The sequence below is a fragment of the Streptomyces sp. NPDC045431 genome, from assembly GCF_040646655.1.
GTDB lineage: Bacteria > Actinomycetota > Actinomycetes > Streptomycetales > Streptomycetaceae > Streptomyces.
In genome coordinates this window covers 169418-284760 of sequence record NZ_JBEZAQ010000002.1, presented here as the reverse complement: position 1 = coordinate 284760, position 115343 = coordinate 169418, and the positions used below count along the sequence as shown (strand labels likewise).

Genomic DNA, 115343 nt, shown 5'->3' with positions numbered 1-115343 from the left:
TCGCTCACGTCGGCGCCGACGGCCGCGACCTCCCCGACGAACTCGTGCCCCAGCACCAGAGGCGTGTTCACCGCCTGCCGCGCCCAGCCGTCCCAGGACCGGATGTGCAGGTCGGTACCGCAGATGCCGGTCCGCAGCACCCGGATCAGTACGTCGCCGGGCCCGGTCTCGGGCTCCGGCACGTCCATGAGCCAGAGGCCCGGCTCGGCCTTCTGCTTGACAAGTGCCTTCATCGGCGCAGCTCCCGGGTGGGGTACGGGTGGGGTACGGCTGGAGATCGTGAACGCGCACCAATCTGCCCACACCGGGCCCGCGCGTCCATCGAGCTTTTCTTAAGCGGGCCAACAGCAGAACTTCACGCGCCACGCCGCTACCGTCGCCGGATGACGACGCAGGTCTGGTACACGTCCTACGGATCCAACACGCACGTCGACCGGCTGGCCCACTACATCCTGGGCGGCGCCCCGCCGGAGGCGAACCGCCGCTACCCCGGTTGCCGCGACCGCCGCCTCCCGGCCGCCTCCGTGCCCGTGGAGCTGGCGGGCGCGCTCTACTTCGCCACCGAGTCGCCCGTGTGGACCGGCGGCCGGGCCTTCTACGACCCCGACGCAGAGGGCCGTGTCCTGGCCCGCGCGCACCTGGTGACGGCCCAGCAGTTCTCGGACATCGCCGCCCAGGAGATGTACCGCGAGCCGGGCCCGGACACCGACCTCGACCTGACCCGGGCGCTGCGCGACGGCCGGGCGGTCCTGGGCGACGGCCGCTACGAGACGCTGGTCTGCGCGGGGACGCTCGACGGCCACCCGCTCCTCACGTTCACGGCCCCGTGGCGCATGCGCGACGTCTCCTGGAACGCGCCCGCCGCCGACTACCTCCGCCACATCGCCGCCGGGCTCCTGGCGACGGGCGCCTGGGACGCGGACACCGTCACCGCCTACCTCGCCTCCTGCCCGGGCGTGGCGGGCCACTGGACGGAGCGGCGGATCGGGGAGCTGATCGCGGGCTGAACCGCTGCGACGCGCGGGGGGAGGCGCAGGGGAGACGCAGTCCGGCGATGAGTTGAGACGAGACGAATCGTCTTGCTATGGTGGAGGCATGGCACACTTCTTCTTCCTGTGAGTCCGGGCACGGCCGACGCCACCGTCGACGCCGTTTTCGCCGCCCGTAGACCCTTCGCACGCCCACAGGAAGACACCATGCGCGCACGCGCCCATACCGCCACGCCCGCACCCGCTGCCGTGGCACAGCTGTCCGTCAAGGACGTCACCAAGACCTACGGCACCCGGACCGTCCTCGACCAGGTCTCCTTCACCGTCCGCCCGGGCGAGAAGGCCGCCGTCATCGGTGAGAACGGCTCCGGGAAGTCCACCCTGCTGCGGCTGCTCGCCGCGGCCGAGGCGCCGGACGCCGGGGAGATCACCGTGAGCTTTCCCGGCGGCGTCGCCCACCTCGCCCAGACCATCGACCTCGACCCCGACCGCACCGTCCAGGACGTCGTCGACCTCGCCTTCGCCGACCTGCGCGACATGGAGCACCGGCTGCGTACGGCGGAGGAGCGCCTCGGTGAGGCCTCGGACGCCGAACTCGCCGCGTACGGCGAGCTGCTGACCGCGTACCAGGAACGCGGCGGCTACGAGGCGGACGCCCGCGTCGACGCCGCCCTGCACGGGCTCGGGCTCGCCGGGATCACCCGCGACCGCGTGCTCGGCTCGCTCTCCGGCGGCGAGCAGTCGCGCCTCGCGCTCGCCTGCGCCCTGGCCGCCGGGCCCGAGCTGCTGCTGCTCGACGAGCCGACGAACCACCTCGACGCGGCGGCCGTGCGCTGGCTCGAGGAACACCTGCGCGCCCACCGCGGCACCGTCGTCGCGGTCACCCACGACCGCGGCTTCCTGGACCGCGTCGCCACCACGATCCTCGAGGTGGACCGGGACGCGCGCACGGTGCGCCGGTACGGCGACGGCTGGGCCGGTCACCGCGCCGCGAAGGCCGCCGCCCGGCGCCGCGCGGCGCAGGAGTACGCGCAGTGGCTCGATGAGGTGGCCCGTACGGAGGAGCTGCTGGAGGCCGCCGGGAAGCGGCTCGCCACCACCGGCAAGGATCCGCGGCAGGGCTTCGGCAAACACCGCCGCTCGCACGAGGCGAAGCTCGGCGGGCAGGTGCGCGCGGTCCGGGAACACCTCGCCCACCTGCGCCGCAACCCCGTGCCGGCGCCACCCGAACCGCTGCGGTTCACCGCGGCCCTGGCCGTAACCGAGCCGACGGCCGACGGTCCGCTCGCCGAGCTCGACGGCGTCACCGTCGGCGAGCGGCTGCGCCTGGAGGACCGGCTGGCGATCGCCCCCGGTCAGCGGCTGCTGGTCACCGGCGAGAACGGCGCCGGCAAGACGACACTGCTGCGCGTCCTCGCGGGCGACCTGGAACCGGACGCGGGCGCGGTACGCCGCCCCGCGCGCATCGGATACCTGGCGCAGGAACTGCCCGCGCGCTCCACGCGGCTTCCGCTCCTCGCCGCCTTCGCGGCCGGACGGCCCGGCCTGCCGGAGGACTCCGCCGACCAACTCCTGGCACTGGGCCTGTTCCGCGAGGAGGACCTGCACGTGCCGGTGACGGCCCTCTCCGCGGGCCAGCAGCGGCGGCTCCAGATCGCGAGGCTGGTGACGCGGCCCGCGGACCTCCTCGTCCTCGACGAGCCGACCAACCACATCGCGCTCGACCTGATCGAGGACCTGGAGGCGGCGCTCGCCGCGTACCCGGGAGCGGTGGTCGCGGTCTCCCACGACCGCGCCTTCCGCGGGCGCTTCCCGGGGGAGCGGCTGGAACTGCACGGCGGCCGCCGCCGCTGACCAAACCCCCTCGCCGGGCCGGGGCCCGCATTACCTCCGCGGTAATCGACTCCCACCCGCCCCGCCACACGGGTCCGGACCTGCTCGTGGGACTTGTTGCCGGGCGGTCAAGGGCTGGCTGACCACGATGGCCGGGGGTGTCGGCGTCGATGACCACTTTGGTGATTGGTGGAGTAGCTATGCTTCTTCGATTGCTCTGCGACCTTGTGGTCGCGGGCGGGCAGGACCAGCAGCGCCTGATTCTCCAGCAGCAGGCTCCACGGGCAGCCCCGGCGGCGTACGTCGCCGCCCTCACGCCGAAACCGACGCATCAGGCTAGTGATCAGAGTCAGAGATTCGTCGGCAGTAGGCGGCGACTTTGTCGAGGATCTCGTCGGCGGTCTTCGTCCAGACGAACGGTCTGGGGTGTTCGTTCCAGTCGGCGAGCCAGGCTCGGATGTCGCGTTCGAGGGCCTGGACGGAGCGGTGGACGCCGCGCTTGAGCTTCTTCTGCGTGAGTTCGGCGAACCACCGCTCGACCAGATTCAGCAGGACGCACTGGTCGGCGTGAAGTGGAGGTGGAAGCGCGGGTGGACCAGCAGCCAGTTCTTGATGTCGGGCGTCTTGTGGGTCGCGTAGTTGTCCAGGATCAGATGAACCTGCAGGTCGGCCGGGACCTCCTTGTCGAGCTTGACCAGGAATTTCTTGAACTCGGCGGCTCGGTGGCGGCGGTGGAGGGAGCCGATGACCTTGCCGGTGGCGACCTCGAGGGCGGCGAAGAGGGTCGTAGTGCCGGCGCGGATGTAGTCGTGGCTTCGGCGTTCGGGGACACCGGGCATCATGGGCAGGACCGGCTGGGACCGGTCCAGGGCCTGGATCTGCGACTTCTCGTCCACGCAGACAACGAGCGCCTTCTCCGGCGGGTCGAGATAGAGGCCGACGACGTCGCGGACCTTGTCGATGAACAACGGGTCGGTGGACAGCTTGAACGTCTGGGCCCGGTGCGGTGCCAGGGCGAATGCCCGCCAGATCCGCGAGACCGTCGACTGCGACATCCCTGTCGCCGCGGCCATCGACCTGGTCGACCAGCGGGTGGCGTTCTTCGGAGTCTCCTCGAGCGTCTTGACGATGACCCGCTCGACATCGGCGTCGGTGATCTTCCGCGGAACACCGGGCCTCGGATCGTCGCACAGACCGTCCAGGCCGCGTTCGATGAAGCGGCGCCGCCAGGTGCGGACCGTGTCCGGAGTGATCCGCAACCGGCGGGACACCTCCATGATCGAGTGGCCCTCGGCGCACTCCAGCACGATCCGCGACCGCTGGGCCAGTGACTGGGCTGTCGTGCGGCGACGCAACCAGCCCTCCAGCACCGCCCGCTGGGTATCAGTGACCGACAACGGCGCCTTTCGGAGGTACGCGACTCTCACCGCCTCACTTACCTCCTGTCCTGGGTACGGGGGCTTGCACCCGAATGGCTCGATATCTCTGCGACGGCGGTGGAAGGTGTCAGAGTGCAGCTGACCGACTAGAACCCGGAGGGAAGATGGATGTCGACAGGATCCCGGCAGAGCAGATCGCGCGAGCCGCTGCTCAGGGCGTAGCAATTGCGCTATCAGCTCGAAATTTCTCTGGAGACCTGGAGGCCAGGGGGCCCATTGTCATGGGGAATTTCCCGGAGGAACTCTTCCAAGTGTCGCTGGAGAGAGATGCGTCAGGAGGCTTCGTCGTGAAGAGCATCCAGCCGTACAGGTCTTCCGGTAGTGCTTGATGCAGGACGAAGAAGCGCTACTCTGCCCGAGCTCACCTCCGCGTCTCGGAGAATCGGTTTTGATCGGCGTTGTCTCCGGAACTCCCGAAGAACCGCGAGTTATTCCGACCGAGCGTGCGATTCCGGTAACCCAGGATATTGTCGACTTGGCCCGACCGGTCTCACCGGGTGAGGTTTTTCGTTTTGCCAGTAGATGCCGAACGGCGGCCTGCATTCACTTCAAGAACGCCACCTGTCACATTGCGGCACGCAGCACTGTGCTGCTGGACGAGGTCACAGGAAAGCTCCCTTATTGCGCGATCCGGGCGCAGTGTCGCTGGTTTCACCAGGAGGGCTCCGACGTCTGCCGGCGCTGCCCGCAGATCGTGACGAAACAGTACGCTCCATCGCCTGAGGCGTTGAAGATCGTGGATGAAAGCGAGCCTCCGCAGTGAAATCCGGGTCGTTTATGACGCTTTTGCCGTCGCGTTTGGCGAGATACGTGAAAGGTTAGGTGGGCATCATGGGGGCGCGCGAAAAGGAAATTTGCGACCAGCCCAAGCAGGGCGACTCATGCGAAGGCGCCCCCGTGCTGCAGCGGGGAATGGTACCCATCGAGGCTTTTCGTAGCAAGGACTCCTCGTTGGAGGTGGCTGTTGCTGAACCTCTCGGCGGTGTGGCGGAACTCATCAGTGCTGTCCGTGAATATTGGTCTGTGCTCCGGGATCATGGCTTCGCCGACGCCAACCCGGTGAAAGTTCTTGTTGATGCCGGTGACCGCCAATCTGTTATTTGGGTATTCCGATGGAAGGAGTCGTCCAGTCGCATGCAAGCCGCAGCAACTGCAGAGTGTGTGCAGGCGTTGGCTCGTATTGAGTGTGCTGGGCGAGTCACCTCTCACCATCCGTTCGTGAATGAGGCCTACCAGGGCTTCGAGACCGGGCGTTTCCCTTCGCGTGGCGGTATCGAATTGCTGAGAGGTAAGTGCACCTGCACGGTGAAACTGGATGGCTTTGATACCGAGTTCGAACTTGAAGGGCAAAACGGTTTTGTGATCATGCATCGCGGGCCTCGGTATGTGCAGGAAGGTGTTCCGCTAATGCCGGTGATCATCTTGAGGCATGGCGCTGACACCCCGAACGCACTGAGGGATGCCCCTGGTCTGAGAGATGCGCCCGAAGAGGTTCGTACGACACCTTTCAGGGTGGAGCAGAACAGTGATCTGCCACAGTTCGGTATTATCCGCTCACTCCAGGAAGATAGCGATTTTCCGGCCGTAGCCATGTGGGTGGTGCACTGGCTTGTGCACACCCCGATCGGCACCCTTGTCACCGACCCGAAGCAGCCCTTGGTCTTTGGTCCGACGTTCGTGCAGCATTATCCGCCGGTCGGTACGGAATTCTTTTCCGCAGTTGGGCCTGTGCCGGTGTTCAAACAGGAAGACGGGCAGCGAATCGGCACATTGACTCCTGGGCAGCTCACCGCATTCGATATTGTCGTGACAATGGACGATGAAATCCCATCGATCCTTGACCGGCCTGCTCGCTACCATGTGGAGATGTTCAATCGGTACATCGACGATCCCGCCCTCGAGATTCCATTTGAGGGGCTGGTCAACGACTACCGAGTGCCTGATGACCCTGCTTTCGGGGCTGGTCCGAAACTCAAGCGCCGACGGCATTGAACGGCAGGCGCCAGTGCGGCCGCGGAGCTCGTATGCCACATCCTCGTCGGCCGGCACCATCCGTTCACGACGGCCCTATTCCGACACCCACTGGTTCATGAATTCCCGGAGAGCGACTGGTCGGACCTCGCAGCAGCGGCACCCCACAGCCCGCAGAAACACTCCTCTGCCACGGCGGCCTCGTCCCTTGCAATGACGTCCATAGACCTCGGCGCAGACCGTCACCGTGCCGGGTTCGCCGCCCTCCAGTGGTCCGCCCTGCGGGCTGTGGCGGGCCGCTAGAGCGACTGGAGGTACGCCACCGTCGCCGGGTCGGCCGGGAGGAACGTCTCGATGGCCAGCTCGGCGACCGTCACGTCCATCGGCGTGTTGAACGTCGATATCGACGACACGAAGGACAGCACGCGACCGTCGTGCTCGATCCGCATCGGCAGCGCGAAGTAGGGGTACGGAGTCGGGTCCTCGCGGTCCCCCGGGTCGCCGCCCGTCTCCGGCAGCGGGTACGCCGCGACCTCCTCGTACAGCAGCCGCAGCGGCTCGGAGCGGGCCAGCGCGATCTGGCGCTCCATCTGCGCCAGCAGGTGCCCGCGCCACTCCCGCAGGTTGCGGATCCTCGGTGCCAGGCCCTGCGGATGCAGGGTGATCCGCATGGCGTTCATCGGCGGTGCCAGCAGGTGCTCCGCAACCCCGTCCAGCAGCATGGCGATACCGCGGTTGGCGGCCACCACCGTGTACGAGCCGTCCACGACGACCGCCGGGTACGGGTCGTACCCGGCGAGCAGCCTCTTGATGCCCTCGCGCAGGGCGCCGAGGGACGGGTCGTCCAGCGGCGTCTCGGCGTACCGGGGGGCGTAACCGGCTGCCAGGAGCAGCGCGTTGCGCTCCCGGACCGGTACCTCCAGATGGTCGGCGAGGCGCAGGACCATCTCCTCGCTGGGCCGCGAGCGCCCCGTCTCGATGAACGAGATGTGACGGGCCGACGAGTCCGCGCGCAGCGCCAGCTCCAGCTGGCTCAACCGCCTCCGCTCACGCCAGCCCCGCAGCATCGGGCCTATTCCGGTACCGGTAGCCAGAGTTGTCATACCGCAGACGGTAACCCACGTGTTGACCACGGGCCGGTGGCATCGGAACGTATCGTCACGGGCACGTCGTCAGCGTCCGTACCGAAACGAAACGGAGGGCCGGCCATGCCCACTGAGCCGCTGTCACAGAAGGAGATCGAGGACCGGTTGCGCGAGCTTCCCGGCTGGTCGCAGGAGGGCGACCGGATCGCCCGCACCTACCGCCTCCCCACCCACTTCGCCGCCACCGCGATGGTCGTCCACGTGGCGCAGATCCAGGACGAGCTGGATCACCATTCCGACCTCACCCTCGGCTACAACACGGTCCACCTCACCATGAACACTCACTCGGCGGGCGGCGCCATCACCGAACGCGACTTCGAGCTGGCGTCGCGGGTCGAGGCCATCGCGCCCTCCCACGCCGCCAACTGAGCCGAGCGGCCACGAGCCGAGGGGTCACGAGCCGAGCGGCCACGAGCCGAGGGGTCACGAGCCGAGCGGCCACGAGCCGAGGGGTCACGAGCCGAGCGGTGGTGGTCCGAGCGGCGGCGGGCCGCGTTGCCGGAACGGCAACAAAGCTCGCCTCCGCGACACCTCCACCGCAGGCTGTGCCCATGAGCCCTCACCACCACGACACCGAGATCGACTGGAACGAGATGCTGCCGCTGCTGGAGCGCGGCGCCGAGCTCCAGACCCCGCTGTACCGGCAGGCCGCGGCCTGGCTCGGCGAGCTCGCCCCGGCCACCGGCGTACGCCGCGTCCTCGACGTCGGCAGTGGCCCCGGCGTGCTGTCGTGCCTGCTCGCCGAGGTGTTCCCGTACGCCGAGGTCGTCGCCGTCGACGCCACGCCCGAGCTGCTGGAGCGCGCCCGCGACCGGGCGGCGGGCCTCGGCCTGAACCGCGTCACCACGCTCCACGCGCAGCTCCCCGACGACATCGCCGCGCTCGGCCCGGCCGACCTCGTCTGGGCGGCCGGCTCCCTGCACCACCTGGGCGACCAGCGCGCCGCCGTCGCCGGGCTGGCGGCCCTGCTGCGCCCCGGCGGCCTCCTCGCGGTCGCCGAGGGCGGCCTCGCGGGCCGGCACCTGCCGCAGCACACGGGGATCGGGCGCCCGGGCCTGGAGGCCCGGATGGAGGCCGCGCACGCCGACTGGTTCGCCGAGATGCGGGCGGCGCTGCCCGGCGCCAAGGAGGAGCCCGACGACTGGCGGGCGCTGCTGGCCGGAGCGGGCCTGACGCCGAGCGGCACGCGCTCGTTCCTCCACGACGTACCAGCGCCCGTCCCCGACGCCGTACGCGAGTACGTCCTCGCCCACTTCACCCGGCACCGCCACACCCTCGGCGAACGGCTGGACGCCGAGGACCGCGCGGCCCTCGACCGTCTGCTGGACCCGGCGGAGCCGCAGGGCCTGCACCAGCGGCCGGACGTCTTCCTGCTCACCGCCCGCACGGTGCACACCGCACGCCGGGGCTGACCGTCCGCGGCACGGTCACGGCACGGGCGGCGTGTCCTGGTACGGACTGATCGGCTCCGATGTCCGCCGCACGCTCGTCGCGTCCAGCGCCACCGCTGCCGTGGCCGTCCCCAGCGTGCCGCCCGGATGCCAGGTCCCCGTCACCGTCACCCAGGTGTCGGCGGGCGGGGCCGGGACGCCGTGGATCCGGATGCGCAGGGACTGCGAGTCGGCCGCGCAGCAGCTGACGATGAGCCGGCTGAGGTACCACGAGCCGTCCTTGGCGCCGGGCACCGGGGTCACGAACCCCGTCATCATCACGGTGCGCCCGGCGAGGCTGCCCTCGCGGTCCTGCTGCACGCGCGCGATGAACCCGGACAGGGCGAGCGGCGCCGGGTCCGCGTCCGGCAGCGGGTTGAACTCCGATACGGGGGCGATCACGTTGCCGGTCTCGCGCGACGCGGTGTACGAGCCGAGGGCGGGCGGGGCGTACAGCAGCAGTGCCAGGACCGGCGGGAACAGCAGCCAGGCGACGCGCGGCCCGCCGCGGTGGTCGTGCCCATGACCGTGGTCGTCGTCGGGCTGGGCCGACCCCTCCGCCGGTTCCTCGTCCGTGCGCCGGGCCGCGAACGGCAGCCCGTCCCGTACGGCGCCGACCACGCCCAGGACCAGCAGCAGCACGCCGGAGGCGATCAGGTACGGCCGCAGGCCCTCCTTCACGTACCGCAGGTAGAGCTGGGTGAGCAGCGCGATGTGCAGCACGGCCGACCCGGCGAGGAGCAGCAGGGCCGCCTGGATGTGGCGTCTCACAGCAGCCACCACCCCGTCAGGCAGGCGCAGGCCACGGCCACCACGGCGGTCGCGGCCGAGAAGCGCACGGCGAAGCCACGGCCGAAGGTCCCGGCCTGGAGGGCGATGAGCTTCACGTCGACCATGGGGCCCACCACCATGAAGGTGAGCCGCGCGGTGGGGGAGAAGCCCGTGAGGGAGGCGGCGACGAAGGCGTCGGCCTCCGAGCAGACGGCCAGCACGATGGCGAGCGCCGCGAGGAACAGCACCGACAGCCACGGTGATCCGGCGAACAGCTCCAGCACGGAGCGCGGCACCAGGACGTTGAAGGTGGCCGCGGCCATCGCCCCGACCACCAGGAAACCCCCCGCGTGCAGGAAGTCGTGCTGGAAGCCGAGGCGGAACTCCTCCCAGCGGCTGTGCCCGGCCTGGTGCCCGGTGTGGCGCGCGGGCATCTTCAGCCACTCCGCCTTGCCCCACTTCAGCCACAGCCATCCCATGGCGGCCGCCGTCACCAGGGACGCGACCAGCCGGGCGGCGACCATCTGCGGCTGCCCGGGGAAGGCGACGGCGGTCGAGACCAGCACGATCGGGTTGACGGCGGGCGCGGACAGCAGGAACGCGAAGGCCGCGGCCGGGGTCACCCCGCGCCGGATCAGGCTCCCGGCGACCGGAACCGACGCGCACTCGCAGCCGGGCAGCACCACACCCGCCGCGCCCGCGACGGGCACCGCGAGCGCGGGGTTGCGCGGCAGGGCCCGGCTGAAGACCCGCGCGGGTACGAAGGCGTTGACGGCGCCCGAGATCACGGTGCCGAACAGCAGGAAGGGCAGCGCCTGCACGGTGAGCGCCACGCAGATGGTCTGCCACGCCAGGAACCCGGGGTGGGAGAGCAGGGGGAGGACGAGCACCGCGATCAGAAGCAGCGAAACGCCGCCCGCGACGAGGACGGACGGCGGTGTCGCGGACGGCGCGGCGCCACGGGCGCGGGCACGCGCGTCCTCACGCGCACGCTCGCGCGGCTGCCCGCGCTCGGGGACGGCTTCGGTCATGGGGCCCTACCTTAGCGAGGCAAGGCCAATGACAATCGTTTCATCTCACTGCTCCGGTGCGTGCGGGGCTACGCTGGAGAGGCATACCGGCCATCAACGAGGGGGTCGGTCCGATGTCAACAGGGACCCTCCTGGCGATCATCATTCCCATCGTGGTGGTGCTCGCCGTCGTTGCCGCAGCAGCCTTCGTCGTGTCCCGCCGCCGTCGCCTGCGTGAGCGTTTCGGTCCGGAGTACGAACGCACCGTGGAGGACAGCGGCAGCCGGCTCGCCGCCGAGCGGGAGCTGAGCGAGCGCGAGAAACGCCACGGCGAGCTGGACATCAGGCCGCTGACGGGCGACGCCCGGGAGCGCTATTCCCGGGACTGGCAGCGCGTGCAGAGCGAGTTCGTGGACCGTCCGGAGGACGCCGTGCAGGACGCGGACCTCCTGGTCGCGTCCCTGATGCGCGAGCGCGGCTACCCGACCGAGAACCTGAACCAACGGATCAGGGATCTCTCCGTCGAGCACGGCCGCACCATCGAGCACTACCGCGCCGCCCACGAAGTCGACCAGCTCAGCATGAAGCACCAGGCGACGACCGAGCAGCTGCGCGGAGCCATGGTGCACTACCGCGCGCTCTTCGACGAGTTGCTGTCCGACCACGGGCAGAGGTGAAGGGAGGAGAGATGCAACGCGAGGACCTACCGGAACCCACCGAGAGTGGTCTGTCCACCGAGGACCTGGCCCAGCCGCAGCCGCAGCCCCCGCAGGAGGAGACCGGGGTTCCCGCCTTCCCCGGCGAGAGCACCGCGCCGGAGCCGGCGCCGGCGGAGCAGACCGAAGGAGCCGCCGGCACGGCCGCCGCCTCGGCACACGCGGAGGCGGAGGAGGAAGACGCGCCGAGGCTGCTGGCCCCGGACGACGAGCAGAGCTTCCGCGAACGCTGGCAGGACGTCCAGACGCAGTTCGTCGACGACCCGCGCGAGGCCGTGCACAAGGCGGACGCGCTCGTCGCGGACGTCATGCAGCAGCTGGCCTCGACCTTCGCCGATCACAAGAAGGACCTGGAGGGTCAGTGGAACCGGGGCGAGGAGGTGGACACCGAGGAACTGCGCAAGGCGCTGCGCAAGTACCGGTCGTTCTTCAACCGCCTGCTCACCACCTGAGAAACGCGACCTGAGAAACGCGACCTGAGGAGCGCCTCGTGACGAGCGCCTCCTGAAGAGCGCGACGGCGGCGCGGCCGCACACGCGACCGCGCCGCCGTCGCCCCGAAGGGCAGGTTCAGCAGACGTCGTACGTCGCCGGGTCCGGGCCCAGTCGGCGCCCCTCGTCGAGGGCCGCGACGGCCGCCAGGTCGTCGGCGTCGAGCGCGAAGTCGAAGACGTCGATGTTCTCCCGGATCCGCGACGGCGTCACGGACTTGGGGATCACCACATTTCCGGCCTGGAGGTGCCAGCGCAGCACCACCTGCGCCGGGGTGCGGTCGTACTTGCGGGCGATCGCCACCAGCGCGGGGGAGTCCAGCAGACCCTTGCCCTGGCCCAGCGGCGACCACGCCTCGGTCGCGATGCCGTGCCGGGCGTGGAACGCGCGGCTCTCGGCCTGCTGCAGATGCGGGTGCAGCTCGATCTGGTTGACCGCCGGCACGATCGACGTCTCCCCGATCAGGCGCTCCAGGTGCTCCGGGAGGAAGTTGGAGACACCGATGGCCCGGGCGCGGCCGTCCGCGAGGATCTTCTCGAACGCCTTGTACGTCTCGACGTACACGTCCTTCGACGGCAGCGGCCAGTGGATCAGGTACAGGTCGACGTACTCCAGGCCCAGCCGGCCCAGCGAGGCGTCGAAGGCGCGCAGCGTGGCGTCGTACCCCTGCTCGCTGTTCCAGAGCTTCGTCGTGACGAAGAGCTCCTCGCGGGGGAGGTCCGAGGCGGCGATGGCCTGGCCGGTGCCCTTCTCGTTCTCGTAGATCGCGGCCGTGTCGATGGAGCGGTAACCGGCGTCGAGGGCCGTGCCCACCGCCTTCGCCGCCTCGTCGTCCGGGACCTGCCAGACGCCGAAGCCGAGCTGCGGCATGGCGACGCCGTTGTTGAGCGTGATGGAGGGGGCCTTGCTCACGAGTGGTCGTTCCTCACGTCGTGGTCTTTCTGCATACGTGGGGGTGCAACGATCACCCGCCCCGCACCTATTCCCCGCGCCGCCGCCTCCCCTCAGGGGTACAGGGCGTCGATCTCGCCCGCGTACGCCGTCTCGATCGCCCGGCGCTTCAGCTTCAGCGACGGCGTCAGCAGTCCGTGCTCCTCGGTGAACGGATGCGCCAGTATCCGGAACGTACGGATGGACTCGGCCTGCGACACCGTCGTGTTGGCGGCCACCACCGCCCGCCGGATCTCCGCCTCCAGCGACGGGTCCCGCACCAGTTCCGCCGGGGGCAGGGGCGGCCGGTTCTGCATGGCGAGCCAGTGCTCCACCGCCTCCCGGTCGAGGGTGACCAGCGCCGCGATGTAGGGGCGGTCGTTGCCGACCACGACGCACTGCGCGACCAGCGGATGGGCGCCCACCCGCTGCTCCAGGGCGGCCGGCGAGACGCTCTTGCCGCCGGAGGTCACCAGGATCTCCTTCTTCCGCCCGGTGATGGTCAGATAGCCGTCCTTGTCGAGCCGGCCGAGGTCGCCGGTGGCCAGCCAGCCGTCCTTCAGCACGGCGTCGGTGGCGTCGGGGTCGCCCAGGTACCCCGAGAAGACGTGCGGGCCGCGCAGCCAGATCTCGCCGTCGTCGGCGATGTGCACCGTCGTCCCGGGGACGGGCTGCCCGACGGTGCCGTACCGGGCGCGCTCGGGAGGGTTCGCGGTCGCCGCCGACGTGGTCTCGGTCAGCCCGTACCCCTCGTACACGGTCACGCCCGCGCCCTCGAAGAACAGGCCGAGGCGCCGGGACATGGCCGAGCCGCCCGACATCGCGTGCCGCACCCGGCCGCCGAGGGCGTCGCGGACCTTGCCGTACACGAGCTTCTCGAAGAATTGGTGCTGTACGCGCAGGGCCGCCGACGGACCGGGGCCCAGGCCGAAGGCCTTGTGCTCCAGCGCCTCGGCGTAGCGCACCGCCACCTCGACGGCCCTGTCGAACGGTGCCGCCTTCCCGGCCGCCTCGGCCGACCGGCGCGCCGCGTGGAACACCTTCTCGAAGACGTACGGCACGGCCAGGACGAACGTCGGGCGGAACGCCGCCAGGTCCGGCAGCAGCTCGCTCGCCGTCAGCACCGGCTGGTGGCCGAGCTTCACGCGTCTGCGGACCGCCGCCACCTCCACCATCCGCCCGAAGACGTGCGCCAGCGGCAGGAACAGCAGCGTCGACGCCTCGTCGCCCGGCCGGGAGCGGAACACCTTCTCCCACCGGTCGACCAGGGTGTCGGTCTCGAACATGAAGTTGGCGTGGGTGAGCACGCAGCCCTTGGGGCGGCCCGTCGTCCCGGAGGTGTAGATGACCGTCGCGATCGACTCGGGCGTCACCGCCCGCCGGTGGCGCTGCACCACCTCCTCGTCGATGCCGGCGCCCGCCGCCACCAGCTCGGCCACCGCGCCCGCGTCCAGCTGCCACAGCCGCTGCAGCCGCGGCAGCCGGTCGACCACCGAACCCACGGTCATGGCGTGGTCCTCGTGCTCGACCACGCACGCGGTCACCCCGGCGTCGTGCAGCATCCAGTGCACCTGCTCGGCGGAGGCGGTCGGATAGACCGGTACGGACTGGGCGCCGAGCGTCCACAGCGCGAAGTCGAAGAGCGTCCACTCGTAGCGCGTACGGGACATGATCGCGACCCGGTCGCCGAACCGTACGCCGTGCGCGATCAGGCCCTTGGCCAGCGCCAGCACCTCGTCGCGGAACTCCAGCGACGTGACGTCGCCCCACTGCCCGTCGGCGCCCTTGCGGCCGAGCGCGACGCGGTGCGGATCGTCCAGGGCGTGGTCGAACACGGCGTCGGCGAGCCCGCCGACCAGGGGAGCCGTCGCCATGGGGGGGACAGTGAACTCGCGCAATGGCTGCTCCTTGTGGCGCTCCGCACAGCGGAGGGTGACGGTACCCCACGGACCGGTGCGACGGGAGGGCTTCGGTGTACCGGAACCCCGGCATCGCTACAGGTCAGACGCGCCCTGGACCCGACCTGACTCCACAGTCAGGTGGCGGTGCGCGAATCTCCACGGAATCTGTACGAGCCGCTCACGCCGGGGCGCGTACGCCGGTGCCGAGTCCGGCCGTTCCCGCCGCGGCGGACTACGCCGCGCTCTGCCCGTGCAGCCGGTCCCCGCCCGCCAGGATCGCCGAGGCGAGGGCGTCCGCCGCCTCCTTGGCCGGGCCCCGCGGATGGCCGGTGAGCAGGACGAAGTCCACGTCGCCGAGGTCCGGCAACCCCGCCCGCGGCGGAATCGGGGCGAGGCCCGGGGGGATCAGGCCACGGGTGTGGGCCATCACGCCCAGGCCCGCGCGGGCCGCGGCGATCAGGCCGCTCAGGCTCGTACTCGTACAGACGACACGCCAGGGGCGGCCGTGCGCCTCCAGGGCCTCCAGGGCGCGGGCCCGAGTGATGCCCGGCGGCGGGAAGACGATCAGCGGAATCGGGCGCCCGGGGTCCAGCCGGTACCGGGGCGCGCCGATCCACGTCAGCGTGGAGTGCCAGACCAGCCGGCCGTGGGTGTCGCCGCCGCGCCGCTTGGCCAGGACCAGATCGAGGCGGCCCGCCGCCAGCTTCTCGTGCAGCGTGCCGGAGAGCCCGACCGTGAGCTCCAGGTCCACCTCGGGGTGGTCGTGGCGGAACGCCTCCAGAACCTCCGGCAGCCGCGTCAGTACGAAGTCCTCCGAGACCCCGAAGCGCAGGCGCCCGCGCAGCCGTGTGCCGGTGAAATACGCCGACGCCCGCTCGTGCGCCGCCAGGATCGTCCGGGCGAAGCCGAGCATGGCCTCGCCGTCCTCGGTGAGCTCCACGCTGTGCGTGTCCCGGGTGAAGAGCCGGCGCCCGGTCGCCTCCTCCAGGCGCCGCACATGCTGGCTGACCGTCGACTGGCGCAGGCCCAGCCGGCGGGCGGCCTGGGTGAAGCTGAGCGTCTGCGTGACGGCGAGGAAGGTACGCAGCTGGACCGGGTCGTACACGCGGCCAGCCTACCGCCGCTCATCGCGCATCGTGATGACAGTCAGCGTGGTGTGCGGGTTTCCCGATCGCCGCGGCCGGGGGGACGATGGCGGGGGCACGACCTGACCGGAGAGCACGGGAGTACATGAACGGGAAGTACACGGGCCGGAAGTACACGGGCCGGGAGCACGTGGGCCGCCGAGCCGTCGCCATCCTCGGACCGCTGATCGACCCCTACGTCCTGGCGCTGCTCGGCACCGTGGTCCTGGCGGTCCTGCTGCCCGCCTCGGGCGGTGCCGCCGACGTCGTCGGCGGGGCGTCGACCGGGGCGGTGGCCCTGCTGTTCTTCCTCTACGGGGCGCGGCTGTCGACCCGCGAGGCCCTGGACGGACTGCGGCACTGGCGGCTGCACGTGACCGTGCTGGCGGCGACGTTCGCGGTCTTCCCGCTGCTGGGGCTGGCCGCGCGGGGCCTGGTGCCCTCCGTGCTGACGTCCGAGCTGTACGGCGGCCTGCTCTTCCTGTGCCTGGTGCCGTCGACGATCCAGTCGTCGATCGCGTTCACCTCGATCGCGCGCGGCAACGTACCCGCCGCGATCTGCGCCGGGTCCTTCTCGTCGCTCGCCGGGATGGTCCTCACGCCGGTGCTGGTGGCGGTGCTCCTGGGAGCGCACGGCGGCTTCTCGGCGGACTCGCTGCTGCGGATCGTCGTGCAGCTGCTGGTGCCGTTCCTGGCGGGGCAGGCGCTGCGGCGCTGGGTGGCCGGATTCCTGACCCGCCACAAGAAGGTGCTCGGGTACGTCGACCGGGGCTCGATCCTGCTCGTCGTCTACACGGCCTTCAGCCAGGGCATGGTCCAGGGCGTCTGGCACCAGGTCACCCCGCCGCGCCTGGCGGCGCTGCTGGGCGTGGAGGCGGTGCTCCTCGCCGTGATGCTGACACTGACGTGGTACGGGGCGGGCCGGCTCGGCTTCGCCAGGGCGGACCGCATCACGATCCAGTTCGCCGGCTCGAAGAAGAGCCTGGCGGCCGGGCTTCCGATGGCGAGCGTGCTCTTCGGCGCGCACGCCTCGCTGGCGGTGCTGCCCCTGATGCTCTTCCACCAGATGCAGCTGATGGTCTGCGCCGCGATCGCCAAGCGGTACGCGGACCACGGGGACCCGGTGCCGGAGCCGGGAGCGGAGCCCGACCCGCCGCGCCACCCGTCCGCCCCGGAGACCGCGCGCCGCTGACCGCGTACGGTCGCGGGTCACGGGCCACGGTCACGGCACCAGGACCACTTTCCCCTGGTTCGCGCGGGCCTCGATCAGCGCGTGCGCCTCGGCGGCCGACTCCAGCGGCAGCGCGGCGTGGACGGCCGCGCGCAGGCGGCCCTCCGCGTGCAGGCGCCACAGCTCGTCGCGCCACGCCGCGTACGCGGCGGGACGGGTGCGCACGAGGTGGGCCATCTGGAAGCCGATCACCGACTTGGCGCCGACGAGCAGGTCGTACGCCGCCACGGTGCCGCCGCCGGAGCTGTACGCGACGAGCCGGCCGCCCGGGGCCAGGGCGGCGACCGCGGGCGTGAGCAGGTCGCCGCCCACGGCGTCGAGCACGATGTCGACCGGCTCGCCCCAGGAGGAGTCCCCGTACGTGACCACCTCGTCGGCGCCGAGCCCGTACAGGAACTCCACCTTGGCCGCCGAGCCCGCCGCCGCGACGACCCGGGAGGCGCCGTTCAGCCGGGCCAGCTGCACCGCCAGCTGTCCGACCCCGCTCGCCGCTCCCGTCACCAGCACCGACTCGCCCGCCACCGGCCGCGCCGCCTCCCACGCGCCCCGCGCCACGAGCCCGCTACGTACCAGCGCGACCGCGTCGACCGCCGTCGCGCCGTCCGGCACGACCGAGGCCATCGAGGTGTGCAGGACCGCGAGTTCGGCGTAGCCGTGGGTGAAGCAGATCCCCGTCACCCGGTCGCCGGCCGCGAAGCCGGTCACGCCCTCGCCGACCGCCTCCACCGTGCCGGCCACCTCGCCGCCCAGCGGCAGGGGCTCGGCGGCCTCCCGAACCCGCTTCACGGCCGGGAGGCTGACACCGATCGCCTCCACCCGCACCAGCAGCTCGCCGGGCCCGGCCACCGGGGCCGCGACCTCCTCCAGGAACAGCACCTCGGGGCCGCCGTTGACCTCGTACCGCACACGCCGCATGACGCCCACCGCCTTCTCCGAAATCGATGGTTCGCCCAACGGTAGGCGAGAAATCGTGGGGAAGTCCAACGGTTTCGGCGTAGGCTGAGGGCATGGCAGACACCCCGCCCACCCCCTCGCGCATCACCGCCCTGCCCAGCTGGCTCCTCGGCCGCGCCGCCGCCCGCGGCCGCGCGCTCGTCGCCGCCGCCCTCGCCGAACACGGCATGAAGATGTGGCACCACGCCGTCCTGTCCGCCGTGGCCGAGCTCGGGCCGGTCGCCCAGGCGGAGCTCGGCCGCAGCCTCGCCATCGACCCCAAGGACATGGTCGGCATCCTCAACGACCTCCAGGCCGAGGGCCTGGTCACCCGCGCCCCCGACCCCACCGACCGCCGCAAGAACGCCATCACCGTCACCCGCGACGGCGTCAGCCGCCTGCGCCTCTGTGAACTCGCCGCCGACCGCGCCAACGACGCACTCCTGGCCGGTCTCGAACCCGCCGAACGCGACCGGTTCGTCGCCCTGCTGAAGCGGATCGCGCACCCCGCCGCCGCATGATGATCACGAAGGCCGCTACCGTGAGGCCATGCCCGCACCCCACTCCGGCCGCACCTGGATACGCCCCGGCGCCTCCCGCCCCTGCTCCCTCGTCGTCTGCCGGGGCTGCTGCTGCGGTGACGCCCGCAAGAACCCCGGCACCGACCACGCGGGTCAGCTGCGGCGGCTGCGCGAGGCCGCGGCCGCGTCCGGCGGGCGCCTCGCCGTCCGCACCAGCGACTGCCTCGGCCCCTGCGGCCAGGCCAACGTCGTGGTCGTCCAGCCCTCGACCGAGGGCCGACGGCGCGGCGCCCGCGCCGCGTGGGTGGGCTGGGCGCTGGACGACGACTGCCTGGACGACATCCTGGCCTGGGTCGCGGCGGGCGGCCCCGGCCTCGCCGCACCCCCGGAGACACTCGCACTCCAGATGATCGACCCGCCCCGGAACTAGGGCCTGATCCGGAAGACACCCCCCGGGGCCCGGCGCCGGCCGTCGGTCCCGGCCGTCAGCCCTGGGAGGTCTCCGCCGTGAGGGCGATACGCTCCTCGCCCGCGTACACGTTCATGTTCGGGCCGCGCAGGAAGCCGACCAGCGTCAGGCCCGTCTCGGCGGCCAGGTCAACGGCGAGCGACGACGGCGCCGACACCGCGGCCAGCACCGGGATCCCGGCCATCACCGCCTTCTGCGCCAGCTCGAACGATGCCCGGCCCGACACCAGCAGGACCGCCCGGTCCAGCGGCAGCCGGTCCTCGCGCAGCGCGCGGCCGACGAGTTTGTCCACGGCGTTGTGGCGCCCCACGTCCTCCCGTACGTCGAGCAGCTCACCGGTCTCCGAGAACAGGGCGGCCGCGTGCAGCCCGCCCGTCCGGTCGAAGACCCGCTGCGCCCCGCGCAGCCGGTCGGGCAGCTCCGCCAGCAGCGCCGGCTCGATCCGCAGCGGGGGAGTGTCGGAGATCGGGAAGCGGGCCGTGGTGCGGACGGCGTCGAGACTCGCCTTGCCGCACAGCCCGCACGACGACGTCGTGTAGACGTTCCGTTCCAGCGTGATGTCCGGCACCCGGACCCCCGGCGCGAGCTGCACGTCCACCACGTTGTACGTGTTCGTCCCGTCGTCCTGGGCGCCCGCGCAGTACACGATGGCGCGCACGTCCGCCGCCGAGCCGAGCACCCCCTCGCTGACCAGGAAACCGGCCGCGAGCGCGAAGTCGTCACCCGGCGTACGCATGGTGATCGCGAGGGGCTTGCCGTTCAGCCGGATCTCCAGCGGCTCCTCGGCGACCAGGGTGTCCGGACGCGCCGAGACGGCCCCGTCGCGGATGCGGATGACGCGGCGGCGCTCGGTGACCCGTCCCATTGCTGATCAGCCCCGGTTCTCTCCGTGGTTCTGGTGGCCTCGGTTCTGGCGCGGCCTCGACGACCTCATTCTCCTGCACCCACGGGCCTCCCGGGCCGGCGGCCCCGGCCGCCCCGATCGAACGATGTTGCGGAATCTCCAAGGTGCGGCCGTAATTCCTGTCGGAAAGGCTGCCCGGTTACTCACGAGTCGCTGGCAAGACTGGGGGCCACGCATCGCACAACCAAGGGGGTCCCGGGCATGACGGGCACTCGTATCGCCGCGCTCGGGCACTACCAGCCCGCCAAGGTACTGACGAACCACGACCTCACCGCGCTGGTCGACACCAGCGACGAGTGGATCACCAGCCGGGTCGGCATCCGCACCCGGCACGTCGCCGGCCCCGACGAGCCGGTCGACGAGATGGCCGCGCACGCCGGCGCCAAGGCGCTCGCCTCCGCCGGGCTCACCCCCGCCGACGTCGACCTGGTCCTCGTCGCCACCTCCACGGCGATCGACCGCTCCCCGAACACCGCGGCCCGGGTCGCCGCCCGGCTCGGCATGGGCTCGCCCGCCACCATGGACCTCAATGTGGTGTGTGCGGGCTTCACCCACGCCCTCGCCACCGCCGACCACGCCATACGGGCGGGCTCGACGACCCGCGCGCTCGTCATCGGCGCCGACAAGATGACCGAGGTCACCGACTGGACCGACCGCACCACCTGCGTCCTGGTGGGCGACGGAGCGGGCGCGGCCGTCGTCGAGGCGGCACCGGACGCCGGAATCGGCCCCGTCCTGTGGGGCTCGGTCCCCGAGATGGGTCACGCCGTCCGGATCGAGGGCACCCCGCCGCGCTTCGCCCAGGAGGGGCAGACGGTCTACCGGTGGGCCACCACCCAGCTGCCGCCGATCGCCCGCCGGGTGTGCGAGCGGGCGGGTGTCGCGCCCGAGGAGCTCGCCGCGGTCGTGCTCCACCAGGCGAACCTGCGCATCATCGAACCGGTCGCCCGGAAGATCGGCGCGGTCAACGCCGTGATCGCCCGCGATGTGACCGAGTCCGGCAACACCTCGGCCGCCTCCATCCCGATGGCCTTCGCCAAGCTCGTCGAGCGCGGCGACCTGCCCTCCGGGGCGCCCGCGCTGCTCTTCGGTTTCGGCGGGAACCTCTCGTACGCGGGCCAGGTCGTCCGGATCCCCTGAGAGGACCCGGACCCCGGCTGCGCACCGGCTTTGTCCTCGGTGTGGAGAAAGTTCGCACGGATTGCCGCGCAACTTCTTCCCCCTGCGGCAAAGCGCTGCTACGTTCCCCACCGAAAGCCGACGGAGGCCGGCCACACGGCGGGGAGGGGCGCGTGAGACGGATGACGGCTCGACCCGCCAACGCGCACCAGGCGCGGCTGCTGCGGCTGTTGCGCGACGGCGGCCCCAACTCCCGCGCCCAACTGGGCGACCAGGTGGACCTGTCGCGCTCGAAGCTCGCCGTCGAGGTGGACCGGCTCCTGGAGACCGGCCTCGTGGTCGCCGACGGCCTCGCCGCCTCGCGCGGCGGACGGCGCTCGCACAACATCCGCCTCGCGCCCCAACTGCGCTTCCTCGGCGTCGACATCGGCGCCACCTCCATCGACGTGGCCGTCACCAACGCCGAGCTGGAGGTCCTCGGCCACCTGAACCACCCCATGGACGTGCGCGAGGGCCCGGTCGCCGTCTTCGAGCAGGTGCTCGCCATGGCGGCCAAGCTCCGGGCGTCCGGCCTCGCCGAAGGCTTCGACGGCGCCGGGATCGGCGTGCCCGGACCGGTCCGCTTCCCCGAGGGCGTACCGGTCGCGCCGCCGATCATGCCCGGCTGGGACGGCTTCCCGGTCCGCGAGGCGCTCAGCCAGGAACTCGGCTGCCCGGTCATGGTCGACAACGACGTGAACCTGATGGCGATGGGGGAGCAGCACGCGGGCGTCGCGCGCTCCGTGGGCGACTTCCTCTGCGTCAAGATCGGCACGGGCATCGGCTGCGGCATCGTCGTCGGCGGCCAGGTCTACCGCGGTACGACCGGCAGCGCCGGCGACATCGGCCACATCCAGGTCGTCCCGGACGGCCGCGCCTGCGCCTGCGGCAACCGGGGCTGCCTGGAGGCCCACTTCAGTGGCGCGGCCCTGGCCCGCGACGCCGAGGACGCGGCGCGCGCCGGCCAGTCCGAGGAGCTCGCCCGGCGCCTGGTGGCGGCGGGGCGGCTCACCGCCGTGGACGTCGCCGCGGCCGCGGCCGCCGGGGACGCCACCTCACTCGCCCTCATCCGGGAGGGCGGCAACCGAGTGGGCCAGGTCATCGCCGGGCTCGTCTCCTTCTTCAACCCGGGCCTGGTGGTGATCGGCGGCGGGGTGACCGGCCTCGGCCACACCCTCCTCGCCAGCGTCCGCACCCAGGTCTACCGCACCTCCCTGCCCCTGGCCACCGGCAACCTGCCCATCGTGCTCGGCGAGCTGGGCGCGGCCGCCGGAGTCATCGGCGCCGCCCGGCTCATCAGCGACCACCTGTTCTCCCCGGCCTGAGCCGCACCGCCCGGGAACCCGCCCCACCCCGTACGCCCCACCCCGTACGCCCTACGCCCCACCCCGTACGTACAGCACACACGCCCAGCACGCACCTACGGCACACACGTACAGCGCGCACACCTGGTACCCCGCCCTGTCCACTCACCGGCACCGCACCCGCCCGCCGAGGGGATTCGTCATGGCAACACCAGAACCACCGCTCCTCACCATGTCCGGCATCACCAAGGCCTTCCCCGGCGTCCGGGCCCTCGACGGCGTCGACCTGGAGGTCCGCGCCGGCGAGGTCCACTGCCTCCTCGGCCAGAACGGCGCCGGCAAGTCCACCCTCATCAAGGTGCTCGCCGGCGCCCACCAGCCCGACGGCGGCGAGATCACCTGGCGCGGCACACCCGTCACCCTCAAGTCCCCCATCGCCGCCATGCGCCTCGGCATCGCCACCATCTACCAGGAACTCGACCTGGTCGAGGGCCTGTCGGTCGCCGAGAACGTCTTCCTCGGCCACGAGCCGACCACCGCCGGCTTCGTCGTGCGGGGCAGGAGCGCCCGCGCCGACACCGCCACCCTGCTGCGCCGCCTCGGCCACCCCGAGATCGACCCCGCCCGCCCGGTCGGCGAACTCTCCGCCGCCCAGCGGCAGATCGTCTCCATGGCCCGCGCGCTCTCCCACGACGTACGGCTCATCGTGATGGACGAGCCGTCGGCCGCCCTCGACCCCGACGAGACCGCCAACCTCTTCCGGATCGTCGCCGACCTCACCGCCGGCGGCGTCGCCGTCGTCTACATCTCCCACCGCCTGGAGGAGATCCGGCGCATCGGCGACCGGGTGACCGTCCTCAAGGACGGGCGTGCCGTGGCCGGGGGACTGCCCGCCGAGGACACCCCGACCCGGGACATCGTCGCCATGATGACCGGCCGCGACGTCGCGTACGTCTTCCCCGAGCGGCCCCCCGCCGCCCCCGCCCTCACCCGGGTGCCCGTCCTGAAGACCGAAGGACTGGCCCGTACGGGCGAGTTCGCGCCGGTCGACCTCGAACTGCACCCCGGGGAGATCGTCGGCCTCGCCGGACTGGTCGGCTCCGGGCGCTCCGAAATCCTGGAGACCATCTACGGCGCCCGCCGCCCGACCGCCGGGCGCGTCCTCGTCGACGGCAGGCCGCTGCGCCCCGGCAGCGTCCGCGCCGCCGTCCGCGCCGGGCTCGGCCTCGCGCCCGAGGAGCGCAAGGCACAGGGCCTGCTCATGCTGGAGTCGGTCACCCGGAACGTCTCCGTCTCCTCCCTGCCCCGCTTCGCCCGCGCCGGCTGGCTCGACCGCACCGCCGAGCGCGCGGCCGCCCGCCGCGCCACCCGCGAGCTGTCGCTGCGCCCCGACAACCCCGACGCCCCGGTCCGCACCCTCTCCGGCGGCAACCAACAGAAAGCCGTGCTCGCCCGCTGGCTGCTGCGCGGCTGCCGCGTCCTGCTCCTCGACGAGCCGACGCGCGGGGTCGACGTCGGCGCCCGCGCCGAGCTGTACGCCGTCATCCGGCGCCTCGCCGACGACGGGCTCGCCGTCCTGCTCGTCTCCAGCGAGGTCCCCGAAGTGCTGGGCCTCGCCGACCGGGTGCTGGTGCTCCGCGAAGGTCACGTCGTCCACACCGCACCGGCCCGGGAGCTCGACGAGCACCGCGTACTCGACCTCGTCATGGAAGGGAGCCCGACGTCATGACGCAGTCCGCGCCCGTCACGACCGCCGAACCACCCGTCGGCAAAGCCGGTGGCCGACCGTCCCTCGGCCTGCGGGCCGACGTCCGCAACCTGTCCCTGCTGGGCGTCCTCGCCGTCCTCGTCGCGGTAGGCGGCATCACCAAGCCGGACCAGTTCCTCGCCGGCTCCAACCTCCAACTGGTGCTGACCCAGGCGTCCGTCATCGGCGTCGTCACCGTCGGCATGACCTTTGTCATCACCAGCGGCGGCATCGACCTGTCGGTCGGCGCGATCGTCGCCCTCGCCTCCGTCTGGGCCACCACCGTCGCCACCCAGGAGTACGGCTTCGCCGGCATCCTCTTCACCGCCGTGGTCGTGGGGCTCGGCTGCGGCCTGGTGAACGGCCTGCTCATCGCGTACGGCGGGATGGTGCCCTTCATCGCCACCCTCGCCATGCTCGCCTCGGCCCGGGGCCTCGCCCTCCAGATCACCGACGGCAGGACCCAGATCGTCACCGTCCAGTCGGTCCTCGACCTGGGTGTCCCGGACGCGTACCTCCTCGGTGTGCCGCCGCTGGTGCTGGTCTTCGCCGCCGTCACCGTCATCGGCTGGCTGGTGCTCAACCGGACCACCTTCGGGCGGCGCACGGTCGCCGTCGGCGGCAACGCCGAGGCGGCCCGGCTCGCCGGCATCGACGTACGCCGCCAGCGCCTCTACCTCTACCTGCTGTCCGGGCTGTGCTGCGGCATCGCCGCCTTCCTGCTGATCGTCCTCTCCGGCTCCGGCCAGAACACCAACGGCAACCTGTACGAACTCGACGCCATCGCCGCCGCGATCATCGGCGGGACGCTGCTGAGCGGCGGGCGCGGCACGATCGTCGGCTCCGTGCTCGGCGTCCTCGTCTTCACCACGATCACCAACATCTTCGCCCTGAACAACCTCCAGAGCGATGTCCAGCAGATCGCCAAGGGCGCGATCATCGTCGCCGCCGTCCTGGTCCAGCGCCGCACCGCGCGCGGCCCCGGCGAGGCCTGACACCCCGCCACCTCCCTCGCCCCGTCCCCTGCCCCGTGTGACACCGCCCTACCGGAAGGGTTCCACCGCCATGCCACAAACCAGCCGCAGAGGGCTGCTGTTCGGCACCGCCGCCGTCTCCGCCGGCGCCCTCCTCACCGCCTGCACCAGCAACGAACCCAAGAACTCCACGCCCGCCACCAACAACGCCCCGGCCGCCGACGACAAGCCGGGTGAGCCCGTCACCATCGGCTTCGCCGGGCCGCAGGCGGACCACGGCTGGCTCAACGCCATCAACGTCAACGCCAAGGAGCGGGCGAAGAAGTACTCCGAGGTGACGCTGGAGATCACCGAAGGGTCGAACGACACCGCCACCCAGATCGGGCAGATCCAGACCCTGATCAACAAGAAGGTCGACGTGCTGGTGATCCTGCCGGCCGACGGCAAGGCCCTCACCCAGGTGGGCCTCCAGGCCATGAAGGCCGGCATCCCCGTGATCAACCTCGACCGGATCTTCGCGTCCCCGCAGGCGTACCGCTGCTGGATCGGCGGCGACAACTACGGCATGGGCCTCAACGCCGGCCGGTACATCGGCGAACAGCTCAAGGACAAGCCGGACGCCACGGTCGTCGAGCTGGCCGGGCTCGACAACCTGGAGCTCACCAAGCAGCGCACCCAGGGCTTCGACGACGCCCTGAAGAACTACCCCAACATCCGGAAGGTGGCGCGGCAGGCCGCCGAGTTCACCGTCGAGTCCGGCCAGGCCAAGATGGCCCAGCTCCTCCAGGCCCAGCAGAAGTTCGACGCGCTGTGGAACCACGACGACGACCAGGGCGTGGGCGCGCTGCGCGCCATCCAGCAGGCGGGCCGCGACGACTTCCTGATGGTCGGCGGGGCCGGGGCCAAGTCGGCGATGGACGCCATCAAGGCCGGCAACAGCGTGCTCAAGGCGACCGTCCTCTACCCGCCGACCATGGCCGCGTCCGCCATCGACCTGGCCCGCGCACTGGGCCAGAAGAAGGGCATCGGCGGCATGTCCGAGCTGGAGATCCCCGCCTCGATCACCCTGTACTCGGCGGTGGTGACCAAGGAGAACGTCGACGAGTACCTGCCCACGGGCTTCAGCTGACCCCTGGTCCGCCCGCCCCCACCGCGCACACGACGAGGAGGAACCCGTATGGCACAGCAGGAGGCACCGCCGGAGGCGCAGGAGGCGCAGGAGGCGCAGGAGGCACAGCGGGAACGGACCATCGGCATCGGCATGGTCGGGTACGCGTTCATGGGCGCCGCCCACTCCCAGGGCTGGCGCACCGTGGGCCGGGTCTTCGACCTGCCGCTGCGGCCGGTCCTCGCCGCGGTCTGCGGGCGCGACGCCGCGGCCGTGCGGGCGGCCGCGGACAGACACGGCTGGGCCGCCGCCGAGACCGACTGGCGGGACCTCGTCGCGCGCGACGACGTACAGGTGGTGGACGTCTGCACCCCCGGCGACAGCCACGCCGAGATCGCCATCGCCGCGCTGGAGGCGGGCAAGCACGTGCTGTGCGAGAAACCCCTCGCCAACTCGGTCACCGAGGCCGAGGCCATGACCGCGGCCGCCGAGCGGGCGCGCGGGCGCGGCCAGGTGGCGATGGTCGGCTTCAACTACCGGCGCGTGCCCGCCATGGCGTACGCGCGGCAGCTCGTCGCGGAGGGGCGCCTCGGCGCCCTGCGGCACGTCCGGGTGACGTACCTCCAGGACTGGCTCGTCGATCCGGACTTCCCGCTCACCTGGCGGCTGCGGCGCGAGCACGCCGGATCGGGCGCACTCGGCGACCTGGGCGCCCACATCGTGGACCTGGCGCAGTACGTGGCGGGGGAGAGGCTGGTGGGGGTCTCGGCGCTCACGGAGACCTTCGTACGGGAGCGGCCCCTGCTCGCCGGGGCGTCGGCCGGGCTCTCGGCGTCGGGGGGCGCCGAGCGCGGGGCGGTCACGGTGGACGACGCGGCCGTGTTCACCGGGCGCCTGGCCTCCGGGGCGCTGGCCACCTTCGAGGCGACCCGGATGGCGGCGGGCCGCAAGAACGCCCTGCGCCTGGAGCTCAACGGCGAGTGCGGCTCGCTCGCCTTCGACCTGGAACGGCTGAACGAACTGTCCTTCTACGACGGGGCCGATCCCGCCGAGTCGGCCGGTTTCCGCCGGATCCTCGTCACCGAGCGGGACCACCCGTACCTGGAGGCGTGGTGGCCGCCGGGCCACGCCCTCGGGTACGAGCACACCTTCACGCACCAAGCGCGCGACCTGGTGCACGCCATCGCCGCGGGAGCCGGCCCGGTCCCCTCCTTCGCCGACGGGCTGCAGGTGCAGCGGGTGCTGGCGGCCGTGGAGGAGAGCGCGGAGAAGAACGCCGTCTACACCCCCGTACCGCTGTAGGAGGTCCGCTGTGCCCCGTCCCTTCACCCTCTTCACCGGCCAGTGGGCCGACCTGCCGCTGGAGGAGGTCTGCCGGCTCGCCCGCGACTTCGGCTACGACGGTCTGGAACTCGCCTGCTGGGGCGACCACTTCGAGGTCGACAAGGCCCTCGCCGATCCTTCCTACCTGGAAGGCCGGCGGGCCCTGCTCGACACGTACGGGCTCACGTGCTGGGCGATCTCCAACCACCTGGTGGGCCAGGCGGTCTGCGACGCCCCGATCGACGAGCGCCACCAGGCCATCGTGCCGCCCAGGATCTGGGGTGACGGCGACCCCGAGGGCGTGCGGCAGCGGGCGGCGCGCGAGCTCGCCGACACCGCGCGGGCGGCGGCCGCCTTCGGCGTACGGACCGTCGTCGGCTTCACCGGCTCGTCGATCTGGCACCTGGTGGCGATGTTCCCGCCGGTCCCGGAGCGGATGATCGAGCGCGGGTACGAGGACTTCGCCGCGCGCTGGAACCCGATCCTGGACGTCTTCGACGCGGAGGGCGTGCGCTTCGCCCACGAGGTCCACCCGAGCGAGATCGCGTACGACTACTGGACCACGCACCGCGCCCTGGAGGCGGTGGACCGGCGCCCGGCCTTCGGACTGAACTTCGACCCCAGCCATTTCGTCTGGCAGGACGTCGACCCCGTCGGTTTCCTCTACGACTTCCGGGACCGGATCTACCACGTGGACTGCAAGGAGGCGCGGCGGCGGCTGGACGGCCGCAACGGCCGCCTCGGCTCCCACCTGCCGTGGGGGGACCCGCGGCGCGGCTGGGACTTCGTGTCGGCCGGGCACGGTGACGTGCCGTGGGAGGACGTGTTCCGGATGCTGCGCTCCATCGGCTACGACGGGCCGGTGTCGGTGGAGTGGGAGGACGCCGGCATGGACCGGCTGCAGGGTGCTCCGGAAGCGCTTGCCACGCTGAAGCGGTACGACTTCGAGCCGCCGGCCACCTCCTTCGACGCCGCCTTCGGAGGCGCTGAGTAACCCGTAACGGCAGGCCGGAGCCCGGCGGCGGACCGTCCGCCGGGCCGGTCCGGCCTGCCCGGACCCGGCTTTGTCCTTCCCCGGGAGAAAGTCCAACCGAAGTCGCGCGCAAGGGCTTTCGGTCCCGGAACAACCCCGCTACGGTCCCTGAGGTGTCGCGGGACACCACAGGACCCGACACCCGCAGGACACGACACCCGCAGGACACGACACCCACAGGACACGACACCCACAGGACACGACACCCGCAGGACCCGACCAGCGTGACGGCGCACGCCGGTCCCCGGACGCTCCCGGCCCCACGACACGTACCACCGGCCCTTTCCGGAGGACATTCGTGCACAGAAAGCAGCTCGGAGGGCGCAAGGCCCTCGCTCTCCTCACCGGCGGCCTGCTCGCCCTGACGTCGTTCGCGCTCGGCGCGTCGCCCCCTGCCGGGGCGACCCCCGGCGAGGTGTCCGCCGAGGAGCAGTTCCAGCAGGTCACCCTCGCCAAGGGCGGCGAAGAGGTCGGCGAACCGATGTCGCTGGCCGTGCTGCCCGACCGCAGCGTGCTGCACACCTCGCGCAGCGGCGAGCTCCGGCGTACCGACGCCGCCGGCAACACCAGGGTCATCGGCACGGTCCCGGTCTACTCGCACGACGAGGAGGGCCTCCAGGGCATCGCCCTCGACCCCGGCTTCGAGCGGAACCGCGCGATCTTCCTCTACTACGCGCCCCCGCTCGACACCCCGGCCGGGGACGCCCCCAACGGCGGCACGGCGGCCGATTTCGCGAAGTACGAAGGCGTCAACCGCCTCTCGCGCTTCACCCTCAACGCCGACGGCACGCTCGACAACACCAGCGAGAAGAAGGTCATCGACATCCCGGCCACCCGGGGCATCTGCTGCCACGTCGGCGGCGACATCGACTTCGACGCGCAGGGCAACCTCTACCTGTCGACCGGCGACGACTCCAACCCCTTCGCCTCCGACGGCTACACCCCCATCGACGACCGCCCCGGCCGCAACCCCGCCTACGATGCCCGCCGCACCTCCGGCAACACCAACGACCTGCGCGGCAAGATCCTCCGCATCAAGGTCGCCGACGACGGCTCGTACACCGTTCCGGACGGCAACCTCTTCGCCCCCGGCACGGCGAAGACCCGGCCCGAGATCTACGCCATGGGCTTCCGCAACCCCTTCCGCTTCAGCGTCGACCGGAAGACGGGCGTGCTGTACGTCGGTGACTACGGGCCCGACGCGGGCACCGCCGACCCCGCGCGCGGCCCGGCAGGTCAGGTCGAGTTCGCCCGCGTCACCAAGCCCGGCAACTTCGGCTGGCCGTTCTGCACCGGCGACAACGACCCGTACGTCGATTACGACTTCGCCACCAAGACCTCCGGCGCCGCCTTCGACTGCGCCGCGCCCAGGAACGACTCGCCGCTCAACACCGGCCTCGTCGACCTGCCGCCCGCCGAGCCCGCGTGGATCCCGTACGACGGCGGGTCCCTGCCCGAGTTCGGCTCCGGGTCGGAGTCCCCGATGGGTGGACCGGTCTACCGTTACGACCCCGCCAACACGTCGCCGGTGAAGTTCCCGGAGGCGTACGACGGGGACTTCTTCGCCGGCGAGTTCGGGCGCCGCTGGATCAAGCGCATCGAACACGGTGCGGACGGGGCGGTGCAGTCCATCAACCCGGTGCCGTGGACCGGCACCCAGGTGATGGACATGGCCTTCGGCCCGGACGGGGCGCTGTACGTCCTCGACTACGGCACCGCCTGGTTCGGCGGCGACGAGAACGCGGGCCTGTACCGGATCGAGAACGCCACCGGCGGCCGCTCGCCCGTCGCCGAGGCATCGGCGAACAAGACCTCCGGCAAGGCACCGCTGCGGGTCGCCTTCTCCTCGGCGGGCACGGCCGACGCCGACGGCGACGCCCTCACCTACCGCTGGGACTTCGGCGACGGCACCGGCACGTCGACGGCCGCCCATCCGACGTACACGTACCGGAGGAACGGCACCTACACCGCGACCGTCACCGCCACCGACCCGAGCGGACGGACCGGCTCCGCCAGCGTCCACGTGGTCGTCGGCAACACCGCGCCCAAGGTGACGCTCGACCTTCCGCAGGACGGCGCGCTGTTCTCCTTCGGGGACGAGATCCCCTTCAAGGTGACCGTCACCGACCCCGAGGACGGCACGATCGACTGCGCCAAGGTCAAGGTGACGTACATCCTCGGCCATGACAGCCACGGTCACCCGGTGACCTCCGCCCAGGGCTGCTCGGGCACCATCAAGACGTCGGCGGACGGCGGACACGACCCGAACGCCAACATCTTCGGCGTCTTCGACGCCGAGTACACCGACGGCGGGGGTGGCGGCCAGGCCGCCCTGACCAGCCACGACCAGGCGCAGCTGCAGCCGCGCCACCGGCAGGCGGAGCACTTCACGGCACAGTCGGGGATCCGGACGTACGACAAGGCCGCCGCGCACGGCGGCCGGACGGTCGGCGACATCGACGACGGCGACTGGATCTCCTTCAAGCCCTACCTGCTCGCCGGTTCCACCAAGCTCACCGCCCGGATCTCCTCCGGCGGCGCGGGCGGCTTCCTGGAGGTACGGGCCGGATCGGCCGGCGGCACCCTGCTCGGCTCGGCGCCGGTGCCGGTGACGGGCGGCTGGGAGACCTTCCAGGACGTCGACGTACCCCTGCGGTCCGTGCCGAAGCGGACCACCGAGCTGTTCCTGGTGTTCAAGGGCGGGACGGGAGCGCTGTACGACGTGGACGACTTCGAGCTGTCGAACACCCCGGTCGACCGGACCGCCAAGCGGGTCCTGGTCTTCTCCAAGACCGCCGGGTACCGCCACGACTCCATCCCGGCCGGCATCGCCGCCCTGAAGGAGCTGGGCGCGGCCGGCAACCTCACCGTCGACGCGACGGAGGAGGCGCGCCAGTTCACCACGAGCAACCTGGCGCGGTACGACGCCGTCGTTTTCCTCTCGACGACGGGTGACGTGCTCAACGCCGAGCAGCAGAAGGCGTTCGAGAACTACGTCACCACGGGCGGCGGGTACGTCGGCATCCACGCGGCCGCGGACACCGAGTACGACTGGGAGTTCTACGGCGGGCTCGTCGGCGCGTACTTCGCCTCGCACCCGCACGTCCAGCCCGCCACGGTGCGGGTGGAGGACCACGACCACCCGGCGATGAAGGACGTCCCGGCGGCAGGCTGGGAGCGCACCGACGAGTGGTACAACTACCGCACCAACCCGCGCGGCCAGGCCCGCGTCCTCGCCACCCTCGACGAGACCACCTACCAGGGCGGCACCATGAAGGGCGACCACCCGATCGCCTGGTGCCAGAGTTACGAAGGCGGCCGCGCCTTCTACACCGGAGGCGGCCACACCGCCGAGTCCTACGCCGAACCGGCCTTCCGGCAGCACCTGCTGGGCGGCCTGCGCTACGCCACCGGACAGGTCCGCGCCGACTGCTCGCCCCGTACCGGCTACCGGGACCTCTTCAACGGCCACACTCTGGAGGGCTGGAAGCAGGCCGGGCCGGGCAGCTTCAAGGTCGTGGACGGAGAGCTGCGCACCGAGGGCGGCATGGGGCTGCTGTGGTACCAGGCGAGGTCGTTCTCGTCGTACTCGCTGACACTGGACTGGAAGGCGGAGGGCGACGACAACTCGGGCGTCTTCGTCGGCTTCCCGGCCTCCGACGACCCCTGGTCGGCGGTGCACAAGGGCTACGAGATCCAGATCGACGCGACGGACGCCGCGGACCGTACGACCGGCGCCGTCTACGGCTTCAAGCCGGCCGACCTGAAGGCCCGTGACCGGGTGCTGCGGCCGCCCGGCCAGTGGAACACCTACGAGATCCGGGTCAGGGGTGAGCGCCTCCAGGTCTTCCTCAACGGCGTGAAGATCAACGACTTCACCAACACCGACCCGGAACGGAGCCTGAGGGACGGCCATATCGGCCTGCAGAACCACGGAGCCGGGGACCGGGTGTCCTTCCGCGACATACGGCTCAAGGAACTGTCCTGAAGCCGGCGGCGGGCGGGGAGGCGCCGTACCCCCCGCCCGCCGCCTTCCACGCACCTCATGGAGGAGGCCGGCCATGTCCGCTGCTGATCCACGTGCCGATCGACGTGTCGGGGTCTGGTTCGTCGGAGCCAGAGGCTCCGTGGCCACGACCGCGGTGGCCGGATGCGCGGCGGTCGCCGCGGGGCTGCACCCGCCGACGGGCATGGTGACCGAAACACCGCCCTTCCGGGACAGCGGGCTGCCCGCCCTGTCCTCCCTCGTCTTCGGCGGACACGACACGGCGGAGTGCCCGCTGCCCAAGCGGGCGGAGGAGCTGACGGCGGCCGGCGTCCTGCCGCACGGTCTGGCGGCCGCCGTGCGGGCGGAACTCGCCGCGGCGGACGGCGAGATCCGCCCCGGCGGCCCGATGCCCGGCGACACGCGCACCGACGAGGCGCTCATCGCCGCGTTCGCGGCCGACCTCGCGGACTTCACCGCGCGTCAGGGCCTGGCCCGCACGGTCGTCGTCAACGTCGCCTCCACCGAGCCGGTCCCCGATCCCGACGACGTACGGCTGCCGCCCAGCTCCCTCTACGCGGCCGCCGCGCTGCGGGCCGGCTGCCCCTACGTGAACTTCACCCCCTCCACCGGGCTGCGCGCACCGGCCCTTGCCGACGCCGTGGCCGCGAGCGCCGTCCCGCACGCGGGCCGGGACGGCAAGACCGGCCAGACGCTGCTGCGCTCCGTCCTCGCCCCGATGTTCGTGCAGCGCGCCCTGTCCGTACGGGCCTGGTCCGGCACCAACCTCCTGGGCGGCGGCGACGGCGCGGCGCTGGCCGACCCGGCGGCCGCCGCCGCGAAGAACGCCGGCAAGGAGCGCGTCCTGGCCGAGATCCTGGGCCACGCCCCGGAGGGCGAGGTCCACATCGACGACGTCCCGGCGCTGGGGGAGTGGAAGACCGCCTGGGACCACATCGCCTTCGACGGCTTCCTCGGGTCCCGCATGATCCTCCAGACCATCTGGCAGGGCTGCGACTCCGCCCTCGCCGCTCCCCTGGTCCTGGACCTGGCCCGCCTGGTGGCGCGCGCCCACGAGGCCGGCCTGACCGGGCCCGTGCCCGAACTCGGCTTCTACTTCAAGGACCCCGACGCGGGCCCCGCGGCCCTCGCGGACCAGTACGCCGCGCTCCTGACTTTCGCGACCCGCCTGCGGGAGGCCCGGTGAGCGGCGCGGAGGGACGGGGCGCGGGAGGACGGGGCGTGGGCCCGGTGAGGGGCGCGGAGGGACAGGGCGCGGGGGGACGGGGCGCGGAGGGACAGGGCACGGGAGGACGGGGCGTGGGCCCGGTGAGGGGCGCGGAGGGACAGGGCGCGGGGGGACGGGGCGCGGAGGGACAGGGGGCGGGGCCGGTGGCACCGGGGCGGGGCCGCACCCTGCTGGTCCGCAGCTTCGGCACGCCGGACCGCCGCAGGCCGCGGCTGCGGGCATGGGCGGAACTCCTGCGTGTCTCCGCGCTCTTCAGCGTGCCGGGCGACGCGCTCGCCGGCGCCACGGCGGCGGGCCTGCGGCCGAACCGGCGCACCGCGCTCGCGGTCGGCGCCTCGCTGTGCCTGTACGAGGCGGGCATGGCCCTCAACGACTGGGCCGACCGGGACGAGGACGCCCTCGACCGCCCGCACCGGCCGCTCCCCTCGGGGCGCGTCACCCCGCGCGCGGCCCTGGCCGCCTCCGCCGCGCTGACCGCCACGGGCCTGGCCCTCGCCGCCCGCGCGGGCCGCGCGCCCCTCGCGGTGGCGTCGGCCCTGGCGGTGGCGGTCTGGTCGTACGACCTCCACCTCAAGCACACCCCCGCGGCCCCCGCCACCATGGCGGCGGCCCGCGCCCTGGACCTCCTCCTCGGCGCGACGGCCACGGCAGGCCCCGCCGCCCCGGCGCCGGGTCAGGCGGTGGCCCGGGCGGCGCGGGTGTCGGGCTGGGCGGCGGCCCGGGCGGCGCGGGTCGCCCTGCCGTCGGCCGCCGTGCTGGGGGCGCACACCTACGCGGTGACGGCGGTCTCCCGCCACGAGGCCCACGGCGGCTCGACGACGGCCCCCCTCGCCGCCCTCGCGGCCACCACGGCCCTGGCCGCCCTGTTGGCCCGGGGCGCCCGCACCCGGCCGCGGCCGCCTGTCCCCGAAGGCACCGGGCGGATGCGGACACGGCCCCCCGAAGCAGGCGGCGCGTCGAGGACCTCGGCGCGCAGCGCGGCAGGCGCCCTCGCGGCACGTGCGGTGCGGACTCCGGCTACGCGGGGGGTTCGGGCCCTGGTGCCACGGAAGGCACCTGTGCCGGAGGAGGCTCGGCTACGGCGGGAAGGACGGCTACGGCGGGAGGTCCCGGTACCGCAGAAGGTACGGGTACGGCGGGAGGTCCCGGTACCGCGGGAGGTCCCGGATCCGGCTCCGTCAGGGCGCCGCGCGGCGGGCGACGGCACGGCGGCCGTCCCCTGGTCCGCGGACCGGGGGACGGCGGGGCGCGCCGCCGCACTCGCCGCCGTACTCGGCGCCGCGGCCTATGCCCGCACCGCCGGCGTGCCCTTCCTCCACGCCGCGCTCCACCCCTCCCCACACCTCACCCAACGCGCCGTCGGCGGCGGCATCCGCGCCATGATTCCGCTGCAGGCCGCGCTCGCCGCACGCGGCGGTGCCCTCGGCGCCGGGCTCGCCCTCATGGGGCTCGCCCCGCTCGCCCGGGCGCTCGCACGCAAGGTGAGCCCCACATGACCGCCACCCCCGCTCCCACAAGCCTCCGCTTCGGCTACGGCACCAACGGCCTCACCGACCTCCGTCTCGACGACGCCCTCGCCCTGCTCGCCGACCTCGGGTACGACGGCGTCGGGCTGACCCTCGACCACATGCACCTCGACCCCCTCGCTCCGGACCTCGCCGCCCGCACCGACCGCGTCGCCCGCCGCCTGGGCGAACTCGGCCTGGGCGTCACCGTCGAGACCGGCGCCCGCTACGTCCTGGATCCCCGCCGCAAGCACGGCCCGTCCCTGCTGGACCCCGACCCGGACGGGCGCGCCGCCCGCGCCCGGCTGCTGCTGCGGGCCGTGCGGATCGCCGCGGACCTCGGCGCCCACGCCGTGCACTGCTTCAGCGGCACCACCCCCGACGGCACGTCCCCCGCCACCGCGTGGAAGCGGCTCGAAGAGGCACTCGCCCCCGTCCTGGACGCCGCGGCCACCGCCGGTGTCCCCCTCGCCGTCGAACCCGAACCCGGTCACCTCCTCGCCACCCTCGACGACTTCCACCACCTGCGCCGCATCCTCGGCGACCCCGCTCCCCACCTCCTCGGCCTCACCCTCGACATCGGCCACTGCCAGTGCCTGGAACCCGCACCACCCGCCGACTGCGTCCGCGCCGCCGCACCCTGGCTGCACCACGTCCAGATCGAGGACATGCGACGCGGCGTCCACGAGCACCTGCCGTTCGGCGAGGGCGAGATCGACTTCCCGCCCGTCCTGGCGGCCCTCACCGCCACCGGCTACCAGGGCCTGACCGTCGTCGAACTGCCACGCCACTCCCACGCGGGACCCGAACTCGCCCGTGCGTCCATCGAGTTCCTCACGAAGGGAGCGCCGGCACCGTGACGCCGATCCGCAAGGAACTGGACGGCCGGCTCGGCGGCGCCGCCCGCGCCTGGCTGGACGAGGCCCTCGCCGAAGCCGCCCACGCCGCCGCTTCCGCCCCCACCGCACCGGACCGCGGTGCCGCCGGCGGACCGCCCTCCTGGGAGATGCGGTTCGCCTCCGCCGGCCGCCACTGCGGCCAGGACCACGCCGACTCCGTACGCACCCTCCTCCTCCACGAGGCCCGCGCCGACACGGGCACCCTCACCCGCCTCTACCACCACGGCACCGCCGCCGAGCGGCGCGCCGTCCTGCTCGCCCTCCCTTCGCTGGTCCCCGGACCGGAGGCGCTGCCCCTGGTCGAGGACGCCCTGCGCACCAACGACACCCGGCTGGTCGCCGCCGCCGTCGGCCCGTACGCCGCCGCCCACCTCGACCCGCACTCCTGGCGCCACGCCGTCCTCAAGTGCCTCTTCACCGGCGTCCCGCTCGACGCCGTCGCCGGCCTGCCCGAGCGCGCCCGCGGCGACGCCGAACTGGCCCGGATGCTCACCGACTACGCCGCCGAACGCACCGCCGCGGGCCGCCCCGTCACCGCCGACCTCCACCGCGCCCTCGCCGTGACCGTCCCCCCGGAGGAGTCCTGATGCGCATCTTCGACCCGCACATCCACATGACCTCCCGCACCACGGACGACTACCAGGCGATGTACGACGCCGGGGTCCGCGCCCTCGTCGAACCCTCGTTCTGGCTCGGTCAGCCCCGCACTTCGCCCGCCACGTTCTTCGACTACTTCGACGCGCTGCTCGGCTGGGAGCCCTTCCGTGCAGCCCAGTACGGCATCGCCCACCACTGCACCCTCGCCCTCAACCCCAAGGAGGCCAACGATCCCCGTTGCACACCCGTCCTCGACGCGCTGCCGCGCTATCTCGTCAAGGACTCCGTCGTCGCCGTCGGCGAGATCGGCTACGACTCCATGACCCCCGCAGAGGACACCGCCCTCGCCGCCCAGCTCCAGCTCGCCGCCGACCACGGCCTGCCCGCCCTCGTCCACACCCCGCACCGCGACAAACTGGCCGGACTGCGCCGCACCCTCGACGTCGTCCGCGAGTCCCACCTCCCCCCGGAGCGGGTCCTGCTCGACCACCTCAACGAGACCACCGTGAAAGAGGCCGCCTCCAGCGGCGCCTGGCTCGGCTTCTCCATCTACCCCGACACCAAGATGGACGAGGAGCGGATGGTCGCGATCCTCAAGGCGTACGGCACCGAGCGCATCCTCGTGAACTCGGCCGCCGACTGGGGCAGGAGCGACCCGCTCAAGACCCGCAAGGTCGGCGATGCCATGCTCGCCGCCGGATTCACGCCCGACGACGTCGACCGGGTCCTGTGGCGCAACCCCGTCGCCTTCTACGGTCTCAGCGGACGCCTCCACCTCGACCTCCCTTCTCCGGGCCCCCTCCACGAGGGCAACTCGATCCTCCGCGGCGGGGAATGAGAGGAGCCGGCCATGCGCTTCCGCCACCCGGACGGCTCCACCATCCACCTCGCCTACTGCACCAACGTCCACCCCGCCGAGACCCTCGACGGAGTCCTCGCCCAACTGCGGGACCACTGCGAACCCGTCCGCAGACGCCTTGGCCGCGACCGCCTCGGCATCGGTCTCTGGCTGGCCAAGGACGCCGCCCACGCGCTGACCGCCGACCCCGCCGCCCTCCGCGGCCTGCGCACCGAACTCGACCGGCGCGGCCTGGAGGTCGTCACCCTCAACGGCTTCCCGTACGAGGGCTTCGGCGCCCAGGAGGTCAAGTACCGCGTCTACCAACCCGACTGGACCCGGCCCGAACGCCTGGCCCACACCACCGACCTGGCCCGCCTCCTCGCGGCACTCCTCCCCGACGACGTCACCGAGGGCTCCGTCTCCACCCTGCCGATCGCCTGGCGCACCGCCTTCGACACCGCCGCCGCCGACACCGCCCGCGCCGCGCTCACCACTCTCGCCGAACGCCTGGACGCCCTCGAGGAACTCACCGGCAAATCCCTGCGCGTCGGCCTCGAACCCGAGCCCGGCTGCACCATCGAGACCACCGCCGACGCGATCGGCCCGCTCACCGGCGTATCCAGCCCCCGCATCGGCGTCTGCGTCGACACCTGCCATCTCGCCACCTCCTTCGAAGACCCGCACACCGCCCTGGACGCCCTCGTCGCGGCAGGCATCGCCATCCCCAAGGCCCAGCTCTCGGCCGCCCTGCACGCCGAGCACCCCCACCTCCCCGAAGTACGCGAGGCACTCGCGGCCTTCGCCGAGCCCCGCTTTCTCCACCAGACGCGCACCCGGACCGCCGCCGGCCTGCGCGGCACCGACGACCTCACCGAGGCGCTCGCCGCCGACGCGCTCCCCGACGGCGCCCCCTGGCGCGCCCACTTCCACGTCCCCCTGCACAGCCCGCCCGCCCCGCCGCTCACCTCCACGCTCCCCGTACTCCAAGGAGCCCTGGCCCGGCTCGTCGGAGGCCCGGTCCCGCACACCCGCCACCTGGAGGTCGAGACCTACACCTGGCAGGCCCTGCCGCCCGAGCTGCGGCCCCGCACCCGCAGCCGGCTCGCGGACGGCATCGCCGCCGAGCTGACCCTGGCCCGTGACCTCCTCACCGACCTCGGCCTCAAGGAACTCCCATGACACACCCCACCCCCCTTCTGGTCCTGGACGTCGTCGGCCTCACCCCCCAACTCCTCGACCACATGCCGCGCCTCAAGCGGCTCGCCCGCACCGGCTCCCACGCGCCCCTCGAAACCGTCCTGCCCGCCGTCACCTGCACCGCCCAGTCCACCTTCCTCACCGGAACCCTCCCCTCCGAACACGGCATCGTCGGCAACGGCTGGTACTTCCGCGAACTCGGCGACGTCCTGCTGTGGCGCCAGCACAACCGGCTCGTCTCCGGCGACAAGCTCTGGGACGCCGCACGCCGCGCCCACCCCGGCTACACCGTCGCCAACATCTGCTGGTGGTACGCCATGGGCGCGGACACCGACATCACCCTCACCCCCCGCCCCATCTACTACGCCGACGGCCGCAAGGAACCCGACTGCTACACCCGGCCACCCGCCCTGCACGACGAACTGACCGAGAAATTCGGCACCTTCCCCCTCTTCCACTTCTGGGGTCCCGGCGCCGACATCGTCTCCAGCCAGTGGATCACCGACGCCACCCGTCACATCCTCCGCACCCGCACCCCCGACCTCGCCCTCTGCTACCTCCCGCACCTCGACTACGACCTCCAGCGCTACGGCCCCGACGACCCGCGCTCCCACCAGGCCGCCACCGACCTCGACACGGTCATGGCCCCCCTCCTCGACGACGCCCGGGCCGAAGGCCGTACCGTCGTCGCCCTCTCCGAGTACGGCATCACCCGCGTGACCCGGCCCGTCGACATCAACCGCGCCCTGCGCCGCGCCGGTCTGCTGGAGGTCCACACCCAGGACGGCATGGAGTACCTCGACCCCATGGCCTCCCGGGCCTTCGCCGTCGCGGACCACCAACTCGCCCACGTCTACGTACGCCGCCCGGAGGACCTCGACGCCACCCGGGAGGCCCTCGCCGGCCTCCCCGGCCTCGACCGGCTGCTCGACGACGAAGGGAAGAAGGCCCACGGCCTCGACCACCCGCGCTCCGGCGAGCTCGTCGCCATCGCCGAACCCGACGCCTGGTTCACGTACTACTACTGGCTCGACGACACCCGCGCCCCCGACTTCGCCCGGCTCGTCGACATCCACCGCAAACCCGGCTACGACCCCGCCGAGCTGTTCATGGACCCCCTCGACCCGTACGTACGGCTCAAGGCCGCGACGGCGATCGCCCGCAAGAAGCTGGGCATGCGCTACCGCCTGGCGGTCGTGCCCCTCGACCCCTCACCTATTCGCGGCAGCCACGGCCGCCTCCCCACGAGCGACGACGGTGACGACGGTGACGACGGGGACAACGGTCCACTCATCATCTGCTCCACCCCCCGAGCCCTGCCCGGCCGCGTCGCGGCCACCGATGTGAAGTCCCTGCTGCTTCAACTCGCTGGTCTGCACTGAAGCACACACCACTGACAACGAGGAGTTATCCACATGCCCCGCACGACCAGCAGCACCGATCCCGAGCTCGCCCACCGCCTCAGCAGACGCGGCATGCTCGGCGTCACCGCCGGCGCCACCGCCGCCGCCCTCCTCGGCCCCACCACCGCCACCGCGTCGGCCGCGGAAGCCACCGGCCGCGGCCACGGCCGGCCCGTCCTTCCGCCCGGCCGCCTCGGCATCCAGCTCTACTCACTGCGCGACAAGGTCTCCACCCTCGGCTTCGGCCCCGTCTTCGAAGAGCTCCGGCGCCACGGTTACGACGAGGTCGAGTACGCCGGCTACTCCCAGGGCTCCGCCGGCCCCCTCACCCTCGCCGAGCTCAGGCGCCTCACCCGCGACCATGGCCTGCGCGCCATCGGCAGCCACGTCGGCTACTACTCCTCCGACCCCACGGCGTACACCTTCGCGCAGAACCTCACCAAGGTCCTCGACGACGCCCAGGCCCTCGGCCTGAAGCACATCGGCACCGCCTCCGGCCCCTGGCGCTACGGCGCCACCGTCGACGGCTGGAAGCGCTGCGCCGAGGAGTTCAACCACTACGGCGCCGAGGCGAGGAAGCGCGGCATGAAGTTCTACCAGCACAACCACGCCGAGGAGTTCTCCTTCGCCACCGACCGGCCCGACGTACGCCTCTACGACGTCCTGCTCGCCGAAACCGACCCCGACCTCGTCTACCTCGAGATGGACATCTACTGGGCGTACGCCGGCCGCTTCCGCTTCGGCAAGCGCGCCGACGGCACTCCCGCCCCCTTCGACCCGCTGGACTACGTGCTCCGGCACCCCGACCGCTACCCGCTCTTCCACGTCAAGGACGGCGAACGCGACGACACCGCCCGCGACGGCTACCGGATGGTGGACGTCGGGGACGGGGACATCGACTACCGGCGCTTCATCTCGGCCGTCACCCGCACTCCCGGCGGCCGCCGCGACCACCACTGGCAGGCGGAACACGACAACCCGGTCGAGTCCTTCACCTTCGCCCGCAAGGCCAGCGCGCACCTCCACTCACTGCGCGAGAAGGACTGCTAGGCGAGAGGACCCGCGTGCCCGGCGCCATCCCGGGCTATCCGATGCCCTGCCGGTCGGGCTCCAGCGCGAACACCCGGTCGGCGGGCTGCGCCACCGTACGCGCCACCGCCTCTTCCAGAAGCGCGCGGTGGCGCAGCAGCGGCTCCCGTCGCCCCTCCGGTACGAGCAGCAGCAGATCGTCGAGACCGGCCAGCATCCGCCGCGTGACCTGAGGGCTGCCCGCCGCGCAGGCCCTCAGCTCCGCGAAGCCGAGATCGACCATGTCCTCCCAGTCCGGCACGGCCTGGATCAGCCGCACCGCCCCGCGGCGGTCACGGTGCACCACGGCCCCCAGCGGCCGCACCGCGACGACCGCCAGGAACTGCACGATCCGGTCGAGGCACTGCACCGCGGTCGTGGGATCGTTCACCGCCGCCGACATCGCCCGCAGCGCGATGTCCACCAGCTGCCGCAGCCCGAACGCCACGTCCTGGTGGAAGGTCCGGTCCACCCCCACCGACACCGCCGACCGCAAGATCCCCGCGTCCGGCGGCCGCCCGCCGTGCACCCCCAGCATCGGCGTACCCGGTACCACGTGGTCCCCGATCCGCGGGATCAGCCGCAGCACCGCGTCCTGCCGCCGCGCGGCCCGCACCAGCCGTGCCACGTCCACATCCCGCAGCACCCCGGCCCGCCCCCGGTGCGCCACCCGGCCGGTCTCGGGCGGCAGCGCCACCCCTTCCGTCCCCCCGGCCGGCTGCCTGTCCAGCAGCCGCAGCGCCTCCCGGGTGATCCGGTCGACGACCGGTCCGACCTGCATCATCCGCAGGGTGGTCGTCACGTACGCGATGAAGAGCAGCAGACTGAGCCCCACCAGCATCAGCGTGACCACCGACTGCACCAGCGGCACCGTCGTGACCCGTTCCGGCGCCGCCTCGCTCTCGTACGAGGTCATCACCAGCAGCGAGAAAAGGAACGTCGACAGGAACACCGTCAGCGTCAGCTTGCTGATCCGGCTCCGTACGAAGATCCGCACCACCCGGGGCGTGAGCTGCCCGGCGGCCATTTGCACCGCCACCAGGGAAATGCTGAAGACGACGCCGATGAAGGTCAGCATCGCCTGGCTGACCGTCGTGACGATCGTCTTCGCGTCCTCGGCGATCGCCGTGAGGTCACCGATCTCGTCGTACGCCCGCCGCTCACGCAGCAGGTCGACGATCGCGGCGTCGGCCGTCGCGGCCGCCGCCCAGAGCACGAACGCGCACACCAGCCCCGCGGTCGGCGCGAACCAGAAGGTGTCCCGCAGATGCTCCCTCAGCGGTGACAGCACGCGGGGCCTGCGGTGTTCCGGCACAAAGCTCACGCCCCGCACGCTATCCGCACGCTCCGTGCACCCGTGGCGACGCGGTGTGTGTGTCGCCGCGACGACCCCGCCGACGAGCCGCCCCACCCGCCTGACCACGGGATATGCGGGTGAAGGGCACCTCAAACCCCTGGTAGAGTTATCCATGTCGCCGCGGGGAACGCCCCGCGAAACGGCAGACACCTTGTCCGGGTGGCGGAATGGCAGACGCGCTAGCTTGAGGTGCTAGTGCCCTTTATCGGGCGTGGGGGTTCAAGTCCCCCCTCGGACACCAGCTGGGACCCCTGATGCGATCAGGGGTCTTCCGCTTTTCCCGGACGTTTCCCGGAGCCGCCAGACGCGAGGCGGTGCCTCGCCCCTGGCGGCTTCCTGCAGCGGGGGCGGACTTACCACCGGGCGCCGAGGAACTCGCCCTTCTTGAAGCCGCCGCTGGTGATGGTGTCACCGCTGTCGTGCTCCAGGTGGTGGAACTTTCCCTTGCTCCACTCGCCGGACCAGAAGCCGGCCTGGCAGCTGGTGTCGCAGGCCTCCTTGTCCTCCTTGTCGCCGTACGCGGCGGCGGGGACGGTACCGAGTGCCGTGGCGGCGGCCACGAGGGCCGCGCAGACGAGGGCCTTCTTGAGCATCTGTTCCTCCGGATCGCAGGGAGCTCCGCCCGGTGGGTCCGAGCGGGATTCGGAGACAGGGGTTCCCCTCGACCTTCACTTCCGTGCGCGAGGCGGGCCGAAGCCCACCCTTTCGAGGGCGGACCGGTCAGCTCATCTGACGGTATACCAATTCACGCAAATGGCCCCCGGGTGTCGCCAGCAGCGCGGCCGGCGAGCCCTGTTCCACGACGCGGCCGGCCGACATGACGATCACCCGGTCGGCGTCCATGACCGTGGACAGCCGGTGGGCGATCACCAGGCGCGTGGCGTTCAGGCGGCGCGTGGAGTCGATGACGATGCGCTGTGTCTCGTTGTCGAGGGCGCTGGTCGCCTCGTCGAAGAAGAGGATCCTCGGGCGGCGGATCAGCGCCTGGGCGATCATCAGCCGCTGGCGCTGACCGCCCGAGATGGCGCCGCCGCCCGCGATCATCGTGTGCAGGCCCATCGGCATGCGCTTGATGTCCTCGGCGAGGCCCGCCATCTCGGCGGCCGCCCAGACCTCCTCCTGCGAGAAGGTGTCCGCGCCGCAGATGCAGTCCATGATCGAGCCGGTGAGCGGCTGCGCGTTCTGCAGGACGACCCCGCACTGGCGGCGCACCGCCGCCTGGTCCAGCGCGGCCAGGTCCTGGCCGTCGTACAGGACGCTGCCGGAGGCCGGCCGGTCGAAGCCGATGAGCAGGCGCAGCAGGGTCGACTTGCCGCAGCCGCTCGGGCCGACGACGGCCACGAACTCGCCCGGGCGGATGTCGAGCGACACGTCGTCCAGGACGAGCGGCGCGTCGTCCGCGTACCGGAAGGAGACGTTGCGGGCCTCGATGGCGCCCGACAGGATGCCCGGCTGGGCCGTGGAGCCGCGCACCTCCGGGGCCTCGTCCAGCACCGGCTTGATCTGTTCGAACATCGGCAGCGCGGCCGCCGCCGAGACCAGCGCCCCGGTCAGCTGCGTCACCGACGTCAGCAGCATCGTCACGGACGTACTGAACGTCAGGAACGCGCCCGCCGACATCGAGCCCCGCGCCGGGCCCGCCAGCAGCATGAACATGATGAGCGAGCAGAGCGGCAGGTACACCGCGTCCAGGACGGTGGTGATGTTCTTGATCCGGCCCGCCCGCTGCTGCAGCTCGCGCGAGCGGGCGAACTCCCGCGCCCACGCCGCGTACGCGAAGCTCTCCGCCGCCGCCACCCGCAGCTTCGGCAGCCCACGCAGCGTCTGGAAGGCCTGGTTGTTCAGCTTGTTGCCGAGCTCCACCAGCCGCCGCTGCCAGCGCACCTGCCACAGCCCGAGCCCCAGGAAGACCGCCCCGATGACCAGCAGCATGGCGACCGCCGCCAGCGCCAGCGGCACGCTGTAGCAGAACAGCAGCACCAGGTTCATGGCGCCGATCGTGGTCGCCTGGAGCGCCACCGGCCCCACGCCGGTCATCACCCGGCGGATCGCGCTGATGCCCAGGGCGGCGCTCGCCAGCTCACCCGTGGAGCGCTCGGTGAAGAACCGCGTCGGCAGCCGCAGCAGCCTGTCCCACACGGCCGGCTGCAGCACGCTCTCGACGCGGCCCTCCATCCGCAGCAGCGTCAGGTTCTGCAGCAGCATGAACGCCGCGGACACCACGCTGGTGACCATGATCGCCAGCGACACCTGCACGATCAGGCTCTTCTCGGCGGCCGGGACGTACGAGCCGAGCACCTTGCCCGTCGCGATCGGCACCAGCGCCCCCAGACACACGGTCACCAGACCGGCGAGGGCCAGGTTGCGTACGTCGCCGACGGTGCCGCGCATGCTGAACCGCAGCAGCCCCCAGGGCGACAGCGGCCGGTCGGGCAGCGGGCGGTAGAACATCACGGCACGCGGCTCCAGCTCGGCCGCCTTCTCCGCGCCCAGCCGGATCCGCAGGCCGGACGCCGGGTTCACGGCCTCGTACCGGCCGCGCCGCCACAGCAGCGCCACAGGCGCCCCCGACTTGGCCCAGTGGCCGACGAGCGGCCCGGAGTCCGTGCGCCACCAGTCCCCGTCGAGCCGGACCGCGCGCGTACGGACCCGGGACGCGACCGCGATGCGCTCGACCGGGCCCATCCGCTCGTCGGCCGTACCGTCGCTCCGCACCGCCTCGGCCAGCGTGATCCCCGCCGCCCGTGCGACCCGGCGGCACACGGCGTACGTGGCGTCGTCGCTCGCGCCGCCCCCCGCGCCGGACTTCCGCCCGGCGCGGTCCGTGCCGCCGATGGACGCCAGCAGCGCCTGGTCCGCCCGCGCGCGGACGGCCTCACCCGCGCGGATGCCGGCCGCGGCGCGGTCCTCGTGCGCCCGCTCCAGCTGCTCGATCCAGCGGTCCACGGCCGACAGCAGCCGGTACTGCTGGTTGACCATCCGCTGCCACAGGCCGCCGTCCACCAGCAGATCGCCCGCCGCGTCCGCGCCGTACGCGGCCCCGTACTGGACGCTGCCCGGGGGCACCGGCATCCAGAGCATGTCGTCGTCGGCGACCGCCTCCCCCTCCTCGGCGGCCGGCCGCCCGTCCAGTGGGGCCTCGAACAGCACGCCCAGACTTCGGGCGGTACCGAGCGCGAAGGCCTGCTCCAGGGGGGTCTGTTCAGCGTACGAATCACCGTACGAACCCTGCGGCCCGTACGCATGCGCACCGTACGGGTCGTACGGGTCGTACGGGTCGTACGCGCCGCCGCCGTACAGCTCCCGCAGCGCGATCCGGCGCAGCGCGCAGTCCTGGGTGGGGCGGCCGACCAGCGTGTGCTGCGGGCCCTCGACCGGGCCGAGGAGCAGGCTGCCGGCCTCCAGCCGGCCCAGGAAGTGCCAGTTGCCCTGCTGCGCCGCGTCGACCGCGAAGAGGTCCAGGCCGCCGCCGACGACCAGCCACAGCACGTACGGACCCTCCAGGTGCACACTGCGCACCCCGGCGCAGTCGACGGGCGTGCCGAGGCCGCCGAGGGCGTGGGTGACCGGGTCGGCCCCCATGACGGAGGGGACAGGGTGAAGGGACACGTCAGCGCTCCCGTACCAGCTCGGCGTACGCGCCACCGGCGGCGATCAGATCCTCGTGGCGGCCGCGTTCGACGACCGTGCCGTGGTCCAGCACCACGATCTCGTCGCTGTCGCGCACGGTGGACAGCCGGTGGGCGATGACGACGCACGCACAGCCGCGCCGCCGCAGATTGTCGATGATGACCTCTTCGGTGCGCGCGTCCAGGGCGCTCGTCACCTCGTCGAGGACGAGGATCGACGGCCGTCGCACCAGCGCCCGGGCGATCTCCAGCCGCTGCCGCTGACCGCCCGAGAAGTTGCGCCCGTCCTGTTCGACGCGGCTGTGGATGCCCTCCGGCCGCCGCGCGATGACGTCGTCGTACAGGGCGGCGTCGCGCAGCGCGGCGACGACGGCCTCGTCCGGTATGGAGGGGTCCCACAGGGCGACGTTGTCGCGGACAGTGCCCTCGAAGAGGAAGACGTCCTGGTCGACGAAGGAGACGGAGGCGGCCAGCGCGCTGCGCGGGATGTCCTCCAGGCGCTGTCCGTCGATGCGGATGGTGCCCTCCCACGGGGCGTACAGGCCGGAGATCAGCCGGGAGACGGTGGACTTGCCACTGCCGGAGCCGCCGACGAGCGCCACCTGCTGCCCGGGGCCGACGGTCAGCGAGAAACCGGTCAGGAGCGGCTTGTCGAGCGGGCTGTAACCGAAGGTGATGTTCTCCAGCTCCACCAGCCCCTTGAGGCGCCGGGTGCTCGTGTCCGCCTCCACGCGCGCGTAGAGGGTGTCCGCGGGGAAGTTCTCGACGTCCTTGAGCCGGGCCACGTCGGCCGCGAAGTCCTGGATGCGGCCCGCCACTCCGTTGAGCCGGGTGAGGGGCGCGGTGAAGCGCGTGACCAGCGCCTGGAAGGCGACCAGCAGGCCGATGGAGATATGGCCCTCCACCGCACGCAGGCCGCCGATCCACAGGATCAGGGCGCTGTTGAGCGTCGCGAGGGTGGGCGCGACCACCGCGAGGACCGCGCTCGGCACGCCGAGCCGCTGCTGCACCTCCAGGGTGGTGGCGTGCTGCCCGGCCCAGCGGCGGAAGTAGCCGTTCTCGCCACCGGTGGCCTTCATGGTCTCGATCAACTGGAGGCCGGTGTACGAGGTGTTCGTCAGCCGGGCGTTGTCGGCGCGCAGCTTCTGGGTGTGGGTCGCGCGCAACCGGATCACTATCCGCATCGCCACCACATTGAGGAGGGCGATCCCCACGCCCACGACCGTCAGTTGCGGGTCGTACGTCCACAGCAGCAGCGCGTACAGGATCACCACGATGCCGTCCACGCCGGCGGCGGCGAGGTCACGCGCGAGCGTCTCGGCCACCGCGTCGTTGGACTGGAGCCGTTGCACCAGGTCGGCAGGGCTGCGCTGAGCGAAGAAGGTCACCGGCAACCGCATCAGGTGCCGGAGGAAGCGGGCGCTGCTGAGGGTGGAGGAGATGATCCGCCCACGTAGCAGGTTCGCCTGCTGCAGCCCGGTCAGCACGGCCGTGAGCGCCACCATCGCGGCCATCGACGCGAACAGCGGTGTGAGCACCGAGCTCTGCCCGCCGATCAGGAACATGTCGATGTACGTACGGCTCAGCGCGGGCACCGCCGCCCCGACCGCCACCAGCAGCAGGCTGGCCAGGAGCGCGGCCAGCAGGGTGCCGGTCGTGCCGCGCAGCCGCGCGGGCATGGCGCGCAACACCCCCGGCTTGCGCCCGCCCCGCCGGAAGGACGCACCCGGCTCCATGACCAGGGCCACCCCGGTGAAACTGGTGTCGAACTCCTCCGTCGACACGAAACGGCGGCCCTTGTCCGGGTCGTTGATGTGGACGCCCCGGCGCCCGAACAGGCCGAACCGGCGCCCCATGCCGTCGTAGACGACGTAGTGGTTGAACTCCCAGAAGAGGATGGCCGGCGCCCGCACCTCCGCGAGCGCGGCCGGCTCCATCTGCATGCCCTTGGCCTGCAGTCCGTAGCTGCGGGCCGCCTTCAGGACGTTGCTGGCCCGCGAGCCGTCGCGGGAGACGCCGCACGCGATGCGCAGCTCCTCCAGCGGCACATGCCGCCCGTGGTGCGCGAGCACCATGGCGAGGCAGGCGGCGCCGCATTCCACGGCCTCCATCTGCAGGACGGTGGGCGTGCGGACGGCCTTGGCCTTCGGGCCCCTGCCCGCCTTGGGCGCCGGCTGGGCGCGGCGCCGTCCGCCGGTCGCGGCGCTCACGGCAGGAGCCAATCGATCGGGTGCTGCTCGGCGAGATGGACCGAGCCGGTGGCCAGGGCCATGGAGTCGAGGGGGTACGAGGGCCCGTCCGACGTCGACCACGCGTACCCGGTCTTCGTCGAGGAGGACGGCTCCAACCGGACCAGGACCATGACCGGCGGGCCCTGTCGGGAGAACTCCTCACCGAGCTGGCCGCTGCCGAGGAAGGCGGTGATGCGCTGGCGGGTCTGCGCCGTCCGTCCGACCGCCTTCACCCGTCCGCGCAGCACGCCGTACTGCTGCGCCGGTACGGACTGGACGGTGAGGTCCACGGAGGCGCCCACGGGCACGGCGGCGCCGCGGTCGGCGGGGACGTACAACACGGCCATCAGCGGGTCGTCCTCCTCGCCGGCCCGCTCCACGGCCGCGACATCGGCGCCCGTGGTGACCACCGAGCCGATCGTGGCGACGAGAGCCGTCAGCCGGCCGGCGGCGATGGCGCGGACGACGGTGGTGCCTTCCGGGGTGCGCACCTCGACCAGCGGGGCGTCGGCGGCGACGTACTCGCCCTCCTTGGCGCGCACGTCCACGACCTGGCCGGAGACGGGGCTCTGCAGGATGTAACTGCCCTGTGCGTGGGTGAGGATCCCGGGCGCGGAGAGGGTGGAGGAGACGGAACCGGTCACGGCCCAGACGGAGGCGGCGATCATGGCGAGCACGGTGACGGTGAGGACGAGCAGTCCCTGCGGGCGCGCGAAACGCACCGGCAGGTCTATTTCCTCCGGTGATTGCAGCTTGGAAAGGGCCTTTTGGCGGAACTGCACGTAACTCTTCCCTCGACTGCACATGTCCGTTTAGGGAGTGAAACAAGGAAAAGCGGGGTGAGCCCCGGAACAGGAGAGTTCCGGGGCTCACTCAGGCCGTCTCAGAGGCCGGCGACGAAGCCGGTGAGGGCCGAGGAGTTGAGGCCGGCGAAGGACTCGACGGCACCGACGGCGGAGGTGGCGACACCGGAGACCGGGGCGATGGAGTCGACCGTCGCGGTCACGTTGGCCACGGCGCTGCCGGCCACGGCGGAGTGCAGACCACCCGACACGTTGTCGAGGTCGGCGTCGGAGATTTCCTGGGTCTGGATCTGGGGGTTCATGCGGAGGTTCCCTTCACACGGATAACTCGAAAGCACTGCGGGAGATCGGCACTTTGTGCGGAGGCCCGCAGTGCGATGGATCAAAGCACGGGGGTGCGCCGCTCAGCCAATCGGCCGGACGGCGTTCCGGGCGATGTCCCGCCGATGAATTACCACCGTGTGCAGGGGTGTTCATGAATTGGTGCCGGGTTCTTCACAGGCCCCTCCGTTCCTGGTCGTCGGCGCGCACGGGCCGAGTGATACGGAATTGGACATTCCGGCATCAACGCGCCGAGCCGACGATGCGTCAGCCGAGCGCCGATGGGAGAAGGTGTGACGCCTGTACATTCGGTGTGCAGATTCGCTGGCATCGCGCCATAACGGACGCGAAGAAGCCCCCCGCGGCCCGGGCGACGGCCCGGGCCCCACAGGGGGCTGGTGCGGACCGGTCAGACCCGGTCGGCGGCGATGAGGAGGTAGTGGAAGCTGCCCTCCTTGTACGCGGTGAGGAACGGCTCCTCGATGCCGGTGGCCAGCGACGACTTGGCGCGCAGCTCCCAGTACGGGATGGTCTGCGGCGTCAGGTCGACGACGTTGATCGGCACCAGGTTGTTGGCCGCCAGGGCCTTGAAGTAGGCGCTGCGCGGGTGGATGTTGCAGGTGTAGTGCTCGTCGATGCGGCTGACGGCCTTGGAGCGGCCACCGGTCACGTCGTTGGAGCAGCCGGTGATGCAGACGTAGCGGCCGCCGAACTCCAGGACCCGCGACACCTCGGCGTACAGCTCGAACAGGTCGACGTACATGGTGGTTTCGTTGGTCCACGCGCCCCGGCGCGAGGCCGTCTCGAAGCGGGTGTCGAGCATGTTCCGGAAGTGGAACCTCACCCGGTCCGAGACGCCGCGCTCCTCGGCCTGCGTGTTGGCGAAGCCGACCTGGTACTCGGAGATCGACACACCGTCGACCCGACAGCCGAAGCGCTGGTTGGCCATGAGGCTGGTGCCGCCGCGCCCCGAGCCGCAGTCGAGCAGCATGTCGTCGGCCGTGACGGGGCCCAGGTGGTCCAGCAGGACGTCGGCCTGGGCGGTCTCCAGCCGGTGGAGTTCGCGGGTGATGCGGTCCTGGCGCGTCTCCTCCGGCCCCTCCAGTACGGAGGGGTCGTACTCGCCGAGCCCGTAGTGGTGGTGGTAGAGGCCGTCGACCTCACCGAGGCGCAGGTTGACCGGGTCCTGCTGGTTGGTGTTCCAGTACGCGGCGACGGACTTCTGGTACTCCGTGCGCAGCACCTCTGCGGGGGAGGCGGTCGTGGTCATGCCGGATGGCTCCTTGCGATGTGTGTGGGGGGAGGGGACGAAGAGGAGGGGAGGGGTGAGCGGATACGACGTCAGGCCGCTTCGGCGACGTTGTAGCGGGCGCTGCCCGCGTGCCATTCGCGGTTGCCGCCCACCCAGGCCCACGTACCGGCCAGAAAGCGGCGCAGTTCGGGGGAGCCGGTGACGGAGAGGGCGGCCGCCTCGGCCTCGAAGGTGTGCATCAGCTCGTCGTGGATCTCGACGCTGCGCTCCACCGCGACCTCCATGGAACACTGCTCCTCGGCCACGATCAGCATCGGCAGGCTGAAGTCCGTGGGGTCTTCCTTGCCCATCGAGTACAGGTCGTTCATGAGGACCGTCGCCGTGCCGGCCAGGTTGAACGTCCGGCGCACCCGGGGGTCGGAGAACTCGGCCATCGGCACCTCGTAGCCCGCGACGGCGTCCACCAGCACCATGCACGGGATGAAGCTGTTCTCGTGACGGTGCATCAGGTACTCCCAGACCGGCGGCCGCTGCCCCTTCGTGTGCCACACGCCTTCCTGGCCGTACGCGACGAACATGATGGCCAGCTCGTGGCGGAGGCGGCGCACCTGGGTCGTGGTGGCGTGGTCGTGCAGGTTGGTGAGGGCGGAGCGCAGCGCCATCGCCACCGGGTCCGCGCGCACCACCTGCTCCAGCTCCGGCGCGTACCGCAGCGGGAGCTGGGCCTGGTCGATCACCGAGTGGGCGATGGCGAGCCGTCGGCCCAGCAGGTCGTGCCGGGCCTCCTCCGCCTCCCCGTCCACGTAGTGGTCGTCGACGGCCCACTCGGCCAGCGCGCACTTCGCCGCCGCCAGCAGCCGGTCGGGGTCGTCCGACTCGGGGTGCGCCAGCATCATCAGCCGTCCGAAGTCGGCCGAGCGGACCTTGTCGAGCTGACCGGGGTAGATCCCGATCTCCGCGGCCCAGTCGACCAGCCGTTCGTTGACCGCCTCGCCGAGGGCGGGGTCGTCACGGAGGGCGGGCGGGCAGTACAGCGTGGGATGCGACCCGGTGGAGGGGGCGGAGGCGGTCTGCCCGTCGGGCGTGGCGGTCCCGTGGGGCGCGGTGGTCCTGGTGGGCGTGGTGGGCGTGGTGGGGGTGGCGGTTCCGGTGGGCGCGGTGGTCCCGCCGGGTGCGGTGCGCCCGGTAGGGGCCGGGGAGCCCTTCGCCGCCCCGCCCGCCGGCCCCAGGGACCACAGCCGGGCGGCGGCGGAGCCCAGCCCCGTCGGACCGGTGGGCAGCCGCGGCGCCGGTGGCGCCGACAGCTTCGCGGGCCCCGAGGGCCCGTTCAGCACGGCGCTCACCAGGCCCGCGAGCTCATGGACGGCCGCAGGCGCGGACATCCGGGACAGCAGTGACATCGGCCCGGCCCTCCTTCACCTTCCGGTTCGGTCGCAGGCGGCGGCGCAGGCGGCTACGCACGCGGACGGACCTCGATGTTCTCGAGGATGCCGATGGCGTCGGGGACGAGGATCGCGGCCGAATAGTAGGTGCTGACCAGGTACGAGATGATCGCCTTCTCGTCGATCCCCATGAACCGGACGTTGAGGCCCGGCTCGTACTCGTCCGGCAGCCCCGTCTGATAGAGGCCGATGACACCCTCGTTGTCCTCGCCCGTACGCATCGCGATCATCGAGGACGTCTGGTGCTCGGTGATCGGGATCTTGCCGCAGGGCAGGATGGGGACGCCGCGCCACGCGGGGATGTGGTGACCGCCGATGTCCACGCTGCCGGGGTTCACGCCCCGCTTGGTGCACTCCTTGCCGAACGCGGCGATCGCGCGCGGATGGGCGAAGATGTACTGCGTGCCGCGCCGCATGCTGATCAGGTCGTCCAGGTCGTCCGGGGTCGGCGGACCGGCGGGGCTCTGGATGCGCTGGTTGTAGTCCGTGTTGTGCAGCAGCCCGAAGTCCGGGTTGTTGACCAGCTCGTGCTCCTGGCGCTCGCGCAGCGCCTGGATCGTCAGCTTGAGCTGCTGCTCGGTCTGGTTCATCGGCTTGTTGTAGAGGTCGGCGACCCGGCTGTGCACCTTCAGGATCGTCTGCGCGACGCTCAGCTCGTACTCGCGCGGCTCGAGTTCGTAGTCCACGAAGGTGGTCGGCAGCGGCGGCTCACCCTCGTGGCCCGAGAGGAAGCTGATCTCCACCTCGCCGTACTTGTTCGTCGGCCGGTGCCCGTTGGAGGTGAGCCCCTGGACGTGGTCGCGCAGCGTCTCGTACTGCGACGCCACCGTCTTGTACGCAGACTGAGGGAGCGTCAGCACGGTGGTCGTGGTGAGGGCGCGGACCGAGAACTCCCACTTGGCGTCGGCGGCGCCCGCCAGTACCCGGCCGCCGAAGGAGTCGCCGTCGGCGAGCATGCCGAGACGCGTCTCGGAGTCGTCGTACTTGCCCTTGCCGACCTTCTCCACCTTGCCGTGCGCGATCAGGAAGACCGTGTCCAGCTTGCGGCCCGCCTCGACGAGGACCTGGCCCGGCTCGTACGTCTTCTGGACGAACTTGTCCGCCAGCGCCGCGAGGGCGGTCGGGTCGTTGAACCCGCGCAGCAGCGGCAGTTCACACAGCTCGGCCGGGACGACCTGCACCTTGGAGCCGGTCTGGACGAAGGTGACGCGGCCGTCCCCGACCGAGTACGACAGGCGGCGGTTGACCCGGTAGGCGCCACCGGGGACGTGCACCCACGGCAGTTTGCGCAGCAGCCAGCGCGAGCTGATCTCCTGCATCTGCGGTTCGGACTTGGTGGTCGTGGCGAGATTCCGCGCGGCCCGCGTGCTGAGGCTGAGCTGGACGCTCTCCTGGGTGAGGATCTGCGGCGGCTCGGGAGCGGGACGTGTCTCGACGGCCATGGAGGGCTTCCCTTTCGTATGGTGATCCGCCTGGCTGCTCATGGCGGGCACCGACCCGACTCCACCAGGCGTCATCACGCGTAGTGAATATGTGTGACGCATAGTGGGCCTGGATTGAGGTGCGCGTGCGCGTGTCGCGCCGCAGCGCGCGCCCTGCGCGTACGCCCCCCACGCGCGCCTGCGCGCGCCCCCTCTCTACCGGTCGCCGACCACCAGGACGACGTGGAGGGTGCGCGGGCCGTGGACGCCCTCGACCCGGTCGAGCTCGATGTCGCTCGTCGCGGACGGCCCGGACACCCAGGTCAGTGGACGCCCCGGCACCAGGCGCGGCAGCGCCTCCGGGAGCGACGCGACGACCTGGCCCGGCGCGCGCACGACGCACACGTGCAGGTCCGGCACCAGCGTCAGGGCCCGGCGGCCCTGGCCTTCGGTGCCGTCCAGGACGAGGGTGCCGGTCTCGGCGATCGCCAGGGCGCAACCGGTGACGACGGCGTCGGTCGCGTCGAGCTGCCGGGGTGTCAGCGGTGCGGCGCGGGTGTCGTGGCGCTGCTCTGCGCCGGCTCCGGCGAGCCAGGCGGCCGGCAGCCCGGGCGGCACGGCGAGCGACCGTACGCCGTGTTCGGCGAGCAGGCCGGCGATGACCTCCGGGAGCCGCTCCTCGGTCGTACGGTGCACATGGGCGCGGTAGTCGGCGAGGTTGTGGTGGAGGAGGTCGAGGAGCGCGGCCGGGTCGTCGGACGGGGCGTGCGCGGTGAGGTAGTCGCGGGCCGGCTCCGGCGCTTCGGGCGCGTCGGCGACGGCCGCGCGGATACGGGCGAGGATCCGCTCGCGGGAGCCGCTGCGGGGCGTGGGTGGGGGCGCGGGAGCGGGATCGGTGCCGTCGCGAGGTCCGCAGCCGTCGCGGTGTCCGGTGCCGTGGCGAGGGCCGGTGCCACCGCGGAGTTCGGCGCTCGTGTGGGGCTCGTGGCCATGCCGTGGTCCGGCGCTCGTGCGGGGGTCGTCGCCGTGCCGAGGTCCGGCGCTCGTGCGGGGCTCGTCGCCCTTACGGGGTTCGGCGTTCATGCCTGGTTCTTCCTCCACCACTCGCGGAACGATTGCTCGGGCATCTCCGGCAGTTCCCGGCCCTCCGTCCACGGCCCCGCGCCCGGCAGCCGCGACGGATGCGCGCGGCGGGTCGCGGAGGCGAGGCGCTCACCGGCGGCGAGGGCGGTGGGGTGGTCGAGCAGCCAGGTCGCCGCCCGGACGGCGGCCTTCTCCAGCCGGTGCCCCCTGCCGCCCTGCTCGGCGACGCGCCCGCGCAGGTGCACCAGCACCTCGGGAATGTCGATGGCCACCGGACACACCTCGTAACACGCCCCGCACAGCGACGACGCGTACGGCAGCGAGGCGTCGATCCCGCTGGCCGTGCCACGGAGTTGGGGCGTGAGGATGGCGCCGATCGGGCCGGGGTAGACGGAGCCGTACGCGTGGCCGCCGGCCCGCTCGTACACGGGGCACACGTTCAGGCAGGCCGAACAGCGGATGCAGCGCAGCGCCTGTCGCCCGACCTCGTCGGCGAGCGCGGCGGTGCGGCCGTTGTCGAGCAGGACGAGGTGGAACGTCCGGGGCCCGTCCCCGTCGCTCGTGCCGGTCCACATGCTGGTGTACGGGTTCATGCGCTCGGCCGTCGACGAACGCGGCAGCGTCTGCAGGAACACCTCCAGGTCCCGCCAGGTCGGCACCACCTTCTCGATCCCGACGACCGAGATCAGGGTCTCGGGCAGGGTCAGGCACATCCGCCCGTTGCCCTCGGACTCGACCACCACCAGCGTGCCCGTCTCGGCGACCATGAAGTTCGCGCCGGAGATACCCACTGTGGCGCGCAGGAACTTCTCGCGAAGGTGAAGGCGGGCGGCCTCGGCCAGTTCGGCGGGTGTGTCGGTCAGGCCGTCGGGCGCGGGCCGCCCCCAGGCGCCCATCCGTTCACGGAAGATGTCACGGATCTCGCCGCGGTTGCGGTGGATCGCGGGGACCAGAATGTGCGAGGGCCGGTCGTCGCCCAACTGCACGATCAGCTCGGCGAGATCCGTCTCGTACGCCGCGATGCCCTCCGCCTCCAGGGCTTCGTTGAGGCCGATCTCCTGCGTGGCCATGGACTTGACCTTCACGACCTCGCGCTCGCCGGTGGCCTTCACCAGCTCGGTGACGATCCGGTTCGCCTCGTCGGCGTCCGCCGCCCAGTGGACCGTGCCGCCCGCCGCCGTGACCGCCTCCTCCAATTGGAGCAGATACGTGTCCAGATGACGCAGCGTACGGTCCTTGATCTGCTTGCCCGCCTCCCGCAGCTGCTCCCAGTCCGCCAACTCCGCGACCGCCCGGGCCCGCTTGTCGCGGATCGTGTGCGTCGCGTGCCGCAGGTTCGCCCGCAGCCGTTCGTCGCGTACGGCCGTGGCCGCCGCCTGGGGAAACGCCGGCATCCCGACGAACGTCGTCGTTCCGCTCACCGCAGCGGCTCCTCTTCCGTGCTCGCCAGGATCTCGGCGATGTGCACCGCCCGCATCCGCTCACCCTCCCGCCGCAGGATCCCGTCGATGTGCATCAGACACGAGTTGTCCGCGCCGCACAGCACCGCCGCGCCCGTCCCGGTCGCGTGGCGCACCTTGTCGCGGCCCATCGCCAACGACACCGCGGCGTTCTTCACCGCGAACGTCCCGCCGAACCCGCAGCACTCCTCCGCGCCCGGCAGCTCCACCAGCTCGAGGCCCTTCACCGCCTCCAGCAGCCGGCGCGGCCGGTCCCCGAGCCCCAGCATCCGCAGGCCGTGACAGGAAGGGTGGTACGTGACGGTGTGCGGGAAGTACGCGCCCACGTCCGTCACACCCAGCACGTCGACCAGGAACTCGGTCAGTTCGTACATCCGGGGCCCCAGCTCCGGCGCGCCCAGCTTCGGGTAGTTGTCCCGCACCATCGCCGCGCACGAACCCGACGGCGTCACGACGTACTCGTACCCCTCGAACGCCCGCACCGTCCGGCGCACCAGCGGCAGCGTCTCGCTTCGGTAGCCGGTGTTGTACTGCGGCTGGCCGCAGCACGTCTGCTCCGCCGGGAAGTCCACCTCGACCCCCAGGCGCCGCAGCAGCCTCACCACGGCGATGCCGGTGGCGGGGTACACCGCGTCATTGACGCAGGTCACGAACAGCGCGACGCGCATCCTGGCTCCTCTCTCCCTCTCGACAGGGGGCATCCGGGCGTCGGCCCCGTCCCCTGCCCGTGTCGCCGCGCCGCGCGGAGTGTAGTGGCGTGGCGGCCACGCCGTGGCGACCGGGTGCCGCATGTCCGTCCGGTGGTCCGTCCGGCACTTCGGCCGGCATTCCGGCCGGCGGACGCACGGCCCGGGCCGCGATGGCCCGGACCGAGTCGCCCGACCCCCGTCGTGTCCGGGTCAGGCCCTGCCGCCGATCTGTTCGAGCGTGTGCTCCAGTTGCGGCAGGCAGCCGCGGGACTCCTCCGTGTCCAGAGCGCCGAACTCGTCGATCAGCGACCGCAGTCGTGCGGTGGCCGCGTCCGTACGGCCCAGGCCCTGCTCTGCCCACGCCGCCTGGACGGCGCACCGCGCCCGCTCGTCCAGCGCGCCGGCGCCGAGCGCGGCGAACGCCGCCTCCGCCCGCTCCAGCAGGAGCACCGCCTCGCGCCGGGCCTCGGCGGCCGCGGCAGTGTCCTGCCGTGCCTCGCCGACGTCCTCTCCGTCCGCCGTGTCCTCCGCTTCCTCCCCGTCCTCCGCGTACAGCTCGTCCAGGATCAGCTCGGCCGTCTGCGCCCAGGTACGCGCACGCTCCACCAGCAGCTCGGCCCCCTCGCCCTCGACCGCCGTGAGCGCCCTCGCCATCAGCTCCTTGGCGGCGGCCGGGTCGCCGCCGCGCATCTCCAGCCAGGCGAGCGAACGCAGCGCGCGGGCGAGGGAGACCGGATCGCCCACGCTCTCCCACAGCTCGACGGCCCGCTGGTACGCCGCGACCGCCTCGTCACGCAGGCCCGCGCCCGAGAGGCACTCGGCGGCGAGCGTCGCCAGCTGGGCGTGCGCCCCTGGGTGCTCCCAGCCCTTGGCCACCTCGGCGGCGAGAAGGTACTGCTCCGCCGCGGCCCGCCGGTCGCCCAGTGCGCGCAGGTTCCGCGCGAGCGTGTCGCGGGCGCGCACGGCCTGCTCGTCGCCGTGCTCCAGCAGGTCCGGCAGCGCGGACTCCAGCACCTCGGCCGCCTCGGCGGAGCGCCCCGTCTCGCCGAGGGCCTGGGCGAGGACGAGCCGGGCGTACGCGCCCGCTCCCGCGGAGTCGCCCGCCGCGTCGAACCAGTGGGCGGCCTCGAGGGCGTACTGCGCGGCCTCGGCCTCCTCGCCGTCCCGCTGGTACAGCACCTCCGCCAGCGTCAGCCGTACCGCGCCGAGTTCGTGCGGGTCCACGAGCTCCGCGCCGTGTGTCACCGCGGCGCGCGCCGCCTCCTCGGCGTCGTCGAGGCGGCCGAGCCGCATCAGCAGCCGGGCCCGCCGCGACAGCGGCTCCGCGGCGTTCCAGGGGTGGCACGAGGCGATGACGCGCCGCGCGGCCAGGGCGAGCAGCTCGTCCGCCGTGTCCGCGTCGCCCGACCGCCAGGCCAGGTCGGCGCGGATCCTGTCCGCCTCGGCGAGCAGATCGTCCACACCATTGCCGTCGCCGCCCGTGTCCCGCCCGAACTGCTCGGTGAACACGGCCAGATCGGCTTCGAGGCGTGCGTCGCCGTGGTCCTCCTCGTCGTGGCGCAGCGCCGCGTCGATCTTTATCTTCAGCAGGGCGGCCGTCGCGATCCGGCGTGTCCTGGTGGGGTCGGCCGGGTCCAGGGCCTGGGCCGAGGCGGCGGCCGCCGCCGTCAGGTCGCGGATCTCCTCCGGCTCCGCGCCCGCTCCCACCGCCGCGGTGGCCACACGCATTTCGGCGAGCGCGGCACGGCTCGGCTCACCGGCGGCGCGGTAGGCGGCGGCGGTCCGCTCGAAGAGCTCCCGCGCGCTCTCGTCGCCCGCGCGCCCGGCGCGGATGGCCCGGTGGTCCAGCAGGTCGGCCGCGAGCAGCGGATCGGCGGTCTCGCCCCCCTCCGCAGCCTCGCCCGCCTGCGCAGCCTCGCCCCCCTCCGTGGTCTCGCCCGCCTGCGAGGCCAGGGCTTCCACCCGGTCCCAGGCGGCCGTCGCCCGGGGGTGGCCCTGGGCGCGCAGCTCCCGGGCTTCGGCGACTGCCTCGGCGAGCAGTTGGGCCGGGGAGGCCGAGGCCCCGGGGGCCGCCGCCTGGTCACCGCCACGGGGAACCGGCACCACCGGTGCCGGGGTGGGCGGGCCCGGGAGCCGGGCGGCCCGTACGCCCAGGGGCAGACCCGCCAGCAGCGGCTCGCGCTCCAGCCGGTGCTTCAGCCGCCCGGACACGACGTCGCTGCCGTTGCGCTCGTCGAAGCGGGCCGCGATCCCGGTGGCCTCGGCGGTCAGCAGCTCGTGCAGCTCCCGCACCGTGCGCTGCCGCCCCGCGTACGCGACCGCGGGCTGCTCGCCGACGCCGAGCTCCAGCAGCCGGCGCGTCAGGACCAGGACCCCGGTGAGCAGCTCCAGCCGGGCCCACGGGTTGCCTTCGGACGCGAGGTGCGCGGCGTGCTCCGAGAGGATCTCCAGGCCCCGGCCCTCGTTGCCGGTCAGCGCGCAGAACTCGATGTGCAGGCCGATCGAGGGCAGCAGGCTCTCGTTGCCCCGGGCCATGCGGTAGCCGCGCAGGTGGTGGGCGCGAGCGTCGTCCAGCCGGCCCGTCCGCACCAGCGGGAGCAGCGACTTGGCCAGCACCCGGTGCGGCTCCTCCATGCACCCGGCGCTGCCGTCGAGGACCGGCGCCCACGTGCGCAGGGCTTCGTCGTCCTGTCCCTGGCTCAGCCGGTAGTGGCCCTGGCCGCCCAGCTCGCAGGCGTGGCAGTTGGCCATCCGGTCGCGCTCCGCCACCGTCCACGCGGCGAACGCGCGCGCCGCCCGCTCGGTGTCGCCGGTCTCCTCGGCCAGCTCGAACTCGGCCTGCCGCACGGCGCGCTCGCTGTATCCGGCCATCCGGTAGCGGCGCTCCATCTCGCCGAGCCACTGCTCCATGGTGGCGAGCGGGATCTCCGGCAACGTCAGCATCCCGGAGCTGACCCACTTGAACATCCAGTGGAAGGTGTGGGTGTCAGCCCCGTCGAACGCGGACGGGTCACGGTCCCACTCCTGCATGAGGCGCGCGAACGGCACCAGCATCTTGCCGCGCTCGGTGCTGTACTCGTACGCCCTGATGAGCCCGAAGAGCGCCTGCCGGAGCAGGTCCCGGTCCCCGGTGGCCTCGGCCGCCGTGACCAGCTCCTCCGCCCGCGCGTTGCGCAGCAGCCCGTTGGGCGCGGACTCGTTCTCCCACAGGGCCCGGCGGATGTCCTCGGGGCCGGGCCGGCCCGCGTGTTCGGCGGTGGTCACTTGTCGTCCTCCCGGGTGGTGCCCTCGGCGGGGGTGGTGGTGGGGTGCGTCGCCCATTCCAGGAGCCCGAGGAAGGCCCGGTTGAGCAGTGAGGTGTCGGCGGGGCGCAGCGGGCGCTGTGCCATCAGCAGGGCCTGCCCGTACAGCGACTCGACCGCCGTACCGGCCAGCTCGGGGTCGCTGATCGCCGCGACGCGCCGCACCAGGGGGTTGTTGTGGTTGAGCACCAGCCGGGCGCGGGGCGCCGAGCCGCGCAGGGCACCGAGGATGTCGCTCCACAGGCTGTCGGCGCCCTCCTCGGCCGCCGCGCGGTCCCGCTCGTGGCGGGCCTCCCGGTCGTCGAGGTACAGCGCCGGCACGGTGACGGGCTGGAAGGCGCGCAGCGCCACATCGCAGCCCAGGGCGTCGAGCCGGGTCCGGGCGGTGGCGAGGAACGCGGCCAGGGCCAGCTCCTGCTGCGGTTCGACGGGGTCGAGGTGGGCCGTGACGGCGCCCGCGTCGAGCTCGCTGACGGTGACACCCTCCCTGACCTGAGGCAGCAGGGCGATAAGGTCCGCGTCGTAGGTGTACCCGCCGTTGACGACGCCGAGGCCGTGCGCGGCGGCGATGGGGGAGACCTGCCGGAACTCCTCCACCGTGCGCGTGAAGTGGACCTGCGGATGGGCCCGTACGAACTCGTCGAGGGTGACCCGGCCGTCGCTGGTCTCGAACGGCAGCCACGGCAGCATCAGCGCGAACAGCTCGGCGTCGTGCCGCGCCATCGACTTCACGCCCAGGTGGTGCACGGTGAGGAACGCCGCCAGCCGGTCGGGGTCCCCGGCCGCGAGCTCGGCGAGCCACTCGCGGATGCGGACGCCGAGCGCCTCGCGCACGGCGGCGAGGGTCTCGTCGTCGTACAGGTTCTCCCGGGAGGCCGTCGGGCGCAGGGTGTCGGTGTCCAGGACGACGCGGACGAAGAACGCCCAGTCGGGCAGGAGGTTGTCCGCCCGGTCGGTGAGCAGCATGCCCTTCAGGTAGACCCGGTGCGCCGCCCGGTGGGCGGGGCTGGTGGCGGAGGGCAGGACGTAGGCGACACCGCGTACGCCCGCGACCGGCAGGTCCAGGTCGATGGAGTCCAGCGGCGTGAACCCGAAGACCCGCGCGCAGTGCCCGGCGAGCGCGACGCGCCGCGCGGTGGGCGTCGGGTACGGCCGGTCCCACACGGCGGGCCGCTCCGTCAGCGGTCGGTCGGCGGCGTCCGGCCCCGTGAAGGTGACCTCGTGCGGCAGCAGCGAGCCGAAGTCCCTCGCCAGTTCGGCCACGCGCCCCGGCTCGGTCCACTCCTCGGCCCCGGGGCGCGGCTCCAGCCGCACGGTGGTGCCCGGCTCCGGACGCGCCTCGTGGGGCAGCGTCCGTACCGTGTACGACCCGTCGTCGCTCGCCAGCCACTCCACCGGCGGCTCGTCGGGCTTGCGGGCGGAGCGCGACACCACGCGTATCCGCTGGGCGACGACGAAGCAGGCGAGCAGTCCGATGCCGAACTGCCCCAGGAACTCCTGCCGTGCGCTGTCCAGCGCGTCGCGCTTGGAGCTGCGGCCGATGGTGGCGAGGAGGGTGTGCACCTCCTCGGAGGTCAGACCGATGCCGGTGTCCTCCATGACGACGGCGTCGCCGGTGGCCGTCAGCCGGATGCCGGCGGGCGCGGCCGGGTCGTGGGCGAGGCGGGCGGTGACCGCGTCCACGGCGTTCTGCAGCAGCTCGCGGACGTACACGCGCGGGCTGGAGTAGAGGTGGTGCGACAGCAGATCGACGAGGCCGCGCAGGTCCACCTGGAAGGTGTTGACCGACGGCTCGGAGGACACAGGGGTCTCGGAAACCACCAAGGGCTCGGAAGGCTCGGAAGGCTCGGACGGGCGAAGGTTCATGGGCACAAGGGAGCACCCTCACGGCCCCGGACGGTGGCCGCGGGTGCGGGTCGGGCGATCGCGGGGTCCCCCCCTCACGAATCGCGATGGACCCGGCCCTGGCCCCGGCACCGTACGCGGGCATGCGCGCACGCCACCGAGGAGGACTCGGAATTGCTGACCATCGTAGGGAGGGCCACTGACAATGCCCAGGTACTTTCCCGCGGGCTTCCCGTGGGGGCCGTCAGATCCCGCGGTTGGTCACTTCCGTGGGCTCAGTGCTGCGCGGTCCCCTTCGGGCAGCCACCAGGGGGCGTCGGGAAGGCGATGCCAGTGATGGGCCCTGGCGTAGGTGTGGACGAGCTCCAGAGCACGGTGGGTGGCGGCCGTCGCGGTGGTGCCGTTCCAGACGGCGTGCCAGGGGTAGAGAGGGACCGGGCTGGTCAGCGGGCGAGCGGTCAGGCCCTCGGGAAGCTGCCCCGTGGTGAGGCCGAAGGCGGGGTAACCGCGGGCTTGCACGGTTGCGTGGATGGCGGTGCGGCCGTGCCCGCGTACGCGGAGCGCGCTGCGCAACCCGAAGGCGGCCATGGTCTGGTCGATCCAGTCGCGCCATTCGGCGGCTTCGTCGGCGGTGTGGACGAGGAGGGGGTGGTCGGCGAGAGCGGCGAGGGGCACCTCGTCGCGTTCGGCGAGAGGGTGGTCGGCGGGGACGATGACGCCGATGGGCTCCAGCCGTACGGGCATGGTGGCCAGGGGCGCCGGCAGTTCTCGGCCGAGGCCGTGGATACGGCCGAAGGAGAGATCGAGATCGCCGGAGAGCAGGCGGGGCAGTGCGGCGGCCAGGCCCTGGCTGTGGACGACCTCCAAGGGCAGGCACGGGGTCTGGGAGCTCAAGTGCCGGGCGAGGAGCGAGGGGGTCAGCCCCTCGGTGAGGGCGTCGATGCGCAGCGGTGTGCTGGTGCGGGTGAGGTCGTCGACGAGCCGTTGAGCATCGGTGAGCAGGCGCTGTGCGCGGGTGGTGAAGAGCTCGCCCGCGGGGGTGAGGGTGACCTGGCGGCGGTCGCGGTGGAACAGCTGGACGCCGAGGCGCTTCTCCAGGGCTGTGATCTGAGCGGACAGGGTCTGCTGGGCGATGGAGAGCCGGGCGGCGGCCCGGCCGTAGTGACGTTCTTCGGCGAGGGCCACGGCGTAGCGGGCCTGGCGCAGATCGAGATCCACCCCTTCACCGTAACAGCCTGAGACTGTTGTGTGTCTTGTGGAGAGTGTTGGACCCGCCAAGGTCCGCAGGCGTTGACTGGGGAGCAGAAGGCGCCATTCGAGGCATATCTGAAGCCTTGGGTGGCTATTTAACCGCTCATTCGAAGGTGTAGGCGCAAGCGTGATGAAGGCAGTGGTAATGGACTCCTATGGCGGCCCTGAGGTGCTGCGGGTGGCTGATCTTCCCGAGCCGCAGGCAGGTGCGGGACAGGTCCGGGTGCGGATCAAGGCGGCGGGGCTGAACCCGATCGATGCCAAGATCCGGCGCGGGGAGTTCGACGCGGTCTACGACATCTCTTTCCCTCAGCAGCTCGGCAACGAGTTCGCCGGTGTGGTGGACCAGGTCGGTGACGGTGTCGGCGGTTTCTCGGCCGGGGACGAGGTGATCGGGTTCGTGGACATGGCGGCCTACGCCGAGCAGGTCGTCGTCCCCGAGGAGAACCTGACGCCGAAGCCCGCGGCCCTCTCGTGGGAGACGGCCGCGGTCGTGGGGGCGGTCGGGCAGGCGGCGTTCAACGCGCTGGCCCGGCTGGAGCCGAAGGCAGGGGAGACGGTGCTCATCCATGGCGCGTCCGGTGGCGTCGGGAGCCTGGCGGTGCAGTTCGCCCGAGCTAGGGGCGTCCATGTGATCGGAACGGCGGGCGAGGCAAACCACGACTACCTCCGCTCCCTCGGTGCCATCCCGGTGGCGTACGGCGAGGGCCTGGAACAGCGGGTGCGCGAGTCGGCCCCGCAGGGCGTGGACGCCTCGCTGGACCTGACGGGTTCCGAGGAGGCCATCAGCGTGTCCGTCGCCGTGACCGGCGACACGCGCCGGATCGTGACGCTGGCCGGCCCGCGGCTCGCCGAGCGGTACGGCATCACCATGATGTTCGGAACCCGCTCGGCCGCCACCGTCGCCCACGTCGCCCAGGCGGTGGCACGCGGTGAGGCCACCCTGCCCATCGCCCGCCGCTTCGCGCCGGCGGACATGGCCGAAGCGCACCGGCAGATGGAGACCGGCGGACACCAGGGCAAGCTCGTCCTGACGGTGGACTGAACCCTGGAGCCCCGGTCGGCCGATCCCTACGAACCCCCGCCCGCCACCGCGTAGTCCGGCTCCGCCGGGTTGCGGAGCCCCTCCGCAGCGTCCGAGACGCGGCGCAGCAGGGCCAGGAAGACCGTCTGCTCGGCGGGGTCCAGGGGGGCGAGGAACACCTGGTTCATCCGGGCCGTGCGGACCGCGAGGCGCCTGTGCACGCGTACGCCCTCCTCCGTGGCGTGCAGCACGGAGCGGCGGCCGTCGCGCGGGTCGCGCACCTTGTCGACGAGGCCGCGGTCGGCCAGCCGGCGGACCACCTCGGCGATGGTGGAGCGGTCGAGGCCGACCCGCTCGCCGACCGTCCGCTGGTCCAGGGCGTCCTCGCCCACCAGGGTGTTGAGCACGGCGAACTGCGGGGAGGTGACCTCCTCCGAGACCATCGTGGTCCACAGCAGCGTGTGCGCCTGCTGCAACCGCCGGGCCAGATGGCCCGGATGGCTGCCGAGATCGAGTGCGGGCACGGTGGACTCCTCTCTCCCGACGACTCTCCCAGGAGACAGGTGTCCCCGAGCCGGGACAGTGTCTCACGTATGCACAGTGCACTGAGGGTCTTGACCGGCCCGCAAGGCGATGCCAGGCTGCTGCCCGACGACAAATGCTCAGTGCACTGAGCATTTCTTTCCGCTCGGGAGGAACCAGCCGGATGGACAAGGTGGTGGCCACGGCAGCGCAAGCGGTGGCCGACATACACGACGGAGCGTCCCTGGCCGTCGGCGGCTTCGGCCTCAGCGGCGTACCGAACACGCTCATCCAGGCGGTGTTCGAGGCCGGCGTCAGGCGCCTCGCCGTCGTCTCCAACAACTGCGGAGCCTTGGAGTCCGGTCTCGCCGTCCTCCTGGCCGCCGGGCGCATCGCCCGCGTGACCGGCTCGTACATCGGCGCCAACAAGGAGTTCGCCCGCCAGTACCTCGGCGGCGAGCTGGAGCTGGAACTGATCCCCCAGGGCACCCTCGCCGAGCGGCTGCGCGCCGGCGGCGCGGGCATCCCCGCCTTCTACACACCGGCCGGTGTCGGCACCCAGGTCGCGGACGGCGGCCTGCCCTGGCGGTACGACGGCGACGGCGGCGTCGCGGTGGCGTCCCCGCCCAAGGAGGTCCGGGAGTTCGACGGCGTACCGCACGTCCTCGAACACGGCATCCGTACCGACTTCGCGCTCGTCCGCGCCGCCAAGGGCGACCGCCACGGCAACCTCGTCTTCGCCAAGTCGGCCCGCAACTTCAACCCGCTCGCGGCCATGGCCGGGCGCGTCACCGTCGCGGAGGTCGAGGAGCTGGTCGAGCCCGGCGCGATCGACCCGGACCACGTGCACCTGCCGGGCGTCTTCGTCCAGCGCGTCGTCGCCCTCACCCCGGAGCAGGCCGCCGACAAGAGGATCGAGAACCGCACGGTCCGCCCCGTCCGCCCGGTCCGTACGGACCCTCCGACGTGTACGGACCCTCCGACGCGTACGGACCGTACGACAACCCGAGAGGCGCGTGGCTGATGCCCTGGACCCGCGACCAGATGGCCGCCCGCGCCGCCGCCGAACTGCGCGACGGCGAGTACGTCAACCTCGGCATCGGACTGCCCACCCTCATCCCCGACCACCTCCCCGACGGCGTCCACGTGGTCCTCGAATCCGAGAACGGCATCCTGGGCACCGGCCCCTACCCGTACGAGCACGAAGTCGACCCCGACCTCATCAACGCGGGCAAGGAGACCGTCACCGTCCTGCCCGGAGCCTCGTACTTCGACTCGGCGCTCTCCTTCGCGATGATCCGCGGCGGCCACATCGACGTCGCCGTCCTCGGCGCCATGCAGGTCTCCGCCCGCGGCGACCTCGCCAACTGGGCCGTCCCCGGCAAGCTCGTCACCGGCATCGGCGGCGCCATGGACCTCGTCCACGGCGCCCGGCGGGTGCTGGTCACCATGACGCACACCGCCAAGGACGGCAGCCCGAAGATCGTCGAGGAGTGCACCCTGCCGCTCACCGGCCGGGCCTGCGTCCACCGGATCATCACCGACCTCGGCGTCCTCGACGTCACCGACGACGGCCTGGTGCTCGTGGAGACGGCCCCCGGAGTCACCGTCCGGGACATCGCCGACCGCACGGCCGCCCCGGTGCGCCACGGAACGACCGAAGCCCGTTGAGCCCGCCGATCCCGCAGGAGTTCACCGCCATGGCACTCACCCAGCAGGACATCGACGTCGAGATCGTCCGGCAGCGCACCGCGTACGAGAAGTCCGTCGCCGACGGCGCCCCGCGCGCCGACCACCCGCCGCGCGACTACCCGCCCTACCGCTCCAGCGTGCTGCGCCACCCGCGCCGTCCGCTCGTCGCCATCGCCGCCCAGCGCGACCCGGAAGCCGTCGAACTGGCCGCACCCGCCTTCGGCGAGACCGACGTCACCGAGCTCGACAACGACCTCACCCGCCAGCACCCCGGCGAACCGATCGGCGAGCGCATCACCGTCACCGGGCGCGTACGCGACCGCGACGGGCGTCCCGTACGGGGACAGCTCGTCGAGCTCTGGCAGGCCAACGCCGCCGGCCGCTACGCCCACCGGCGCGACCAGCACCCGGCGCCCCTCGACCCCAACTTCACCGGCGTCGGACGGACCCTCACCGACGACGACGGCCACTACCGCTTCACCACCATCAAGCCCGGCGCCTACCCCTGGCGCAACCACGCCAACGCGTGGCGGCCCGCCCACCTCCACTTCTCGCTCTTCGGCTCCGCGTTCACGCAGCGGCTCGTCACCCAGATGTACTTCCCGAACGACCCGCTCTTCCCGTACGACCCGATCCTCCAGTCCGTCACGGACGAACGCGCGCGGCAGCGCCTGGTCGCCACCTACGACCACACCCTTTCCACCCCCGAATGGGCCCTGGGCTACCGCTGGGACATCGTCCTGGACGGTCCCGCCGCCACCTGGATGGAGGACGGCCGATGAGCCCCCTCGACCCCACCCCTTCGCACACGGTCGGCCCCTTCTACGGGTACGCCCTCCCGTTTCCCGGCGGCGGCGAGATAGCCCCCTTCGGGCACCCGGACACCATCACCGTCCACGGGTACGTCCTCGACGGCGAGGGCGGGCCCGTCCCGGACGCGCTCATCGAGGTCTGGGGGCCCGGCCCGGACGGCGAACTGCCGCGCAAGGGCGGCTCGATGCGCCGCGACCCCGTCACCGGAGGCTTCCTCGGCCGCAACGGCGTCGACTTCACCGGCTTCGGCCGTGTACCGACCGACGCCGACGGCCACTGGACGGTACGGACCCTGCGCCCCGGCAGGCGCGGCGCAAACGCCCCCTACCTGAGCCTGTGCGTCTTCGCCCGCGGACTCACCCACCACCTCTTCACCCGCGCCTACCTCCCCGAACCCGCCGGAGCCGGGGCCACCGACCCCCTGCTCGCCTCGCTGCCGCCCGCGCGCGCCGCGACACTGGTCGCGCGCCCCGAACCGCACCGCCCCGAACCGCACCGGACGTACCGGTTCGACATCCGGTTGCAGGGCGAGGACGAGACCGTCTTCCTGGAGTTCGCATGACGGCGTACACGGCGACCGAGTACGACCCCGAGGAGACGGGCCTGCTCGCCCCCGGGAGCGCCGGCACACCGGCCGAGGCCGCCACCTCCGACGCGGCCTTCCTGCGGGCGATGCTCGACGCGGAGGCCGCCCTCGCCCGCGTCCAGGCGCCCCCGGAGGCCGCCGAGGCCATCGCGGCCGCCTGCGCGCGCCCCTTCGACGCCCCGGACGTACGGGACCTGGCCCTGCGCGCGCGCACCAGCGGCAACCCCGTCATCCCGCTCGTCGCGGACCTGACCGCCGCCGTACCGGAACACGCGCGGGCGTACGTCCACCGGGGCGCCACCAGCCAGGACATCCTCGACACCGCGGCCATGCTCGTCGCCTCCCGCACCCTCGCGCCGCTCCTGACGGACCTGGAGCGCACCGCCGCGTCCCTGGGCGCCCTCGCGGCCGCGCACCGCGACACGCCGATGCCCGGCCGCACCCTCACCCAGCACGCCGTCCCCACCACCTTCGGCCTGAAGGCGGCGGGCTGGCGCGCTCTCGTCCTGGACGCCCGCGACCGGCTGTACGCCGTACGCGACCGGCTGCCCGTCCAACTCGGCGGCGCCGCCGGCACCCTGGCGGCCTTCGAGGCCTACGGCTCCGACCCGCTCGCCCTCGTCGGCGCGTACGCCCGCGAACTCGGCCTCGCCGAACCGGCCCTGCCCTGGCACACCCTGCGTACGCCGGTGGCCGACCTCGCCGGCGCCCTCGCCTTCACCGCCGGGGCGCTCGGGAAGGCCGCCGCGGACGTCCTCGTCCTCTCCCGGACAGAGACGGGCGAAGTGACCGAGGGCAGCGGCGGCGGCTCCTCCGCCATGCCCCACAAGACCAACCCCGTACGCTCCACCCTGCTCGCGGCGGCCGCCCGGCGCGCGCCCGCCCTCGCCGCCGTCCTGTACGCCTCCGTCGCCGCCGAGGACGAGCGGCCCCCCGGCGCCTGGCACGCCGAGTGGGAGCCGCTGCGCGACCTGCTGCGGCTCGTCGGCGGCGCCGCGCACCACGCCGTGCGGCTGGCCGAAGGGCTGCGCGTCCACCCCGAGCGGATGCGGGCCGACCTGGACCTCACCCACGGTCTGATCGTCTCCGAGCGGCTGCGGACCCGCTTCCCGAAGGACGTGCTCGCGCGTGCGGCGGAGGAGGTCCGTACGACCGGCAAGCCGCTCGCCGACGTACTCGGCGTGTCATCCGAGCTGACGGACCCCACCCACTACACGGGCGCGGCCGGGCCCCTCACCGATCGCGCCCTGGAACGCCGATGAAGCCGATGAAGCCGATGGACCAGCCGGCCCTGCTCCACCACGTCACGGAGGGCGACGACACCGCCCCCGCCCTGCTCCTCGGGCCGTCCCTGGGCACCTCCACCGCCCTGTGGGACCGCGTCGCACCGGGGCTCACCGCCTTCCGCCGCGTGCGCTGGGACCTGCCCGGACACGGGCACAGCCCCGCCGGACTCCTCCGGCCGGGCACCACCACCGTCACCGTCGCCGACCTCGCCGCGCACGTCCTGCGCCTCGCCGACGCCCTCGGCCTGGAGCGGTTCCACTACGCGGGCGTCTCCCTCGGCGGCGCCGTCGGCCTCCAGCTCGCCGCGCACCACCCCGACCGGCTGCACCGGCTCGCGGTCGTCTGCTCCTCGGCCCACTTCGGCGAGCCCGGTCCCTGGCGGGACCGCGCCGCGCTCGTACGCCGCGAGGGCACGGAGCCGGTCGCGGTGAAGGCGGCCTCCCGCTGGTTCACGCCCGGCTTCACCGGGGACCCCCTGGCCCGGCGCCTGGTCGACGACCTGCGCCGGGCCGACCCGGGCGCGTACGCCGCCTGCTGCGACGCTCTGGCCGCCTACGACCTGCGCGACGCCCTGCCCTCCATCGCCACCCCCACCCTGGTGCTCGCCGGCCTCCAGGACCCGGCGACCCCGCCCGCCCACGCCCACGAGCTCGCCACCGCCCTCCCCGACGCCACCCTCACCGAGCTCCCCGGCGCGTCCCACCTGGCCCCTGCCGAGCGCCCCGAGGAGGTCCTCGCCGCCCTGAAGTTCCACTTCATGGCGTGAGGACGCATAGCCGAGCGCATGCGGGTTACCCGGATGACGTGCCGAGCGCGGCGGGAACGCCGCCGCGCGTCGCCGACAGCACGGAAGCGAGGAGTCACTGATGAGCACGGTGAAGGAAGCCGTAGAGGTCGAGGTGCCCCTGCACACCGCCTACAACCAGTGGACCATGTTCGAGTCGTTCCCCCACTTCATGGAGGGGGTCGAGGAGGTCAGGCAGGTCGACGACCGCCACAACCACTGGGTCACCAAGATCGGCGGGGTGAAGCGGGAGTTCGACACCGAGATCATCGACCAGCTCCCCGACGAGCGGATCGCGTGGCGGACGATCAGCGGCGACACCCACCAGAAGGGCATGGTCAGCTTCCATCCCCTCGACGACACCCACACGCGTGTCGAACTGGTCATGGACGTCGAGCCGAGCGGTATGGCGGACAAGGCCGCCGACATGACCGGCATGATCGACCGCCGGGTCAAGGGCGACATGCGCCGGTTCAAGGAGTACATCGAGAAGCAGGGCGCGGAAGACGGCGGCTGGCGCGGCCGCATCCGCCCGGGCGACTGACGGGCCGGTCCCCCACGGAGCGGGGCCGTCGGCCCCGGCGAGCGGCATGACCCTCCTGACCCCCGGACCCACGCGGCCCGGGGGTCAGGCCGTGCCGTACGCCCGTCCCAGCACCTGTGCCAAAGGGTGGGCCAGCGGCGAGTAGTCCCGCGTCTCAGCCGAAGATGTCCAGGAGGTCCGTACGGGAGCCGTTGCCGGCGGAGCGGGTCACCCTCGGGCGCGGCTCAGGGTAGTCCGCTGTTGCGGCCCTCGCCCGGACGATCTCCGGCCCGCCGCACGCCGCGACCGCGAAGGCGCCGAAAACCTTGGCGAACGCGGCCGGGTCGCGAAACTCCACGCCGTACGCCTGGCCGTCCAGCAGCGGCACCCACACCACGCGGTCACGGCGTGTCCACTCCAGTACCGGCTGGTGGTCGGCGGTCGACCGCCCCTCCAGCCACAGGCGCGCCACGTGCAGCAGGTTCACCTTCTCCATCGGCAGCCGCCTGCGCCGTATGCGCAGTTCACGTGTCGTCAGCGTGACCTTCTGGTCCTTCTTCGGATACCAGAACGCGCCGATCCCGACCGGCACCCACAGCACGAGCCAGATGAACGGCCAGGCCACGGCGCGGCTCCACGATCGGAGCAGCCCACCGTCCACCAGGTACAGGGCCCCGAAGACCAGGACCCACTTCGCCGTCATCCGCCAGAACCCGCTGCCCTGCCGGTACAGAACCCGGCCCTTGCTCTCCCTCGCCATGCCCGCACGCTATCCGCAACTCCGCGGCGACCAGACCGGTCAGGAATGGAGATCACCAGCGCGGCCAACGGACCGCCTTCCGGCCTCGCGTAACAGAAGAGCTGCTCGCCCGGCGGCATCTTGAAGCGGTCGAGAGATCCGTTCAGCCGATGGTGAAGCGCTGGTTCTGGGCGCCTCGGTCGCAGCCGGCAGTGCGGTAGTAGCCGTCGTCCTGCTGGTAGAGGCAGCGGCCCGTGCCGACGCTTTGGAGCATGATGGCGCTGCCGGCGGCGGGCTGGACGGTGCGCCACTTCTGGTATGAGCCGCCGTTACAGCGCAGGGGGTAGACGTCGCCCCGGTCATTGCTGTCGAGGCAGCGGCCCCAGAAGTTGTTCTTAAGAGTGGTGCTGGTGTTGAGGCGGCCGTTCCACTGCCACAGGAGGCTGCCGCGTCCGGTGGTGCAGCGGTCGCCCTTGAGGTCGGTTTCGGAGGTCTCGCGCAGGCAGTCCCCGTAGCGGTAGTTCGCGAAGCGGCTGGTGGCGGTGGCAGCCGAGGCGGGTGTGGGGGTGAGGAGGGGGAGGGCGAGGCCGGCTGCGGCGATGAGGGCGGCGAAGGCTTTCCGGGTCGGGCGGCGCACTGGAGGTCTCCTTACTGTGGTCTTCAGAGGTACCTCGACAGGATCCCCGAACACCACCGCCTACGCCTGAAAAATAGGGAAATCCCCGGATCGAGCCGCTCATGCCGGCCGATCCGGTCCGGGGACGGCGCTGGGCCGGCGACGACATCGGCTGGACCGTAGTGATCACTCATCGGACAGACACATCCGATCAACTGACCAGCCCGTCAAAGAGACACGCTCTAGGCCGAGAGCTACAGGCATGTACGCACCCTTTCCAGGCGCTTACCGACCGGTTCCGAGGCTGGGGCCTTGGTGGCATCCGGGGGGACCGGGCGGAGGTGTAACCGGTTCGCCCGGCGTGGTCCACGGAAGTGGTCGCCCTGGGCAGTCAGCAACGTCCCCCCGAGAGAAGTGTCTTGCGGCAGCCGCAGTGGCCACCGTCGGCGCACACGCTGACACAGCTCCCACGTGACGGACCTGCCCCCAACCCATCGCACACACGGGCGATTACGGGCCAAAGAAGTAGAAACGTTTTTCCGCTTTTAAGCATGCCTTGCGGCAATACTTGCTGCAGGGAACATGTCATGCAAGCGTCGTGACGCTGGCCGAAAACCGCTCCCGTGGCCAGCTACCTGTTCGCGTGGGCACGGCTGATCCCGCAGCATCTGAGCCAGCGCACACGCCTCCCCCAGGGCGAGCAACACCCGCCGCCGCGGGTGGCACGACTCCTCTCGCGTCACCGGCCGTCCAACCCGGGACGGTCGTACCTGCCTGCCGGCCCTCGGGCCCTCCAAGGGAAAACCGCATGCGCCCCGATCACCTGCCGTCCGCCCGTCGGTGCACCAACCGCTTCGCACCCAGCACCCGCCGGGTCGAGCGCACAGTGTGCTGGAGCCTGGCCGCCGCCATGCTCCTCACCGCCACCGAAGCCCTCGCCACACCCACACCCGCCTGGTGGCCATGGGTGTGGCACAACGCCTGGACCGCCCACGTCATCACGTTGCTGTGCTGGATCGTGCTGCGCGCCCTGGAAAAGGCGGAGTCGTCGAACGCCGACGGCGAACCTGCCCGGTGTGATGCGCTGCCCTGCGGCGACGAAAGCCCTGACGAAAACTTCGATCAGGCTGCTTGAACGCTCACCTGATACTCCCGGCCGTGTGCGGCCGAATGCGGCGCCCGACGGAACCCCCTACCTGTGGCCGGCCTTGCGGAACGGCCTGTCTCATCGCCCGGATCAGCCCTTCCGCGTCAGCGCACCTTGCTCTTCGTTCCGAGGTCTTCGAGCCCGGCCGGTTTTCCGTCTGGGTCGAACGAGCGGTGGAAGGTGAAGGCGTACGGCGCGGAGCCGCAGGCGTCGAGGTGCTCCAGCCTGGAAACGCCGTCCTGCCAGGTAGGTATCGCGCCGTCGGTGACCCACCAGAACGCGTAACCCGGGTGCCCTGTCCGCTCGAACCAGTCGTAACGCCTGTTGAGCGCCGCGCGGTGCAGGCCGGTGTAGATGGCGTCGAAGGCGGCGCCCAGATCGCTCCAGAGGGAGAGGGTCGCGGCCAGGGCGGTGGTCTCCGCACTGCGGCCTTTGCCGTACCAGGCCGGAACGACGAACTCTCCCCATTCGCCCCAGTCGGCGTCGAAGAGTACGCCCTGGATGTGGTGCGCCGGTTCAGCGTGAGCGATGAATCCGGGGTGCCGGCCGATTTCCTGGTAGACGGCCTCACCGCTCTCGTAGAACTCCCGCGTGAGAGGCCCGGGATCGGTGAGGGGAGATTTCAGGACGCTGAACGTGTACAGAGCGAGATGGGGCATGTGTCTCTCCCTGGCCGAGCGGGCCTGGTGGAAAAGGTTTCTGACGGTCCCCGCCGTCCGGGCGTGGACTCGATTCGGGGGCCTGCCCGTCGCGTGGGGAGTTATAGGCGTGATCCACTCAGCCTGATGGAACTCCTATGCGACTGTGGGCGCCGCCGAATGACAGGTGACGATAGCCACCTCCGCAGACGCTGTCGAAGTTGCGTTTTTACTCGTCAAGTGGCTTCTTACAGAGGCCCTGGTGGCGGTTGAGGCGGTAGAGCGCTGCTCGCTTTTCGGCAGTCCACATCGACCGAGAAGCCGACCGGTCGGAAGCCGTTCTCCCCGTAGGAGCGGATGGCGCGAGCGTTGCCGGCGCGGACGCCGCCGGTAGGCGTCAGCCCGCCTCACCCCCACCCGCGCTCACCAGCGCACCGCCCGACCGGAGGCCCGGAACACCCCGCGGGTCCACCACCACCAGTTCGTACGGGTGCGTGCGGCCGCGTTGCCACTGGCCGCCCGAGAGGCGGATCGTGGCGACGTTCGGGACCGGGCCCGACGTCCAGTCCAGGAGGCCCGCCATCGTGTGCAGGCGCGTCGTGGCGAGGGCCGCCGTCACGGAGGGCGGGTCCGTCGGGTCGGTGGCGGTCGTCAGGGCGTGGGCGGCCACCTCGAAGAGGGCGTACGCGAGACCCAGCGGCTGGAGCCATCGGTTGCCGGTGGCGCGCTCGTACGCCTCGGCCAGTTCCGCGGCGGTCATGCCGTCCAGGGACGAGCGGTACGGGTGGGCCGGGGTCCAGTAGACGAGTGTCGCCACGTTCGCCTGCGGGGGCTCGCCGGTGGCCGTCGCGGCGGGCGGATACGCCAGCCACCGCGAACAGGTGATCAGCCGGGGCCGCAACCCGTACGCCGCGGCCTCCCGCCGGAACAGGGCGAGGTCCGCCCCCGTCGCCGCGCTCGTGACGACGTCCACCTCCGCCTCCCGGAACGCCGCCAGGGTCCCGCCGGTCCCGTCGAAGCCCCCGGACGGCTCCCGGTACCCCGGCGGGTCCACCAGCCGGTAGCCGCGCGCCCGGGCCGCCGGAAGGAAACCGTGCTCGGCGTGGCGCGACCACGCGCCCTGCGGGCCGTCGTTCCACAGGCACCCCACCGCGCGGCCCGGTCCCGCACCCGCCGCCTCCCACAGGTCCGCGAAGGTCTCCGCGATGTCGTCGAGACCCCAGCAGAAGTGGTACGTCCAGCGGAACGGACGCCGATCCGTCGCGCCGCGCCCGTAGAAGTACACCTGCCAGGGAAAGGTGCTGGACAAGCACGGAACACCGGCCTCCTCGCAGCTGTCGGCGACCGCCGGGAGCACCTCCGTGCCCGCCAGCGTCACCACCATCCGGGCCCCTTCGTCCCGCACCAGCTCCCGCACGGCCCGCCGGGCGCCTTCGGCGGTGGAGCGGCTGTCGCGGCTCACCAGGCGCACCCGCCCGCGCAGTTTCGGCGCCAGGAGCTCCATCGCGTACGCCAGCGGATCCCCGAGCCGCGCCAGCCGGCCGGTGCGTGCGACGACCACGCCCACGGTCGGGATCCGTCCTTCTTGCCCGTTCTTCTGTTTCATGCCCGGACAACGCCACCGCGCGGCGGGCGTAACGATCCGTCTCCGCGCACCGCCGGGGGTGCGGCCGCGCTGTGCCCTGGTCGGGGACGAGACGCCGGGTTGGGCAGTGTCGTCGGAGACCGGGGCTCGTTGCACTTATCTGTAGGAACCTTTCTCTTCTTCCGATCCATACAGGAGTGAGCAGATATGAGCATTCGTCCCGGTGTCCGACTGATCACCGTGTGCGCCGGCGTGGCGGGCGCGAGCATGGCGGCGATCGTTCCGGCCGCCGCCGTCGCGACCGCCGTCGCGGAGCAGCCGCCGGCCTCGGTGGGTACGCCCATCTCCTCCAACCTCAACAGCACGGGCCTGCTCGCCTCGGGACCGCAGGGGCAGGGCAAGCCCGGTCAGGCCTCGCCGCTGCCGGTCGGCGGCGGTCCCGTCGGCGGCCTCCTCGGTGGCGTGCCCGCCGGCCTGCCGCTCGGAGGCTGACGGGCGGGACGGCGCCCCGGCGCTCCGGCGCCACCGCACCGCCACACCACCGCATCACTGCGTCCCTGCGTCACGTCCGTGCTCTTCCAACGTGCGCAGGAACGCCGTGGTCGCCGGAGTCGGGTTGAACTCGCTCCAGACCAGGTACTCGACCCGGCGCGGCCCCCCGGTGACCGGTACGGTCGCCAGCCCGGGCAGGCCCGCCGCGACCGCGGACGGCAGCAGGGCGATGGCGAGCCCCTGCCGGACCAGCCGCACCATCAGATCCGGCGCCAGCACTTCGAACGCGACCTCACGCGTCAACCGTGCCTCCCCGAACGCCCGGTCGCTCTGGGCCCGGCCGGGCGTTCCGGCGGGGAAGTCGACGAACGTCTCCTCGGCGAGCCGCGCCAGGCCCACCCGGGCCCGCCCCGCCAGGGGGTGCCCTTCGGGTACGACGGCGACCAGCCGGTCGCGCGCCAGCAGCCGTGCGCGGACGCCCCGGGGCCGGTCGCCCTCCGGCAGGCCCAGGGCCGCGACATCGAGATCTCCCGCCACCACCTGGGCCGTCAGCTCGTCGCTGGCGGCGACGCGGAGGCTGATACGCACCTCGGGATGGCGCTCACGGAACACCCGCAGCACCGCCGGGACGTCGATCGCGGCGACGGTGGGGATCACGCCCACCGCCAGGCGCCCCCGCACGACGCCCACCGCCGCGGCGGCCTCGGCGGCGGCACGGTCGGCCGCCTCCAGTGACTGCCGCGCCGCCGGCAGGAACGCCTCACCGGCGGCCGTCAGCTCCACCCGTCGGCTCGTACGGGCGAACAGCTTCACCCCGAGCTCCCGCTCCAGCGCGGCGACGCGGTGGCTCAGGGCGGACTGGACGACGAAGCACCGCTCGGCGGCGCGCGTGAAGTTCCGCGTCTCGGCCACGGCGATCACGTAACGCATCTGTTGCAGATCCACCGATTCATCGTGCAGCACGATCGCTGGGATGAAAACCATGCGTTGGATTCATAGCCGCCACGCGTCGACACTCGATGCATGACCACGGGGACGGCGCTACGGCGCACCACGACGCAGCAGATCAACCCATCGACCGGCCGGCGGGCACGGCGCTCCCGCTGGACGCTCCTCCTCCTCATCGTCACGACCGCGCTCGCGCCGATGGCGTGGGGCACCACCTACTGGGTCACGACCGAACTCCTCCCGCCCGGCCACCCGTTGTTCGCGGCGCTGACGCGCTCGCTGCCCCTGGGGCTGCTCGCCGTCGCGGTCACCCGCACACTGCCGCGCGGTGACTGGTGGTGGAAGGCCGCCGTGCTGGGGGTGCTCAACATCGGCGCCCCCTTCCCGCTGCTCTTCGTCGCCGCGGAGCGGCTGCCCGGCGGCGTGGCCGCCACCCTCGGCGCGGCCCAGCCGCTGATCGTGGCGGGGCTCGCGATCGTCGTGCTCAGCGAATCGCCGTCGTCCTGGCGGTTGTCGTGGGGGGTGGCCGGAGTCGTCGGCGTAGGGCTCGTGGTGCTGCGCCCCGGCGCCGGGTTCGACGCGCTCGGCGTCGTCGCCGGAGTGGGAGCCGCCGGGTCGATGGCCGCGGGGGTCACGCTCACCAAGCGCTGGGGACGCCCCGCCGGGGTGGGCCCGCTGCCCTTCGCCGGCTGGCTGCTCACCGGCGGCGGACTGTTCCTGCTGCCGCTGGTCCTGCTGTTCGAGGGCGTACCGCCGTACGTCGACGCGCACGCGGTGACGGGGTACCTCTGGCTCGCGACCGCCGGCGGGCTGATCGCCTATGTGCTGTGGTTCCGCGGCATCGGCCGCCTGCCCGTCACTGCCACGTCCCTCCTCGTCCTGCTCTCCCCGCTCGTCGCCGCGGTGGTCGGGGCCGTGCTCCTCGGCGAGGTCTTCACGCCGACGCAGCTCGGCGGCTTCGCCCTCGCGCTCGCGGCGCTCGTCGCCGGGCAGTTCACCCCCTCACGCGTACACCTCCCCCTACCGCGGGCCGACGTGCCGCGCGCCCGGAAAGGCCACCACTCATGAGGATCACCGTCATCGGCGCCACCGGCATGGTCGGCTCGCGCGTCACCGCCGAAGCCGTACGCCGCCGTCACCACGTGACCGCCGTGTCCCGGCGGCCTCCCGAGCAGCGGCAGGCGGCGGGCGTGAGGGCGCTGGCCGCGGACTTCACGACCGCCGGTCTCCCGTACGCCGCCCTCGCCGCAGCCGACGCCCTCGTGCTGAGCGTCCCTCCGGTCCTGGACGACACCGCCGCCGTGACCGGCTCCACGCACCGCCTCCTCGACGCCGCGGCGACCGCGGGCGTCCGGGTGCTGGTGGTCGGCGGAGCCGGACCGCTCCGCACCCCCGGCGACCCCGCCCGGCTCGCCGTCGACGACGAGACGTTCGTCCCCGCGCGGTGGCGGTCCATCGCCCGCGCCAGCCTCACCCGGCTGCGCGCCTGCGAGAGCCACACCTACCGGGGCTGGACGTATCTCAGCCCGCCCGCGCTCCTCGAACCGGGCGAGCGCACCGGCACCTACCGGTGGGGCCGGGACACGCTGCTGACCGACGCCGCCGGGGTGTCGCGCATCAGCGCCGAGGACCTCGCGGTGGCCGTCGTCGACGAGCTGGAGCGGCCCGCCGGCGCGGCGCACCTGACCGTCGCCTACTGACCGGAAGGGCGGTTACGGCCGGCGATGCGCCACCGTCACCGACGGCGTGAACGCGACCCGCGTGAGCGATCCGTCGCCGGTCCAGCGCACCTCCACCGAGTCGCCGCCGTCCGTGCCTTCCAGGACCGCCGCCTCCGCGAGCGGGGCGGGGTCCGGGGAGGCGGTCAGGGAGGCGAGGGCCACCAGCAGCGCCGTACCGCCGTCGCAGGGACCGGTGCCGACGCGGGGGAGGGTGGCCCAGCGGGTGTACGCCGTCCCCTGCGGCGCGCGCAGCTCGGCGGCGTCCGCGTCCGCCCAGCCGTGCAGGCCGTACAACTGCGAGACGAGCGGCTCGCCCGGGCCCGTGGCCCACCCGGACAGGTGGACGCACGCACCGCGCGGCAGGCCCGTCACCCGGTGCACCCGCAGCTCGTAACGGCCGCGCGCCACCGTCACGTGCTCCACCCGCAGGCCCGGCACCATCGGCGCGCCGGAGGGGAAGGAGGGCCGGTGCCAGGAGGCGGCCCAGCCCCAGCCGTCGCCGTGGCCCGCGCCCAGGGGACGGACCCGGCACCGTACGGACGGGACGCCGTCGACCTCGACGGACAGGTGGTTGTCAGGTGCGTTGCCGGCCGACGTCGGCCCCGTACGGGTCGAGTAGGCGAGCCGCCCGTACAGCACGTCGTGCCGGTCCGCCGACTCGCCCTCGAAGGGCCGCAGAGGGTCGCTGCCGTGGTTGTGCAGCCGCGCGATCCCGTCGGCGGCCGTCGTCTGCACCAGCAGCCCCGGCGCGGGCAGCGCCCGCACCCGGTCGGCGCCGTCCTCGGCGGGCGCGGCCTCCTCCCGTACGGTCCACAGCGGGTCGTCCGCCGGGACGAGCAGCGCCACGAACGCCTTGGACGCCCAGTACGGCGACGCCGGGCCCGAGTACGCCTGGAGCGTCGGCTCGTGCGGGCCGTGCCAGCCCGGTGTCAGCTGCCCGTCGCCGTCCACGGCACCCCGGTCCAGGAAGTACCGCAGGCAGCCGCTCAGCAGCCGCCGCGAGACCCCGGGCGCCAGCGGCGTGTGCCCGGTCAGCGCGCCGAGGCCCACCGCCGCGCCCGCCGCGAAGCGGTACGTCAGCGACCGCCCGAAGTGGACCGGCGCCCCGTCCCCGCCGAACAGCAGCGAGAACCCCTCCAGGTGTGTGCGCAGCCGGGGCCCGTACACGCCCAACATCCCCTCGTCACCGGCCAGGTGTGCGTGGAGCACCGGATACAGGTGCAGGGCCCAGCCGTTGTAGTGGTCGAAGGCCCGGCCGTCGCCGTCCGCGTACCAGCCGTCACCCCGGTACCAGGACTCCAGCAGCCCCAGGCCCCGCTCGACCGCCCGCGCGGTCTCCGTGTCGCCGCGCCCGACCGACTCCAGGAACCCGGCCACGGTGAGCGGGAAGAGGTACCAGTTGTTCGGCGCGGGCGTGTGCCGCAGCGCCCCGCGCAGCCACGCCTCCGCCCGGTCCCGTACGGCGTCGTCGAGGCGGTCCCACAGCCACGGCCGGGTCAGCCGCAGCCCGAGCGCCACGGAGGCGGCCTCCACCATCGGCTGCCCCTGGACGTGGTGGTCGAGGACGAGGGGCCACGACTCGGCGTCGTCGCGGCCGGGCGTGCGCGTACCCGCCGCCAGCCCGTCCGCGTACCGGCCGAGCAGTCCGTACGGGTCCCCGCCGCCGGCGCCCGCGACCCGGAAGGCGGCCGCGAGGAAGGTCCGGGCGTACCCTTCCAGGCCGTCCGAACGGACCCCGGACACGGACGGGCGCCCCGGCAGGTCCAGCAGCGCGCCCCCGGGCGTCGCCCAGCGCCAGGCCGCCCGGACCAGGCCGTCGGCCACCGCCTCCCAGTGGGCGCGGGTGAAGCCGGTGTACGGGCTGGACGCGCGGTCGTCGGGCGGCAGCTGCGGCATCGTGTCACTCCCGTCGTCGGAACACGGGAATGCTGATCGCTCGGCGGTGAGCCGGTCAATGGATCGCCGGCAACCGATCAGACGATCAGCGGAGTCGGGTGGCGATCTCCGCGATCGTCTCCGGCCCCACCCGGCAGCACCCGCCGATCAGCCGCGCCCCGGCCCGCCGCCAGCCCTTCACACGGCCGGCGGAGAAAGTCGGACGCCCGTCCCACGCGTGCGCCCGGGCGTCCCAGCGCTCGCCGCTGTTCGGGTACACGACGACCGGCTTGCCGGTCACGCGGGCGGCGAGCGCGACCGCCCGGTCGGCGTCCTCGGGGGCGCAGCAGTTGACGCCGACGGCCACGACCTCCTCCGCGTCCGCCGCGAGGGCGAACGCCTCTTCCAGCGGCTGCCCGGCGCGCGTCCGGTCCCCGGCGACGGTGTACGACAGCCAGGCCGGTACGCCGAGTCCGCGCACCGCGCGGAGCAACGCCCGCGCCTCGTCCGTGTCCGGCACGGTCTCCAGCGCCAGGACGTCCGGCCGGGCGGCGGCCAGCACCTCCAGACGCGGCCGGTGGAAACGCTCCAGCTCGTCGACGCCCAGTCCGTACCGCCCCCGGTACTCCGAGCCGTCGGCCCGCATCGCCCCGTACGGCCCGGCGGACGCGGCCACCCACAGCGCCCGGCCGGGGTTCCGGGCCTCCGCACGGCGCGCGGCCTCGCGCCCCAGCTCCACGCTGAGCGCCAGCAGTTCGGCCGCCCGGTCGTGGTCGATGCCGCGCCGGGCGAAGCCCTCGAAGGTCGCCTGGTAGCTGGAGGTGATCACGACGTCCGCGCCCGCCGCGTAGTACGCCCGGTGCGCCTCGACGATCGCCTCGGGCCGTTCGGCGAGCAGCCGCGCCGACCACAGGTCGTCGGAGAGGTCGTACCCGGCGGCCTCCAGCTGGTTGGAGAGGCCGCCGTCCAGGACGAGGGCGGGGCCGTCGGTGAGGGCGTCGGTGAACGGGGGAGGGGTGACGGCGCTGCTCATGACGCCGAAGCTAGCGGAACCCGCGCCGTGCGCCGCGCTGCCGGGGGAGGGCGCCTGAGGTTTCTTGGTGCCATGAACGCCGTGAACGCCTTGAGCGCCTTGAGCCCCTTGAACCGTAAGAGACGTACCGCCCTGCTGGTCGCGGTCGCCGCCGTGACCCTGCCTCTGCTCCCCGTCTGGGCCGTCCCGCCCGCGCACGCGTCGACGGCGTACGGGCAGGTGGTGGACGACTGCACCGGGACCGGCACCGGCATCGGTACCGGCTCCGGAACCGGGGCCCGTGTCGCGCCCGTCGTCTGCCACTTCGACGTCCCGCCCGGCACGTACGACGTCACCGTCACGCTCGGCGGCGAGCGCGCCGGCGCCACCTCCGTCACCGTCGAGACGCGGCGCGCGATGCTCCCCGAGACCGCCACCGCGGCCGGCGAGCGGATCCGCCGCTCCTTCACCGTCGACGTACGCACCCCCGAGGGCGAGCCCACCGGGCCCGCCGGGACGCCGGGGCTGCACCTGGTCCTCGGAGGCCCGACGCCCGTGCTGTCCGTGGTCCGCGTCACCCCGGCGCCGTACGCCACCCGCAGGATCGTGCTCATCGGCGACTCGACGGTGTGCGACCAGCCGGGTGAGCCGTACGCGGGCTGGGGGCAGCGGCTGCCCGAGCTCCTCAGGCGCGGGCTCTCGGTCGCCAACCACGCCGACTCCGGCGAGAGCACCGTCACCTTCCTCGCCCACCCCGCCCTCTTCCCGGCCGCGCGACAGCGCGTCCGTCCGGGCGATCTGGTGCTCATCCAGCTGGCCCACAACGACAAGCGGACCGACGCGCCGACCTACCGCGCGAACCTCACCGCGCTCGTCGACGGCGTACGCGCGCGGGGCGGCCGGCCGGTGCTCGTCACGCCCATCGTGCGCCGCTGGTTCAACGCCGACGGCACGCTCGACAACGACGCGGCCCTGCACGTCAACGCCCTCGGCGTCGACCACCCGGCGGAGATCCGCGCCCTGGCGGTCCGGCTCGGCACCCCGCTGATCGATCTGACCGCGCTCACCAAGACGCGGGTGGAGACGCTCGGTACGGAGGCGTCGAAGGCCCTGTACCTGACGGACGAAAAGCGCGACAACACCCACACCTCGGTGCGCGGCGCCACCGAGTACGCCGGCCTCGTCGCCGACGAGCTGGTGGCCCAGGGCCTGATCGGCTCGCGGCAGCGCAGGTGAGGCGGGGGGAGCGGGTGAGGGCCGGTCAGACGCAGGTACCGAGGGCCGGTCAGGCGCAGGTGCCGAGGGCCGCCAGGGCCGGCCACGCCGAGTCGGCGGCGAACAGCCGGGACCGCGCCGCCGCGCCGGGCGTCAGGAGCGCGTAGTGCAGCGGCGTGAGGGACAGTGCGCCCCACGGTTCGACGGTGTGCACGCGGGCCAGTACCTCGCCGCAGCGACCACAGCCGATCCACGGCACGACGGCCTGACCGGTGCCCTGGGCCGGCAGCGGCCGGGCGTCCGGGTGTTCGATCAGCCGGAGCGCCGGCTCCTCCGCGCCCGCCCGGACGGCGGCGCAGTGCAGGAGCCGGGGCGTGAGCACCTCGCCCATGCCCCACTCCCGGGCCACGACCGCGATCTCGGCGACGACGGCCTCGCTCACCACCACGCCGTGCGCCTGGAGACCGGCCACGAGCCGGTCGAGACCGGCTTCCTGTTCTCCAGTGGCCCAAAGGTCCCTGACCTCGGTGGCCGCGGGCTCCGGCAGCAGGTCGGCGAAGCGATACCAGCGAGTAACTTCATCGGTCACCCGGAGAGGTTATCGGGAGGAAGGCGAAGGCGAACGGTCCGGGGGCGTGACGGGACCCAGGTCACCTCGGAGGACGGCCCGGGTGATCGGGGCCCACCGACATCGAGAGCCGCCCAGCCGATCACGCCCTGGCACACCCTCGTACGCCCGGCAGCGACGGCCGCCAGGCCGGGTTTTGGACCGGCGCCCCCTGAATGGCGGGAAGTTGCTCTCTGGTGATGAGCCCCTTCACGGTGTAGCGTCGATGCCAGATGTCGTGGTTCGCAGTTCCTGCCCACGCGGAGGCGTGGGCTTCTTGCTGTGCAGTGCAGGACCAGGGCGATCACCTCCGGGTCCGCGCGGTGCGGACCCGTCATCAAACTGAGAGGCACCAGCATGGCCAGCGGAACCGTGAAGTGGTTCAACTCCGAAAAGGGCTTCGGCTTCATCGCGCAGGACGGCGGCGGTCCGGACGTCTTCGCGCACTACTCCAACATCAACGGCAACGGCTACCGCGAGCTCCAGGAAGGCCAGGCCGTCACCTTCGACATCACGCAGGGCCAGAAGGGCCCGCAGGCGGAGAACATCACCCCCGCCTGATCGCCGTGACGGCGCGCTGACCGCGCCTTGCGCCCGAGGCCCCCGGAAGCCGGTGCTTCCGGGGGCCTTCGCCGTCCGCCCCTCCGCCAGGCTCAGGGAAGCTTCGTGAACGGCGAGAGGAACGCCCGGGCGCCCGGGCTGTCCAGGCGGTAGGTCACATTGGTGGCGTAGCACGGCGAGTCACCCGTGACGGTGGTGGCGACGAGCGTGCGCCTGCCGCCCAGCGTCGCGAAGTTCGGGCCGCCCGAGTCGCCGTAACAGGCACCGCCGTTGCCCTGCGGCGCCGTCATGGCCAGGCGCAGCCAGGCGTCGTTGAGGGCGTCGTACGTGACGGGTGCCTTCATCCGGACACCGCCCCCGGGGTGCGTGTGACCGCCCGGGCCACGCCGGGCCTCCTGGGTGCCGTAGCCCGCGACCGTGAACGGCGTCTCCCTGAGCCCCTGCGGGCCCAGCGCGCTCAGCGCCCCCGCCTTCGGCAGCGCGGCCGGGGTGAACGCCCAGCGTGCCGCGAGCCGGTCCGCCGGTACCTCGACCACCGCGATGTCGTGGGTGTCCGAGGCCGGGCCGGGGTACGCCGGGTGGTTGTGCGCCGTGCCGGGGACGGCGACGGCGCGGGCGACCGCCGCCGGATCGCCGGGGTGCCGCTCGGCGGCCCGGTCGAGCGCCCCTTGGACGTCCTGGTCGAGGGAGACGAAGAACCGCACGTTGGCCGGCCAGTCGCTGGTGCAGTGCGCCGCCGTCAGGAACGTGTCCGTGTCGATCATCGTGCCGGAGCACACCCAGTCGACCCGGTCCGGGGTCGCAGGGTCGTCGTCGTGGTCCCAGGTGGCCACGAGCGCGCCGACCTCGGTGCGCTCGGGCGCGGGCGTGGCGTTGTACGAGTTGATCGCGGAGGACGGCACGGCCGCGCCGAGGACGAGCGCGCAGGCCGCGGCGAGGACGGCGGTCGCGCGCGCGGAAACGGCGGTGGAGGCCGTGGCGAAGGTGGTGGTCAAGAGAAACCCTTCGGTGCGTCGGGGGCGGGACGGGGGATTCTCCTGTGGGGGGGGAGCTGCGTCAGTGAAGCGCGTGAACGGCCGGCCGGGCAAGAGCCCTGCACGGCTCAGGACCCGGCGCCCTGGTTCAGCACCGTCGCCAGCTGCGCCCGCGAACGGACGTCGAGCTTCTGGTAGATGCGCGTCAGCCGTGCCTCGACGGTCTTCACACTCAGGTACAGCCGGGCCGCCGCCTCCTGGTTGCTCGCCCCCTCGCCGACGAGCCGCGCTAGGTGCAGCTCCGCCTCGGTGAGCCGGGACAGGGCCGCGTTCCCCGCCGGTGCCGCGCCCGGCGCCGGCTCTGCGTACGAGGGGTTCTCCGCGGTCAGCGCCAGCCACGGCACCGCACCCGCCCGCTCGAAGACGGCCGCCGCCGCGTGCAGTGCCTGCTGTGCCGCCGAGCGCCTGCGCCGCCTGCGCTCCACCCGCGACAGCGCGATCAGGCAGCGCCCCTGCTCCAGTACGAGCCCGTGGGCGGCGAACCGGTCGGCCGTCTCGGCCAGCAGGGCCACCGCCTCGTCGGTCTTGCCGCCCGCCGCCAGGCACAGCGCGTACGCCCGGTCGAAGCCCAGCAGCACCGTCGTACGGCCCAGGCGCTCGGCGACCGGGCCCACGTCGGCGAGGAGCGCCTCCGCCTCGTCCCGGGCGTCGTTGGCCAGCAGTGCCTCGGCCAGCTCCTCGTGCCAGCGCACCATCGACGGGTCCACGGCGCACTGGGCCTTCTCCGCCTCCTGCACGCGGCGCAGCGTCTCCAGGGCGCTCGCCACGTCCCCCGTGACCAGCTGGACGCGGCCGAGGGCGTACAGGCTGCGCGAGAGGAAGACGTGGTCGCCCTCCTCCTCCGACGCGCGCACACTGCGCCGGGCGTATCCCGCGGCCCGCGCGAAGCTGCCGCCTGCCGTCTCCGCGAGCGCCAGGTGGTACCACGCGGGCCCCGGCGACAGGCCCGCCTCCAGGGTCAGCGCGAGCGACCGATGGGCGTGCGCGAGGGCCGCCGGGCACTGCCCGCGCCGGGCCTCCACCTGGGAGAGGGTGTTCAGCAGTTCGATGGCGTCCTCGACCGGGCCGCGCCGCTCCACCAGCGGGAGCAGGGCGTTGAGCTGGTCGCGGGCCTCGGTGAGCCGGTCGTCGAAGAGCGCGTGCCGGATCGTCAGGATCTGGGCGGCGTTGCGCACGCCGAGCGGCCGGTCGGTCATCTCCAGGGCCCTGGCCTCGGCCAGCGTCCGTTCGGCGTCCGGCGAGCCGAGCGCCCTGTCCATCCGGGCCTGTACGGTCAGGGCCTTCGCCGCCGTGTGCCGGTCGTCCACCGAAGTGGCGAGCGCGGCCGACTCGACGGCGGCCGCCCGCGAACGTACCGGATCGCCGTCCGCGAGCACGTACTTGACCGCGAGCCGCAGCAGGACGCCCGCCCGGAGCCGCGGGTCGCCGTCGGAGTCCTCCATGGCGTGCACGTACAGCTCGTCGAGGTCCGTCAGCCCCTGCCCGGCCGTGTCGAGTACGGCGAGCCGGGCGCGCACCCGGTCGGCGGGTGCCGCGTCGCGGGCGAGCAGGTCGGCTGCGGCGCGCATCGCGAGATCGGCGCGGGCGGCGCGGGCGGCCTCCTCGGCGGCGTCCACCAGGCGGGCGATGCGCCGCTCCCCGAGGCGTACCGGCGTCGACTCGGCGGCCAGCAGCGCCAGTTCGGCGGCGAGCGCGCTGTTGCCGCGGCGGCGGGCGGTCTCCGCGGCGGTGGTGACCTCGCCGGCGAGGTCCTCGTCGGGCACATCCGTGGCGAGCGCCCGGTGGCGTACCGCCTCCACCGGGTCGTCCACCACGCGCGCGAGCGCCGCGTGGCCCGCGCTGCGCTCGGTCCAGCAGGTGTCGTGGACGAGGGTGGAGGGCAGCAGGCCGGCCGTGAAAGCGACCGTGCCGTCCTCGGTCACCGATATCAGGCCGGCGCGTTCGGCCGCGGCCAGCTCCGCCTCGGCGGTGGGGCGGCCGGCGCGGCGGATCAGCGCCGCCGTCGGGCGCAGCGCGAGGGCGGCGAGCAGCAGCGTGGCGCGCACGTCGGGCGTGGCGGGGGCGAGCATGCGGCGCGCGAGGTCGCGGGCCCGGCCGGACAGCGGCAGCGCCTCGGCGTGGTGCACGGGCGTCCGCGCGTCGGCCAGCGACCGGCCGACGGCGAGCGCGAGGCGCGGGTTGCCGCCGCTGGTGCGGTGGATGCGCCCGGCCATCCGGGACGGCAGCCGGTGGTGGACGAGGAGTTCGGCGATCTCGTCGGCCTGGAGCGGCGGTACGAGCAGGACGTCGGCCTCCGAGGGCACCCACAGGGTGCAGGAGGCGCCGTCGGCGTACGGGTCCGGCGTCTCGACCGCGAGGACGCGCAGCGTGGGCGGGGCCAGGTGGAAGGCGAAGCGCAGCAGGTCGGCGCTCTCCGCGTCGATGCGCTGGACGTCGTCGACGACGAGGAGGGCCGGCCCGCGCTCGGCCAGGGTGCGCAGGATGCGGGCGATGCCCAGGCGCAGCGCCACGGGGTCCCAGCCGGTCTCGGGTGCCGTGGCCTCGCGGCACAGGACGGCGACGGCGGCGCGTTGCGGCTCGGGCAGTCCGTCGAGCGCGGCGGCGGGCACGGAGGCGATGAGGGCGGCGGCCGCGGCACCGGCCATGTCGCGGTCGGCGGGCTGCGGGGCGAGCCACAGGACCGTTTCTCCACGGCCGCAGGCGGCCTGGTCGGCGGCCGCCTGGGCGACCTCGGTCTTGCCGATCCCGGCCGGGCCGGTGAGGAGCGCGCGGCCGCGGGTGCGGAGGACCTGGTCCAGGCGCGTCAGCAGCTCCGCCCGACCGACGGGCGCGACGCGCTCTCGCGGGGTGGCGCGCTCGCGTGACGTCGTGCGCTCGCGTGACGCGGCCCGGTACGGCGTCGACCCCGCCTGCACCACGCTCACCACCGCCCTCCGTCCCGCTTGGGAGCAGAGAATACGAACCCGGCCACCCCCGTCCAGGTGTCGTGTCCGGCATGTGGACGGCCGGCCGGGGAAGCGCGGCGGGGCGTGCCCGCGGCGCAGTGCCGCGAACACGCCCCTGACCAGCGGTGGAGCAGGTCATGCGGGGGGATCAGAAGGTGAGACCCCAGGAGTCGATGTAGCCGGTGTCACCCGAGGCCACGTCCTGGACGCGCAGTTTCCAGACACCGTTCGCGGCCTCGGACGAGGCGTCGACGGTGTAGGACGCGAGCACGTTGTCGGCCGAGTCGTTGCTGCTGGAGTTCTTCAGGCGGTACGCGCTGCCGTCCGAGGCCACCAGGTCGATGACCAGGTCACCGCGCCAGGTGTGCTTGATGTCCACGTCCACCTTGAGGGCGGCGGGCGCGTTGCCGGTGCGGCCGGTGACGGAGATCGAGGACGTAACGGTGGAGTTGTCCACGATGTTCACATTGGTCGTGTTGGCGAAGTTCGCTCCGGTACCGGGCGTGCCCGCGCCGGTCACGGCCTGGACGGTCTTCGCGGCGTCGGCGATGCCGGTGCCGCAGCCGCCGGAGCAGGTGCCGGGCAGCGGACGGGCGTTGGTCTTGATCGCGGTCTCGATCTCGGCCGGGGTCAGCGACGACTTGGCCGACTTGAGCAGCGCGGCGAGACCGGCGATGTGCGGGGCCGCCATCGAAGTGCCCTGGTAGGGCTTGTAGTTCTCCAGCGACTGGGTCGTGGTGCCGGAGTTCAGGGTGGAGAGGATGCCGTTCTCGGGCGTGGTGATGGTGCCCGGCGTGTCGGTGGCGCGGCGGGTCTCGCCGCCCGGGGCCGACACGTCGATGATGGTGCCGTAGTTCGAGTAGTACGAACGGTTGCCCTCGCGGCTGGTGGACGCCACGTTGATGACGTTCGCGCAGTTGGACGGCGTGAAGCCGGACGCGTTGGCGTTGCTGTTGCCCGCCGCGACGACGACGGTCGCCCCCCGCGCGACCGCCCCGTCGATGGCGTTCTTGTACACCGTCGGGCAGGTGGAGCTGGCGCCGCCGAGGCTCATGTTGATGACCTTGGCCGGGGTCGGGTTCACCGGGATGCCCGGGACGGTGCCGCCGGAGGCCCAGGTGATCGCGTCGGCGATGTCCGAGGACGAGCCGCCGCACTTGCCGAGCACGCGCACGTGCTGGACCTTCGCCCCGTACGCGATGCCCGCGACGCCCTTGGCGTTGTGAGTGGTCGCCGCGATGGTGCCCGCCACGTGGGTGCCGTGCCAGGAGGAGTTGCTCGCGCGGGAGCCGGTGCCGCACTCGCCGTCGGTCGCGTTCCAGTCGCCCTCGTCCTTGGCGTCGCTGTCGCGGCCGTTTCCGTCGCGGGCGTCGGCGGAGCTGGAGATGAAGTCGTAGCCGGCGATGGTGTTCGCGCTGAGGTCGCTGTGCGCGGCGTAGCCGGTGTCGATGACGGCGACGGTGACGCCGCTGCCGGTGGTGGTGTCCCAGGCGCCGGGCACGTTCATGCCGCCGGTGGGCTCGAAGAGGTCCCACTGCTTGGCGTACTCGGTGTCGTTGGGGGTGACCGCCATCGCGTAGGCGCGGATGTCGGGCTCGACCGAGGCGACGGCCGGGTCGGCACGGAAGGCGGCCATGACCTCGGAGAGGTCCTGCTTCGACGCCGCCTCCTGGCCGAGGTCGACGAGCGCGGCGCCGCTCGCGAGGCGGCGCTCGAAGGAGAGGTCCTCGCCGGTCTTGGCGGCCTTCTCGGCGGCGTCACCCTTGGCGGCGGTGTTGGACGTGGCCTCGGCGGTGCGGGACTTGTAGGTCACGATGACCTTCTCGACCGGCGCGCTGGGCAGCGTGACCCCGGCGGCGGGCCGGGGGGCGGGCTGGGGGGTGGCCTCTGCGGCGAGTGCCACCGACGAGGTGGCGGCCACGCCGATGATCGTGGCGCTCGCGGCCACGACGGATATGAGTCTCCGCCTGGAACCGTTCAAGGTGTTCCCTTTCAGGGCGGCTCCGGCGACTCCCGGAGCAGCTGACGGTGCAGGGCGCGCGGCGGGCGGCTGCGGGGACCGCGGTGCACCATGGGGGCAGTGCTCCGTGGTCCCCGGGCTGGGTGGGCCCGTGGCCGCCGCCGGCGCGACCGGTGGTGCTCAGGGGTTACATGCACCTGACAGACGAGGTCAGGGAATGAGAACCGCCGGTGGGGCAGACAGTAGGGAAACCCGAGGTGAACCCGATATGGGGGAAACCCTTGTCCTCCCTGAGGGGGGTAGGGGGAGCCCTCTCCGAGGCCCTCGCGCCGGAGCCTCGGTGTACCGCCCTCGTGCCGTTCGGCGGATGGGGCGTCGGCCGCTCGACCGCCCCCACTTCCGTTCCGGCCGGCGGAACCGGAGGGTGTCTCCGGTAGGGTCGGCCCATCAGCCGGCCGCGCCGCGTGGCCGGTCGCCGCTGACGAGATCGAGGAGTGGTCCGATGCCGGTGCTCGCCACCTACGCCCGCGTATACGTCGACGACCTGGACACGGCGCTGCCGACGTTCCAGGCGCTGACCGGTACCGAGCCGGAGCTGCGTTTCGCCTACCGGGGCGTCGAGTTGGCGGCCGTCGGCGCCTACCTGCTCGTCGCGGGAACGGCGGAGGAACTGGCGCCGTTCCGCGAGGTGCAGGCCACCACCGTCGTCCAGGGCCTCGACGAGATCCTGGAGCTGGTCGCGGACGAGGGCGGCCGGATACTCGACGGGCCCAACGAGGTGCCGACCGGGCGGAACCTGACCGTGCTGCACCCCGGCGGCGCGGTGATCGAGTACGTCGCCTTCGACGCCGCCAAGGTGCCGGTGAGGCCGCTGCCGTAGGGGCGCCTTGCCGATCTTGCCGATCTTGCCGGGCTCGTGGCGTCTGGCTTGGAGTTGTGCGGCCCCGACGGCAACCGGCCCCCAAGGGCCGACCGGGGTGGCTCATTCCAAGTGGCCCGCCTGTGGCGGCTCCTCGCCAGGCTACGGCTCATTCGTTCCCGGCCGGCCTGCCCGGAGCATAAGAGAGGAGGAGTGCGTCGACGCGGGTGCGTGGAGTGCGAGCACGGGCACGCTGCGGCTGCGTGCCGTTTCGCCCGGCGCACCGGACCGCGACGACGACCTCGTACGTCTGGAGGCGCTGCCGGAGCCGGCCGTTGCGGGACTGCGCCAACGCGGGCTGCTCCGGGAGAGCGGCCGTACGCCGACCCATCCGCTGTATGCGGGAGCCGCAAACCCTGGGTCCGTGCTGCTTGTTGGAGAAGGGCCTGTACAGGACGCCGTCCGTCCGCTGTTGGGCGCGGCAGGCGTGGAGGTCGAGAGAACCACGGTCCCCGGCAGCGCCGCCGCACGTGTGGCGCTGGTGCCACTGTCGTGCGGCGAGGCCGAGTTGACCCAGTGGGCCCGTTGGGCGGGCGCGACGGACAGCCCGCTGGTGACGTATCTGAGCACGCCGACCCGGCTGCTGCTCGCCCGGCTGCGACCGCCGGCCACCGCGTGCCCCGTCTGTCTGGTGCGGCGCCTGCGCGCCAACCACATCTGGCAGGCGATCGCCGACCTGCCGATCGAACTCCTCATGGGGGCGGCGGATGACGGCGCGTGGCCGACCACGGCCATCGCAGCGGCCACCCTCGCGCACGAAGCCGTCAGGGCCCTGTCCGGCTCCGGTCCCGGCGAGCCGTACGTGGTGCAGCTGGACCACGCGTCCCTGGAGCGCACCCGGCACCCTCTGCTGCACACACCCAACTGCCCTGGCTGCCCGCCCGGCGTTTCCCCGGCGCCCCGCAGCGATGCGCTGCCCCAGGCCGTGCCGAGCCAGGACGGCAGAAGCGACTGGGAGCGCATGAGCCGAGCCGTCGACCCGGTGACCGGGCTGGTGAGCGGGATGCTCGTGCGCGAGGACGACCAGCCGGGCGCCACCACGAGCGCCTACACGATCGGGTTGCCGACGACGACATGGTTCTCCCCCGTCAAGGCCCAGCCCGGCGGCGCCGCGAACAAGTGGGACAGCGACACCGCGCGGGTGTGCGCGCTCGGTGAGACGATGGAGCGGTATGCCGCCGGCGTCTACGACCCGGCGACTTTCGTACGCGCCACCCTCGCCGCACTGGGTGAGGCGGCCGTCGACCCGCGCACGCTGCCCCTCGGTTCGACCACCGAGTACGCGCGCCTGACCCGCTACGGCCCGTTCGACCCGGACGCGGAGATCGACTGGGTCCGAGGCGTTTCCCTGACGACCGGCCGCCCGCGCTACGTGCCCGCCTGCGCCGTCTACCTGCCCTACCGCTTCCCGCGCGGCCACAAGCCCTGGTACGACACCATCTCCAACGGTCTGGCCGCCGGCCGCGACGCCGCGCACGCCGCGCTGGGCGGCTTGCTCGAACTGGTGGAACGTGACGCCGCGGTGATCTTCTGGTCCAACCGGCTCGCCCTGCCCACCCTGGACCTGAGCCTCCTCCCCGACGGCCCCGCACGGGAAATGGCCTCCCGGCTGACCGCCGGCGGCGCGCGTCTGCTCTGCAAGGACTTGACCACCGACCTCGGCGTCCCCGTGGCCGGAGTGCAGGTATGCGCGGGCACTGCCGCCCGGCCGGTCGTCACCCATGCCGCGAGGGCCGCCCTGGACATGCACGACGCCATTCAGGGAGCCCTGGAAGAAGCCTGCCTGTGCCTGGCCTCGACCGAGACGGTGCTGGACCGTGACGGAGTCCCCGAACCCGACCAGGACCTGCGCACGGTCCTGGACTTCGCCCGCTACTACTGCGCCACCGAGCGCCTCAGCCATCTCAAGTTCTTCGAGGACGGCCCCTCGCTGCCACCGCCGCACCCGCGCACCGTCCCAGGCACGCCCCAGGCCGACCTGACCGAAGTGATCGACCGACTGGCCGCCGCGGGGTACGAGACCATCACGGTCGACATCACCCCCATCGACGTCCACGAATGCGGCGTCTCGGTCGTACGCACCATCGTGCCGGGGCTGTGCCCCATCACCCTGCGCCGGGACTTCCACCGCCGTGGCGGCCCCCGCGTCTTCCAGGCGCCCCTCACCATGGGGGCGCGCACCACGCCGCTGGCGGAGGACGAACTCAACCCGATGCCGCACCCCTTCCTCTGAAACCGCGTCCTTTAAGGACAGCACGCATGAGCCAGTCCCCGCACTACCGCCGCAACCCGGACGTGGTCCCCGAATGGGGAACGAGCACCGACATGGTCCTGCGGAACTGCCGCACCGGGCGGACGTTCTCCGCCCGCCCCGCGCTGCTGACGCTGCTGGGCCACCTCGACCAGCCCCGCACGCCCGAAGAGCTGCACGGCCTGTGGGACGGCTCACCCGGGGCCGAGGCCGTCGCGGCACTGCTGGAAAAGCTGGCCGCAGCCGGCATCGTCCGGCACGGCCAGGCCGCCGCCGAACACGGCCCGGGCGACGGCTGGACCCCGTACGAACGCGCTGTCCACCACCAGGCGGGCACGGGCGGACTGAGCGGATGGGACCTCGGCGCTTGCCCCTCCGCCCGATTCCGGCACGGCGAAGCCACCAGGACGATCAACCTGCCGGAAACCGACGGCCCGGGCAGCCGCCCCCTCGCCACCGTCCTGGCCGAACGCCGCAGCATCCGCAGGTACGCCCCCGAGCCCGTGCCCCTCACCGCCCTGGCCGCTCTCCTCCAACACGCCGCCCGCGTACGGGGATACATCCCGCCCCTCGCGTACCAGCAGACCCAGCGGCCCTCGCCGTCCGGCGGCGGACGCCACAGCCTGGAGATCCACGTACTGGCCCGGGACGTGCAGGGGCTGGAGCCGGGCGCGTACCACTACGACCCCTTTGCCCACGCACTCGACCACCTGGCTCCCTGGAGCGAGGAACTGGCCGCGTTGCAACACCGATTCGTCGCCGCCCCGGCCGCGATGGAACAGCCCCCGCCCGTCAGCCTCTACCTCACTTCCTTCGCGGCCCGGACGGCATGGAAGTACTCCCGCCTCGTCCTCGCCCTGATCTACCGGGACACCGGCTGCCTCATGCAAACCCTCAGTCTGACCGCCACCGACCTGGGACTCGCCGCCTGCCCGATCGGAGCCATCGACGCCTCCCTGAGCGCCCCGTTCCTCACCCCCTACAAGGACCGGCTCATCCACGTCGGAAGCCTCGCCCTCGGACTGCCCCGCGCCGACGAAGCGCCGACGCCCGTTCTCCGCCTTCAGGACCTCTACCACTGAGCCGTTCCGTGCGGCCCTGGGTGAAGCGTGGTGCGCACCCGGTCCAGGCTCCACCGGGCCGGCGTCGGTACACGCCGGCCCGGCCCGAGCAGGCGGGCTCCCGGCTCGTCGTCATGCGCCGAGGCCGTGCGGCTGAATGCTCGTGCACCACGTCTGCCGCCCGGTGCCCAAGGGCACCGTCCATGACGCTCCCGAAGGGGCGTCGGCTCAGGGCGCCGCCCCTTCCGTCAGCGCGGTCAGGTCGGCCAGCGCCTCGGAGGCGAGGACGGGGGACAGCTCGCCCAGACGCAGTGGACTGTCCAGCGGGGGCGACCAGTCCCCGGGGCGGTCGTGCAGCCAGACCGCGTCGAGCGGCTGCTCGGGGAAGACGTCGACGGCGCCGACGGCTATCCCGTCGCGCGGGTTGACGACCAGGTACCGGTCCGGGCCGACTTCCTTGGTGAGCCAGCACTCCACCCCGGCGTCCTGGGGCTCCCCGCGCCGCCAGCCGCGCCGCTCCAGGCCCAGCAGGCCGCCGGTGGGCACGGTGATGCCCTCGAAGCGGGGCAGCCGCCACCCCGCCGCCTCCTCGTCCGTGAACCGGTAGACGGGCCGCTCCAGCTGCGGGAACGGCTGAAGGGTCCCGTGCCGGTCGAACACCGCACGCCACGCTTCCAGTTCACCCTCGACATCCAGAGGGTGGGCCAGTCGTACGGAGGCGCCCTCGGGCAACGCGCGGTGCCCGCCCGCCACGTCCGTACACGCCCGCGTCCGGTCCTCGGACACCCGGAACGACCACACCGCGTCCCCGTCCTCGGCCAGCCACACCAGCCCCCGCGCCAGGTGACGGAGCAGCGGGTGGCCGACGATCAGGCCGCGGAACTCCTCCGCCGTCCAGGTCCGGCCCGCCACCATGGCCGCCTCCAGCCGCCGCACCTGGTCCGACGCGACGGTCCGCACCTCCTTCTTCAGGGCCGTGAACCGCGCGCGCTCCGCCGACGCCCGTTCCGGGTCGTCCTTCGGGCCCGGCTTCGGCAGGCCCTTCAGCCGCTTGCCGGACCCGTCCCGTACGTACGGCCGCAGCCGCTCGTCGAAGCCGACCGTGAAGCGCCGCGCGCCGTAGTCCACGACCGTGCCGCCCGTCGCGTCCAGGCCCGCGTCCGGGACCAACCGGTCGCCCAGCTGCTCGGTGGTGAGCCCGAGCCCCCGCGCCACCTCGGCGATCCTCTCCCGCGCCCGCGCCTTCAGCGCCTTGAACCGCACGCGCTCCGCGATGCGGTGCAGATGTGTCAGCGCCTCGTCGGTACCGATCGCGGCCAGCACGTCGAGCCCCTCCACCGCACGGTGGTGCGCTCCCTCGCCCGGCCAGGCCCGCAGCACCGGAGCCAGCCGCCGCACGGTCTCGTCGTCACCCAGCAACCCCAGGGCGCGCAGCGTCCAGCTGCCCTCGGCGGGCATCCCCACCGACCGCCACCGGTCGAACAGCTCCCAGCCGAAAGCGGCGAGCGAATCGCCGTCGCACAGCTCCCGCACCACCGGCACCCCGGGGTAGACCGCGCCCGGCCGGGAGATCGCCAGCATGGTCAGCGTGTGCCGCACCGACTCGGCGGGCAGCGCGCTGCCCCCGCCACGCAGCAGGATCTGCGGCAGCACGACCGGATCGGCCCACTCCGGGAGCGCGGGCAGCGTGGCGGGCAGGGCGGCCCGCAGCGGATCGGCGACCGGCGCCAGCGCCGCCCCGACCACCTCTGCGACCTCCTCGCCGTACCGCTCGGCCACCACCCCGCACACCGCCTCGACCCCGTGCGCGGCCGCGATGAGCCGCAGGGCGTACGCGGCATGGCGCCGCGCCGGTCCCGGTGCTCCCACCGCGTCCGGCACCAGCAGCGGGGCCGCGGCCAGGCCGTGCCGCGCGAACCACGCACGGGCCACCCCGCCCGCCTTCTTGAGCCGCACCGTCCACTCGGCCATCAGCCGGGCGGTGCCGGCGTCACGGAACGGCAGGAGCAGCGCCCCCAGCGTGGCCGGATGGCGCACGGCGGCCCGCTTCAGCACCGGCAGCGCGTCCGTCCCGTACCGCGCGGCGACCGGGCGCAGGGTGTTCTCGCCCTCCCAGTAGTCGTCCGGCGCCCACGCGGCGAGCAGCGGACGCAGCTGTTCCTCCGGGCCCCGGAGGAACAGCTCAGCCGACGACAGGTCCTCCAGCCCGTAGCGGCGCAGCGCCTCCATGTCGACGGGCATCTGTCCGGAACCGTCGTCGTCCGTGGCGCGGAGGTACGGCGACCGGGCGGCCGCCCACGCCTCCCGCTCACCCGCCAGCCACTCCACCACCGGCGCGGCGTCGGCACTCAGCCCGGTGACCACCCCCTGCGGATCCCCCTCCGCGCCGGTCCCCGCGTCGGTCCCAGCATGGGGCCGGGAGAGCCACGGCGGGTTCGTCAGCGGCGCGGGCAGCGCCTCGGCCGGTGCGTCGGGCACCCGGTCCGGCCCCTCCAGGAACGGCCGGACGGCCGCAGCGACCGCCTCGTCGCACGTGGGCAGAGCAGCCGTCACGAGCTCCACGTGGGCGCCGATGTGCTCGCCCAGCAGCTGTCGCGCGACCTCGGCGGCCCGGCCCGATCCCTGCGACGCCTCGGCCAGCACGCGCAGCGTCGTCACGGGCCGGCGCTCCATGGCCCGCAGCAGCGAGGGCCGTACCCGCTTGTCGTCCGCCCGGGACAGCAGCGCCCGGACCGCCGCCTCGCCCGGCAGCTCGACCAACGCGGCCGCGGCCGCCCTCACGCTCGCGGCGGAGGCGTACGGGCGGTCGAAGACCTCCGCGACCAGCGGGGCCGCGGCCGGGCCCAGACCCTCGGCCACGGTCGCGATCGTGGAGAGCGGCCAGTCGATGTCCGCCTTCCCGCCCAGCCGGACGACCTGCTCCGGCGCGTCCATCGAGCAGAAGAGCATCGACCGCAGGTACCCGTCGAGGAAGACGAGCGGACCGGGCTCGGCGCAGCATTCGGTCACCCAGTCGGTCTCGGACGGCACGAGATACGACACCGCGATCCGCCGCCGCTCGCCGTCACGTGCGCCCGCCAGGGCGGCCACCGCCGCCCGGTAGGTATCCTCGTCGGCCGCCGCGAGCAGGGCCCTGACACGGTCGGCCGGCGGCCGGCGCTGCTCGGTGAGGTAGGGGATGCGCGCGACGGGATCCAGCGCGGTGATGCCCGGATCCGACCGCGTGCCGCCCGACTGGATCCACACCGCCTCGATGTCGAACAGCTCCACCACGGCCAGGGCGGCGAACGGCAGCCCGTGCGCCGCGGCCCAGATGTCGGCCCAGGCGGCGGCCGTCGGTGGCGGCACCGCGACCATCGCGGCCACGGCGGCCGCGCCGAGCGGCGAGGGCCCGCTGCCGTCCAGCTGCGCCCGCGCCGCCGCCACCAGCCGCGCGTCGCTGCCGGGTGCGGTGAGGAACTCCTCGATCCAGTCCTTGTCCTGCGCGAGGCGCGTCTCGAGCAGCGCTGCCGTCTCCTTGTCCGGCCTGCTCGGGGCTCTCCTCACGCCGCCACGCCTCGGATGCAGCGTGCGCCGCCATGCCGTTGGCAGGACGAAGGACTGCTCCGACTCCCCGGCCGCCGGGTCCCGCGACTCGTCACGCAGCACAGGCCCTCCCGTTTTCCTCCGCGTCGATCACTGGAAGCGACCGTAGCGGGCACCACTGACAACGCCCCCGACCAGGCGTTTCAGAGCCGGGACTCGATCCCCGGCCCGGTCCACGACGGCGCGATGCCGGTGAGCTGGCAGACCATCAGGTACAGCGGGATCGGCGGTGTGTACGGCGAGGTGCTGTCCGGCCGGTGGATCAGCCGGGGCCGGCGGTCCGGGACGCAGGCGTCGACGGCGTAACAGGCGGGCAGCGGCCATCGCAGCTCCGCGTCCGAGCCGGCCGGGACGATCCACCACCACCAGTCGGTGTCCGCGAACACGCAGCCGGTGCCCGGCAGCCGCGACAGCAGCCGGAACCCGTGCCGCGCCGGAACGCCCACCGCGTCGCAGCCCAGCGTGGCCGGCAGCGACGGCGGCAGGGTCAGCCGCACCTGGTCACGTGACGCGTCCGGGCGGTTGTGACGGCCACGCGCGGCGAGCAGCGTGGCCATCGACCTCAGCATGGCCCCGCCGTACCGAAATCCCCCGCGGGGGCGGGGCCATCGGGGCCGTCGACGTCATCGAGGGCCAGTTCCGCCCACACCACGCGCCCGGCGCCGTGCCGGGCGTCGTGCGCGCCCCACGCGCCGCACACCGCCTCCACGAGAAGCAGCCCCCGCCCCCGCTCCTCGGCGTCGACGTGCCGCAGCCGCGGCTCGGCCGCCGGACAGCCCTCGTCCTGGACCGCTATGCACAACCGCCCGCCCTGGTCGCGCAGTTCGCACACGACCCGGCCGCTCCCCGTGTGCACCACGGCGTTGGTGAAGAGCTCCGAGACGACGAGCGCGACCGTGTCGCGCACCTCGCGCCCGAGCTGCCACCGCACGAGCCGGTCGTCGGCCAGGCGCCTCGCCCGGGCCACCGACTCGGCGCGCGCGGGCAGTTCGAAGCAGAAGCGGCGGACGTCGGGTGCGGAAGCCGAGCCCGGATCGGAAGGGGAAGGGGAATCGGAGGGGGAAGAGGTAGGGGAATCGGAGGGGAAATCGGGAGCGGTTCGCGGTCCGGCGAGCCACGGTCGCGGAGCGGCCATGACATGAGGCGTCAGCGCATTACCAGGGACCACGACCGCTTCCTAACGTGGGGCGGCAGCGCGCACGTTGCCTCTCCCGGAGCGGAGTGCGGCCTGCCGCGTGAACTGGTTCATCGGAATACTTTCCTCTCGACCCAGACACTTGGCAAGCGGCACTCTGAAAATTGCAGAGTGAGCTGTTCTGTCTGGCCGTCACATGGCACACTCGTCGAAACAGTGCGTGGGGAGGTCTGAAGTGAGCGAGCCGCGGTCCGCCCCCACCGTGGGACAGGTCGTTCTCGGCAAGCGCCTGCAGGAACTGCGGGAGCGCGCGGGGCTGAAGCGCGAGGAAGCCGCCAAGGTGCTCCGCGTGGCCCCGGCGACGATCCGCCGCATGGAGACGGCGGAGGTCTCCCTGAAGATCCCGTACGTCCAGCTCCTGCTGCGCGAGTACGGAGTCCCCCAGGACGAGGCCGACGGCTTCGTCCGGCTGGCCGAGGAGGCCAACAAGCCGGGGTGGTGGCAGCGCTTCCACGACGTCCTGCCCAGCTGGTTCAGCATGTACGTCAGCCTGGAGGGCGCCGCCAGCCTCATCCGGGCCTACGAACCGCAGTTCGTCCCCGGCCTCCTCCAGACCGAGGACTACGCCCGCGCCATCCTGCGCGGCGGAGCCGTCGGGCAGGTCAGGCCGGACGACATCGAACGCCATGTGGCCCTGCGCATGGCGCGGCAGTCCCTGCTCACCCGGCAGGACGCGCCGAAGTTCTGGGTGATCATGGACGAGACGGTGCTGCGCCGGCCCGTCGGCGGCAGCCCCGCCCTCATGCGCGCGCAGATCGACCGCCTCCTGGAGGCCACCGCGCTTCCCAACGTCACCCTCCAGATCGCCGAATTCGCCACCGGGCACCACCCGGGCACGTACGGACCGTTCGTCCTCTTCCGATTCGCCATGCCGGAACTGCCCGACATGGTCTACAGCGAGTACTTGACCGGCGCGGTCTACCTCGACGCGCGCACCGAGGTGGCCTCGCACCTGGAGGTCATGGACCGCATGGCGGCGCAGGCCGCCACCGCACAACGTACGAAGGAGATCCTCCGGGGTTTCCGCAAGGAGCTGTGAATGGACCGCGACCGCATATACAACGGCATGCCCGCCGGCGAGCTCGGGGCCGAGGGATGGCACAAGCCGTGGAGCGGCGGCAACGGCGGCAACTGCGTCGAGGCCATGAAACTGGCCGACGGCAGGGTCGCCGTACGCCAGTCCGCCGATCCGGACGGCCCCGCACTCATCTACACCCACGGCGAGATCGCCGCGTTCATCCAGGGGGCCAAGGCCGGACAGGCCGACTTCCTGCTCACTTGACCAGCGCCCGCAGACCGCCGCAGACCGCCGAAGAACCGCCAACCCAGCCGACCACTGGAGTGCCAGATGACCGCGCAAGAACCCGCCGCCGTACCGGCTGCCGTCGTACCGCCTGCCACCGTGCACATCGACACGAGCAAGCCCCACCCGGCCCGCATGTACGACTGGTTCCTGGGCGGTAAGGACAACTACCCCGTCGACGAGGAGATGGCCAAGCAGCTGCTCACCGTCGACGCGCGCGGCAGGGACATGGCCCGGGTCAACCGCGCCTACATGCACCGCGCCATCCGGTGGCTCGCCGCCCAGGGCGTACGCCAGTACCTGGACATCGGCACCGGCATCCCGACCGAGCCCAACCTCCACCAGATCGCCCAGGAGACGGCCCCCGAGTCGCGGATCGTCTACTGCGACAACGACCCCATCGTCCTCGCGCACGCCGAGGCGCTGCTGCGCTCCACCCCCGAGGGCGCCACCGAGTACATCCAGGCGGACGCGCGCGAGCCCGAGGTGATCCTGGAACGGGCGGGCAAGGTCCTCGACTTCGGCCGCCCCATCGCGCTGTCCATGCTGGCCCTGCTCCACTTCGTGGACGACGAGGACGGCGCGTACGAACTGGTCCACCGGCTCGTCGAGCAGCTCCCGTCCGGCAGCTACCTGGTCCTCTCCCACGTCACCGGCGAGTTCGACCCGGAGGGCGCCGCCAAGGCCCGCGCCCTGTACACGGCGCGCGGCCTCACCCTGCGTCCGCGCACGCGCGAGGAGTTCACGCGGTTCTTCGACGGCCTGGAGCTCGTCGAGCCCGGGGTGTCGCTGACGGCGGACTGGCACCCGGAGCTCGGCGAGGTGGTCCCGGTCGCCGGCGACGAGCCGATCCCGGGCTACGCGGGCGTCGCCCGCAAGCCGTAGTCCGCGTCGGTCTCACGGGGCCGCCGGGGGCACCAGCGTGACGAGGAACCTCTCCGCCGCGCCGGTGTTCCCGGCCGCGTCGACCGTCCGGTACTCCACGGTGTGCGTGCCGTACTCCGGCGTGGCGTCGTCCCACGGGACCACACGCGCGCGGCCCAGCTTCCCGTACACCAGGCCGTCGATCTCCGTCCCGCCCGGCGTGAAACGGAAGGGCGCGTCCGCGTCCGTAGGCCAGCCGTAGTAGGTGTACCAGCCGTCACCGTCCACACGGAACTGGCGGACGACGTAACCCTCCTGGTCGTCACGCGCGGTGAGCCGCATCGTGAACGGCCCGTCGTAGACGTACTCGACGGGCCGCCCCGGCCGGCGCACCGTGCGCAGCGGCTCCGAGAGCCCGTACGCCGCCGTCGCCGCCGTGGCGTCCACCGTCCAGCGCAGTTCGCCCTGCGGACCCGAGTCCTCCGGGCCCGAGGTGCCCGCGATCCGGGCCGTCAGCGTGTGCGTACCGGGCGACAGCCGCAGCGCCGACAGGTCCAGGTCCCGGTCGTTGCCCGGGTTCGCCACGGGCCGCCCGTCCAGCGACCACCGCACCGCGAGCGTCCGGTCGTCGGGATGGGTGGTGTCGGCGTACACCACCGACCAGGCGCCCACGGGCGCGTCGGTCGCCGTGTGCCCGGTGAACCGCGGCACCACCACACCCGGCTCCGTGACCACCGACGTGTCCACCGTCCACGTGACCGTACGGGTCAGGGCGGACGAGGCCCGCACCGCCGGGTCCCGTACGAACGGCGTCGGGTCCGTCACCGTCGCCGTCAGCGTGTGGGTCCCACGGGCCAGGTCCAGCCGTCGCAGATCGACCGTACGGACACCCCTCAGCGCCCGCAGCGGGCGTCCGTCCAGCCGCCAGGCCACGTCGAGCTCGCCACCGTTCGGATGCAGCGTCTCGACCCAGACCGTCCGGTCCGCGCCGAGCGGCGCCGTGTTCGGGGTGTGCCCCTGCACCAGGGTCACCTTCGACGCGATGGCCTGGACCATCACCTCGCGGCCGACCTGGTCGAAGGCGTACCCCAGGGTCTTCATCATCGAGTGCGCGCTGGGGCGTCCCACCCCCGTGGTGCTGTACAGCCCGCCCTCGTGGCGGCCGATGACACCACCCGACTCGCTCTCCTCGCCCAGCCAGCGCCACCACTTGGCCCGCCGGTCCCGCATCGCCGCCTCGGACAGCACCGTGTGGTGTGCGGACGCCGGCTCGCCGCCCTCGTACGCGCCACCGGGGACGCCCCGCGCGTAGTAGTCGTACTCGTCCTGGAGCCTGCCCAGTGAGTGGCCGATCTCGTGCGGGGTGATCAGGGAGGACAGGGCGTTGCCGCCGGACGCGGTGGCGTACGTGCCGCCCGCGCCGCCGTAGGTGTCGCTGTGGGCGAGGGCGACGATCTGCCGGTTGGCGCCCGTCGTACCGGGGACGAGGTCGGCGAGCGCGTTCGCCGCGCCGCCGTCCACGGTGAGCAGCCGCTGCACGCTGTCCGCGTCGCAGCCGCCCCAGAAGCCCATCCCCAACGGCGTGTCGCGGCGCGGGGCGTCCAGCCCCGGATCGCAGTCCACGCCCGACTCGCGCGAGGGGACCTCCACGGCCCACACGTTGACGTACGAGCGGTACGACGCGAACGGCTCGATGCTCCACAGCACGTTGAGGTGCTGCTCGACGTCCGCCCGGAACTCGGGCAGCTGCTCGGCGGTGTAGCCGTCGCCGAGCAGGATCAGGTTGAACCGCCGGTCGGCCGGACCCGTCGTCTGTACGGGCACGACGGTGGCGGCTTCGGTGACCGGTGGGCGCTGCCCGGCGGTGGCCGGACCGGCGCCCACCAGCGCGGTGGCGAGGAGGACGGCCGCACCGGTCAGCGCGGCGGCCCGTCCGAGGCGTGGGGAGACCATGGGGCCGGAGCGTACGGTGCGCCCCACGCCCGGTAAAGGGAGCGCTGTCGCGCCACACAGGCCCTAGGATTTGGCCAGGTACGCCAGGCCCGTGTGCTCCGCCACGTAAGCGTCCAGCAGCCGCCGCGCCACCGCCACCGAGTCGACCAGCGGGTGCAGCGCGAACGCCTTCACCGCCGCCTCCCGCGAGCCGCTCTCCGCCGCCGCCAGCACCTCGCGCTCCACCGCCTTCACCGCCGTCACCAGACCGACGGCGTGGTACGGGAGCGGCGCCACCGCCACCGGATGGGCGCCGTTGGCGTCGACGAGGCAGGGCACCTCCACCACGGCGTCGGCGTCCAGCACCGACAGCGTCGTACGGTTGCGGACGTTCAGGATGAGGGTGGCGCGCTCGTCGCGCGCGATGGCCCGCATCAGCGCCAGCGCCACCTGCTCGTAGCCGCCCGGCTCCAGATCCTCCGCGGCCCGCTCCCCGGCGCCCGCGGCGGCCCGGTTGGCCGCCATGTACGTCGCCTCCCGCTCGGCGAGGGTGCTGTGCCAGGTGACGAGGGACGGGGAGCCGTAGAAGGCCGCCTGCTGGTCGCGCAGGTAGGCGCCCCTGGTCCGTTCGGCGCCCCGGTAGGCCGAGGCCGCCTCCCGGTTGAAGTAGTAGTAGTGCAGGTACTCGTTCGGGATCGCGCCCAGCGAGCGCAGCCACGCGGCGCCGAAGAGCCGGCCCTCCTCGAAGGAGCCCAGCGCCTCCGGGTCCGCCAGCAGCCGCGGCAGCTCGTCCCGCCCGCCCACCCGGACGCCGCGCAGCCAGCCCAGGTGGTTGAGGCCCACGTAGTCGAACCACGCCTCCGCCGGGTCGGCGCCCAGCAGCCGCGCCACGCGCCGCCCCAGACCCACGGGGGAGTCGCAGATGCCGATCACCCGGTCGCCGAGCACCCGCGCCATGGCCTCCGTCACGAGCCCCGCCGGATTGGTGAAGTTGATGACCCACGCGTCCGGGGCGACCGCCGCGACACGCCGCGCGATCGCCGTCGCGACCGGCACCGTGCGCAGCCCGTACGCGATGCCGCCCGCGCCGACCGTCTCCTGGCCCAGCACGCCCTCGGCGAGCGCCACCCGCTCGTCGGCCGCCCGGCCCGCGAGACCCCCCACGCGGATCGCCGAGAACACGAAGTGGGCGCCGCGCAGGGCCTCGTCGAGATCCGTGGTGGTGCTCACCGCGGGCGCGTCCGGGACGCCCGCCGCCTGCTCGGCCATCACCCCGCCGATCGCCGCGAGCCGGCCCGCGTCCACGTCGTACAGCGTGACGCGCGTGACCCGGCCCGGCCCGCGGTCGCCGAGGAGCGCCCGGTACACCAACGGGACGCGGAAACCGCCACCGCCCAGAATCGCTAGCTTCATGGTGGCAACGCTACAAGCACGCCGTCCACGTCACCCCAGGTCGAGGGCGTTGCGCAGGCCCAGCCGGTAGCGGGTGCGGTCGTGGCGCTTGAGGAGCTCGATCTCCGGGGCGCGGAACAGCGGCTTGACCGTGCAGCGGGGCGCCGTCGAGCCCGTGCGGTCCAGCAGGGAGTTGACCGCCTGGCGGGCCGCGGCGTTGGCGCCCTCCATCGTCGCGAGGTCGATGTCGACGGAGACGTAGTCGCCCGCCAGGTAGAAGTTGGGGATCGCCGTGGCGGCCGACGGCCGGTGGTGGAAGGTGCCGACCGGGTGGATGAGGAGCTCGTCCTCGTTGGTCGGGTTCGGGGTGCCGAGGCCGTCCACGCCCGGGTCCAGGTACCAGGAGTGCAGCGCGCTGTCCTTGAGCGCCGTACGACCCGTGTCGTTGAGCGCCGCCTTCAGCTGGGCCCACACCTCGCGGGCCACCTGCTCGCGCGTGCACTGCTTGGCCGTCTTCCCGTACAGGATCCCCGGCTTGTCCCACTCGGAGATGTCGACGGACAGGCAGTCCACGGCCACGCCGTCGCCGTAGTCGGCGGGGAAGTCCTGGTGCGGCCAGTGCTCGGCCTGTGCGATGGCGGTGAGCGACCAGGGCGAGTCGATGCAGTTGAGGTGGCCGTGGACGAGCGGCGGGCGCTCGGTCAGATAGAACTGGATGCCCGTCATCCAGTCCGTCTGGAGCTTGTCGCACCGCGCCAGCTGCGGATCCGCCGCGCGCAGTGCCGGACCCCAGGTGCGGCGGGCGTGCTCGACCGGCAGCGCGCAGACGTAGTGGTCCGCGGTGACGTTTCCGCGCACCCCGTCCGGGTCCTCGACCAGCGCGCCGCCGACCCGCCCGTCCCCGTACAGCACCTCGCGCAGCGTCCAGCCGATCCTGAACTCCACGCCGAGGGAGCGGAGGTGGGCCTCCCACGGGTCGATCCACGCCTCATTGGTGGGGGCGTTGAGGATGCGGTCCGGGGGGCCGTCCGCGCCGCGGCCGAGCGCGTTGAAGACGAACGCCTCGCCGAGGGTGCCGACGGTGCGGGTGCTGGCCTCCTCGGCCTTCGTCGCGACGATGTTGCGGGTGACGCCGATGGCGAGGATCCGCTGGTACGTCTCCGACATCCGCGCGGCCCGGGTGAAGTCCCACCACGGCGTGCGCTCCCACACCTCGTCGCGCCGCTCGTCGCAGCTGGTGAGGAAGACGAGCGCGCGGTTGACGAAGTACGCGGTCTCGTGCGGCGGCAGCCCTGCGGCCGTCTCGACGAGGGCGGTCAGCGCCCGGCGGACGTCGTCGAGCGTGAGGGCGGCCGGCTTGTGCCCGGGCCAGGGGATGGACATCCGCAGGTCCTCGCGGCCGGTGCGGGCGAACATCATCTCGGGCGGTGCGACGAGGTTGTCGAAGACACCGCGCGCGTTGCCGGGGTAGGGGATGCGCCGCATCGTGTCCGGCAGGTTGTGGTAGATCCCCGGGATGAACCGGAACCCGTGCTCGGCGGGGAGCGGTCTGCGCCCGCCCTTCGCGCTGCCCGGTACGTCGAAGCTGCGCGCCTTGCCGCCGAGCGCGCGCCGTTCGTAGACGGTCACCCGGAAGCCGCGTTCCGCGAGCTCGTGTGCGGCGGTGAGCCCGGCGACGCCGCCGCCGAACACCGCGACGGACCGGCCGGCCGCGCGCTCCGTCGAGTCCTCCGCCGAGCCCTGCGCGACGGCCGCCGCTGCGGGGCCGGCCGGGAGGAGCCCCGCCCCCACGGCACCGGCCGCCGCTGCGGCCCCCGCCACGAAACCACGCCGTGTCGTACCCGTACGCTCCATGCCCACCCCTTACCCGCGGTAACGGTCACGTTGGTCGCAGGAGCATAGGGCCGCCCCGCTCGGCTCGGAACCGATCAGGAGTGCACTGGGAGCACATTGGCCGGTTTCCGCCAGGCGGGGCGGGGCGAGGACGTCCGGGGCCGCCCGGGGGCCGCCCGGCGGTTGCCCGGGGGTCAGCTGGTGTAGAAGCGCTTCACCGCCTTCAGGAACTCCTTGCCGTCGACCCGTCCGCTGTCGTCGGCGTCGAGCCGCGCGAAGTACTCCCCGGCCTCCTCGGCGGTCATGCCGAGGAAGTCCGCCGCCCGTACGAACTCGTCGCGGTCGATCGAGCCGTCCCCGTCCGCGTCCAGGACGTCGAACAGTGTCCCGGAGACGTCACCCTCGCCTTGGTGTTGCGGGGCGCGGAAGGAGGGCGAGATGCGGGCGGCCGTGTACTCATCGACCGTCAGGGTGCCGTCCTCGTCCTTGTCGGCGATCGAGAGCAGGAAGCCCCACTGCCGCTCGTTGGCGTCCATGAGAGCGCGGCCCTTGCCCGCGTCCTCCGGGATGCCGAGCTCCTCCAGGAGCCTGCGCGGGGCCCGCAGGAAGTCGTCGCGGCCGACGGAGCCGTCCCCGTCCGCGTCCATGCTCCGGAACTCCCGGAGGGCCGAGAGGTGTGCCTTGCTGCTGGTGTCGGTCATGTTCCGAGAGCGTGCCACCCGCACGGCCGCCGGTGGGCGATCCGTCGATCATGTTCGCTCCGATGGGTGATGCGGCGCCAGCCAGGAGGCGACCGCCTCGGCGATCGGCTGGCCCGTCTCCGCCTCCACGAAGCCGAACTGCCCGCCCTGGTTGCACTCCAGGAACCACCACAGCCCCTCCTCGTCCTCGGCGAAGTCGAAGGCCGCGTACGCCAGTCCGGCCATGTCCGTGTAGTCGCGCACGCCCCGGACGATCCGGTCCGGCACCTCGGCAGGCTGCCAGGGGTGCCCGGTGTCGCCGTAGCGCCCGTCGACCTGGCCGGGCGCGGACGACTTCCGGGCGGTGAAGAGCCGTCCGCCCACATAGGTGACCCGCAGGTCGGCCCGCTTGGGCACGTACTGCTGGAGCAGGGTGGGGCCGGCCGCGACACCGGTGAAGTCCGTACCGGGCCCGAGCAGCGTGGTCGGCAGCTCGACCGGCGGCCCGCCGCGCGGCGGCCCCGAGAGGGACTTGACCACGACCGGCCCGTACGTCGCCGCGAACTCCTCGGCCACCCGGGGGAAGGTCGTGATGACGGTGGGCGGCACGGCGAAACCGCTGTGGTGCGCGAGCCGCAGTTGCCACGGCTTGTGCCGGGCCTGCGCCGCCTGCCGGGGGTGGTTCATCCAGCGCGCCGTGGTGGAGTACAGCATTCCGTACAACGCCTGCGCGGTCTCGGCGCCGAGCCAGTCCGAGCGCTCGGGCGCGTGCGCCGCCGGCTCGCCGGGCCTGCGCATCCATATGGAGCGCAGGGCCCGGGAGCTGACCATGCGGCCCTGCGCCGACAGATAGCCGTGGAAGTCGCCGCGTACGTACTCGGCCGACAGGTCCACCTCACCCGGGAGGTCGGCGGGATCCAGGCGGACCAGGGGGACGCCCCGGGCCTGCAGCTTGTCCACCACCATGTCGGCCGTGACGTCCTGAGGGCTGGTCAGGATCAGTACGGTCATGAGCGGGCCGCCGGCCGCTCAGTCGTCGAAGTGGGTCTGGGAACCGGCCTTGGACGTGGTGGTGCCGGCGGCCAGCAGGATCGCGGGCTCGGCGATGGCGGGGCGGCCGTCCGGCAGCACGTTCAGCTGGCGCGCGGCGTCGTAGGTGTACAGCTCCGTGACGTCGACGTCGTCCGCGCTCTCCTGCGGACGGGCATAGGTGTAAGCGAAAGGGTGCATGGCTCTCCCTCGTCTCATCATCTCGTTCATCGTGGTGCCGGCTCTCGATCCGTATGACAGTACGCAGCCAACCTGTAGGGTTCTCGTGACTGTGTGCCACGGCGGCGTGTGGGCGGTCCCCGTACGTTTTCCCCGTCGGCTCATGAACTCTCCTTACGCGTCGCCCGGTTCCCGGCGGCGCGCGACCCGGCGGCGCCCGCTCCGGCGCGTCGGGGCAGAATGGGGCGTATGGCCCGACGCACCCCCCGACGTACCACCCCACCGCGCCCCGCACCGGCGGTCTCCGCCGTACGGGCCGACGCGCCCTGCCCCTGCGGGCGCGGGGACGCGTACGGGGCCTGCTGCGGACGGTTCCACGCGGGGGAGGCCCACGCCCCGACCGCGGAGTCGCTGATGCGCTCCCGCTACAGCGCCTTCGTCGTCCACGACGAGCCGTACCTGCTGCGCACCTGGGCCGCGCGTACGAGGCCGCCGCGCGTGGAGTTCGACCCCGACATGCGCTGGACGGGGCTGGAGGTCACCGAGGCCACGGACGGCACCCTGTTCCACACGACCGGCACCGTCACCTTCGTCGCCCGCTACACCCACGGGGGCGAGCCCGGCGCGCTCCACGAGCGGAGCCGGTTCGAGAAGGAGGACGGGGCCTGGGTCTACGTGGACGGGACGTTCATCGACTGATCAGCCCTGACCGGGCACTGGGCCGGACACCGGTCAGGCACCGGTCAGGCACCGGTCAGGCACCGGTCAGGCGCCGGTCAGGCACCGGTCAGGCACCGGTCAGGCACCGGTCAGGCACCGGTCCGCGCGGTGTCGGCCGACGCCAGGTCCTCCGCCAGCATGCGCTTGGCGATCGTGTCCGTCGCCGCCCGCAGCTCCGGGCCGCTCGGGCGGTCGCTGTCCCGTTCGAGCCGGTCCGTCAGCCAGCGCGTCCACGCCTCGCTGATCACCGCCGCCTCCCGCGCCCCCGCCTGGGTGAGGGAGAACAGGTGTCCGGCCCGGGTCAGGTACCCCTCCTCGACCATCCGGTCGAAGGCCGGAACCAGCACCTCCGGAGGCACCCGCCGTCGCGCCGCGATCAGCCCCAGGCTCGCGTGCCCCACCAGGCGGGTGAACACCTCCACCTGCATCACCGCCCATGCGCCCGCCACGTCCAGCCGCGTGTCGGAGTCCTCGATCACCCGCCGCACCGTCGTCAGGTCCACCCGGCGCAGCAGCCTGCCCACCGCCAGCTCCAGCAGCCGTGCCGAGTCCGCCGTCGCCACCGGCGACGAGAACCCCTCGCCCATGTCCGACGCCGTGACGCGCGCCGCGTCCCGCAGCCGTACCTGCCGCAGGAACAGCGACACCACGAAGCCGACCACGGCCACCGGCACCGTCCACAGGAACACCGTGTGCAGGGTGTCCGCGTACGCCTCGACCAGAGGCACCGCCTGTTCGGCCGGCAGCCCGTGCACGCCCTGCGGGCTGAGCGCCGCGCGGGCCAGCGCCGCCGCCTCCGCCGGGGCCGCCGCACCCGGAACGTCCGCCACCGCCTCGCCGATGCCCTCCCGTAGGTTGGGCGCCAGGGCGTTGGCGTAGATCGTCCCGAAGACCGCCGTACCGAAGGACATGCCGAGCGTGCGGAAGAAGGTCACGCCCGAGGTGGCCGTGCCGAGGTCCGCGTACTCCACGGTGTTCTGCACGGCGATCGTCAGCACCTGCATGCACAGGCCGATCCCGACGCCGAGCACGAACATGTACAGCGACTCCAGCCAGGCGTCCGTCCCGCGTCCCATCAGAGACAGGAGGTAGAGCCCGACCCCCATCACCAGCGAGCCGACGATCGGGAAGACCCGGTACCGGCCGGTCTTGCCGGTCACGTTGCCGCTGTAGACGGAGGCGATGAGCAGCCCGATGACCAGGGGCAGCGTACGGACGCCGGAGACGGTGGCCGAGTCGCCGTCGACGTACTGGAGGTACGACGGCAGGAAGATCATCGCGCCGAGCATGGCGAAGCCCACGATGAAGCTGAGCACCGAGCACACGGTGAAGACGGGATTGCCGAACAGCCGCATGGGCAGCATCGGCTCCACGGCCCGCGTCTCGGCCACGCAGAACAGCGCGAGCGCGACGACCCCGCCCACGAACAGCCCGACGATGACCGGGGAGCCCCACGCGTATTCGTTGCCGCCCCAGCTGGTGGCGAGGATCAGTGCGCTCGCCCCGATCGCGACGAGGGCGATGCCGGGGTAGTCGATCACCGGCCGGGACGCCGATCTGACGGACGGGATGGTGCGGGCCGCCGCGAGCACGACGACGACGGCGATGGGGACGTTGACGTAGAACGCCCACCGCCAGGACAGGTGATCGGTGAACAGCCCGCCGAGCAGCGGACCGATCACCGTCGACACCCCGAAGACCGCGCCGATCGCGCCCTGGTACTTGCCGCGCTCGCGCAGCGGGATGACGTCCGCGATCAGCGCCATGGACGTCACCATCAGCCCGCCCGCGCCGACGCCCTGCACCCCGCGCCAGAGGATCAGCAGCGGCATGTTGGCGGCCAGGCCGCACAGGAAGGAACCGGCGACGAAGACGACCGTGGAGACCTGGAAGACGACCTTCCGCCCGAAGAGGTCGCCGAACTTGCCGACCAGGACGGTGGCGACCGTCTCCGCCAGCAGGTACGCGGTGACGACCCACGACATGTGCGCGGCGCCGCCCAGGTCCGCGACGATCGTGGGCAGCGCCGTACCGACGATCGTCTGGTCGAGCGCGGCCAGCAGCACCCCGAGCATGATCGTCACGAAGACGATGTTCCGCTGCCGGGCGTCGAGCACCGGCGGCGCCGCCACCGGTGCCTGCTGCGTGGTCGTCGTCGTCACGCTTGCACCCTCACACCGGCAGGGCACCGCCGCATGCGGGCACGGTCCGGACCGGTGACGGGCGCGGGCGTAGGGCCTGTCTTCCGGATCAGGCCCTAGGTGAGTTCGATCTGGTACCGGATGAAGCCCCGGTTCTCGGCCACCTTGTCGTACAGCCGCCGGGCCGTCGCGTTGGACTCGTGCGTGTTCCAGTACACCCGTACGCAGCCCTGCTCGCGCGCCCACTCCGTCACGGCGGCGATCAGCGCCCGCGCCACCCCCCTGCCGCGTACGTCGGCCGCGGTGAACAGGTCCTGGAGGTAACACACGTCCGGACCCGAGGTGTTGGCGTGCACGAAGAAGTGCGTGATGCCCACGAGGCGGCCGTCCAGCCGGGCCCCGAGGGCGTGCATCCGTGTGTCGGCCTGGAACTCACGCCAGGACCGCTCGTACATCTGCGGCGGCTCCACCCTCTGGTAGAAGCCGATGTACGCGCGGAAGAGCGCCTCCCAGGCCTCCCGGTCGGACGGCTCCAGCCTTCCCGTGGTGATCATGGGATCACTGTGGCACGCGCCCCGGCGGGCTCAGAGGGCGGCCCCGCCCGGCCGCAGGAGCAGGCCCGGGTTGTACGCGCCGAGCACCTTGTTGGCCCTGGCCAGCAGCGCCAGCGCGTGCTCGCGGTCCGCCTGGTCCTCCTGGCACATCGGGAAGCGGAAGCGGCGGACCTCGCGGGCCGCGCACTCGGCGTCGATCTCCGCCTGCAGGATGCCGATCGGCATGCACGACCCGATCAGGGCGGCGACACGGTCGGGGATCGGGACGGGCACGAGGGGCGAGGCGGTCACGTCAGGTCCTTTGCTGCTTGCTGCCCGCTGCTCGGTGGCAGCGGTCCGATGCGGTGCTCCCTCCATGAGTACAGGACGCGTATCCCGGTTTTCCCGCGGGTTTGTATCTGTGCTGCAACCGTTTCTCACCCGGGCGCACCAGTCACGGGCGCGTAAGCCCTCCGATCAGCGGCCCCGGCCGCCCGGCCGCCCGCTCCGCAGATGGAGGGCCCGCAGCACCGCCTCCAGCGCGAACCGGGCCTCCGGATCGGTGAGCCGCCCGCCCAGCCGGTGCTCCAGGCTCCGCATCCGGTAGCGCACCGTCTGCGGGTGCACCTCCAGCAGCCGGCCCATCTGGGCCGCCGTACCGCGGGTTTCCAGCCAGACCCGCAACGTCTCGACGAGCCGGGAGCGGCGGGTCGGGGTGAGCTCGGCGAGCGGCGCCAGTTCACGTTCGGCGAGCTGTTCGGTGAGCGCGGGATCGGCGAGCAGCCACAACGTCACCAGGTGGTCCGCGCAGAAGACGAGCGCCCGGTCCTCGATGGCCTCCGCGTCGATGAGCTCCAGCACGCGCCGTGCCCAGCGCAGCGAGTCGGCGGCGGAGGCGGTCGGCACGGTGAGGCCCACGGCGGCGCGTACGGTCGGCAGGGCCGCCTCCAGCATGCGGCGGCGGGCATCGTCCACGGCGCCGGGAATGAGCAGCAGCGGCTGCGGGTCGGCCGGGTCCAGCAGGACATCGTTGTCCAGCACCGACGGGGAGAGCGTTGCGGGGGAGCGCAGCGCCACCGGTGTGACCAGCTCGGGCAGCGTCCAGCCCGTCTGCTCGCACAACTCGGTGAGGGCGGTACGCGGCAGGGGCGGCCCCGACAGCACGAGGTGCAGCAGCCTTCTCCGCAGCAGCTCCGAGCGCGCGTCGGCCTGCGCCCGCACCTCGAGGTAGCCCTCGCGGGAGAGCGCTTCCAGCTCGTCGACGTACGCGAAGAGGGCGTCGGCGAAGCTCAGCAGCAGCGTCGGGGAGAGGTTGTAGCGCCGGCCGACCTTCTTCGCGCGCCGCAGGGCGACCCGGGCGCCGAGGCGGTACGCGCCCTGGAGGGTCTCCAGGCTCCGGCCCTCGTACGCCTCGAACCGGCCGAACCGGCGGCACACTTCGTCGCGCAGCGTCGTGGGGGCGGAAGGGGAGGCGACGCGCTCGGCGAAGGCGGCGATGTTCTGCTCGACGCCGTACTGGAGCGCCTGCCGGTAGGGGCCGTTGAGTAATCGCGCGTACTCGGGATAGGCCCGGGTGACCTCGATGCCGATCTCTTTGACCAGGCTGGGCAGTTCGGGCCTGATGATGGCGGCGAACTCCTGGGGGAGCTGCCCCAGCGGCTCGCCCGCGTCCGACGGCTGGGTGGTTCTGGGCATGCGGCTGTCCCCTCGTTCTCCGGACGTCCGGTGGGGGTGGGAGCGGGCGTGGGCGGTGAGAGCGCTCCCGCGGATCGACGGTCCGAGCACTTCCGGTGGCACTTCGTGGGGGCCCGAACATAGTCCAGGAGGCCCGGGCCGCGCAGTAGTTGGGACAGCCGCCGGGGGCCCGCCGCGGTGATTTGGCCGAAGCCGGACGGTGGCCGGACGGTGGCCGGGGGGACCAGGGGCGACCAGGGGCGGCCGGACGGTGGCCGGAGGTTGCCGAGGGCGGCCCCGGGGTGGCCTGGCGGGTGGCCGGACCCGGCGAGGGCCGAAGACGGGAGCGACGGGGAGCTGCGCACTTCTCAACAAGAAAGCGTGGCGATCTGCTCCGGTGACGACAAGAAAATACCGGCGAGTAAGGGCGCCGCGGAAAACCGTCGGCCGAGTATTGCGCGCTTGGTTACCCGCTCGTAGCGTCACTGGCGCAAGGTGCTTACGCCCGGCGGCCGATGGAGCGGGACATATCGGCGCCGTGTTCTGAGAAGTGAGCCGCTCACGCTTTCCGTACCTCCCACCCGAAAGAGCCGCGCGGGGACGGAAAGCGGTCCATCGGGTACGCCCGAATCCCCAGGAGGGAACACCCATGCGACGCATGACGAAACTGTCCGCCATCGCCGCCGCCGCGCTCCTCGGCGCGGCCGGAGTCACCGCCACCAACGCCTCGGCGGCCGCACAGGCCTCGTGGACCGTCACCAACCCCGCCGCCGACGACAAGTTCACCGCCGTGAACGTCGCCGGGACGACGGCGGTGCTCACCAACAAGTCCACCGGCGCGCAGGTCACCTGTCGGACCATCGCCGCGTCCGGCACCGCCGTGGACGGCGTCGACTCCGACGGCATCGGCCTGGCCATCATCCAGAACGCCACCTTCGGCAACTCGGCCTCCAAGTGCACCGGCCCGCTCGGCTCCACCTGGATCGCCACGAGCAACGCCCCCATGTCACTCAACGGCACCACGTACAGCGCGGGTGTGACCAAGGGCAACATCACCGCCATCGACGTCAAGCTGACCGGCACCAGCATCGCCGGTACCTGTTCCGCACGCATCAAGGGGACGGCCAACACCGGTTCGTACACGAACGCCACCGGTGTCCTGAGCATCGCGGACGACGCGACGCCCGCCCTGACGATCTCCGAGGTCACCGGCGCGTGCGCCGGTCTGCTGAACAACGGCAACGTGGCGACGTTCCGCGCCCAGTACAAGGTCACGCCCATCCTCACGGTCACCAGCCCGTAAGGCCCGTCGAGGGGCGGACGGCCGACTGCTGCCCCGCCGCGCGGACGGCTCACCCCGGCCGCGCGGTCGGGACTCCGGGGCTTCGGACTCCGGGACTTCGGGCTTCGAGACTTCGGGCTTCGGGCTTCGGGCTTCGGGACTTCGAGAGAGGGCGCGACGGTATGAGCGAGGCAGCGCACGGGCGACGGGGCCTGCGCCGTACGGTGGCGATGGGGGCCGTCGTACTGGTGGCGGGGCTCGTTCCCGGTACGGGCGTCGGTACGGGCGCCGCCGCCGACGAGGGCGGGCAGACCGTGGACCGGGCCCTGGCCTACCGCTGCGTCCTGCCGGGCGGCGGCGGCGGGGAGCGGGCGGCGACGGTACGGATCTCGGCGGTCCTGCCCCGGCAGGTGCGGGCCGGACGGCCCGTCCACCCGGAGTCCGTCATCGTGGGCGTGCAGCTGTCGCCGGAGGCGGTCGCCGATCTCGTCGCAGTGGGGGCGGCGAAGACCGGCGGCATTGTCCGCCTCACCACGCTCGTCACCCAGGACGCCCCGGATGCCGAGACTGTGGAGGCACCCTGGGCGCAGCTGTCGGCCCCGGAGACGGCCGTGCCCGCGCAGGGCGCGTACACGATCGAGGCACGGGGCGCCGTGCCGACGGTCACCGCCCGTTCCGAGGGCGAACTCGCCTTCTCGGCGGGGGCCGTCTCGCTGGACCTGCTGGCGCGGGGGGCGGACGACCGGCCCACCACACCACCGAACCTGTCCCTCGCCTGCACACCCGAGCCGGGCGAGAAGACGGAGTTCGCGCGGGTCGCCGTGACGGCGGCGACCGCCCCCGCGACGCCGCCCGGGCCCGGCCCGGGGGAGCGGCCGAGGCCTCCGGTGGTGGAGGAGCCGGGCGGCCCGGCGCAGCAGCCCGGCCGCGGTGAAGAGCCCGGTGGCGGCAAGGCCGACGGAGAGGCCAGCGGAAAGGGGGACGGCAGGGAATGTGTCGAAGAACCGCCCTTCCCCCTGGAACCGACCCCGGCGCACGGATACATCGCCGGCTACTCGAATGTCCGGAAGCTCGGTGGGGCCATTTTCCTCAAAGAGCCGGGCATGCTGCGCGTGAACATGCTGAAGGCCTATCAGCTGCTCATCTGCAACCCTCCCG

At 72.7% G+C, this 115343-nt stretch carries 98 protein-coding genes, 1 tRNA gene and 2 pseudogenes (2 of these 101 running past the window's edge); 51 read left to right on the top strand and 50 right to left on the bottom strand.

From position 1 onward, the window contains the following. Window positions 1-233, bottom strand: partial view of an L-threonine 3-dehydrogenase gene (gene tdh / locus AB0A69_RS05650; protein ID WP_361415679.1) — the 5' portion only. 796 nt of this gene lie to the left of the window's left edge; only the first 233 of its 1029 coding nucleotides appear in the window; it begins with the start codon at window positions 231-233; its stop codon lies off the left edge, out of view. 150 nt (window positions 234-383) lie between these two features. Here tdh and AB0A69_RS05645 point away from each other — a divergent pair, with 150 nt between their 5' ends. Together AB0A69_RS05645 and abc-f are read left to right on the top strand one after the other, a co-directional pair. Next, a complete protein-coding gene (locus AB0A69_RS05645) occupies window positions 384-1007 on the top strand; it encodes a histone deacetylase (protein WP_361415677.1) in 624 nt (207 codons plus the stop codon). A gap of 189 nt (window positions 1008-1196) precedes the next feature. Continuing rightward, window positions 1197-2843: a ribosomal protection-like ABC-F family protein gene (gene abc-f, locus AB0A69_RS05640; protein WP_361415675.1), complete on the top strand. Its 1647-nt coding sequence runs from the start codon at window positions 1197-1199 to the stop codon at window positions 2841-2843. A gap of 315 nt (window positions 2844-3158) precedes the next feature. Here abc-f and AB0A69_RS05635 read toward each other — a convergent pair. Beyond that, a pseudogene (locus AB0A69_RS05635) lies at window positions 3159-4249 on the bottom strand (IS630 family transposase). A 340-nt stretch (window positions 4250-4589) separates the two neighbouring features. Between AB0A69_RS05635 and AB0A69_RS05630 the strand changes: the two are divergent. Both AB0A69_RS05630 and AB0A69_RS05625 read left to right on the top strand, forming a co-directional pair. Continuing rightward, the gene (locus AB0A69_RS05630; RefSeq protein WP_361415673.1) at window positions 4590-5024 is read left to right on the top strand and encodes a hypothetical protein; all 435 of its coding nucleotides are present in this window, start codon (window positions 4590-4592) and stop codon (window positions 5022-5024) included. Between the two features lie 68 nt (window positions 5025-5092). Beyond that, complete coding sequence (locus AB0A69_RS05625) at window positions 5093-6253, top strand: hypothetical protein (protein ID WP_361415671.1); 1161 nt, start codon at window positions 5093-5095, stop codon at window positions 6251-6253. A gap of 278 nt (window positions 6254-6531) precedes the next feature. On the opposite strand, the gene AB0A69_RS05620 is transcribed toward AB0A69_RS05625, so the two are convergent. Next, the gene (locus tag AB0A69_RS05620; RefSeq protein WP_361415669.1) at window positions 6532-7335 is read right to left on the bottom strand and encodes a helix-turn-helix transcriptional regulator; all 804 of its coding nucleotides are present in this window, start codon (window positions 7333-7335) and stop codon (window positions 6532-6534) included. A gap of 105 nt (window positions 7336-7440) precedes the next feature. Between AB0A69_RS05620 and AB0A69_RS05615 the strand changes: the two genes are divergently transcribed. Beyond that, window positions 7441-7746: a 4a-hydroxytetrahydrobiopterin dehydratase gene (locus AB0A69_RS05615; RefSeq protein WP_361415667.1), complete on the top strand. Its 306-nt coding sequence runs from the start codon at window positions 7441-7443 to the stop codon at window positions 7744-7746. A 182-nt stretch (window positions 7747-7928) separates the two neighbouring features. After that, the gene (locus tag AB0A69_RS05610) at window positions 7929-8789 is read left to right on the top strand and encodes a methyltransferase (protein ID WP_361415665.1); all 861 of its coding nucleotides are present in this window, start codon (window positions 7929-7931) and stop codon (window positions 8787-8789) included. 15 nt (window positions 8790-8804) lie between these two features. On the opposite strand, the gene AB0A69_RS05605 is transcribed toward AB0A69_RS05610, so the two are convergent. Both AB0A69_RS05605 and AB0A69_RS05600 read right to left on the bottom strand, forming a co-directional pair. After that, entirely contained in the window at window positions 8805-9578 is a 774-nt protein-coding gene (locus AB0A69_RS05605; protein WP_361415663.1) for a TIGR03943 family protein, read from the bottom strand. Beyond that, entirely contained in the window at window positions 9575-10609 is a 1035-nt protein-coding gene (locus AB0A69_RS05600) for a permease (protein ID WP_361415661.1), read from the bottom strand. The genes AB0A69_RS05605 and AB0A69_RS05600 overlap by 4 nt, the downstream gene beginning before the upstream one ends. A gap of 113 nt (window positions 10610-10722) precedes the next feature. Here AB0A69_RS05600 and AB0A69_RS05595 point away from each other — a divergent pair, with 113 nt between their 5' ends. Together AB0A69_RS05595 and AB0A69_RS05590 are read left to right on the top strand one after the other, a co-directional pair. Beyond that, a complete protein-coding gene (locus tag AB0A69_RS05595; protein ID WP_361415659.1) occupies window positions 10723-11265 on the top strand; it encodes a hypothetical protein in 543 nt (180 codons plus the stop codon). An 11-nt stretch (window positions 11266-11276) separates the two neighbouring features. Beyond that, window positions 11277-11756 carry a hypothetical protein gene (locus AB0A69_RS05590; protein WP_361415657.1) on the top strand — a complete coding sequence of 160 codons (480 nt, stop codon included), beginning with the start codon at window positions 11277-11279 and terminating at the stop codon, window positions 11754-11756. Window positions 11757-11873: 117 nt separating this feature from the next. On the opposite strand, the gene AB0A69_RS05585 is transcribed toward AB0A69_RS05590, so the two are convergent. The 3 genes from AB0A69_RS05585 to AB0A69_RS05575 form a co-directional block, all read right to left on the bottom strand. Then, window positions 11874-12707: an aldo/keto reductase gene (locus AB0A69_RS05585; RefSeq protein WP_361415655.1), complete on the bottom strand. Its 834-nt coding sequence runs from the start codon at window positions 12705-12707 to the stop codon at window positions 11874-11876. A 92-nt stretch (window positions 12708-12799) separates the two neighbouring features. Next, window positions 12800-14599: a long-chain fatty acid--CoA ligase gene (locus tag AB0A69_RS05580; RefSeq protein WP_361415653.1), complete on the bottom strand. Its 1800-nt coding sequence runs from the start codon at window positions 14597-14599 to the stop codon at window positions 12800-12802. A gap of 259 nt (window positions 14600-14858) precedes the next feature. Then, on the bottom strand, window positions 14859-15731 hold the full coding sequence (locus AB0A69_RS05575) for a LysR substrate-binding domain-containing protein (protein WP_361415651.1): 873 nt from the start codon (window positions 15729-15731) through the stop codon (window positions 14859-14861). Between the two features lie 125 nt (window positions 15732-15856). Here AB0A69_RS05575 and AB0A69_RS05570 point away from each other — a divergent pair, with 125 nt between their 5' ends. Next, complete coding sequence (locus AB0A69_RS05570) at window positions 15857-16942, top strand: bile acid:sodium symporter family protein (RefSeq protein WP_361415649.1); 1086 nt, start codon at window positions 15857-15859, stop codon at window positions 16940-16942. 30 nt (window positions 16943-16972) lie between these two features. Here AB0A69_RS05570 and AB0A69_RS05565 read toward each other — a convergent pair whose 3' ends face one another. After that, entirely contained in the window at window positions 16973-17896 is a 924-nt protein-coding gene (locus AB0A69_RS05565; protein ID WP_361415647.1) for a zinc-binding dehydrogenase, read from the bottom strand. 92 nt (window positions 17897-17988) lie between these two features. Here AB0A69_RS05565 and AB0A69_RS05560 point away from each other — a divergent pair, with 92 nt between their 5' ends. After that, window positions 17989-18435, top strand: coding sequence for a MarR family winged helix-turn-helix transcriptional regulator (locus AB0A69_RS05560; RefSeq protein WP_361415645.1), 447 nt, complete (start codon window positions 17989-17991; stop codon window positions 18433-18435). A gap of 28 nt (window positions 18436-18463) precedes the next feature. Beyond that, window positions 18464-18865: a (2Fe-2S) ferredoxin domain-containing protein gene (locus AB0A69_RS05555; protein ID WP_361415643.1), complete on the top strand. Its 402-nt coding sequence runs from the start codon at window positions 18464-18466 to the stop codon at window positions 18863-18865. A gap of 55 nt (window positions 18866-18920) precedes the next feature. On the opposite strand, the gene fdhD is transcribed toward AB0A69_RS05555, so the two are convergent. Beyond that, the gene (gene fdhD, locus AB0A69_RS05550; RefSeq protein ID WP_361415641.1) at window positions 18921-19769 is read right to left on the bottom strand and encodes a formate dehydrogenase accessory sulfurtransferase FdhD; all 849 of its coding nucleotides are present in this window, start codon (window positions 19767-19769) and stop codon (window positions 18921-18923) included. Between the two features lie 240 nt (window positions 19770-20009). Between fdhD and AB0A69_RS05545 the strand changes: the two genes are divergently transcribed. The 16 genes from AB0A69_RS05545 (at window position 20010) to AB0A69_RS05470 (ending at window position 41181) form a co-directional block, all read left to right on the top strand. Further along, the gene (locus tag AB0A69_RS05545) at window positions 20010-20948 is read left to right on the top strand and encodes a beta-ketoacyl-ACP synthase III (RefSeq protein WP_361415639.1); all 939 of its coding nucleotides are present in this window, start codon (window positions 20010-20012) and stop codon (window positions 20946-20948) included. Window positions 20949-21109: 161 nt separating this feature from the next. Then, window positions 21110-22291, top strand: coding sequence for an ROK family transcriptional regulator (locus AB0A69_RS05540; protein ID WP_361415637.1), 1182 nt, complete (start codon window positions 21110-21112; stop codon window positions 22289-22291). Between the two features lie 181 nt (window positions 22292-22472). Continuing rightward, window positions 22473-23999 carry a sugar ABC transporter ATP-binding protein gene (locus AB0A69_RS05535; RefSeq protein ID WP_361415635.1) on the top strand — a complete coding sequence of 509 codons (1527 nt, stop codon included), beginning with the start codon at window positions 22473-22475 and terminating at the stop codon, window positions 23997-23999. Next, window positions 23996-25012 (top strand): ABC transporter permease, encoded by a 1017-nt coding sequence (locus AB0A69_RS05530; protein WP_361415633.1) that lies wholly within the window; start codon window positions 23996-23998, stop codon window positions 25010-25012. The genes AB0A69_RS05535 and AB0A69_RS05530 overlap by 4 nt, the downstream gene beginning before the upstream one ends. Window positions 25013-25082: 70 nt before the next feature. Further along, on the top strand, window positions 25083-26120 hold the full coding sequence (locus AB0A69_RS05525) for a substrate-binding domain-containing protein (protein WP_361415631.1): 1038 nt from the start codon (window positions 25083-25085) through the stop codon (window positions 26118-26120). A 132-nt stretch (window positions 26121-26252) separates the two neighbouring features. Beyond that, window positions 26253-27401, top strand: coding sequence for a Gfo/Idh/MocA family oxidoreductase (locus AB0A69_RS05520; protein ID WP_361416808.1), 1149 nt, complete (start codon window positions 26253-26255; stop codon window positions 27399-27401). A gap of 10 nt (window positions 27402-27411) precedes the next feature. After that, on the top strand, window positions 27412-28416 hold the full coding sequence (locus tag AB0A69_RS05515; RefSeq protein WP_361415629.1) for a sugar phosphate isomerase/epimerase family protein: 1005 nt from the start codon (window positions 27412-27414) through the stop codon (window positions 28414-28416). A gap of 337 nt (window positions 28417-28753) precedes the next feature. After that, entirely contained in the window at window positions 28754-32443 is a 3690-nt protein-coding gene (locus tag AB0A69_RS05510; protein WP_361415627.1) for a ThuA domain-containing protein, read from the top strand. Between the two features lie 73 nt (window positions 32444-32516). Beyond that, window positions 32517-33647 (top strand): inositol-3-phosphate synthase, encoded by a 1131-nt coding sequence (locus AB0A69_RS05505; protein ID WP_361415625.1) that lies wholly within the window; start codon window positions 32517-32519, stop codon window positions 33645-33647. A 185-nt stretch (window positions 33648-33832) separates the two neighbouring features. Beyond that, window positions 33833-35185 (top strand): SCO3242 family prenyltransferase, encoded by a 1353-nt coding sequence (locus tag AB0A69_RS05500; protein ID WP_361415623.1) that lies wholly within the window; start codon window positions 33833-33835, stop codon window positions 35183-35185. Next, on the top strand, window positions 35182-36054 hold the full coding sequence (locus AB0A69_RS05495) for a sugar phosphate isomerase/epimerase family protein (protein WP_361415621.1): 873 nt from the start codon (window positions 35182-35184) through the stop codon (window positions 36052-36054). Before AB0A69_RS05500 ends, AB0A69_RS05495 begins: the two co-directional genes overlap by 4 nt. After that, on the top strand, window positions 36051-36680 hold the full coding sequence (locus AB0A69_RS05490) for an EboA domain-containing protein (protein ID WP_361415619.1): 630 nt from the start codon (window positions 36051-36053) through the stop codon (window positions 36678-36680). Before AB0A69_RS05495 ends, AB0A69_RS05490 begins: the two co-directional genes overlap by 4 nt. Further along, entirely contained in the window at window positions 36680-37528 is an 849-nt protein-coding gene (locus AB0A69_RS05485; protein WP_361415617.1) for a TatD family hydrolase, read from the top strand. The genes AB0A69_RS05490 and AB0A69_RS05485 overlap by 1 nt, the downstream gene beginning before the upstream one ends. 12 nt (window positions 37529-37540) lie before the next feature. After that, entirely contained in the window at window positions 37541-38710 is a 1170-nt protein-coding gene (eboE, locus tag AB0A69_RS05480; protein ID WP_361415615.1) for a metabolite traffic protein EboE, read from the top strand. Next, window positions 38707-40110, top strand: a complete 1404-nt coding sequence (locus tag AB0A69_RS05475) for a nucleotide pyrophosphatase/phosphodiesterase family protein (protein WP_361415613.1) — start codon at window positions 38707-38709, stop codon at window positions 40108-40110. Before eboE ends, AB0A69_RS05475 begins: the two co-directional genes overlap by 4 nt. Window positions 40111-40143: 33 nt before the next feature. Next, window positions 40144-41181: a sugar phosphate isomerase/epimerase gene (locus tag AB0A69_RS05470; RefSeq protein WP_361415611.1), complete on the top strand. Its 1038-nt coding sequence runs from the start codon at window positions 40144-40146 to the stop codon at window positions 41179-41181. 34 nt (window positions 41182-41215) lie between these two features. On the opposite strand, the gene AB0A69_RS05465 is transcribed toward AB0A69_RS05470, so the two are convergent. After that, the gene (locus AB0A69_RS05465; protein WP_361416805.1) at window positions 41216-42514 is read right to left on the bottom strand and encodes a DUF2254 domain-containing protein; all 1299 of its coding nucleotides are present in this window, start codon (window positions 42512-42514) and stop codon (window positions 41216-41218) included. A gap of 195 nt (window positions 42515-42709) precedes the next feature. Between AB0A69_RS05465 and AB0A69_RS05460 the strand changes: the two genes are divergently transcribed. Next, window positions 42710-42797 (top strand) — tRNA-Leu (locus AB0A69_RS05460). Window positions 42798-42909: 112 nt separating this feature from the next. On the opposite strand, the gene AB0A69_RS05455 is transcribed toward AB0A69_RS05460, so the two are convergent. From AB0A69_RS05455 to AB0A69_RS05390, 14 genes are all read right to left on the bottom strand, one after another. Further along, window positions 42910-43149 carry a hypothetical protein gene (locus tag AB0A69_RS05455; RefSeq protein ID WP_361415609.1) on the bottom strand — a complete coding sequence of 80 codons (240 nt, stop codon included), beginning with the start codon at window positions 43147-43149 and terminating at the stop codon, window positions 42910-42912. Window positions 43150-43276: 127 nt separating this feature from the next. After that, entirely contained in the window at window positions 43277-46138 is a 2862-nt protein-coding gene (locus tag AB0A69_RS05450) for an NHLP bacteriocin export ABC transporter permease/ATPase subunit (protein WP_361416802.1), read from the bottom strand. 28 nt (window positions 46139-46166) lie between these two features. Next, window positions 46167-48395 (bottom strand): NHLP family bacteriocin export ABC transporter peptidase/permease/ATPase subunit, encoded by a 2229-nt coding sequence (locus AB0A69_RS05445; protein ID WP_361415607.1) that lies wholly within the window; start codon window positions 48393-48395, stop codon window positions 46167-46169. Then, window positions 48392-49198, bottom strand: a complete 807-nt coding sequence (locus AB0A69_RS05440; RefSeq protein ID WP_361415605.1) for an HlyD family efflux transporter periplasmic adaptor subunit — start codon at window positions 49196-49198, stop codon at window positions 48392-48394. The genes AB0A69_RS05445 and AB0A69_RS05440 overlap by 4 nt, the downstream gene beginning before the upstream one ends. 101 nt (window positions 49199-49299) lie before the next feature. Next, window positions 49300-49521 (bottom strand): type A2 lantipeptide, encoded by a 222-nt coding sequence (locus AB0A69_RS05435; protein WP_361415603.1) that lies wholly within the window; start codon window positions 49519-49521, stop codon window positions 49300-49302. A gap of 428 nt (window positions 49522-49949) precedes the next feature. After that, on the bottom strand, window positions 49950-50810 hold the full coding sequence (locus tag AB0A69_RS05430; RefSeq protein WP_361415601.1) for a geranyl diphosphate 2-C-methyltransferase: 861 nt from the start codon (window positions 50808-50810) through the stop codon (window positions 49950-49952). Between the two features lie 71 nt (window positions 50811-50881). After that, a complete protein-coding gene (locus tag AB0A69_RS05425) occupies window positions 50882-52192 on the bottom strand; it encodes a family 2 encapsulin nanocompartment cargo protein terpene cyclase (RefSeq protein WP_361415599.1) in 1311 nt (436 codons plus the stop codon). Between the two features lie 53 nt (window positions 52193-52245). After that, the gene (locus AB0A69_RS05420; RefSeq protein ID WP_361415597.1) at window positions 52246-53676 is read right to left on the bottom strand and encodes a family 2B encapsulin nanocompartment shell protein; all 1431 of its coding nucleotides are present in this window, start codon (window positions 53674-53676) and stop codon (window positions 52246-52248) included. Window positions 53677-53871: 195 nt separating this feature from the next. Continuing rightward, a complete protein-coding gene (locus AB0A69_RS05415) occupies window positions 53872-54498 on the bottom strand; it encodes an LUD domain-containing protein (RefSeq protein WP_361416799.1) in 627 nt (208 codons plus the stop codon). Window positions 54499-54734: 236 nt separating this feature from the next. Continuing rightward, the gene (locus AB0A69_RS05410; RefSeq protein ID WP_361415595.1) at window positions 54735-56159 is read right to left on the bottom strand and encodes a LutB/LldF family L-lactate oxidation iron-sulfur protein; all 1425 of its coding nucleotides are present in this window, start codon (window positions 56157-56159) and stop codon (window positions 54735-54737) included. Next, entirely contained in the window at window positions 56156-56866 is a 711-nt protein-coding gene (locus AB0A69_RS05405) for a (Fe-S)-binding protein (protein WP_361415593.1), read from the bottom strand. Before AB0A69_RS05405 ends, AB0A69_RS05410 begins: the two co-directional genes overlap by 4 nt. A gap of 231 nt (window positions 56867-57097) precedes the next feature. Beyond that, window positions 57098-60151 carry a tetratricopeptide repeat protein gene (locus tag AB0A69_RS05400; RefSeq protein WP_361415591.1) on the bottom strand — a complete coding sequence of 1018 codons (3054 nt, stop codon included), beginning with the start codon at window positions 60149-60151 and terminating at the stop codon, window positions 57098-57100. Continuing rightward, the gene (locus tag AB0A69_RS05395) at window positions 60148-62055 is read right to left on the bottom strand and encodes an HSP90 family protein (protein ID WP_361415589.1); all 1908 of its coding nucleotides are present in this window, start codon (window positions 62053-62055) and stop codon (window positions 60148-60150) included. The genes AB0A69_RS05400 and AB0A69_RS05395 overlap by 4 nt, the downstream gene beginning before the upstream one ends. A gap of 240 nt (window positions 62056-62295) precedes the next feature. Next, the gene (locus AB0A69_RS05390; protein WP_361415587.1) at window positions 62296-63252 is read right to left on the bottom strand and encodes a LysR family transcriptional regulator; all 957 of its coding nucleotides are present in this window, start codon (window positions 63250-63252) and stop codon (window positions 62296-62298) included. A gap of 211 nt (window positions 63253-63463) precedes the next feature. Here AB0A69_RS05390 and AB0A69_RS05385 point away from each other — a divergent pair, with 211 nt between their 5' ends. Further along, window positions 63464-64330 carry an NADP-dependent oxidoreductase gene (locus tag AB0A69_RS05385; RefSeq protein WP_361415585.1) on the top strand — a complete coding sequence of 289 codons (867 nt, stop codon included), beginning with the start codon at window positions 63464-63466 and terminating at the stop codon, window positions 64328-64330. A gap of 26 nt (window positions 64331-64356) precedes the next feature. Here AB0A69_RS05385 and AB0A69_RS05380 read toward each other — a convergent pair whose 3' ends face one another. Next, window positions 64357-64833, bottom strand: a complete 477-nt coding sequence (locus AB0A69_RS05380) for a MarR family transcriptional regulator (RefSeq protein ID WP_361415583.1) — start codon at window positions 64831-64833, stop codon at window positions 64357-64359. 182 nt (window positions 64834-65015) lie between these two features. Here AB0A69_RS05380 and AB0A69_RS05375 point away from each other — a divergent pair, with 182 nt between their 5' ends. From AB0A69_RS05375 to AB0A69_RS05345, 7 genes and pseudogenes are all read left to right on the top strand, one after another. Next, window positions 65016-65855: a CoA transferase subunit A gene (locus tag AB0A69_RS05375; RefSeq protein ID WP_361415581.1), complete on the top strand. Its 840-nt coding sequence runs from the start codon at window positions 65016-65018 to the stop codon at window positions 65853-65855. Further along, the gene (locus AB0A69_RS05370; RefSeq protein ID WP_361415579.1) at window positions 65855-66502 is read left to right on the top strand and encodes a CoA transferase subunit B; all 648 of its coding nucleotides are present in this window, start codon (window positions 65855-65857) and stop codon (window positions 66500-66502) included. The genes AB0A69_RS05375 and AB0A69_RS05370 overlap by 1 nt, the downstream gene beginning before the upstream one ends. A 29-nt stretch (window positions 66503-66531) precedes the next feature. Beyond that, complete coding sequence (pcaH, locus tag AB0A69_RS05365) at window positions 66532-67305, top strand: protocatechuate 3,4-dioxygenase subunit beta (protein WP_361415578.1); 774 nt, start codon at window positions 66532-66534, stop codon at window positions 67303-67305. After that, window positions 67302-67898, top strand: a complete 597-nt coding sequence (gene pcaG / locus AB0A69_RS05360; RefSeq protein ID WP_361415576.1) for a protocatechuate 3,4-dioxygenase subunit alpha — start codon at window positions 67302-67304, stop codon at window positions 67896-67898. The genes pcaH and pcaG overlap by 4 nt, the downstream gene beginning before the upstream one ends. Further along, window positions 67895-69184 (top strand): 3-carboxy-cis,cis-muconate cycloisomerase, encoded by a 1290-nt coding sequence (pcaB, locus tag AB0A69_RS05355; RefSeq protein ID WP_361415574.1) that lies wholly within the window; start codon window positions 67895-67897, stop codon window positions 69182-69184. The genes pcaG and pcaB overlap by 4 nt, the downstream gene beginning before the upstream one ends. Window positions 69185-69198: 14 nt before the next feature. Next, window positions 69199-69966: pseudogene (locus AB0A69_RS05350) on the top strand (alpha/beta fold hydrolase); the annotation flags it as partial. Between the two features lie 109 nt (window positions 69967-70075). Then, window positions 70076-70537, top strand: a complete 462-nt coding sequence (locus AB0A69_RS05345; protein ID WP_361415572.1) for an SRPBCC family protein — start codon at window positions 70076-70078, stop codon at window positions 70535-70537. Between the two features lie 154 nt (window positions 70538-70691). On the opposite strand, the gene AB0A69_RS05340 is transcribed toward AB0A69_RS05345, so the two are convergent. Then, a complete protein-coding gene (locus AB0A69_RS05340) occupies window positions 70692-71276 on the bottom strand; it encodes a hypothetical protein (protein WP_361415570.1) in 585 nt (194 codons plus the stop codon). Between the two features lie 142 nt (window positions 71277-71418). After that, on the bottom strand, window positions 71419-71892 hold the full coding sequence (locus AB0A69_RS05335; RefSeq protein WP_361415568.1) for a hypothetical protein: 474 nt from the start codon (window positions 71890-71892) through the stop codon (window positions 71419-71421). Between the two features lie 787 nt (window positions 71893-72679). Between AB0A69_RS05335 and AB0A69_RS05330 the strand changes: the two genes are divergently transcribed. After that, entirely contained in the window at window positions 72680-73006 is a 327-nt protein-coding gene (locus AB0A69_RS05330) for a hypothetical protein (protein WP_361415566.1), read from the top strand. A gap of 116 nt (window positions 73007-73122) precedes the next feature. Here the strand turns inward: AB0A69_RS05330 and AB0A69_RS05325 are convergent, their stop codons facing one another. Together AB0A69_RS05325 and AB0A69_RS05320 are read right to left on the bottom strand one after the other, a co-directional pair. Continuing rightward, window positions 73123-73677, bottom strand: a complete 555-nt coding sequence (locus tag AB0A69_RS05325; protein ID WP_361415564.1) for a DUF3291 domain-containing protein — start codon at window positions 73675-73677, stop codon at window positions 73123-73125. Between the two features lie 376 nt (window positions 73678-74053). Beyond that, window positions 74054-75223 carry an ABC transporter substrate-binding protein gene (locus tag AB0A69_RS05320; protein WP_361415562.1) on the bottom strand — a complete coding sequence of 390 codons (1170 nt, stop codon included), beginning with the start codon at window positions 75221-75223 and terminating at the stop codon, window positions 74054-74056. Between the two features lie 225 nt (window positions 75224-75448). Here AB0A69_RS05320 and AB0A69_RS05315 point away from each other — a divergent pair, with 225 nt between their 5' ends. Further along, the gene (locus AB0A69_RS05315; RefSeq protein ID WP_361415560.1) at window positions 75449-75733 is read left to right on the top strand and encodes a hypothetical protein; all 285 of its coding nucleotides are present in this window, start codon (window positions 75449-75451) and stop codon (window positions 75731-75733) included. A gap of 54 nt (window positions 75734-75787) precedes the next feature. Here AB0A69_RS05315 and AB0A69_RS05310 read toward each other — a convergent pair whose 3' ends face one another. Further along, window positions 75788-76678, bottom strand: coding sequence for a LysR family transcriptional regulator (locus AB0A69_RS05310; RefSeq protein ID WP_361415558.1), 891 nt, complete (start codon window positions 76676-76678; stop codon window positions 75788-75790). 201 nt (window positions 76679-76879) lie between these two features. On the opposite strand from AB0A69_RS05310, the gene AB0A69_RS05305 reads away from it, so the two are divergent. Next, entirely contained in the window at window positions 76880-77749 is an 870-nt protein-coding gene (locus AB0A69_RS05305) for an EamA family transporter (RefSeq protein WP_361416796.1), read from the top strand. Continuing rightward, window positions 77746-78381: an NAD(P)H-binding protein gene (locus AB0A69_RS05300; protein WP_361415556.1), complete on the top strand. Its 636-nt coding sequence runs from the start codon at window positions 77746-77748 to the stop codon at window positions 78379-78381. Before AB0A69_RS05305 ends, AB0A69_RS05300 begins: the two co-directional genes overlap by 4 nt. Window positions 78382-78393: 12 nt before the next feature. Here AB0A69_RS05300 and AB0A69_RS05295 read toward each other — a convergent pair whose 3' ends face one another. Further along, window positions 78394-80298: a DUF2264 domain-containing protein gene (locus tag AB0A69_RS05295; RefSeq protein WP_361415554.1), complete on the bottom strand. Its 1905-nt coding sequence runs from the start codon at window positions 80296-80298 to the stop codon at window positions 78394-78396. Between the two features lie 85 nt (window positions 80299-80383). After that, the gene (mmuM, locus tag AB0A69_RS05290) at window positions 80384-81310 is read right to left on the bottom strand and encodes a homocysteine S-methyltransferase (RefSeq protein WP_361415552.1); all 927 of its coding nucleotides are present in this window, start codon (window positions 81308-81310) and stop codon (window positions 80384-80386) included. 108 nt (window positions 81311-81418) lie between these two features. On the opposite strand from mmuM, the gene AB0A69_RS05285 reads away from it, so the two are divergent. Then, complete coding sequence (locus AB0A69_RS05285) at window positions 81419-82525, top strand: rhamnogalacturonan acetylesterase (protein WP_361415550.1); 1107 nt, start codon at window positions 81419-81421, stop codon at window positions 82523-82525. Between the two features lie 49 nt (window positions 82526-82574). Here the strand turns inward: AB0A69_RS05285 and AB0A69_RS05280 are convergent, their stop codons facing one another. Beyond that, window positions 82575-83093: a hypothetical protein gene (locus AB0A69_RS05280; protein WP_361415548.1), complete on the bottom strand. Its 519-nt coding sequence runs from the start codon at window positions 83091-83093 to the stop codon at window positions 82575-82577. Window positions 83094-83468: 375 nt separating this feature from the next. On the opposite strand from AB0A69_RS05280, the gene AB0A69_RS05275 reads away from it, so the two are divergent. Further along, window positions 83469-83672, top strand: coding sequence for a cold-shock protein (locus AB0A69_RS05275; protein ID WP_190203608.1), 204 nt, complete (start codon window positions 83469-83471; stop codon window positions 83670-83672). 92 nt (window positions 83673-83764) lie between these two features. Here the strand turns inward: AB0A69_RS05275 and AB0A69_RS05270 are convergent, their stop codons facing one another. The 3 genes from AB0A69_RS05270 to AB0A69_RS05260 form a co-directional block, all read right to left on the bottom strand. Further along, entirely contained in the window at window positions 83765-84667 is a 903-nt protein-coding gene (locus AB0A69_RS05270; RefSeq protein WP_361415546.1) for a trypsin-like serine protease, read from the bottom strand. Window positions 84668-84774: 107 nt separating this feature from the next. Continuing rightward, window positions 84775-87630 (bottom strand): AAA family ATPase, encoded by a 2856-nt coding sequence (locus tag AB0A69_RS05265; protein ID WP_361415544.1) that lies wholly within the window; start codon window positions 87628-87630, stop codon window positions 84775-84777. A 169-nt stretch (window positions 87631-87799) separates the two neighbouring features. Beyond that, window positions 87800-89599: a S8 family serine peptidase gene (locus tag AB0A69_RS05260; protein WP_361415542.1), complete on the bottom strand. Its 1800-nt coding sequence runs from the start codon at window positions 89597-89599 to the stop codon at window positions 87800-87802. 514 nt (window positions 89600-90113) lie between these two features. Here AB0A69_RS05260 and AB0A69_RS05255 point away from each other — a divergent pair. From AB0A69_RS05255 to AB0A69_RS05245, 3 genes are all read left to right on the top strand, one after another. Next, window positions 90114-90491 carry a hypothetical protein gene (locus AB0A69_RS05255; RefSeq protein WP_361415540.1) on the top strand — a complete coding sequence of 126 codons (378 nt, stop codon included), beginning with the start codon at window positions 90114-90116 and terminating at the stop codon, window positions 90489-90491. Window positions 90492-90957: 466 nt separating this feature from the next. After that, a complete protein-coding gene (locus AB0A69_RS05250) occupies window positions 90958-92763 on the top strand; it encodes a TOMM precursor leader peptide-binding protein (protein ID WP_361415538.1) in 1806 nt (601 codons plus the stop codon). 26 nt (window positions 92764-92789) lie between these two features. Next, window positions 92790-93863 (top strand): SagB family peptide dehydrogenase, encoded by a 1074-nt coding sequence (locus AB0A69_RS05245; protein ID WP_361415536.1) that lies wholly within the window; start codon window positions 92790-92792, stop codon window positions 93861-93863. A 207-nt stretch (window positions 93864-94070) separates the two neighbouring features. Here AB0A69_RS05245 and AB0A69_RS05240 read toward each other — a convergent pair whose 3' ends face one another. The 3 genes from AB0A69_RS05240 to AB0A69_RS05230 form a co-directional block, all read right to left on the bottom strand. After that, a complete protein-coding gene (locus AB0A69_RS05240) occupies window positions 94071-97388 on the bottom strand; it encodes a DUF4132 domain-containing protein (protein ID WP_361415534.1) in 3318 nt (1105 codons plus the stop codon). A 182-nt stretch (window positions 97389-97570) separates the two neighbouring features. Continuing rightward, window positions 97571-97984, bottom strand: coding sequence for a hypothetical protein (locus tag AB0A69_RS05235; protein WP_361415532.1), 414 nt, complete (start codon window positions 97982-97984; stop codon window positions 97571-97573). A 5-nt stretch (window positions 97985-97989) separates the two neighbouring features. Then, window positions 97990-98415, bottom strand: a complete 426-nt coding sequence (locus AB0A69_RS05230) for an ATP-binding protein (RefSeq protein ID WP_361416794.1) — start codon at window positions 98413-98415, stop codon at window positions 97990-97992. A 382-nt stretch (window positions 98416-98797) separates the two neighbouring features. Here AB0A69_RS05230 and AB0A69_RS05225 point away from each other — a divergent pair, with 382 nt between their 5' ends. The 3 genes from AB0A69_RS05225 to AB0A69_RS05215 all read left to right on the top strand — a co-directional run bounded on the left by AB0A69_RS05225 (window position 98798) and on the right by AB0A69_RS05215 (window position 100810). Next, window positions 98798-99661 carry a helix-turn-helix transcriptional regulator gene (locus AB0A69_RS05225; RefSeq protein WP_361415530.1) on the top strand — a complete coding sequence of 288 codons (864 nt, stop codon included), beginning with the start codon at window positions 98798-98800 and terminating at the stop codon, window positions 99659-99661. Further along, window positions 99662-99904 (top strand): DUF397 domain-containing protein, encoded by a 243-nt coding sequence (locus tag AB0A69_RS05220; protein WP_361415528.1) that lies wholly within the window; start codon window positions 99662-99664, stop codon window positions 99902-99904. A gap of 66 nt (window positions 99905-99970) precedes the next feature. Then, window positions 99971-100810 carry an SAM-dependent methyltransferase gene (locus tag AB0A69_RS05215; RefSeq protein WP_361415526.1) on the top strand — a complete coding sequence of 280 codons (840 nt, stop codon included), beginning with the start codon at window positions 99971-99973 and terminating at the stop codon, window positions 100808-100810. 12 nt (window positions 100811-100822) lie between these two features. On the opposite strand, the gene AB0A69_RS05210 is transcribed toward AB0A69_RS05215, so the two are convergent. The 6 genes from AB0A69_RS05210 to tgmA all read right to left on the bottom strand — a co-directional run bounded on the left by AB0A69_RS05210 (window position 100823) and on the right by tgmA (window position 107856). Further along, the gene (locus tag AB0A69_RS05210) at window positions 100823-102742 is read right to left on the bottom strand and encodes a M64 family metallopeptidase (RefSeq protein ID WP_361415524.1); all 1920 of its coding nucleotides are present in this window, start codon (window positions 102740-102742) and stop codon (window positions 100823-100825) included. A gap of 63 nt (window positions 102743-102805) precedes the next feature. Beyond that, the gene (locus tag AB0A69_RS05205; protein ID WP_361415522.1) at window positions 102806-104134 is read right to left on the bottom strand and encodes a 6-phospho-beta-glucosidase; all 1329 of its coding nucleotides are present in this window, start codon (window positions 104132-104134) and stop codon (window positions 102806-102808) included. A gap of 30 nt (window positions 104135-104164) precedes the next feature. Then, the gene (locus tag AB0A69_RS05200) at window positions 104165-105967 is read right to left on the bottom strand and encodes an FAD-dependent oxidoreductase (RefSeq protein ID WP_361415520.1); all 1803 of its coding nucleotides are present in this window, start codon (window positions 105965-105967) and stop codon (window positions 104165-104167) included. Between the two features lie 173 nt (window positions 105968-106140). After that, window positions 106141-106647 carry an EF-hand domain-containing protein gene (locus tag AB0A69_RS05195; RefSeq protein WP_361415518.1) on the bottom strand — a complete coding sequence of 169 codons (507 nt, stop codon included), beginning with the start codon at window positions 106645-106647 and terminating at the stop codon, window positions 106141-106143. Window positions 106648-106695: 48 nt separating this feature from the next. Further along, window positions 106696-107637 carry an ATP-grasp ribosomal peptide maturase gene (tgmB, locus tag AB0A69_RS05190; protein ID WP_361415516.1) on the bottom strand — a complete coding sequence of 314 codons (942 nt, stop codon included), beginning with the start codon at window positions 107635-107637 and terminating at the stop codon, window positions 106696-106698. An 18-nt stretch (window positions 107638-107655) separates the two neighbouring features. Next, complete coding sequence (gene tgmA / locus AB0A69_RS05185; RefSeq protein ID WP_361415514.1) at window positions 107656-107856, bottom strand: putative ATP-grasp-modified RiPP; 201 nt, start codon at window positions 107854-107856, stop codon at window positions 107656-107658. Between the two features lie 228 nt (window positions 107857-108084). Between tgmA and AB0A69_RS05180 the strand changes: the two genes are divergently transcribed. Beyond that, the gene (locus tag AB0A69_RS05180) at window positions 108085-108534 is read left to right on the top strand and encodes a YchJ family protein (protein WP_361415512.1); all 450 of its coding nucleotides are present in this window, start codon (window positions 108085-108087) and stop codon (window positions 108532-108534) included. Between the two features lie 110 nt (window positions 108535-108644). On the opposite strand, the gene AB0A69_RS05175 is transcribed toward AB0A69_RS05180, so the two are convergent. From AB0A69_RS05175 to AB0A69_RS05160, 4 genes are all read right to left on the bottom strand, one after another. Further along, window positions 108645-110717, bottom strand: a complete 2073-nt coding sequence (locus AB0A69_RS05175) for an MDR family MFS transporter (protein WP_361415510.1) — start codon at window positions 110715-110717, stop codon at window positions 108645-108647. A 95-nt stretch (window positions 110718-110812) separates the two neighbouring features. Beyond that, complete coding sequence (locus AB0A69_RS05170) at window positions 110813-111250, bottom strand: GNAT family N-acetyltransferase (RefSeq protein WP_361415508.1); 438 nt, start codon at window positions 111248-111250, stop codon at window positions 110813-110815. Between the two features lie 30 nt (window positions 111251-111280). Beyond that, a complete protein-coding gene (locus AB0A69_RS05165) occupies window positions 111281-111541 on the bottom strand; it encodes a hypothetical protein (protein ID WP_361415506.1) in 261 nt (86 codons plus the stop codon). Between the two features lie 165 nt (window positions 111542-111706). Then, a complete protein-coding gene (locus AB0A69_RS05160) occupies window positions 111707-112924 on the bottom strand; it encodes a helix-turn-helix domain-containing protein (protein WP_361415504.1) in 1218 nt (405 codons plus the stop codon). 628 nt (window positions 112925-113552) lie between these two features. Between AB0A69_RS05160 and AB0A69_RS05155 the strand changes: the two genes are divergently transcribed. Together AB0A69_RS05155 and AB0A69_RS05150 are read left to right on the top strand one after the other, a co-directional pair. Next, window positions 113553-114206 carry a hypothetical protein gene (locus tag AB0A69_RS05155; RefSeq protein WP_361415502.1) on the top strand — a complete coding sequence of 218 codons (654 nt, stop codon included), beginning with the start codon at window positions 113553-113555 and terminating at the stop codon, window positions 114204-114206. Window positions 114207-114367: 161 nt separating this feature from the next. Beyond that, window positions 114368-115343, top strand: partial view of a DUF6801 domain-containing protein gene (locus AB0A69_RS05150; protein WP_361415500.1) — the 5' portion only. The gene runs 620 nt beyond the window's last position; the window shows 976 of its 1596 coding nt (coding positions 1-976); it begins with the start codon at window positions 114368-114370; its stop codon lies beyond the right edge, outside the window.

Bases quoted from the DNA above. Each gene is read 5' to 3' on its own strand.
- AB0A69_RS05645 (WP_361415677.1), top strand. From the start codon at position 384: ATGACGACGCAGGTCTGGTACACGTCCTACGGATCCAACACGCACGTC.
- abc-f (WP_361415675.1), top strand. From the start codon at position 1,197: ATGCGCGCACGCGCCCATACCGCCACGCCCGCACCCGCTGCCGTGGCA.
- AB0A69_RS05630 (WP_361415673.1), top strand. From the start codon at position 4,590: ATGCAGGACGAAGAAGCGCTACTCTGCCCGAGCTCACCTCCGCGTCTC.
- AB0A69_RS05625 (WP_361415671.1), top strand. From the start codon at position 5,093: ATGGGGGCGCGCGAAAAGGAAATTTGCGACCAGCCCAAGCAGGGCGAC.
- AB0A69_RS05620 (WP_361415669.1), bottom strand. From the start codon at position 7,335: ATGACAACTCTGGCTACCGGTACCGGAATAGGCCCGATGCTGCGGGGC.
- AB0A69_RS05615 (WP_361415667.1), top strand. From the start codon at position 7,441: ATGCCCACTGAGCCGCTGTCACAGAAGGAGATCGAGGACCGGTTGCGC.
- AB0A69_RS05610 (WP_361415665.1), top strand. From the start codon at position 7,929: ATGAGCCCTCACCACCACGACACCGAGATCGACTGGAACGAGATGCTG.
- AB0A69_RS05600 (WP_361415661.1), bottom strand. From the start codon at position 10,609: ATGACCGAAGCCGTCCCCGAGCGCGGGCAGCCGCGCGAGCGTGCGCGT.
- AB0A69_RS05595 (WP_361415659.1), top strand. From the start codon at position 10,723: ATGTCAACAGGGACCCTCCTGGCGATCATCATTCCCATCGTGGTGGTG.
- AB0A69_RS05590 (WP_361415657.1), top strand. From the start codon at position 11,277: ATGCAACGCGAGGACCTACCGGAACCCACCGAGAGTGGTCTGTCCACC.
- AB0A69_RS05580 (WP_361415653.1), bottom strand. From the start codon at position 14,599: ATGGCGACGGCTCCCCTGGTCGGCGGGCTCGCCGACGCCGTGTTCGAC.
- AB0A69_RS05570 (WP_361415649.1), top strand. From the start codon at position 15,857: ATGAACGGGAAGTACACGGGCCGGAAGTACACGGGCCGGGAGCACGTG.
- AB0A69_RS05565 (WP_361415647.1), bottom strand. From the start codon at position 17,896: ATGCGGCGTGTGCGGTACGAGGTCAACGGCGGCCCCGAGGTGCTGTTC.
- AB0A69_RS05560 (WP_361415645.1), top strand. From the start codon at position 17,989: ATGGCAGACACCCCGCCCACCCCCTCGCGCATCACCGCCCTGCCCAGC.
- AB0A69_RS05555 (WP_361415643.1), top strand. From the start codon at position 18,464: ATGCCCGCACCCCACTCCGGCCGCACCTGGATACGCCCCGGCGCCTCC.
- fdhD (WP_361415641.1), bottom strand. From the start codon at position 19,769: ATGGGACGGGTCACCGAGCGCCGCCGCGTCATCCGCATCCGCGACGGG.
- AB0A69_RS05545 (WP_361415639.1), top strand. From the start codon at position 20,010: ATGACGGGCACTCGTATCGCCGCGCTCGGGCACTACCAGCCCGCCAAG.
- AB0A69_RS05540 (WP_361415637.1), top strand. From the start codon at position 21,110: ATGACGGCTCGACCCGCCAACGCGCACCAGGCGCGGCTGCTGCGGCTG.
- AB0A69_RS05535 (WP_361415635.1), top strand. From the start codon at position 22,473: ATGGCAACACCAGAACCACCGCTCCTCACCATGTCCGGCATCACCAAG.
- AB0A69_RS05530 (WP_361415633.1), top strand. From the start codon at position 23,996: ATGACGCAGTCCGCGCCCGTCACGACCGCCGAACCACCCGTCGGCAAA.
- AB0A69_RS05525 (WP_361415631.1), top strand. From the start codon at position 25,083: ATGCCACAAACCAGCCGCAGAGGGCTGCTGTTCGGCACCGCCGCCGTC.
- AB0A69_RS05520 (WP_361416808.1), top strand. From the start codon at position 26,253: ATGGTCGGGTACGCGTTCATGGGCGCCGCCCACTCCCAGGGCTGGCGC.
- AB0A69_RS05505 (WP_361415625.1), top strand. From the start codon at position 32,517: ATGTCCGCTGCTGATCCACGTGCCGATCGACGTGTCGGGGTCTGGTTC.
- AB0A69_RS05495 (WP_361415621.1), top strand. From the start codon at position 35,182: ATGACCGCCACCCCCGCTCCCACAAGCCTCCGCTTCGGCTACGGCACC.
- AB0A69_RS05485 (WP_361415617.1), top strand. From the start codon at position 36,680: ATGCGCATCTTCGACCCGCACATCCACATGACCTCCCGCACCACGGAC.
- eboE (WP_361415615.1), top strand. From the start codon at position 37,541: ATGCGCTTCCGCCACCCGGACGGCTCCACCATCCACCTCGCCTACTGC.
- AB0A69_RS05475 (WP_361415613.1), top strand. From the start codon at position 38,707: ATGACACACCCCACCCCCCTTCTGGTCCTGGACGTCGTCGGCCTCACC.
- AB0A69_RS05470 (WP_361415611.1), top strand. From the start codon at position 40,144: ATGCCCCGCACGACCAGCAGCACCGATCCCGAGCTCGCCCACCGCCTC.
- AB0A69_RS05455 (WP_361415609.1), bottom strand. From the start codon at position 43,149: ATGCTCAAGAAGGCCCTCGTCTGCGCGGCCCTCGTGGCCGCCGCCACG.
- AB0A69_RS05450 (WP_361416802.1), bottom strand. From the start codon at position 46,138: ATGGGGGCCGACCCGGTCACCCACGCCCTCGGCGGCCTCGGCACGCCC.
- AB0A69_RS05435 (WP_361415603.1), bottom strand. From the start codon at position 49,521: ATGAACCCCCAGATCCAGACCCAGGAAATCTCCGACGCCGACCTCGAC.
- AB0A69_RS05430 (WP_361415601.1), bottom strand. From the start codon at position 50,810: ATGACCACGACCGCCTCCCCCGCAGAGGTGCTGCGCACGGAGTACCAG.
- AB0A69_RS05425 (WP_361415599.1), bottom strand. From the start codon at position 52,192: ATGTCACTGCTGTCCCGGATGTCCGCGCCTGCGGCCGTCCATGAGCTC.
- AB0A69_RS05420 (WP_361415597.1), bottom strand. From the start codon at position 53,676: ATGGCCGTCGAGACACGTCCCGCTCCCGAGCCGCCGCAGATCCTCACC.
- AB0A69_RS05405 (WP_361415593.1), bottom strand. From the start codon at position 56,866: ATGCGCGTCGCGCTGTTCGTGACCTGCGTCAATGACGCGGTGTACCCC.
- AB0A69_RS05395 (WP_361415589.1), bottom strand. From the start codon at position 62,055: ATGAACCTTCGCCCGTCCGAGCCTTCCGAGCCTTCCGAGCCCTTGGTG.
- AB0A69_RS05375 (WP_361415581.1), top strand. From the start codon at position 65,016: ATGGACAAGGTGGTGGCCACGGCAGCGCAAGCGGTGGCCGACATACAC.
- AB0A69_RS05370 (WP_361415579.1), top strand. From the start codon at position 65,855: ATGCCCTGGACCCGCGACCAGATGGCCGCCCGCGCCGCCGCCGAACTG.
- pcaH (WP_361415578.1), top strand. From the start codon at position 66,532: ATGGCACTCACCCAGCAGGACATCGACGTCGAGATCGTCCGGCAGCGC.
- pcaG (WP_361415576.1), top strand. From the start codon at position 67,302: ATGAGCCCCCTCGACCCCACCCCTTCGCACACGGTCGGCCCCTTCTAC.
- pcaB (WP_361415574.1), top strand. From the start codon at position 67,895: ATGACGGCGTACACGGCGACCGAGTACGACCCCGAGGAGACGGGCCTG.
- AB0A69_RS05345 (WP_361415572.1), top strand. From the start codon at position 70,076: ATGAGCACGGTGAAGGAAGCCGTAGAGGTCGAGGTGCCCCTGCACACC.
- AB0A69_RS05340 (WP_361415570.1), bottom strand. From the start codon at position 71,276: ATGGCGAGGGAGAGCAAGGGCCGGGTTCTGTACCGGCAGGGCAGCGGG.
- AB0A69_RS05330 (WP_361415566.1), top strand. From the start codon at position 72,680: ATGCGCCCCGATCACCTGCCGTCCGCCCGTCGGTGCACCAACCGCTTC.
- AB0A69_RS05325 (WP_361415564.1), bottom strand. From the start codon at position 73,677: ATGCCCCATCTCGCTCTGTACACGTTCAGCGTCCTGAAATCTCCCCTC.
- AB0A69_RS05315 (WP_361415560.1), top strand. From the start codon at position 75,449: ATGAGCATTCGTCCCGGTGTCCGACTGATCACCGTGTGCGCCGGCGTG.
- AB0A69_RS05305 (WP_361416796.1), top strand. From the start codon at position 76,880: ATGGCGTGGGGCACCACCTACTGGGTCACGACCGAACTCCTCCCGCCC.
- AB0A69_RS05300 (WP_361415556.1), top strand. From the start codon at position 77,746: ATGAGGATCACCGTCATCGGCGCCACCGGCATGGTCGGCTCGCGCGTC.
- AB0A69_RS05295 (WP_361415554.1), bottom strand. From the start codon at position 80,298: ATGCCGCAGCTGCCGCCCGACGACCGCGCGTCCAGCCCGTACACCGGC.
- mmuM (WP_361415552.1), bottom strand. From the start codon at position 81,310: ATGAGCAGCGCCGTCACCCCTCCCCCGTTCACCGACGCCCTCACCGAC.
- AB0A69_RS05275 (WP_190203608.1), top strand. From the start codon at position 83,469: ATGGCCAGCGGAACCGTGAAGTGGTTCAACTCCGAAAAGGGCTTCGGC.
- AB0A69_RS05255 (WP_361415540.1), top strand. From the start codon at position 90,114: ATGCCGGTGCTCGCCACCTACGCCCGCGTATACGTCGACGACCTGGAC.
- AB0A69_RS05245 (WP_361415536.1), top strand. From the start codon at position 92,790: ATGAGCCAGTCCCCGCACTACCGCCGCAACCCGGACGTGGTCCCCGAA.
- AB0A69_RS05235 (WP_361415532.1), bottom strand. From the start codon at position 97,984: ATGGCCACGCTGCTCGCCGCGCGTGGCCGTCACAACCGCCCGGACGCG.
- AB0A69_RS05220 (WP_361415528.1), top strand. From the start codon at position 99,662: ATGGACCGCGACCGCATATACAACGGCATGCCCGCCGGCGAGCTCGGG.
- AB0A69_RS05215 (WP_361415526.1), top strand. From the start codon at position 99,971: ATGACCGCGCAAGAACCCGCCGCCGTACCGGCTGCCGTCGTACCGCCT.
- AB0A69_RS05210 (WP_361415524.1), bottom strand. From the start codon at position 102,742: ATGGTCTCCCCACGCCTCGGACGGGCCGCCGCGCTGACCGGTGCGGCC.
- AB0A69_RS05205 (WP_361415522.1), bottom strand. From the start codon at position 104,134: ATGAAGCTAGCGATTCTGGGCGGTGGCGGTTTCCGCGTCCCGTTGGTG.
- AB0A69_RS05200 (WP_361415520.1), bottom strand. From the start codon at position 105,967: ATGGAGCGTACGGGTACGACACGGCGTGGTTTCGTGGCGGGGGCCGCA.
- AB0A69_RS05195 (WP_361415518.1), bottom strand. From the start codon at position 106,647: ATGACCGACACCAGCAGCAAGGCACACCTCTCGGCCCTCCGGGAGTTC.
- tgmB (WP_361415516.1), bottom strand. From the start codon at position 107,637: ATGACCGTACTGATCCTGACCAGCCCTCAGGACGTCACGGCCGACATG.
- tgmA (WP_361415514.1), bottom strand. From the start codon at position 107,856: ATGCACCCTTTCGCTTACACCTATGCCCGTCCGCAGGAGAGCGCGGAC.
- AB0A69_RS05180 (WP_361415512.1), top strand. From the start codon at position 108,085: ATGGCCCGACGCACCCCCCGACGTACCACCCCACCGCGCCCCGCACCG.
- AB0A69_RS05170 (WP_361415508.1), bottom strand. From the start codon at position 111,250: ATGATCACCACGGGAAGGCTGGAGCCGTCCGACCGGGAGGCCTGGGAG.
- AB0A69_RS05160 (WP_361415504.1), bottom strand. From the start codon at position 112,924: ATGCCCAGAACCACCCAGCCGTCGGACGCGGGCGAGCCGCTGGGGCAG.
- AB0A69_RS05155 (WP_361415502.1), top strand. From the start codon at position 113,553: ATGCGACGCATGACGAAACTGTCCGCCATCGCCGCCGCCGCGCTCCTC.